Source organism: Streptomyces pinistramenti (assembly GCF_020564935.1).
GTDB lineage: Bacteria > Actinomycetota > Actinomycetes > Streptomycetales > Streptomycetaceae > Streptomyces > Streptomyces pinistramenti.
The window spans coordinates 1-113427 of record NZ_JAJCXB010000022.1; the positions used below are offsets into that span (position 1 = coordinate 1).

Below are 113427 nucleotides of genomic sequence, written 5' to 3' on the forward strand. Positions count from 1 at the left end.
TCGGGGGTGCGGGGGCGGGCGGGCTCGCGGAGTGCGGGGCGGGTGGCCGGTTCGGCGGGTGCGCAAAGGGCGGTGACGCTGTCGGCGCAGGCGGCGACGGTGTGCGGGTCGTGGCAGGACAGGACGACGCCGATGCCGCGGTCGGCGGCGAGGTGGCGGAGGAGGGCGGTGATCTCGTCGCGCAGCGCGGTGTCGAGGCCGGCCGTGGGCTCGTCGAGCAGGAGGATGTCGGGCTGCCTGGCCAGCGCGCGGGCCAGGGCGAGGCGGCGCTGCTGCCCGCCGGACAGGGCGCCGGGGCGGTGGTGGGCGAGTGCGGCGGGGAGCCGGCACTCGGCCAGCAGCGCCGTGATCGCTTCGGGTGTGGAGTCGGCGGCGACTTCCGTGAGGAGTTGGGCGGCGGTCATGCGGGGGTTGAGGGCGGAGCCGGGGTCCTGGCCGACGTAGGCGATGCGGTGGCGGCGCAGGGCGCGCAGCGCGTCGGGGGCGAGGGCGAAGACGTCCTGGCCGAGGATGCGGACGGTGCCCGAGGTGACGCGGGCGCCGTGGGGGAGGTCTCCGATGAGGGCGCGCAGCAGGGTGGTCTTGCCCGAGCCCGAGGGGCCGGTCAGCGCCGCGATCCGGCCCGCTCGCAGGCGGAAATCGATGGCGTCGAGCAGGGCCGGGCCGTGCGGCAGGCTGATTTCGAGGTCGGTGACCGTGACGGGCGGCGGCGTGCGGGACGAGTCCACGTGCGTGTCCTGGGGTGTGGGTGCGGGGCGGTCGGTGCGGGTCATCGCAGTGCGGACCGGCGTGCGGTGGCCGGTGCCAGGGCGTTGGCGGCGAGGTTGACGCTGATCGCGAGCAGCCCGATGGCCAGTCCGGGGGCGACCACGGCCCAGGGGTTGAGGAGGATGCCGGGACCGTTCTCACGGATCATCAGTGCCCAGTCGGCCTCGGGTGGTTGGGGCCCGAGCTGGAGGAAACCGGCCATCGAGATGACGTAGACCGCGTCGACGAAGCGCAGGCCGAACACGGCGAGGACGACGGCGCGGAGGTTGGGCAGGATCTCGCGCAGCGCCAGATGCGTGGTGCCCTCCCCGCTCGCGACGGCCGCCTCGATGAATCCCGCGGTGGCGAGCGGGGCGGCCGCGCCGGCCACGATGCGTAGCGCGTAGGGCGTGCCCAGGACGATGGCGGCTAGGGTGATGGCGGGCCGTCCGCCACCGGGCCAGGCCAGCGCGAGGAGCATGATGCCGAGGACCGGCGGCAGGAGGATGGCGGTGTCCGCGGTCCGCTCGACCAGGCGTCCGAGCCGGGGGCTGAGCACGGCGTAGCAGCCGAGCAGGGTGGCCAGGGCGGTGACGGCGAGCGACACGATCAGGGCGCTGCCGATCAGGGCGCTGCCACCGTTGAGGAGCCGGCTGAGGACATCGCGGCCGAGCTGGTCGCCGCCGAGGACAGCATCGGCGCCGGCCTCGGCGTAGGGGGCGGTGACGGGCTTGTCGACGGGCCGGGCGGCCAGCGCAGGACCCAGCACCGCGGTCAGGACGAGCAGGACGGCGGGGACGACGGGCAGGAGGATCCGCGGCCAGGAGCGGCGTGCGGGCCGCTGGTCGAGGACCGCGGCGGCGGTCATGAGCGGGCTCCCAGGGTGCGGGCTCGGACGAGGTCGGCGAGGAGCAGGACGACGGTGATCAGGGCCGCGGCGCAGGCCACGACGGCGGCGATGACGGGGGTGTCGCGGTCGGCGACGGCACCGGCCAGCACCGTGCCGATTCCCGGGTAGTTGAAGAGCGTCTCCACCACCACCGTTCCGCCGAGGAGCATCCCGGTGGACGTGGCGATGCCGGTGGCGATGGCAGGCCAGGCACCCGGCAGGGCGTGCCGCAGCAGCACCCGGCGCCGTGGCAGTCCGTCCAGGTGGGCGGCCTCCACGTGCGGAGTCGCGGCCTGGTCGGCGAGGGCGGCGCGGACGATCCGGGTGTTCCAGCCGGTCTGCGGGACGGTCAGGGCCAGGACCGGCATCACCAGCATGGTCCAGCTCGCCGGGGCGCCGTCCCCACCGGTGACGGTGGCGGCGGGCAGCCAGCCGGTCCAGAGGGAGAGCACCAGCAACAGGCCGATGGAGACGACGAATTCGGGCAGCGCGAAGGCGGCGGTGGAGGTGAGGTCCACCACCCGGTCGACGATGCCGCGCGGGCGGGCGGCGGACCAGATGCCCAGTGCCAGCGCGGCGATGACGGTGAGCACGAAGGCGGTGGTGCCCAGCAGGATGGTGTTGGGCAGCGGCGCGGCGAGCAGGTCGGTCACCTGCTGGCCGCGGGCGGAGGTGCCGAGGTCGCCGGTGGGCAGGGCGGTGATCCAGTCCCAGAAGCGTTCCCACACCGGCCGGTCCAGGCCGAGCAGATGCCGGCGGGCGGCGATTCCGGCGGCGCCCTCGCCGCGTTCGGATGTGGCCGACGCCGCGTCGCCCGGCAGCAGTTCGATCGCCGCGAACACCACGGCGAGCAGCACCAGGAGCATCGCGAGGCGTTTGCCCAGCGCGGAGGCGATCCGCAGGGCCAGGGCACCAGCGCGGTGCGCGGCCGATGCCGCCACGGGCCGGGTGGCGGACTCGGCCGGGGGCGCGGTGGTTCCGGTCACGGGGCCAGCCAGACGTTTTCGAGCTGGACGCGGCCGTAGCCGGGGAGCTTGGGCAGGCCGTGGACCTTGGGCGCGGCCAGGTCGATGCCGTCGGCCATGCCCCACAGCAGGTAGCCGGAGCGGTCGTGCTCGATCTGCTGGAGGCCGCGCAGGGCGGCGGTGCGGGCCTTGGTGTCCGCGGTGGCGATGACCTTGTGGTAGGCGGCGTCGAAGTCCTTGTCGGACCAGTCGGCCTCGTTCTGGCCGGCTCCGGTGGACAGGGTCTTGGAGGCGAAGAAGACCACGGAGTCGTTGGTGCCCCAGTAGTTGGTGTAGAAGTCGCCCTTGAGCCAGGTCTTCTGGTAGAAGGTGCCGGATTCCTGCTTGACGACCTCGATCTTGATGCCGGCCTCGCGGGCCTGGGAGGCGAAGAGCGTCGCGGATTCGGCGAGTCCGGAGACGTCCTCGGTGGTGACCAGTTCGTAGGTCCTGGAGAAGTCGAACGAGGCGTCCTTGAGCAGCTGTTTCGCCTTCGCCAGGTCGCGGTGGCGCTGGGGGATGTCCTTGGCGTAGTCGGGGTCGCCGGTGCCGAGGATGTCGTTGGCGACGGTGCCGTACCCGGACAGGACCTGCTTGACCATCGCCTCGCGGTCCACCACGAGCTTCATCGCCTCGCGGACCCTGGCGTCGGCGAACGGGCCGCCGGACGTGCGCATCACGATCGGCATCGCCATGTCGTTGGGGCGCCGGACGACCTGGATGTCCTTGCGGGTGGCGGCGGTTCGGGCGGCGACCGCGCCGGCGTTGGAGGCCACGTCGATCTGGCCGGACAGTATGGCGTTGGCCATCGCCTGCGGGCTTTCGAACATGGTCACCTCGATGGCGTCGAGGTGGACCTGCCCGCCGTACCAGTGCTCGTTGCGCAGCAGGCGGGCGTTGCCGCCGCGGTACCAGTCGAGCTTGAAGGGTCCGGTGCCCGGCGCCTTGGCGATGTCCTTGTCGGGGGTGTTCTTCTTGAGGATGAACGTCGACAGGCGGGTGAGCGACGGCAGTTCGGCGTTGGCGTAGTCGGAGACGAGGACGACGGTGTGCTTGCCTTCGGCCGTGATGTGCTCCGCCTTGACGCCGGGCAGCCGGGCCGCGCCCGCGGGGGTGTTGCGCAGCCGGCGCAGCGACCACACCACGTCGTCAGCGGTGACCGCGGTCCCGTCGTGGAAGGTGGCTCCCTCGGCGATGGTGAAGCGCCAGGTCTTGAGGTCCTTGGACGGCGTGAAGGCACGGGCCAGGCGGCCGACGGTGTTGTCCTTCAGGCCGGGCGCGGTCAGCGTGTCGTAGACCAGGGCGATGACCAAGTAGTCGCTCTCGTTGCCCTGGTTGCCGTGCGGGTCGCGGGTGAGGGCCGAGGCGCGGCCGAGCGCGCCGATGCGCAGCGTGCCGCCCTTTCTCGGCTTCCCGCCGGAGCCGGACGAGGCCGCGCCGTTGCCGCCTGTGCAGGCGGCCAGCAGCGCGGCCGCGCCTATGCAGCCGCCGGCCCACAGCACCTGTCGCCTGTTGACGTTCACGTTGCCTCGCTCCACTCAGTTCCAGTTGCTTAGGTTTGCCTACCCTGATCGTGGCTGGTTCCGCAAGGCGTGCGGTGTCGATCACGTGAATTGGTCCGCGTCAACCAGTCCTTAAGCGGCGAGAGTTGAGTGAACCAGGGCACACGGTCGCAAAATTTAGTTAGGTTTGCCTTACCTTACGGCTGTGGGTACCTTCGTCACCGTCCGCCGGACGCCGGGCACGGAGCGGAACCTTCCGGTGCCCCGTGCCGGTCCGCAGGCCGTGCTGCGCCCTGCCCGTCCGGCGCCGCACCGGACCTCACTCCCCGCCTTCAACGGAACGGATTACCTCGACATGAGCACGGGAGCCGCACCCGTTCGTCAGCTCGACGCCGCCTGCGTCGGGGAACTGCGCCACGCCGCCGAGAAGATCCTCACCGAATTCGGCACCTCGGCCACGTCCCCCGAACTCCTCGCCCGTGTCGCCGAATTCGCCGGCGCACTCAGCGACCCGATCCGCCACGCGCTGCGCCCCGTCGACACCGACGACGGCCTGTTCGTCCTGCGCGGCCTTGAGGTCGACGACGCGGAGATAGGCCCGACACCCGCCAGTTGGGCCACCGCCGGGGACGGCGCGGCCGTTCACGACATCGAACTGCTGCTGCTCGCCACCGTCATGGGCAACCCCATCGCCTGGGAAGGCCAGCAGGACGGCCGCTTCGTGCACAACATCGTGCCCGCACCGGGACACGAGACCGAACAGACCGGCGCCAGCAGCACCGTGCTGCTCAGCCCGCACACCGAGGACGCCTTCCACCCCGGGCGCGCCCACCTGCTGATGCTCGGCTGCCTGCGCAACCACGACCACATCGCCACCACCGCGGCCGGCGTCCGCAACGTCCGGCTCGACGAGGCGGACATCGCGACGCTGACGCAGCCCGTGCTGCCGATCCTGCCCGACGACGCCTACACCGAGGCCCAGGAGTACGCGGACCGGGCGCCCGCGCCGGTGCCCACCCTCTTCCGGACCGACGACGGCCTGACCCTGCGGTTCGACCCGGCCTACACACCACTCGCGGAAGCCGACCCGGACTACCGGGCCTCCTACGGGCGCCTGGAAGCCGAACTCGCCCGCGTATCGGGGGCCGTGAGCCTGCACCCCGGCGAGGTGCTGATCGTCGACAACGACCTCGTCGTGCACGGCCGGGTGCCCTTCAGGGCCCGGTACGACGGCACCGACCGCTGGCTCAAGCGCGCCTCCGTCCGCGTCCCCGCACGCGGCACCCGCCCCCTGGCCGAACAGGACGAGCACGGCTACGGTCAGGCCGCCATCGAAGCCCACGCCGCCTGAGCGCCCACGACACGCACCGAGGACGGACATGACCGAGACCACCGCGGCCCACCAGACCCGCCCCCTGTCCACGGACGACACGACCCTGCGCGTCCTGTCGAAGAGCGACCTCGCCGGGATCGACGTATCCCTGGCCGATGTCGTCGCCACCGTGGAAGGCGCCTACCGCACCCTCCAGGCCGGACAGTCGGACAACCCCCGCAAGCTCACCGTCAAGCCCGATGACGGACACTCGGTCTCCTACGCGATGCTGGGCCGTGACGGCTCCCGCAACGTCGTCGCGATCAAGACCTCCTACAAGCACGGACTCGACAAGGGCCGCGACGCGCAGCACTACTACACCGCGCTGACCCTCTACGACGACGTCACAGGACTGCCCGTCGCGATGATGGACTGCGGCCGCATCGGCTCGCTGCGCACCCCGGCCGTCTCCGCACTCCTGGCCCGCGAATGCGCCAGGCCCGGCGCCCGCAGCGCCCTGGTCATCGGCACCGGCACCCAAGGCCGCCTGGCCCTGCCGTTCCTGCTGACGACCCTGCCCGACCTGGACCGCCTGATGCTCTTCGGCACCCACTCCGAAGGCATCGCCGCGGTCCGCGCACAGCTGCGCGCGCACTTCCCCGAGCGGGACGTGGAGATCGTCACCGACCTGCGGGCCGCGGCGGCCGACGCCGACATCCTCCTCGCCACCGCAGGCGGCCACACCCCGGCCGCCGTCGAAGCCGACTGGCTCAAGCCCGGCGCGCTGTCGGTCCTCGTCGGACACGGCCTGGCGCCGTCCACCCTCCACCAGGCCGACCGCGTCGTGGCCACCAGCGAGGCCCAGATGAAGGTCACCGGCACCGACATGGCCGACGCCAACGGCGAATTCCCCGCCGTCGACGCCGAGTTCCCACCGGTCATCGCGGGCATCACCGCGGGCCGCAGGTCGGCGACGGAACGCATCTTCGCCTACAACAGCGGACTCGTCGTCACCGACATCGCGCTGGGCCACCGCCTCGCCCAACTCGCCCTCGACCAGGGCCTCGGCGTGCAGGTGCCGCTGTGGCAGTGACCGACCCGCACGCCACGACCGTGCCGACGCTGCCCGCCCGCACCGACCCCGACACCGACCGGATCCTGGACAGCGGCCTGCTGCACGAGCTGTCCTACGCCTTCGGCGGCCCCTTCCACTTCCTGCTGCCGCACCGCTTCGACGCGAACCTCGCCGCCTTCCGCGCCGCGCTCGGCGACGCCGGCACCGAAGGACGGGTGTACTACGCGAAGAAGGCCAACAAGGCCGCGGTGTGGATGGAACGATGCGCCGCCCACCAGGCCGGCGTCGACGTGGCCAGCGCGGGCGAACTCCGCGAGGCACTCGGACACGGCGTCCGCGGCGAGCACATCGTCGTCACCGGGCCCGCCAAGAGCGACGAACTGCTGCGCCTCGCCCTCCTCCAGGGCTGCCTGATCGCCGTCGACGCCCTCGACGAGCTGGACCTGCTCATCACGCTGGCGCTGACCGGGACCGTCCGCCCGGCACGGCTGCTGCTGCGCCGCCTGCCGCCCGCACAGCCGCACAGCCGCTTCGGCATGACCGCCGCCGAACTGGACACCGCGCTGGACCGGTGCGTGGACGCCGGGGACGCGGTGCGGATGGAAGGCTTCAGCTTCCACCTGTCCGGCTACGCCACCCAGCCGCGCGCCGACCTCGCCGGCGCACTCGTCGAACTCTGCCGGAAAGCCCGGGTGAAGGGACTCCAGGCCGACCGGATCAGCATCGGCGGCGGCTTCGCCGTCGACTACAGCTCCGCCGAGCACTGGCACACCTTCCTCGCCGCCCAGCGTCCCGAGCACTACCACGCGCACAAGACGTTCCACAGCGGCGACTTCTACCCCTACCACTCGCCCGTCGCCGGAGCCGACGCCCTGCGCACCATCCTGGCCACCGTCCCCGAAGGCGGGCAGGACACCCTCGCGGCGCGGCTGAAGGACACCGGCACGCTGCTGATGATGGAGCCCGGCCGTGCCCTGCTGGACGGTGCCGGCTCGACCGTCTTCCGCGTCCAGGGCGTCAAGGACCGCGACGGGTACGGGATCGTGACGGTCGACGGCACCAGCCTGAGCCTGTCCGAGCAGTGGTTCGCCAGCGAATACCTGCCGGAACCGCAGCTGGTGACCCCGGCAGGACGCGCCCGCGGCGGCGCGGTCCATCCGGCGTGCGTGGGAGGCGCGTCCTGCCTGGAGTCGGACCTGGTCACCTGGCGCAAGATCCCCTTCCCCGCCCGCCCCGCAGCCGGAGACCTCTTGGTCTACCCGAACACCGCCGGCTACCAGATGGACTCCAACGAATCCCCCTTCCACGACCTGCCGTTGCCCGCCAAGGTCGTCCTGGACCGCTCGGGCGGCCGCCCGCGCTGGCGCCTGGACCGCCGACCCGCATGCTGACCTCCTTCGACCCGCCCAGGAGTCTTCCCATGAACGAGGCCCTCGCGCGCCCCGCCGTGGTCTCCCGCATATCCGACCTCATCGGCCGCACCCCGCTGCTGGAGCTGTGCCGCACCGAAACCGGCAGCCGCCTCCTGCTGAAACTGGAGATGTACAACCCCACGGGCACCGCCAAGATCCGGATGGCTCGCGCGATGATCGACGCCGCCGAAGCGGCCGGCGAACTGCGGCCCGGCGGCCGCATCGTCGAATCCACCTCCGGCAACACCGGCCTCGGCCTGGCCGTCATCGCGGCCGAACGCGGCTACGCCTTCACTGCCGTCGTCGACCACCACGCGGCCGCCGACAAGCTGCGCGGCATGAAGGCCCTGGGCACCGAACTCGTCTACGTCGTCGAGGACGGCACCGAGGAACTGGCCACCGCCGCCCGCGAAGAACTGGCCGAGGACCTGGCACGCGGCCAGGACAACACCGTCTTCACCGAACAGCACAACAACCCCGCCAACGGCGTCGGTTACTTCCCCGTCGCCCACGAAATCCACCAGGCGCTCGGCGCCATCGACGTCCTGATCGGCGCGGTCGGCACCGGCGGCGCCCTCTGCGGCACCGCACGCGAACTGCGCAAAATGGCCCCGGACTTCGCCACCGTCGGCGTCGAGCCCAAGGGGTCCATCGCGTTCGGCGGCCCGGCACACGACTACTACCAGTCCGGCACCGGCACCCCCGAAGGCGCCGGGATCGGCGCGCTCGTCGACTTCGACCTGATCGACGAGGGTGTCAAGGTCGGCGACGTCGAAGCCTTCGCCACCGCCCGCGCCGTCGCCCGCACCGGCCTGCTCATCGGCGGCTCGGCCGGCGGAGTCGTCCACGAGGCCCTGACCCGGCTGCCGGCCCTGCCGCCGCACAGCACTATGGTCGCGCTGGTCAACGACGGCGGTGAGAAGTACCTGGACACCGTCTTCAACGACGAATGGATGCACGCCCGCAACCTCATCGATCCCGCCGTCGAGCGCGAGATCGACGAGACGCTCACCAAACTCCGCAGGATTTGATACCCGCCATGCCACTGACCACCCTCATCCGCGACAGCCGGGCCCTGGCCACCCTCGCCGTCCCCTTGATCCTCACGCAGCTCGCGCAGGTGGCGCTGACCACCACCGACACCGTGATGATGGGCATGCTCAGCACGGCCGACCTCGCAGCGGGCGGGCTGGCCATCGTCCTCTTCAACCAGCTGCGGACCATGGGCGTCGGCCTGGTCACCTCCGTCGGCAACCAGATCGCCGCGGCCGCCGCACGCGCCGAGACCGAGCAGGACGCCGGGACGTCACCGGCCGCAGGGTGCGAGAGCGGCGACGAGGTGCGCGGGATCGTCCGCGCCGCTCTCGCCGTCGCCACCCTCGCCGGCATCGCAGGGGCCGTGCTCATGCTCCTCATCGGCCAGGCCCTGACCTTCCTGGGCCAGGAAGCCGACGTCGTCGACCGCGCGCAGACCATGCTGCTGGCCCTCGCCCCCGGTCTGCTGCCCTGCCTGTGGTTCCAGGCCATCCGCCAGTTCACCGTCGGCATGCGCCGCCCGCAGGCCCTGCTGCAGATCACCGTCGCCTCCGTCGCCGTCAACGCCGGCATCAACTGGCTGCTGATCCACGGCACCTGGGGACTGCCGAAACTGGGCCTGCCCGGCGTCGGTGTCGCCACCTCGCTGGTCTACCTGCTGACCTTCCTGGCCCTGTACCTCTCGGCGAAGCAGGATCCGGTCCTGGGCCCGCTGCTCAGCGTCAACCTCGCCAAGGCCGACCGCCCCACCGTCCGCCGCCTGATCCGGCTCGGTATCCCGATCGCCGCGACCTACGGTTCCGAGGCCGGTTTCTTCTCCGTCACCGCGCTGATGGCCGGATCCTTCGGCAGCGCGGCGCTGGCCGCGCACACCGCCGTCAACCAGCTCGTCTACATCGTCTTCCAGGTCGCCGTCGGCCTCTCGCACGCCGCGTCCATCAACGTCAGCCGCGAACTCGCCCTCGACCGGCCCGAGAACGCCCTGCGCATCAAGAACACCGCGCTGGCCTGCGCGGGCGCCGTGATGGTCGTCGTCGGCATCGTCTACGTCACGCTGCCCGGCCTCGTGCTCAGCCCGTTCTTCGACACCGGAAGCGCCCGCGACGCCCAGGCGGTGTCCATCGCCACCCACCTGCTCCTGGTGATCATGGTCCTGCAGTTCTTCGACTGCGCCCAGAACATCGGCGTCGGCCTCCTGCGCGGCCTCGACGACACCAAGAGCGGCTTCCGCATCACCCTCATCGGCTACTGGCTCATCGGCCTCCCCGCCGCCTGGCTCCTCGGCTACGCCGCCGGACTCCACACCCTCGGCATCTGGCTCGGCCTGCTCGCCGGCCTCGCCGCCACCGCCGTCCTGCTCCTGCGTCGCTACAGCGCGTCCCTCCGTACGAAGTTCACGGTGGAAGGGGCAGTTCCGGCGACCTAGGGACGCCTTTTCGGGTCACGTCGACGCGGCGGGGTCAAGCCTTGCCCGCGTCACGTCCTGCCGGGCCGTGGCCGGGCCGCGGAAGGTGTTGCGGTAGCCGGTGGGCGATACGCCGAGTGCCGCCTGGAGGGAGTGCCGGAAGGAGGCGGCCGTGCCGAAGCCGGCGGCCGCGGCGATCCGGTCGACGGGCAGGTCGGTCTCCTCCAGCAACTGCCGGGCCCGCTCGATGCGTTGCTGGGTGAGCCACTGCACCGCGGTGAGGCCCACCTCTTCACGGAAGCGGCGGGTGAAGGTCCGTACGCTCATGGATTCCTGTGCGGCCAGTTCCTGGAGGGTGAGGGGCTGGTCGAGGCGGGTGAGTGCCCAGGCGCGGGCGGTGCCGGTGGAGGCGAACTGCGGCTCGCGGACCGGCCGTTGGATGAACTGGGCCTGGCCGCCGTCGCGGTGCGGCGGTACGACCGTGGTGCGGGCCACCGCGTTGGCGACGGACGCACCGTGATCATTGCGGATCATGTGCAGGCACAGGTCGATGCCGGACGCCTCCCCGGCCGAGGTGAGCAGGTCGCCCTCGTCGGTGTAGAGCACGTCCGGGTCGAGAAGGACCGCGGGGTACAGCCGCCGGAAGTGTTCACAGGACTTCCAGTGCGTGGTGGCCCGGCGGCCGTCGAGCAGTCCGGCGGCCGCGAGGACGAAGGCGCCGGTGCAGATCGAGGCGAGCCGGGTGCCGGGCCGGAGGTGCGCGAACGCCGCGGCCAGGGCGGCGGGCAGCCGCCCTTCGGTGGTGGCCTCGTCGTCCTCGTGCGTGGCCGGGACGATCACGGTGTCGGCCTCGTGGAGGGCCTGCGTGTCGTGGGCCACGTGGAGGCTGAAGTCGGTGTCGGTGTGGACCGTGCCGGGGACGGGTGTGCAGGTCGCGACCTCGTACAGCGGATCGCCATCGGGCGATACGGCGGCGCCGAACAGCTGGTGGACCAGGCCGAGTTCCATCGGGAGCACCCCGTGCCGTACCAGGACGGCGACCCGGTGGCGCCCGGGATGTGCGAAGACACTCATGGCCAGATCCTTGCACATGGCGGCCATCCGGCTACTCGATCCCTCCGTGCCGCACCCGCAGCATTTTCGGTATGACGCAGACGATCGAAACCCCGCCCGCCGTCCGGGACCGCAGGCGCATACACCGTGCCTGGTGGGTGGCGGCCGTCGCCGCCCTGGCCATCATGAGCGCGGGCGCCTTCAGCACCATGCCGGGGCTGCTGGTCGACCCGTTGCACCAGGAGTTCGACTGGTCGCGGGGCTCGATCGGCTTCGCGATGTGGGTGAACATGGCGCTCAACGGACTGGCGGCGCCGTTCGCCACCTCGCTGATGGACCGGTTCGGCCCCCGGAACGTGGTCGCCGCCGCTCTCGGCATCGTCGCCGTCGGCGCGGCCCTGACGACGGTCATGACCCAGGCATGGCAGCTGACGCTCTACTGGGGCTTCCTCGTCGGCCTCGGCTGCGGCTCGATCGCCATGGGGTTCGCGGCGATCGTCGTGGGGCGCTGGTTCACCCGCAGGCGTGGCCTGGTGACCGGCATCCTGACGGCGGCGAGCGTCTTCGGGCAGTTCGTCTTCCTGCCGGTGCTCTCCTCGGCCATGGACCGCTACCAGTGGCGTCCCGTCACGGTGACCGTGGCGCTGGTGTCACTGGTCCTCGCGCCGCTGGTGTGGCTGCTGTTGCGTGACCACCCGGCGGACGCGGGCCTCAAGCCGTACGGGGCCGAGGAGTTCACCCCCAAGCCCGCCCCGGTGCCGGGCGCCGCCCGGCATGCCGTGCAGGTGCTGCGCCGGGCCGCGGGGACCGGCCCGTTCTGGCTGCTCGCCGGTACCTTCGCCATCTGCGGCGCGTCCACCAACGGAATCATGTGGACCAGCTTCGTCCCGGCGGCACACGATCACGGCATGCCGCCCACGACGGCAGCCTCGCTGCTCTCGCTGATCGGCATCTTCAACGTGGCGGGCACGGTCTTCTCCGGCTGGCTCACCGACCGCGTCGATCCGCGGCTGCTGCTCTGCGTCTACTACGCCCTGCGCGGCCTCTCGCTCGCCTGCCTGCCCGCCCTGCTCGGCCCGCAGACCGGCCCGCCGCTGATCGTCTTCGTCGTCTTCTTCGGCCTGCTCGACGTGGCCACCGTCCCGCCGACCATCGCCCTGTGCGCCATCCGGGAAATCTACGGCGAGCGCGACAGCGCGATCGTCTTCGGCTGGACGCTCACCTTCCACCAAGTGGGCGCCGGACTCATGGCGTTCCTCAGCGGCATGGTCCGGGACGCTCTCGGCTCGTACGACGCCGTCTGGCCGGCCTCCGGTGCACTGTGCGGGGTCGCGGCGCTGATGGCGATGGCCATCAGGAAGCCCGCCCCTGTCGGGTGAGGACCGCAACGGGATTCCGCGGACGGTGTGCCCGTCCGCGACCGGCGCCCCCGGATTGACGTCATTTCCGCACCGGGCCCGTGCCAGCGGGTTCACCCGTGATAAATGCCGCGGACGGATACCTAGGAAAGCGGCATTGTTCGTCGCGGCGGAGTGTTCCATGTGACGACGCGGGCGCTACCTGCTCTCCCTCTTGGATTCTGTGCAGCCGCATTCGTGGAACGGCCTCGTGTGCCGCCTTGGATTTCGTGAAGTTCGTGGAGTTTGTACGCGGTGGATTGTGGGGGCCCGCCCGTCATGCGGTCTCCTGCTCGTCCGGCAGTGGCGGCAGGCGCCGGTTGTAGAGCCAGGCGTGCAGGAGGGAGCGCAGGGGGCGGTGGCTGTGCTGTTCGGCGTGGGCGATGAACTCCTCGGTTCCGGCGCTGCTGTGGCGGTAGCGGGTGGCCCAGTTCCGCAGGATGCCGAAGAAGGTGTGGTCGCCCAGGGTGGCGCGCAGGGCGTGGAGGGTGCAGGCGCCGCGGGAGTAGACCCGGTCGTCGAAGAGCTTGGCGGGGCCGGGGGAGGCGATGCGCATGCGCTGGGCGTCGTCGGCCAGGTCGGACCAGTTCTGCGCGGCGAGATGGCGGGCGGCGGGGCCGCCGGAATGCTCCGACCAGAGCCATTCGCTGTAGGTGGCGAAGCCCTCGTTGAGCCAGATGTGCTGCCAGTCGGTGAGGCTGACGCTGTTGCCGAACCAGTGGTGGGCGAGTTCGTGTGCCACCAGGTGTTCGGAGGTGCGCCGGCCGTCGAGGTGGTTGGTGCCGAACAGGGCGTAGGTCTGGTTCTCCACCGGCTCGTCGAGTTCCGCGTCGACGACGACGGAGCCGTAGACCTCGAACGGGTACGGACCGAAGAGCCGCTCGAAGAACCGCATCATCTCCGGCTGGCGGCCGAAGTCGTGGGCGAAGAGCGCGCCGAGGCGTTCCGGAAAAGCGTTGCGGATGGGCACCGGGCCGCCGCTCTGACTGCTGAAGGCGAACCGTCCGACCTGGACCGAAGCCAGGTAGCTGGCCATGGGGTTGGCGTGTTCGTACGTCCAGGTACAGGTGCGGCCGGGGCCGGGGGAGCGGTCGTGGAGGACTCCGTTGGCCACGACGTGCAGGTCGTCGGGGACGGTGGCCGCGATGCGGTAGGCGGCCTTGTCGTCGGGACGGTCGTTGCACGGGAACCAGGAGGGGGCGCCCAGCGGCTGGCTGGCCACCACCACGCCGGCCGGTGAGCCGCCCGTGTAGTCCCAGCCGATCGACCCGAAGGGGGTGCGGACGGGGGCCGGCCGGCCCCGGTAGCGGATGGTCGTGGTGAAGGGCTTGCCGGGCAACAGGGCCGTGGCGGGTGCGATGCGCAGCTTGCCCTGGCGGTGCCGGAAGGGGGCGGGCGCGCCGTTCACCTCGACCGCGGTGACGTCCAGCCTGGAGGCGAGGTCGAACGCGACGGCCTTGCGGGGCTCCGCCACGGACGCCGTCACCCGGGTGACGGCGTCCAGGGCCCGGCCCCGCGGGAGGTAGCTGAGCCGGAGGTCGTAGCCGGACACGTCGTAGCCGAAGTCGCCGTGGGAGGGGAAGTACCCGGTGGCCCCGGTCCCGTTGGCGCCGCGCCCGGTGGTGCCCCGGCGATCCGCTCCGCCTCTGGCGGCCCCGTCCGCTGCGAGGCTCAGCGCGGCGGCCGAGAGGGTGCCGGCCATGAACGTGCGGCGGGTCCAACTGCACATACGTACGGTCTCTTTCACGGTGTGGGGTGTCGTTCGGTGGTGTGCGTCGCCGCCCGGGGATGGCGACGGGAGCGGGGCACGCTCCTCGTGGTGGCGGCGCGCGCCTTACGCTGCCCCGGTCTTGCTCTCCTGCCGCTCGCTCTCCTGTCGCTCGGAAGCGGCCCAGGAGACAACGGGGTTGCCCAGCCAGCGGGTTGCCGCGGGCAGCCGTTCGCCGCGCATGACCAGCGAGGCCGGGCCGACCACGGTGCCGTCCGCCACCGTCGAGGCCGGCAGGACGATGGAGTGCGGGCCCAGCGTGGCTCCGGCGCCGAGGTGCACGTCGTCGACGCGCATCAGGCGGTCGTGGAAGAGATGGGTCTGCAGGACGGCGCCGCGGTTGATGCTCGCGCCGTCGCCCAGGTGGACGAGATCGGTCTCGGGGAGCCAGTGGCTTTCGCACCACACGCCGCGTCCGATGCGCGCGCCGAGTGACCGCAGCCAGACGTTGAGCAGCGGCGTACCCAGCAGCGAGGTGCCGAGCCACGGCATGGCGAGTTCCTCCACGAACGCGTCGTACAGCTCGTTGCGCCACACGAAGGAACTCCACAACGGGTGCTCGCCCGCCCGGAATCGGCCCATCAGCAGCCACTTGGCGGCCGTGGTCAGCAGGCACGCCGCCACCCCCGCCAGCAGCAGCACCATTCCGGCGACCGCCGCGCCGGCCGCCCAGCCGTCGAGATCCACCGTCTCCTGGAGCACGGCGAAGCCGGCGTCGGCGATCAGCACGGCGCAGAACACCGGGACGATCCGGCAGAGTTCGATGGCGCCGCGCGCCAGCACCAGACGGAGCGGCGGGGCGTAGGTGCGCCGCGGGTCGGGCCGGTCGGCCTTACGGGAGACGGCCATGCCGGGGCGGCCGAGCCAGGAGCCGCCCGGCCCGATGTGCGCCGGGGCGTCGGACAGCACCCCGATGAGGGCGTCGTCGGGCACGGTGCGCCCGGGGCCGACGATGCCGGAATTGCCGACGAACGCGCGCCGTTGCACCTCGGCCGTCCCCAGGTGCAGCCAGCCGTGCCGGATTTCGAACGGGGCGACGAGGGTGTCGTCGGCCAGGAAAGCGCCGTCGCCGACGCGGGTCAGCGCCGGCAGCGGCAGCACCGTGGAGATCTCCGTCCCGCGGCCCACTCGCGCGCCCAGCAGACGCAGCCACGCGGGGGTCAACAGGCTGGCGTATAGAGGAAAGAGGGATCCCCTGGCCTGGTCCATCAGCCGGGTCGTGAGCCACGCGCACCACGCGACCCTGCCGTCCGCCGGGTGATATCCGGGCCGCAGCGCCCGCCCCGCCAGGCGTACGACGGCGGCCAGCACCGCGGCGTAGCACACCACCGACAGCAGCGTCAGCGGCACCGCGGACAGCAGGAGGTCAACGACGACGGTCCGCAGGTTCGCGGCGCCGCGCGTCAGCCACCACAGCACCGCGAGCGCGGGCAGGGCCGCGCACAACGGCAGCAGGGCGAGTGCGGGCAGCGCGGCGGCGTAGGCCGCGTCCCAGCGCCGGGAGCGGCCGGTGCGTGGAGCCGGACGCCCCTCGTCGGCGGCCTGTCCGGTGGGGCGGGCCGGGCTGCCGGCCCAGTGCTGCCCGGCCGGCACCGTGCCGAGGACACAGGAGCCGGGGGCGACGTCCGCGCCGGCCCCGACGTGCGCGCCCGGCATCAGGGTCGACCTGGCCGCGACCCGGGCCCCGGCGCCGACGTGCACGGCCCCCAGGTGCAGCTCGTCGCCGCTCAGCCACCATCCGGCCGCATCCACCTCCGGCTCCAGGACGCACCCGTCGTCGAACGTGGCCATGCCGGTCACCGGCGGCATGGTGTGCAGGACGGTGTCCCGGCCCACCGTGCAGCCCAGAAGCCGGGCGATGCGGCCCGCCCAGGGCGTGCCGGTCAGCGCGGGGACGCCGAAGGCCGCGACCGTGCGCTCGGCCGCCCACAGCCGCAGGTGCGTGGCGCCGCCGCGCGGGTGGACGCCCGCGCGCAGGCCGCGGGTGAGCAGGCGCGCAGCGCCCGCGCCGATCGCCGCCCGTGCGGGGGTGCTGCACAGGGCGAGCCACCATCCGGCGATGGCCCACCAGGAGGCGTGCGGGGCCCAGCGGAGCGGGCCGATGAGGTTGTCGACGGCGGCGAGCAGCAGCAGCCAGCGCACGCCCGACACGGCGTACAGCGCCATCAGGACGAGGAATTGGACGTACCCGGCGCGGCGCGGAGTCGGCCGCACCGCGCGGGCCGCGGCGTTGCCTGCGCCTTCCGGGCCGCGCGCTTCCTCGGCGGCGCTGCTGAGGACGCGGTCCAGGTGGGAGGCGAGCGCGTCGAGCCGGGGGCGTTCGTAGATGTCGGCGACGGAGACCTGGGGGCAGCGTTCGCGCAGCGCGGTGACCAGCCGGGCGGCGGCCAGACTGGTGCCGCCGAGCGCGAAGAAGTCCCCGTCCGCGGTCACCGGTACGCCCAGCAGGGCGTGCCAGCATTCGGCGACCCAGGCCGCGGTACCCGTCAACTCCGTTTCCGGCGCGGACCGTTCCTCGGTGACCGGGTGCGGCAACGGCCAGGGCAGGGCGTCCCGGTCGACCTTGCCCGATGTGCGGGTCGGCAGCTGCTCGACGAGCGTCAGGACGGGCACGAGGGCCTGCGGCAGCAGGTCGAGAAGCCGCCGCCTGGCCGCCGCGAGATCGAGTTCGCCGTCCTCGCCCTCGGGCGCGTCCCTGTCGGGAACGAGGTAGCCCACCAGGCGCGGGTCGCCCGCGCCGGTGGTCCGCACCGCGGCGGCTGCCGCCCGGACGCCGGGCAGGGCCCGCAGCGCGGCGTCGATCTCGCCGAGTTCGATGCGCCGGCCGGCGAGTTTGACCTGGTCGTCGGCGCGTCCGACGAAGACCAGGCCCGCCGGGTCGGCCCGCACCAGGTCGCCGCTCCGGTAGACGCGCAGGCCGGGCAGCGCGGGGTGGGCGGCGAACTTCTCCGCGTCCTTGGCCGGATCCAGGTAGCGCGCCGTGCCGGCACCGGCGATCAGCAGCTCGCCCGTCCCTCCCGGGGCGACCGGCCTGCCCTCCTCGTCCACCACGGCGATCTCCCAGCCGTCCAACGGCCGCCCGATACGCACCGGTTGTGCGGGAAAGAGCTGTGCCGCGCAGGCGACGACGGTGGTTTCCGTCGGCCCGTAGGTGTTCCACATCTCGCGGCCCGCGGCGAGCCGGTCGACCAGACCGCTGGGGCACGCCTCGCCGCCGACGATGAGCAGCCGGACGCCGCTGAGCGTCTCCACGGGCCACAGGTCGGCCAGGGTGGGGACCGTCGAGACGACCGTGATGCCCCGCTCCACCAGCCACGGCCCGAGGTCGGCGCCGGAGCGGACGAGTGCCCGGGGCGCGGGGACCAGGCAGGCCCCGTGGCGCCAGGCCAGCCACATCTCCTCGCAGGAGGCGTCGAACGCCACGGAGAGCCCGGCGAGCACCCGGTCACCCGGGCCCAGCGGCGCGTCCTGGAGGAACAGCGCCGCCTCGGCGTCGACGAACGCCGTCGCGGAACGGTGGGTGACCGCGACGCCCTTGGGCTTGCCCGTGGTGCCGGAGGTGAAGATGATCCACGCGTCGTCCTCCGGGCCCGGGGCGCTCTGCGGGCCCACGGGCGTCACCCCGGGACGGGTGAGGAGGGCGAGCCCGGTACCGATCACGACGGCCACCCCGCCCTCGTGCCAGATCAGTTCGGCGCGTTCGTCCGGGTCGTCGGCATCGACCGGTACGTAGGCGGCGCCGCACCAGAGCACGGCCAGAATCGCGACGTACAGATCCGTCGTCCCGGAGGGCACCCGCACTCCCACTCTGTCTCCCGGCCCGAGGCCGCACGCCCTCAACTTCTCCGCGAGCGCGGTCACTTCACTGACCAGGGTGTGGTAGTCGAACACCGTCCCGCCGGCGTCGAGCGCCGGCGCGCTCGGATGGGCACGTGCGGTGGCCGCCAGTACGCCGGTGAGGGTACGGGGCGTGCTGGGCGGCGGCGGGGCGGCTGTTGCCGCTCCGCCGGAAAGTTGAGGGGCTGCGTCATGAAGGCGTTCCGGCATCAAGGAAATTCCCTTTCCAGCACCGCCCGTCTTCGAAGGCGGGCGCACACCTCTATCGATGCACGCAGACATGGACGCGTTGAGAGCGAAAGCGCAAATGCTGGACAAAGACTGAGTAGCCCGACCATCAAAGACATCAGGGCAAGGAAAAGTCCACGCGAAAACAGATTCGCATTCCACCGTGCGGTCCGGCCTGAATTCTCTTTCCTGACAGCGAATTCCAGCCTTCCTGGTCCAGGCGACTACGACGACCCGGGGGAGCCGTCCGGTCCGGTCGCGGCCGTCGTTCCCTTCATCGCCTCGGCCACGAAATCGAGGGCCAGGTCGCGGGTGTCACGGACGGGGAGGCGGGCGTCGGTGAACCAGTCGTCGGTGGCTTCGGGGTGCGGGCCGACGACCGCGACGCGGCCCTTGCCGAACGGTGCGACGAGCGCGGCGACCGTGCCGTTCGGGTAAGTGGCCAGAACCGTCGCATCGGCGCCGTCGTCCAGCTCGAAAAGCGGTCCGTCCTGGAAGAACACGCTCCGCGTCCGCCCCCGCCACACGACGTCGACCAAGGTGTCGTCGTCGCCGCGTACGGTCGCGCCGCGCGAGGAGATGTACTGGTCGGTGTCGCCGGGCAGCAGTCCGAACCCCGGGGTGGCGCCGGCCAGATACCCGCCGAGGCAGAAGCCCAGGTAGCAGCCGCCGCCCTGGACGTAGTCACGGATGGCCTCGCGCTGTCTTCTGAGGTGCCGGTAGCCGTGCGCCAGGGTGCCGCCGCCCGGCTGGGCGTAAACCTGGGCACGGGCCAGCGCATCGGCTGTCAGGGGTACGGCTTCGCGGGGGCCGGTGTAGCGGACGTCCAGATCCCAGGGGCCGTCGGCCAGCAGTGCGGCCACGGCCTCCGCGCAGCCGGACGGCCGCGAGGCGGGGCCGCGGTAGACGAGCGCCAGCGGGCGTTCCCCCACGGGCGGCGCGGGGGCGCTCCGGCCGGTGAACGTGCGGCGCAACGTGGTGAGGATGCCGTGGTACGTCATGGGCTTCTCCCCGGGCTGTCAGGAGCGCGGGCGGGGGGCTGTTCGGCGACGCCTTCGGCCGGGATGCCCCGCCAGCTGGTGCCCGGGGCGAGGCGCTCGCCCTTCATGAGCAGCGACAGTGCGCCCAGACTGACGTTCTCGCCGACCACGCCGTCGTACAGCACGATCGCGCGGGTACCGACGCTGGCACCGTCCCGGACGGTGACCGTGTCCATCTTCATCACGCGGTCTTCGAACAGGTGTGTCTGCAAAGATACTCCCGGCCCGATGGCCACGTCATCGCCGAGCTCCACCAGGTCGAACTCGGTCAGGAACGTCGTGCCGATCCACGCGCCCCGGCCGACGCGGGTGCCGAACCCGCGGAGCACGGGAGGAAGGAAGGGCGTCCCGATCAGCAGTCGCACTCCCGCCGGAACCACCGCCGCCTCGAACAGGCCGGTGATGAACTCGGTGCGGCGCACGAACAGGCTCCACAACGGCTCGACCCGGGGCCGGTAGGTCCCGATGACCACCTGCTTGACCGCGGCGCAGTACACGACGACCGCGCACCCCGCCGCCATCACGAGGAACGGCGAGACCAGCGCCGCCCCCGGCAGATCCAGGGCACGGGCCACCCCGGCAAGCCCCAGCAGATACAGGTAGACGCTGCCGCTCAGCAGGGACGCGGGCATGGTGATGCGGAAGAACTCGATGGCCAGGCGCTGGAGCACGGCCCGACGGCTCGGGCGGAACGTCAGGCGTTCGGGGAACGATCCGCTGCTCTGGCGCACCGGCAGATCGATGGCGGGCGAGCCCAGCCAGGTGGTGCCCGCGGGCACACCGCTCCGCGGCGGCACCGTGCCCACGCCGACCAGGGAGCCAGGCCCGGTCCGCGTCCCGGCCGGTACGACGGCGGCGTTGCCGACGAAGGCACGCTCGCCCACTTCCGTCGTGCCGAACGCGACCTGGCCTCCCGCGAAGGTGGCCGCGCCGACGTGCGCCATGTCCGCGACGAAGCTGCCGTCGCGCAGGGTGAGCAGGTCAGGGTCGAGGTGCGCGGCGGTGGAGACCTCGGCCCCCCGCCCGATCCGCGCGCCGAGCAGCCGCAGCCACGGCACCGTGTAGAGGGTCGCGTAGAGCGAGTTGGTGAAGCCGAGGCTGAACTCCAGCAGCTTGTCCGACAGCCACTTGCGCAGACCGAGCGAGGACCACACCGGGTGCACGCCGGCCGGCGCCCGCGGCAGCGCCAGCCGCTTGCCGAGGGCCACCACCGCACAGACGGTGACGACGAACACCGGCCCGAACAGCACGGCCCCGACGACACCCCCGGCGAAGCCCCAGGCCAGGGCCGTCCACCAGAACAGCATCACACCAGGAACCGTCATGGTGAGCGCGGCGGCCTCCAGCAGCACCAGGCCGCCCAGCGCGGCCGTTCCCTGCCGCCACCCGACCGCGGCCGCAGGACGGCGCAGCATCGCCTCCACACCGGGCGCGAGCGCATCCGTCGTGGACGGCGGCGATCCGGTCCACCGTGCACCGGCAGGGACGGCCTCGCCCTGGCCGACGACGGACTGTTCGCCCAGCCCCGCCCCGGCCCCCATGCGCGCCCCCGGTTCGAGAACCGCGTTGGCCCCCACGTAGGCGCCGGGGCCGATCTCGATCGGGGCGACCGTCACCCAGCCGTCCGCCACCTGCCACGGGATCAGCGAGACGCCGTACCCCACCGACGTGCCAGCGCCGATCCGCACCAGCGCGGGCAGCGACACCACACCCGTGGCGATCGTCGTACGTGGCCCGACGCGCGCGCCGAGCAGCCGGAGATAGGGGCCCATCAGGGGGGAACCGCTCAGCACCTGGAGCGGAGCGAGGGCCAGCAGCAGGTTCGCCGCCCACAGCCGTAAGTACGTCCGGCCCCACAGCCGGTAGCGGCCCGGCCGGATCCCGGCCGACAACGGGCGGATCAGCACGGCGGGCAGCAGCCACCGCGTTCCGGCGTAGGCGATCATCGCGGCGGCCGTCAGCTGCGCCCACAGCTCGTCCGAGATGTGCCCGTCGTGTGTGCTGTACACGTAGACCACCGGGAGCGTGAGCAGGAGCGCCAGCAGGTAGATGAGCCCCGCCTGCGCCGTCCCGGCGGCCGCGAGGGTGCGCCTGCCGTGGCGGATGTGTTCCGGGCGGGGCGGCGCGGTCCGTCGCCCGGTCCGTGCCGAGCTGCCCAGCTGTGCCGCGAGGCCGCGCACGGTCGGGTGCGCGTACAGGTCGCGCAGCGCGGCACTCGTGCCGATGCCACGGTCGCGCAGCATCGTCACGACGCGGGCCGCCAGCAGCGAGTGGCCGCCGAGTTCGGTGAAGAAGTCCGCCTCCGCCGACAGCGCGTCCGGCTCGATGCCCAGCACCTCGGCCCAGGCGTCCCGCACCCGCCGCTCCAGATCATCCGCGACGTCCACCACCGGGCCCCCGCCCACCATCCGCCGGCCGGTCGGCGCGGGAAGCCGCCTGCGGTCCACCTTGCCGCTGGCCATCTCGGGAAGATGGGGGAGCAGGTCGACGAAGGACGGCACCATGTACCCGGGCAGCCGCCGTCGTAGATGCGCGTGCAGCCGCGTGACCAGGTCTTCGTCCGCATCCGTGCAGTCCTGCGCACGGACCACATAGGCGGCCAGCTCCCCCGGGCGGCCGTCGCCGCGCTCCGAAGCGGCCACCGGAGCGGTCACCGCCTCGGCCACACAGGGGTCCTCCAGCAGCACGCTGTCGATCTCGCCCAGATCGACCCGGTACCCCCGGATCTTCACCTCCGCATCGGCCCGCCCCAGGAACTCGATGTCCCCCTCGGCAGTCATCCGCCCCAGGTCCCCCGTCCGGTACAGCCGGCCGCCCCCCGGGGCCAGCGGGTGCTCGATGAACCGGTCGGCCGTCAGCTTCGGCTGCCCGACGTACCTGAGCGCCACACCGGCGCCCCCGATACAGATCTCCCCGACCGCGCCGTCCGGCACCGGCCGACGCTGCTCGTCCAGGAGCACCACGGTGTAGGTCGGGAGCGGCCTGCCGATGGTCACGGGCCGCCCCGGCACCAGCCTCGTCCAGGTGGCGGTGACGGTGGTCTCGGTCGGCCCGTAGGTGTTGAGCATCCGGCGCCCGGGGCGGCTCCACCGCTCGACGAGCTGCGCGGGGCAGGACTCACCGCCGACCACGAGGCTGCGGACGCGCGGCAGTTCCTGGGGGATCGTCTCCAGCAGCGTCGGCACGCAGTACAGCACCGTGATCGCGCTGCTTTCGAGGAATTCGCCGAGTTCGGCGCCGAGCCGGGCGGAGCCGTCCGGGCCTGCGACAAGCGTCGCGCCGACCGACCACGTCGGCCAGATCTCCTCGATGGAGAAGTCGAAGGAGATCGTCATCCCTTGGTAGACCCGGTCGTGGGGCTGCACGTCGTAGACCTTGGGGACCACGTCGAGGAAGCTGCAGATGCTCGACTGGGCGATCTCCACCCCCTTGGGTCTGCCGCTCGAACCCGAGGTGTACATGACGTAGGCCGCGGGATCGTCGCCGTCCGCGCCGCCCTGGCCGTACCGATGCCCCGGGTCGGCCGGGCTCGGGGGCAGCCGGGCCGTGGATTCCGCAGCCAGTGCGCGCCTGCTGGATTCCCACTCGATCACCCGGCATGCGAGAGAGCCGACGGCGGGGGCGAGTGCCGACGTGGTCAGCACCAGATCGGTGCCGGCGTCCCGCGCGATGTAGGCGATCCTGTCCCGCGGTGCCGCCGGATCGACGGGCACGAACGTCGCGCCGGTCTTCGCCACCCCGAGCAGGGACACGTACATCTCCACCGACCGCGGCACCAGTACCACCACGCGTGCCCCCGGGCCGATGCCGAAACCGTTCAGGTAGTGGGCCAACTGGTTGGCGCGCGTATCGAGTTCGCGGTAGGTCAGCATCTGCCCGTCGCACTCCAGCGCCACGGCCGACGGGATGCGGTCACACGTGGACTCGAAGACGAAGTGCAGCCGCCGGCCCGCTCCGTCCGTCGACGTCCCGCCCGGAACCACGCTCATCTCCCTTACCACCTGTCCCCTTCATCGCCCGATGACCGTGCGCCCGGCGGCCGGGCCGGCATACGGCGTTGGGCTACGGCCCCGCAACTCCCTTACGAGCCGGGCACGGTGAGCACGTCATCGATGACATAGACCTTGCCGTTGGCGGCGCCGATGTCACCACAGGTGACCCGCGCCGTGTCGTTGACCTTGAACGAGGAGCCGGAGCCCGAAGTGGTGAGCTCGGCGCCCGCCATGGTGAGGAAACTGCCGTGCGGCAGCCGGGCCCGGCCGATCTCCTTGCCGACCACATGGTTGGCCAGCACCTTCTTCAACTCGGCCTTGTCGCCCAGGAGCTTGGCCAGCCGCGCCTTGCCGAGCTTGGCGAAGGCCGTGTTGGCCGGCGCGAACAACGTCGCGTGGCGCGCGTTGCCGAGCGTGCCGGTCAGTCCGGCCTTCTTCACCGCGGCGAACAGCACCGAAAGATTCGGGTTGCGCGCCACCACCTTGGCGAGCGTCTCCTTGGCCATGCCTTCGACGCTGCCGGCACCGTTCCGCGGAAGCGACGAGCACCCAGGGCCGAACGGCACGGAGGCACCCGGCGACGGCGCCGCGGACACGCTCCGGCCGGCCGAAGTGCCCGGCGATGCCCAGGCGGCCGACGCCTCGGACACCGGCACGCCGAGCGCCACCGGAACGGTGAGTACGGTGGCAGCGGCCAGAGCGCTGGTGCAGGTACGCGTGTATGCCATGGAACGTCCTCTTCCTGACTCACTACACCCAGTCAAAGGGCCCCGCCCCCACTTTGCATCCCGAACCATCCGTGCTGTCCCCCGCAGCTCCCACCCGAAGCCCCTGACCTGCGAGATCGCACCACGCAAGACGCCGAAACCCCACCGGTGGACGGGACGGCACCCCGCCGCCGAGACGCCCGTTCGGCCCAGGGCTGCCCGGCAGGCCCCGGACGCCGGCACCGGTTCAGGAGAACAGCTTCGTCACCTCGTACAGGAAGGCCGTCCAGTCGGCCGTGGGCCGATTCCCTGGCTGATCGAGACTGAGCCGGAGCGTGCGGCTCATCGGGTACTGGGAGGGCAGGATCGCTCCGTTGCGCCGGGCCAGCGCTTTCGGGCCAGCGGGCCGACGGACTCCGCCAGTACGTTACGCTCGGCGGCCCGCCAGGTGGCGACCTCCACGGTGGCCGGCGACCGCCCCGCATCCTGGCCGGGCGGTATCGCCCGCAGTGCTCGGACGGCTCCCCGGCAGGCAGGATGTGCCAACAGCACGTTCCCCCTCTTGCCCTCCTCCCAATGCACCCCCCCCGCAGAATCTCCATCTCACGTTCGGGGCGGACGGGACGTCTACGAGATGAAGAGGCAGCAGAGAGCCGAGACGAAGAAGCAGCGGACCGCGGGATCGGGCCGTGTGGACCGGAGGACGTGAAGAGACGATGACGCGCACGCATATGGTGATCGATTCGCCGCTGGGAGAGCTGACGGCGGTCGCCGAGGACGGGGCGCTGGTGGGCCTGTATTTCGCGACGCACCGGCACCGCCCCGGGGCGGAGACGTTCGGCGAACGCGACGATGCGGGCTTCGACCCGATACGCGATCAGATCCGCGAGTACTTCGCCGGCGAGCGGGAGACCTTCGACCTGCCGCTGGCGCCGGCCGGGGACGCGTTCGACCGGCGCGTATGGAAACTGCTGACGCAGATCCCGTACGGACAGACGCGCTCGTACGGCGACCTCGCGCGGGAGTTGGGCGACGTGGCGCTGGCGCAGGCGGTGGGGGCGGCCAACGGCCGCAATCCGCTGTGCGTCATCGTGCCGTGCCACCGCGTGGTGGGCGCGGACGGGCGCCTGACCGGCTATGCGGGCGGTCTGGACCGCAAACGGTTCCTGCTGGATCTGGAGGCACCACTGGCGGCGGAGGCGGGACGCCTTTTTTGAAGCCGGGTCTCACGTTCCGGGCCCGCCCGTCGTTTACGGAGTGTGACCTTGCAACCTTTCGAGCAGATCGTGCACGACTACGGGCCCATGGTGCTGCGCGTGTGCCGTGCGGTAGTGGGCCCGCAGGACGCGGAGGACGCCTGGTCGGAGACGTTTCTGTCGGCGATGACGGCGTACCCCGGCCTCGATCCGGACGCCCATGTCGAGGCATGGCTGGTGACGATCGCGCACCGCAAGGCGATCGACATCGCCAGGGCCAACGCCCGCCGCCCGGTGGCGGTGGACGACATTCCGGAACGTCCTGGGAACAGCGACCGGCCCGAATCGTGGGACGGAGACCTGTGGGCGGCGCTGAAGGCGCTGCCGAAGCGGCAGCTCCAAGCGGTGGCCTACCACTACCTGGCAGGGCTGCCGTACAAGGAGATCGCCGCGCTGACCGGCGGGAGTACCGACGCCGCGCGCAGGGCGGCGGCCGACGGCATCAAGACTCTGCGTACCACCTATCCGAGAGACGGCACAGAAGAGAAGGGAGCGGCCCGATGACCGCATCCGACCGGGAGACCGGGAACCCGTTCGCCGGGCTGCCCTGGCAGGACGAGCCGATGCTCGCCCGGCTGCACGAGCGCCTGGAGGCCCAGGCCCAGCAGGAGGGAATCCTGGATGTCGCCTACCGCACCATCGACACTCCGGTCGGCGCGCTGCTGCTGGCCGCCACCGACCAGGGCCTGATGAGGGTCGCCTACGAAGTGCAGGACCACGAGGCGGTGCTCCAGCAGTTGGCCGACAAGGTCAGCCCGCGCATACTCCAGGCCCCGACCCGACTGGAGAAGGCGGCCCGGCAGTTCGAGGAGTACTTCTCAGGGCGGCGCACCCGGTTCGAGCTGGAGCTGGACTGGCGGCTGTCCAAGGGCTTCCGCCGCGAAGTCCTCGTTCACCTGCCGGACATCGCCTACGGCCACACCGAGAGCTACGCCGAAGTCGCCAGCGCATCCGGCAGCCCGAAGGCGGTACGCGCGGTGGGCACGGCGTGCGCGACGAACCCGCTGCCGGTGGTGGTGCCCTGTCACCGCGTCGTGCGCTCGGACGGCACCGAGGGCGGATACGTCGGGGGACAAGGGGTCAAGCACACCCTGCTGACATTGGAGCGAGCGGCATGACCACCACCGCCACGAAGAACGCGAGCACCCGCAAGACGACCGTGGCACGACGGGACGGCTTCGCGAAGAAGGTGGCCGAGGCCGACTGGGAGGCGGTCACCGCGGAGGTGAACGACTACGGCTGCGCGCTGCTGCCCCAGTTGCTCACCCCCGCCCAGTGCGCCCAACTGGCCGCGCTGTACGAAGAACCGGAACGATTCCGGACCACGGTGAACATGCGGCGCCACCGGTTCGGGGCGGGCGAGTACCGCTACTTCGACACCCCCTTCCCCGAGCCGGTCCAGCGGCTGCGCGAGGAGCTGTATCCCCGGCTGACGCCGATCGCCCGCGACTGGTACCGCAAACTCGGCCGGGAGGCGGAATGGCCCGACGACCTGCAGGAGTGGCTGGAGATATGCCACCGGGCGGGTCAGGCCAGGACGTCGCCGATCCTGCTGCGCTATGAGACGGGTGACTGGAACGCCCTGCACCGCGACGTGTTCGGCGAGAAGGTCTTCCCCCTCCAGGTCGTGATCAACCTGAACGCGCCGGGCGAGGACCATACGGGCGGGGAGTTCCTGCTGGTCGAGCAGCGTCCCAGGGCGCAGTCGAGGGGCACGGCCACGCTGATCCCGCAGGGGCACGGGCTGGTGTTCACCACCCGCGACCGCCCGGTCCGCTCCCAGCGGGGCTGGTCGGCCTCCCCGGTGCGGCACGGCGTCTCGGCGGTCCGCTCGGGCCGGCGCCACACCCTGGGTCTGGTGTTCCACGACGCCTGATCGTCCTCGGACACGAAGACGCCGGGTGCCCTGGGTGAGGCCGTGTGCCCTGGGTGAGGCCGTGTGCCGCGGGTGAGCACGGAACAGGAGCCTGCCACGCCTGCGCCGGGCCCTACACGCTGCTGGGAGCCGACCGCCGGCCGTACGCCGGCAGCTCCCCGGGGCGGTGCGGCGGCCACCGCGCACACCGTATCTACGGCCGTCTCGACTGCCCGGCCGCACTGCGGGCCCTTGCCCGGGGCGGCTACGCCACTCAGCGGGTCTTCTTCGCCGGCGAGGACACCGCCCTCGCCGCCGGCTACCGGCCCTGTGGGCCTGTCCGACCGCCAAGTACCGGGTGTGGAAAGCGGGCAGCGACCCGCGCACCGTGCCCGACGAAGGGAGTGACAAGGAATGAGGGAGGGACAGGCGCCGCCGGACGGCTGGTCGCCGAAGACCGCCAGGCCGGTGGCCACACCACCCGCACTGCCGCTGACCGGGCCGGAAACCGACGCGGTGATCCACCTGCTGGAGGCGATGGACCCCCGCCCGGTGACCCTGGTGACCGGCTCGTCGAGGGATGCCCCCGCGCGACGGGCTGCCGCACTGCTGGCCGGTAGATGGCAGGAGCGCGGGGGCGAGGTGATCGACGCGGTCGACTGGCCCGAGGACGCCGCGTCCTGGCTGCGGCAGGCCCGTCGCTTCACTCGCGCCGCCCCCGACGCCTGGCTGGTCACCGGAAGGCTCACCGGCTGGGTGCAGATGGGCCGCCGCCTGACCGTGTCCACCACCTGGAATCCGGCCCGCACCGTGGCGACTTCCGGCCTCGCTCACGACGACCTGATATCTGGCGGAGGCATCGGCACCTTCGACGGCCTGCGCGGCGCCCACCGCGACGGCGGCACATGGGAGATCATCCGCACCCTCCGCGTCGACCACCCCGCTCCCGCGGTACGGGCGAAGCCGTGATGTGCCCCGACAGTGGTCGCCGGAGTGCGGTCGGCGGGGGCGGTTGCGGGCGGACGGTCAGCTGAGCGGCCTCCGTGCCGGAGGGCGCCCGCTGCCACCACCTCGACAACCTCACCCGAAGTGACCGGACTTGGGGGAAAGACGGGCTGCCTCCGCCCTCGCCCCGCCGTACCGTTCACTGTCCCGCCTGATTGCTGACCACGGAGCCTGCACCACGACACTCGTGAGCGGGTGACCCGCCCGCCCTCACGCGCCCGCGCCCTCGCTGACGACACCGCCCGTCGCCCGCACCGCCTCTTGACACCCCAACGCCCCCGCATCTCTCTCACCTCCCGACGCCGTTTTGCTGTGATGGCAATGAAGCTTGCCGGGGTGTGACGGGTGCGCGCATGGTCTGCATCGGAACGGAGGTCATACACATGAAGGAGCAGACGGTGCGGCATGTGAATGGTTCGTCGGTCGATGGTGACCAGCGCTATGACGTCGTGGTGATCGGGGGTGGTGCCGCGGGCCTGAGCGGGGCGTTGACGCTGGGGCGGGCGAGGCGTTCGGTGGTCGTCATCGACAGTGGACAGCCGCGCAACGAGGCGGCGACGGGAGTGCACGCCTACCTCGGCAGGGAGGGCGATGCGCCCGGTGCGTTGCTGGCCGACGGGCGGGACGAGGTGCGTGCGTATGGCGGTCAGGTCAGGCAGGGCACCGTTGTGTCCGTGGCGCGGGACGCTACGGGCTTCGCCGTGCGGCTCGTCGACGGCGAAGCCGTGCACGGCAAGCGGCTGCTGGTGGCGACGGGGCTGGTCGATGAGCTGCCCGAGGTGCCCGGCCTGGCCGAGCTGTGGGGCGCGTGCGTCCTGCACTGTCCGTACTGCCATGGATGGGAAGCGCGTGACCAGGCGATCGGGGTTCTGGGAACCGGGCCGTTGGCGGTGCACCAGGCGCTGTTGTGGCGGCAGTGGAGCGAGCGAATCACGCTGTTCCTGCACACCGGCCCCGAGCCGAGCGATGAGGAGTACGAGCAGCTCGCCGCCCGCGGCATCGCGGTGGTGGACGGCGAAGTGAGCGCGCTGGAAAAGGTCGACGGACGGCTGACCGGGGTGCGGCTCGCGGGCGGCACGGTCATCCCCTGCCAGGCGCTGTGTGTGGCCCCGCGGTTCACCGCCCGCGCCGGTTTCCTGGCCGCACTCGGTCTGGAGCCGGCCGAACTGGAGCGCGGCGGGACGGTGATCGGCAGCCACATACCCGGTGACGCCACGGGGCGGACGGCCGTGCCGGGGGTGTGGGTGGCAGGCAATGCGACCGACCCGATCGAGCAGGTCATCGGCTCCGCCGCCGCGGGGGCCCGCGCTGCCGGAGCTATCAACGCGGACCTGATCGATGAGGAAACCCGCGTCGCTGTCGCCGTCCGCCGTGCCGGCGGTGTCTTCTCCCCGGAAATGGAACGCGAAGTGTGTGAGCGCGTCCTCGGCGACCGCCGGCACGGACTGTGACACCCGCCTTCGTCACCACTGCAACCACTGCCATCAACCACTGCCATCACGAAAGGCACCTAACGATGACCAGCACCCCACCTGGATCCCCAAGCGACCCGTACGGCACGGCACTTGGCAGCACTCCTGACAGCACTCCTCACGCCGTTCCTGACACCGCCTCCGATACGGTGCTCGTCGCCGCCTCGGGCGCTGAGCCGGCCTCGACTGAGGAGATCTGGGACGCCCGCTACCGTGCCGGGGACAAGATCTTCAGCGGTGACCCCAACACCGCCCTGGTCCGTGAGACCGCAGGGCTGCGCCCCGGCACGGCGTTGGACCTGGGGTGCGGTGAAGGCGCGGACGCCGTCTGGCTCGCTTCGCGGGGCTGGCGTGTCACCGCCACCGACGTATCACCGACCGCCCTGCGGCGCGCCGCCCGGCAGGCGACGGCGGCAGGTGTGGGCGACCGGATCGACTGGCAGCACCACGATCTGGACGCGTCGTTCCCCGAGGGGGAGTTCGACCTGGTCTCCGCCCACTTCCTGTACCCGCCGCTTGCCGCGGCCAGAGAGCGGATACTGCGCACGTCTTCCCGAGCCGTCGCGCCCGGCGGGCTGCTCCTCATCGTCAGCCACGCGGGCCCCCCCTTCTGGGACCACGACCTCGCCCCGGAAGTGCACTTCCCCACCCCTGAGGAGATCCTGACCGCGCTCGATCTTCCGGCCGTGCAGTGGGAGGTACAGGTCAGCGAGACCTATCACCGTCCCGCGACCAGCCCCGGCGGGGAGTCCGGAACCCGCGCGGACAGCACCCTCAAACTCCGTCGGAGCCCGGTGTGATCCGCGGGAAGTGAGGGCTCACGACCTGGGGAGTTACGGGCGCGGGCGGAGCCTTGGAGGTGGCGGTGTCCCGGGGGATGACGCACTGGGGGAGTGGTGGAGCCCTGGCGGTGATGGCTGCCGTCGGTCCCACCGACCCCCAGTGGCGTTCGGCAGTGATGAGGGACGAGAGGTGAGGGATGAGGGGTGAGCAGGTTCGTGGATATGCGCGGTGTGCGGGTGGTGTTGGTCGGGGGGACGTCGAATGCCGGGAAGTCGACCGTTGCCCGGGTGGTGGCGGGGAGGCTGGGGTTTGCGTACCTGTCCACCGACGGGCTGGCGCGGCACCCGGGGCGGCCCTGGCGGACGCCGGAGCGGGAGGTGCCTGCGCATGTCGCCGAGCACTACAGCTCGCTCACGGTGGATGAGCTGATGGCCTCTGTTCTGGACCATTACGGGCGGCTGTGGCCGCGCATCGAGGAGTTGATCACTGATCGTGCGGTCGGGACGGGCTCGGGGGAGGGCCTGGTGCTGGAGGGGTCGGCTCTGTGGCCCGTCAATGTCGCGGGGTTGACGGTTCCGCACACGGGCGCCGTGTGGCTGACCGCAGACGAGGTGCTTCTCCGGGCCCGGATGCGGGACGCCGGCCGCTACGGGGAAGCGACGGGCGAGGAACGGCACTTGATGGATCGGTTTCTGGCCCGCACCGTGCGCTACCAGGCGCTCATGGTGGATGCCGTCGACAGGCTGGGCCTGGACCGTATCGATGCGGGCGGCCATCGGTCCGTGGAGGAGTTGGCCGACGTGGTGCTTGCGACGGTCGGTGCGCAGCGAGCGGTCGGGCGGTCGTCTGCCGGGTGAAGACCCGGCCGTCCCCCCATCCGCACCCTCCGCCCGCGCGGCCCGAACGCCCCGCTCGTCGCCCGCGCGGCTGTCGACGACGGCCTGACCTGGACCGACACGGTCCTCCACGATGACCTCTTCCCGGCATCCCTCACGGGCGGCCCGGCAGGATCCGACGGCGGGCGTTCCCGAGGGAGTTGGGCCGGGGTGACCGTGTGCGTACGGGCCCGGTCCGGACGCCGTCGGGTCAGGAATCGCTGAGCAGCCGGCTGCGGTGCGAGCGGCGGCGGGCGGCGGCTTCCAGGGCGTGGATCTGGAGGCCGAACTGGTCGACGTCGGTGAGCTGGGTGGGGAACGGGATGCGTACGTCGTGGTGGCCGCGGGTGTATTCGAGGCGGAGGGTGACGCCGTAACGGTCGAGGGCGAGCGGGACGGCGCGCTGCGTTCCCTGCGCGAGGCGGGGTTCCACCAGGCGGATCAGCAGCCGTACGAGATCGTGGTGGTCGTCGACCAGGTGCGTGAGCATGGCGGCCTCGCAGGTGGCCAGCGGGTCGGCGGTGGCGGACATCAGGTCGGCGAGGCCCACGGATGCCTTGGTCGTCGTGGTGTCCAGGACGGCGCGGGCGAACCGGAGGCATTGGCCGTTGACCGAGCCGGGCCGCGGGGGTGAGGCCAGCCGGCCCATGACCGTGACGCGGGCGCGTACCCGGTCGCGGACGGCGGTGGGGGCGATGTCGGTGAATTCGAGGGTGGCGGGTACCTGCCGGGGTGCCGCGTGGTGCGGGCCGGATTCCGGTTCGTCCGTCAACGGATGGAGGTGGATGTGCTGGGTGAGGCCGGGTCCGTTCAGGCGGGACACCTCGGTGCGGGACTCGTCGGTGATCAGCGTCATCGACTGGGCCGAGGCCAGGATGGTGCGGATGCGTTCGGCGTGTGTGGGCTGCGCGGGCGGGCTGTTGAGGGTGCGCATCCAGATCTCCACGGTAGAGAGGTTAGGTTAGGTTTACCTAACTTACTCGTCCGGGAGGGTGCTGCGCCACCGGGTCCGCCCCCGGTGGCCGAAGAGGGCTGCTGCCGCCGCGAGCCATACCGTGGCGAACAGCCAGCCGGCGGCCACGTCGGTGGGCCAGTGCACGCCCAGATAGATCCGCGTCAGGCCGACCGCCGCCGCCCAGCTCAGCGCGACACCGCACAGCAGACGGGCCGCGACCGGGCGCGCGCGGTGGACGATCGCCCCGCACAGCAGGCCGGCGGCCAAGGCGGACGTGGTGGCGTGGCCCGAGGGGAAAGAGTGGCCGGATGCGTGCGCTGCCCAGTCCGCGGCCGGGGGGCGCGGCCGGGCGATCAGTGTCATGAGGCCGTAGCGGGCGGCCTGGCCCGTGGCGAGGCAGGCCAGTGCCGCGACGGCCGCCCGGATCCGCCCCCTGGCACCGCGCCCCGCGATGATCCCGGCGGCCGACGCCATCAGGTACGGCCAGATACCCGTGCCACTGGCGGTGAGGCCGCGCGCGAACGCGGCCGGCCCGTGCGGGCGATGCGTCACCGCCCAGCTGTGCAGCGCCGAGTCCACCGCGAACGGCGCGGGCCCGGCCACCACCACCGCCACCGAGAGCGCCAGCAGCGCGGCGGCGCATCCGGCCGGGACCGTCCACCGCCGGCACGGACCGTGCGCCGCGGCCGTCACCTGTCGGACACCAGCGGCCGCAGCCGGGTGGTGTGCAGTCGCGTGACGAGCGGGGCCGCGCGGCCGAACAGGCGGGTCAGCAGCCAGGCGACGGCCGCGCCCAGGACGAGACCCGCGGCGACGTCGTGCGGATAGTGCGCGCCCACCCACACCCGCGAGGCCCCCATCAGCAGCGCGCACACCGCCGCGAGCGCGCCGATCCGCCGGTCCACCTGGAGCAGCGCGACGGCGGCGGCCGCGGCGATGGCCGCGTGGTTGCTGGGGAAGGACCAGTCACCCAGGGACGGGCACGCCTGGACCGTGACCGTGTGCAGGACCTGGCACGGCCGCTGCTCGTCGACCAGCGACTTGACCACGTCGTTGACGCCGTACGCGGCGACGACCACGAGCGGCGCGGCCAGCGCCCGCGCGATGCGGTCCGCCTCGCCGCCGCTGCGTGCCCGCCACCAGGCGGCCACCATGAAGACCGCGAACACGGCGAGCCCGACGTCCGTCCAGAGGGACACCACCGCGTTCCAGGGGCCCGGGGCGCGCGCGGCGAGCCCGGTGACCCAGGTGTAGAGCCCGCCGTCGATGGCGTACGGGGCGGCGGCGAGTGCGTGCGTCACAGGTGCTCCTCGGAGGGGGAGGCGGAGGGGGGAGTGGGCAGGGCGCGGGCGCGGGAGCGGGAGCGCATGACTTCGACGGCGAGCGGCAGGAGCGAGACGGCGACGACCGCGGCGACGAGGGGCAGCAGGTAGTGGTCGACGTTCGGGACGGACGAGCCGAGGGCGTAACCCGCCAGGACCAGCCCGACCGTCCAGACCAGGCCGCCGGCCACCTGGGCGAGGGTGAAGGTCTTGGCGGGTACGTCCAGCGCGCCGGCCAGCGGGTTGAGCACTGTGCGCACCACCGGGACGAAGCGGGCCAGGACGACCGCCTTGGTGTGCCCGTAGCGCGCCAGCAGGTGCTGGGCGTGTGCGGCGCCCTGGTGGATCTTGCGGGAGCGGCTGCGGGCCAGTGCGGCCCGGCCGCCCCTGCGGCCGATCCAGAATCCGGTCTGCGCGCCCAGGAGGGCGCCGGCCACCGCGGCGATCAGGACCTGCGGCAGCGAGAGATGCACCACGCCGTGCACCCCGGGTACGCACAGCAGCCCGGCGGTGAAGAGCAGTGAGTCGCCGGGGAGGAAGAAGCCGACCAGCAGGCCGGTCTCGGCGAAGAGCACGCACGCGATCCCCAGTGCTCCGAAGGCGGAGAGCAGGGATCCGGCGTCGAGGAAATTCACGGCCTGCGGTGCCGCTGCGAACACGGATACGGCCATAGGGGGCTGCTCCCATAATGGTGGGCAGGGGCTCCTGCGCGAGACTCGACTGTCTACAGTGGAGTAGACGGTCTACATTACTGTAGACGAACATGTGGGAGGGTGCGGCCATGAGCGGCGCGAACGGGGAACGCAGACCTGCCGGAGAGCTGGAGGCCGGGGTCCTGGCCGCACTGTGGGCGGCCGACGGGCCCCTCACGCCCGGCCAGGTGCAAGAAGCGCTCCCGTCGCCACTCGCCCGTACGACCGTGACCACGATCCTCTCCCGCCTCCACGAGAAGGGCAGCGTCTCCCGCGCGCGCTCCGGCCGCGGCTACGCCTACACCCCCGCGCAGGACGCCCACGGCCTGACCGCCCGGCGGATGCACGCGGAACTGGCGAAGGACGACGACCGCAGCGCCGTACTCGCCCGCTTCGTCTCCCAACTCGACGGCGAGGACGAGCAGTTGCTCCGCTCACTGCTCGACGGGAGCACCGAATGAACGACCTCGTGTGGGTGCCACTGCTCGTGCCCTTCCTCGCCGTGCCCGCCGCCCGCCGCCTGGCGCAGGCGCTGCCGCCCACCCGCGCCGCGTGGCTGCTCACCGGCATCGCCGTGGGCCTCGCGGCGTGCAGCACCGCGGCGCTCGCCCTGCTCGTCGTGCCCGGCGCGTCCTACGTCCCCGCCCTGGCCGCACTCGACGCGCTCATCGAGCCGCTGACCGCAGGCCCGCCCGCCGTCACCGTCGCCCTCGCATCGGCCGCCGCAGGACTGCTCGCCTGGAGCGCCGCCGCCGTGGCCGGCTGCCTGCGCCGCCACCGGGCGGACCTGACGCGCGCCAGGGCCCTCGTGGGCGAGGCGCACGGGGAACTGGCGGTCCTGCACGACAGCCGGCCCGACGCCTACGCCCTGCCCGGCCGCCCCGGCAGGATCGTCGTCACCACCGCCATGCTCCGCGCCCTCGAACCGGCCGAGCGGGAAGCGCTGTTCGCCCACGAGAGGGCCCATCTCCGCGGCCGCCACCACCTGTTCCTCGCGGCGGCCGAGCTGGCCGCCCGCTGCCATCCCGCGCTGCGGCCGCTGCGCGAACCCCTCGGATACGCGCTGGAACGGATCGCCGACGAGGCCGCGGCCGCCGCCGTCGGCAGCCGGGCGCTCGCCGCCCGCGCCATCGGCCGCGCCGCCCTGGCCGGCGGACCGTCCGGATTGTCCCGCCCGCTCCTCGCCGCCACCGCGGGACCGGTGCCCCGCCGGGTCGCGGCGCTGCTCCGCCGCGACCTGGGCCGGGCGGCCCCGGCGCCCCGCGTGCGCCGCTTCATCGCCGCGGGCCTGCTGGTCTGCCTCGTCGGCTCCGGCGCCTGTGCGCTGAGCGCGGCGGACGATCTGCACGCACACATCGAAGTCGCCCAGGGCGAAGCCTCACACCTCTGACACCGGCCCGTACGCAGGTGCGGGGGAGCCGGCCAGGGCCGCTGCGGCGGGCGGCCCGAACTGACCTTCCGGCGGGCAAATGCCGTGCCCTGCATACGATGTGCGGATGCTTCCCTTCGCCCCGGCGATCTTCTGCTTCGCCCTCTTCCTTGTCGGCGTGCTGCGTGATCGGCGCCGGTTCAGCAATGCCGTGTTCCTGGGCTTCGCCGTCGTGTTCGCCGTCATCGGGTGGGTCGCCGAGATCGGCCGGGAGCATCCCGTCGTGGGAGGCATCGCGATCCTGGTGATTCTCGCGGTACTGGCGCTGGGCATCGTCGTGTTCGGCTTCTTCCTGATAGCCAACGGCGTGCAGATGCTCCGCAAGGAAGGCCGCAGCCTCGGCAACTTGATGTCCCTGCTGGCCGGTGTGCTGATCCTCGCCGTGATCGTGCTGCTGATCGTGGCCATCGCCCAGCACACCCGCACCCTGATCGTGATCGCCGGCACCGCCATGGCGCTGTTCGGCTACGTCGGGTTCCTCTTCCTGTGCTTCGTCGGCTACGCCTTCCTCTACGGGCGCCTGCGGGTCCGGCGCGACGCCGACTACGTGGTGGTACTGGGATCCGGCCTGATCGGCGGGCACCGGGTGCCGCCCCTGCTGGCCAGCCGGCTGGAGCGGGGACGCGCCGTCCACGAACGGCTCTCGGCGCGCGGCGGCCGGCCGGTGCTGCTGACCTCCGGAGGGCAGGGGCCCGACGAAGAGCTGCCGGAGTCCCATGCCATGGCCGACTACCTGGTGGAGCACGGCTTCCCGGCGGACCGGATCGAGCGCGAGGACCGCTCCCGCACCACCGAAGAGAACCTGCGGTTCAGCCGGGCCCTCATGGAGAAGGCGAATCCGGACTACCGGTGCGTCATCGTGACCAACAACTACCACGCGTTCCGCGCCGCGTTGACGGCCCGCAGGTGCGGCGTCAAGGGACAGGTCGTGGGCTCGCCCACCGCGGCGTACTTCTGGCCCAGCGCGACGATCCGCGAGTTCGTGGCCGTCTTCCTGGAGCACAAGGTGATCAACCTCGGCATCTGCCTGCTCTTCATCCTGAGCGGCTCGACCCTCTGGTACGCCATCGGACTCCTCCGCGGCTAGGGCGCTCCTGACGGATCTCCGCGGCGCCAGGGAAGCCCGCGCCGCCCGCGGCTCAGGCGTGCTCGGGCTTGCGGGCCTCGATGAGGGTCCGGCTGGAATGGGCGAGGAACGGGCCCTCGGCCTCGATCTTCTCGTGCAGCGCCCGTAGGTGGTCCCGGTAGCGCTCGACGGTGAAGCCGGGGACCGTCCAGACCACCTTGCGCAGGAAGTAGACCACCGCGCCGATGTCGAAGAACTCCATCCGCAGCCGCTCCATGCGCACGTCCACGATCTCCAGCCCGGCCGCCCTCGCCGCCGCGGCCTCCTCATCGGGATGGCGCTTGCGGCGCAGCTCGTCGGAGAGCGGGCCGAGGAAGAACTCGATCAGTTCGAAGACGGTCTCGGGACCGACGTGCTGCGCGAAGTACGTACCGCCGGGCCGCAGGACGCGGACGATCTCGGGCCACCACACGGTCGCCGGCTGGCGGCTGGTGACCAGGTCGAACGCCGCGTCGGCGAACGGCAGCGGCGGCTCGTCCGGGTCCGCGACGACGACCACGCCGCGCGGGTGCAGCAGTGCGGTCGCCCTGGCCAGATTCGGCGGCCAGGACTCCGTGGCGGCCATCACCGGCGGGAACCTCGCCGCCCCTGCCAGCACTTCGCCGCCGCCGGTCTGGATGTCGAGCGCCGCCGACACGGTGGCCAGGCGCGCGCTCATCAGTCGCTGGTAGCCCCACGAGGGGCGCGCCTCGGTGGCCCGCCCGTCCAGCCAGGAGAAGTCCCAGCCGTCCACGGATACGGAGCCGGCCTCGTCGACGAATTCTTCGAAGGTGCGTGCCATGCCGTCATCATCGCCCAAGGGAGGTGCCGGGGAGTGACCGGATGCGGTGTGGCGGCCCGCCGGACCGCCACACCGCATCCGGACCCGTCACGAACCGCCGTGGGACGGGCCGAAGAACTCGATGGCGGCGATGGCCACCTGCTTCTTCGGGGCGGTGCTGTAGACCGAACGCACCGTGAAACGCACCGAGGTGACGTTCTGGAACCGGAACGGCCGGTGCTGGAAGCCGCTGCCCTGGTCGAGGACGATGTCCTCGGTGGTGACCTTGCCGTCGTCCGTGGTGATGCGGGCCTCGATGCGGTGCGGCAGGGAACTCTTGCCGAGGGTGTCCGCGTGCGTCGACTCGCCCGGTGTGATCCCGATGTCCAGCAGCCGGGCGGGCTCGTCGAAGCGGGCCTCCAGCCACTCGCCTTCCCCAGGAGTGACACCCGGACCCCACCAGGTGTTGTTGAACGGGTCGAACGCCAGGTTCGGCCCGTGGCCCGGATAGGAGCGCTTGGCCTGGTACGAGTCCGGGGTGACCGGCGCACGCTTCGCGACGTGATCGCTTATCGCGTCGACGGCCTGCCCGATGTGGAACAGGCCCGTCACGACCAGCGCGAGCACCGCGGCGCCCACCACCCAGCGCAGGATGCGCCCCAGCTGCCGGCGCAGCCGCGGGCGGTCACCGGCCCACGGCGCCTCCCTGTTGCGGTGGTCGAGCAGCCGCCGCCACCACGGCCGCCGCGCCGGATTCACCGGCCCACGGGCCATGCGCATCGCGCACCGGCTGCAGAAGTGCCGCGTCGGCTGGTTGGCGGTGCCGCACCAGGGGCAGGCGATGCCGCCCACCAGCTCCTGCTCTCCCGGCGTACGGACCTCGGGCCGCGCGGGCGCGGGCCGTCCCGGCAGCACCGGGGCCACCGAGGGAGGCGGGTCCTGCGGTCCCTGCGGGTCGGCGACCGGGACGAGGAGCGCCCTGGCCCGGTCGGTCGCCGAGCCGGTGTCGGCGCCCGTGCCCGCCTCGGCGGGGAGGGGCCCGGCATCGAAGCCGCAGCCCGCGCCGTGGCCGGGCGGCTGCCCGTCCTGATCCGCCGGCCGGCCGGCCGGTTGTCCGGCACCGGCCGCGTGGGCGTACGGCGGCACCGGTGCGCTCGCGCCCGCGCGGGGGGCAGGACCGTCCTCGCGGACCGGCGGGAGCTCTTCGGTCGGCGTGCGGTCGGCGTCCGGCTCCGCCTCGGCCGACGGCGCGGTGGCGGCCTGCGTGCCGGCGTCGTCCGTCGCGGTGCCGGTGGCGGCCGCCGAGCCGGGGGTCCAGCGCAGCACCGCACCGCAGGTGTCGCAGAACGGCTGCCCCGGCTCGTGCCGCGTGCCGCACTGGTCGCAGGCCAGGACGCGTTCTTCTCCCCCGCGGGCGCCGGAGGCCCGGCTGCTGGTCATGTCGGTGAGGTCCTTTCCGCTGCGGTCACCTGGACCGTGTAGGGCATGTGGGCGGGGCGGGCGGCGGCGACCAGGTCGTCCAGGCGGTGGGTGTCCGCGGGGGACGGGTCGGCGAGCCGGACGGTGACGTGCAGCCGGGGCCGCCGCTCACCGGGGGCCGGGCCGCGCGGCCGGGCGCTCCAGGCGGCGCCGCCGCTCTCGGTGATCTCGGGTTCGACGCCGAACGCCAGCCGCACCGCCTCGGTCAGCCCCTTGCGGGTGCCGCGGACGCGGTGCAGATACGCGGCGGCGGCGACCGCGGCACGCAGCCGCGCCTCGGACCCCGGTTCGTCGTCCTCGATGCCGTCGGTGTCGGCGCCGATCCACCAGCCGATCCAGCGGGTGAAGTCGACCGGGGCGAGCGACGGCGTGAAGTACGTGTCCAGGCAGTCCAGGGCGCTGAGGATGGGCGCGAGCACCTCGTCGAGCCCGGCGACGAAATGCTGCGCCAGGACGTCGTCCGCGAAGGCGGCGGGCAGCATCGGGCCCAGTGGCGCCGATGAGCCGAGACCGTCGATGGATCCCCTCACGACGCGTCCCCGATCACCCGGACGCGGTGGTCGAAGGAGAAGACCAGGGACGGCGCGTCGAGGTCGATCCGCTCGGTCTGGTCGCCGCGCTTGCCGGTGAGCGGGTCGGCCGGGTGCAGCAGCACCTCGTCGACCAGCTCCACACCCGGGACGCGCTGGAGCACCGCGAAGATCTCGCCTGCCTGGACGGGGCGGCCGAAGGGCCAGCCGGTCCCGTCGGCCCCGCCGGTGAGCGGGTCGATGTGCCGGTACAGCGCGTCGTGCGCCTGCCGCCGTACGCGGTCCACGTCGACGCCGCGGAAGGCGTGCAGCGTCGCGACGACGGTGACGCCCTGGTAGTAGGGCGGGCCGACCGCCAGCCGGGTGCCGATCAGGCGCCGTTCGTCGAGATAGCGGGTGACCCGGTCGAGCAACGCGTCGGCGGGCACCAGCTGTTCGAAGCGGAGCTGCCCGCCGGGGTCGGGCACGGCCTGCGGGACGACCAGGACGCGCACCGCATAGGCGCCGTGCTCGTCCTCGTCGCCTGCCAGGCAGGTGATGCGGGCGGTCTCCGGTGCGGCCCTGCGGGCCAGCTCCTCGTAGTCGCGCAGGGTCACCGCGCGGTCCTGGGCCCGGAGCGTGATGGGGGCGCGGGCCCTGGCCTCCGCCACCGTCTCGCCGTCCACCCCGCCGTGCGCGGCCTCGCGGTTGGTGACCTCGGCGACGTAGGGGACGGAGTCGCGCAGGGCCCGGACGGCGCCGCGGGCGACATTGCCGGTGCGGCCGCCGCCGGTGCGGTAGTGGCGGGCCCGGATGGCGGCGCCCTTGGGCGGCACGGCGCCGTAGCGGCGCAGCGAGCCGTCGGGTTCGCGGACCGCGGGCCCGAAGGCGATCTCGCCGGTCGCCGCGTCGAGGGTGAGGTGGCGGTCATCGGGCCCGGACGCGGCGAAGTGCGGGACGACCTCCCAGTCCACCCAGCCGTCGTACTCGGCGATGTGGAGGTGCAGCGGGGGGACGTCGCCGACGACGGGCGCGTGGGCCAGCCGCAGCCGCTGCCCCGGCAGCCCGGTGGACTCGCCCAGGTTCTCGTCCGTGACCCGCTCGGCGTGCACGGAAGGCACCGTACCGCCGAGCGTGAACGCCTCGGCCGCCCGCACGGTGGGGGAGGTGGTGAAGAAGGGCTGGCCGGTCTCCGGTTCGGTGACCCGGCAGCGCAGCCACCCCGCTTCGTTCCGGCCGGAGCGGGACAGGATGTGCCCGCCGGGGATGTGCAGGACGACGTCGCCCGGCCGGTTGAGGCCACCGGTGGTGTCCTCGTCGACCTCGCACACCGTCCACCCGTCGGCGGTCCACGCCTCCCAGGCCAGCGGGGGCTGCCGGGGGTCCACACCGACACCGTCGACCCGGCTGTCGAGCCGCAGCGCCACCGCGCAGTGCGGCACCGCGGCGCTGAGCCCGAGCAGCATGCAGTCGCCCGGCCTGGGCGACTCGGTGAAGCACAGCAGGTCCTCGCCCTCGGCCAGCTCCGACGTCCGGTCGGCGACGGGCTGCCCGTCGTTCTGCACCGCGAGATGCCGCAACTCGCAGGGAATCACGGTCAGTTCGCGTTCGGTGGCGAAGACCACGGCCTCCTCGCCGTCGGCCCGCACGGTCGCCGTCTCCGTCCCGAGGGGGACGTGGACCGGATCCTCCTGCGCGGCGGAGAGCCAGAACGTCATGTCGGTGCGGGCGGCGGACGGCGGGAAGAGGGTGATCCCGACGAGGTCGAGGAAGGCCAGGTGGTTCTTGTCGGGAACGCGGTTGAGCCGGTAGACGATCTGGTCGGCCATGTGGGCGACCGTCTCCACGAGGGTGACGCCCGGGTCGGACACGTTGTGGTCGGTCCACTCCGGGGCGCGTCGCTGGATGTAGCGCTTGGCGTCGTCGACGAACTGCTGGAAGCGCCGGTCGTCGAGGTTGGGGGAGGGCAGTGCCATCAGCGGTCGCTTTCGGTGGCCGGCCCGCCCGCGCCGCCGGGCGCGAAGTCGGAGCCGGATGCGGAGTCGGTGTCGGGCCCGTCGTGGGCGGGGATGACGTAGAAGGGGAAGACGAGGTTGCGGGGGTTGTTGGTGCCGCGGATCGCGTAGCGCACGTCGATGAACAGCACCCCCGGTTCGTCGCCGGCGGACACCTCCACCTCGTGCACATCGATCCGCGGTTCCCAGCGGTCCAGACTGGTGTGCACCTCGTGCTGGATCCGGCCCGCGGTGGCCTCGTTGACCGGCGCGAAGACCATGTCGTGGATGGCGCACCCGAATTCGGGACGCATCGGCCGCTCACCCGGAGCGGTGGCCAGCACCAGATGGATGGCCTCCTCGATCTCCCGCTCACCGGTGACCAGGGCGATGCCTCCGGTCGGACCGATGCGCAGGGGGAAGGCCCAGCCGGAGCCGACGAATTGTTCCGGCATCAGATCACCGGTATCCCGTCGGCGGTGACATAGCCCACCAGCGCGACCTCCGCGCCGCCGATGGCGACGTTGCCCGGCGCCAGGATCTGGAGGGCCGCGCCCGCCATCAGGTTCGCCTCGGCCCCGGCGGCCATCTGCAGCATCCCGCCCACGTCGATCATGCCAGCGCCGGCCGCGTTCAGGTTGAAGATGCCGCCTGCCGTCAGGCCCAGCTCGGCACCGCCCTTGACGGACATCGCCCCGCCCGCCGTGAGGCTCATGGCGCCGCCCGCGGTCAGGTTCATCACGCCGCCCGCTTTCAGACTCAGGTCCGCGCCGGCATCGACGGACACCATTCCGGCGCCCTTGATGCTGACCGTGCCCGCGCTGTCCACCGTGATCTCGGTCTTGGTGCGGTCCAGTTCGACGGTCAGCCGGTTGTCGCCGGTCCGCAGCCGTACCCCGCGCTTGCGGCGGCCGGTCTTCTGGCTGAGCAGGTCCAGGCGGTTGTTCTCCCGGTCGGCGACGGTGTGCCGGCTGGCCTTCCCGCTGATCCGGTCGTGCAGCGGCACGTCGTTCACGTCCGGCTTGTCCTTGCCGTTGTAGAGGCCGCCGATGACGTACGGATGGTCCAGGGCGCCGCGGTCGAACGCCACCAGCACCTCGTCCTTGACGTCCAGCGGGACGATGCTGCCGCCCTCGACGCCGCCCAGCTGCACGGTGCGCGTCCAGTCACTGACGTACGTGTCGTCGAGCCAGGGGAACTGCAGCTTCACCCGTCCCTGCTTCAGGGGGTCCTTCACGTCCGTCACCACCGCGTTGGCCACGCTCGGCAGCCGCGGCGAGGCCGAGGTGCCGCCCGACGCCACGCCGTACAGGGACCGCCACTGCCGTCCGCTGACGGTCACCCAGGTCTCGTAGTGCCGGCCCGATTCGAAGACGTGCCGGACGGCGGTCGCGGTGTACTTGCCCTCGAAGGGCTCGCCGACGTCGGTGAGGGTCACCGGGAGGTCGGGGCGCAGCTTGGGCGCGCCGCGGACGGTGACCTCCAACTCGGCGAAGGACGCGGTCACATCGTCGGCCAGCGAGTCCGCCGCCCGCTTGACCTGCGTCTGCTCGTCGTAGGGCGTGGCCGTCTCGACCAGGGTGCTGGCCTTGAACGCCTTGGCGGCCTTGCCGGGTGTGATGCCGATCCCGAAGCCGGGGTTGCTCGTCGCCGGAGCCTTCGCGGTCAGGGGCTTCTTCGCCTTGACGTCCCAGCCGCGCGCCTCGACCTGCGGGACCTGGTCGGCCGCGGTGACGGCGGCCCGGCAGCGCAGGATGTCGGTGCCCGCCTGCAGCACGTACGGGCTCCTGTCGCCCGGAGTGCTCTCCGGCGGTGCCCCGGACGCCCGGTCGGGGCTGACGAACTGGAACTTCCCCTTCTCGTCGAGGAACATGATCCGCTCGTTCTCGTCGGCGAGACGGCTGAGGAAGTCCCAGTCGGTGATGTTGTCCTGGGTGATGAAGTCGTAGGCACCCTTGGTCGGTTCGATCTTCCCGATCCCGATGCCGCTCTCCTTCACCAGCTTCCGCACGATGGCGGCGGCGGTCATCTTCGCGTATCCGGTCACCCGCCGCTGCCGGAGCATACGGTGGCCCAGGTCGTAGCCGCGGACGACGGTGAAGGTGCCGGTGCCGTCGTAGTCCGTCTCCAGGCCGGTGACCTCGCCGGTGATCAGCGGGTCCTGGGCCCCCTTGCCGTCGGCGATGGGCGCCAGCTTGATCCGGGTGCCGAGCTTGATGCCCGCCCTGCGCAGCAGCTGCCGCTTCGGATCGCGGAAGGTCAGCTGGAACGCTCCGGGCACACCGGCCCCGAGGTCGACCCAGGCGCCGGTGAGCAGCGGCAGGAGCGGGGACGGCAGCGGGCTGCCGCCCACCGTGACGTGGATGACGCTGGAATAGGAGACTCTGGGCATCAGGAGGTCACCTCCTCGACGGCGGGCAGGATGAGTTCGGTTCCGGGCGCGATCCGGGACGGGTCGTCGATGCCGTTGGACTCGGCGATCACCCGCCAGGTGGTGGCGTCCCCGTATTCCCGCCAGGCCAGCGACGGCAGCGAGTCACCCGCGACCATCCGGTGCACGCGCCGCGCGGTGAGCGCGCCGGACGTCGGGTTCTGCCCCTTGGTCTTGTTGGGGATCTCGCGCATCTGGACGTGGCAGGTGGCCCGGATCGGCACCCCGGTGGTGCCGAACAGCGTGTAGTTGGCGTCCACGGACGCGACGTACGCGGTGAAGCGCGCGGTGGAGAAGGCTCCCCACTGGAAGACCACCCACGGCGTGGACGGCTGCTTGGCGGCGATGCTCGCCGAGGTCACCTCGCAGCAGGAGAACAGCGCTTCGACCTTCTTCAGCACGTCGTTGGCGTTCGGGTCGTCGGACGAGTCGAGGAAGACGTCGATGCTCAGTTCGCGGGGATCGGGGCCCATGAACTCCGGAGGCACACCGTCGCGCACCGCCGGAGCCGGGGTGGTCTTCCAGTCCGCGCGGCGGCTCAGCGAGAGCTGGGACGGGTTGAAGTCGAAGCTGAACGTCTTCATCAGCGCGCCGGGCGTGGTGCTCTCACCGATCGGTGGCTCGTGGATGGCGAGCGAGGCACGGACCAGGCTCTTGCCCGCCCCGCCCTTGCTGCCGCCGCCGCTGCCGCCCTTGCCTCCTGACGTGGCCATCAGGCACCTCCCGCATCCGTGAAGCCGTGGTGGGTGATCTCCAGGACCTCGGTGGCGACACCCGGGTTCGCCGGGTCGAGCGAAGGACCCTGCCAGCGGACCGGCAGCACGTCGATCAGCCCCCAGCGGGCGACCAGTGAGCCGTCCGCGCGCAGCGCGGCGATCTGCGCGGTCGGGCGCTTGACGCCGGTGGCGACCGAGGAGATCCAGGCCGCGACCTTCGACGTGTCGGGAGTGAGCGGGCGGGTCAGCCGGATGCTGGAGAAGGTGACACGGGAGGGGAGCTGCCACACGAAGCCGTTGTTGCCGCCCTCCTGGTGGTGCTCGACCTCCACCTCGGACGACAGCCCTTCGCAGCCGTTGAAGTACCCCAGACTCTCGCCGTCGATGGTCAGGGTGAAGAAGATGGTGGATCCCGGGTCGAGATCGCTGGGCATCGGGGACGGCCTTTCGTGTTCGGGCTCGGGTGGTCTGTGAGGTCCGGGGATCTGCCGCCGGGCGCTCGGCCGCGGTCAGCGGCGCGGGTCGCGGAGTCTGCCGATGCGCTCCCGGTCCAGGCGGAGTTCGATTTTCAGTCGCGGCACCAGCGAACCGATCAGACGGTGCACCAACTCATCCAATTGACCGTCCGTCAGTTTCCGGGCGTCGAAAGCGTCGGCACCCCGGGCACCCGAACCGCCCTGGCGGCTCCTGCCCTTGGTCCCGCCATTCCCGCCACCCCTGCCGCGGTCCCCGCCCCTGCCCTGACCCTCGTCCTGGTCCTTGCCGAACGCTGCGCGGGACGTACGCGTCGACGTCCGGTGCGCAGGTGTCTGCGACTCCGGAAGCCGCTGGACGGCCGGGCCGGTCGGCGCGGGCGCCGCGGTCGGGAGCGGGAGCGGGAGCGGTGGCATGGAGCGAGCGGCCGGAGCCGGTGGCACTGCCGCCGGTGGCGTGGCGCTGCTGCGCTGCACGGGCAGGGTCAACGGAGCCGGGGGAGCGGATGCGCCGAGGCGGGTGGGGGGTGCGGAGGGCGGCCCTGTGCGTGCGGGCCCGCCGCTGGAGAGGGCTCGTCGTCGCACGGGGGCGCCGTCGGACTGCCGGGCGCCGGTCGGCGGGGTGGCGGGGGTGGGAGTCGAACCGATGCGTACCGGCCGGACTGCGGCACCCGAGGGGCCGGTGGGGGCGGGCCCGGAGGGAAGGGGCGCCGAGGCAACGGGCGCTGACGGAGCGGGTGTTGTGGGGAGGGACGCGAACGGGGTCGGTCCCGTAGGCGCGCTGCTCCTGGAAGGGCCGGTTCCGGCCGGTGAGGTGAGGCGCTGCACCAACGGCCTTGCGGCGGCCGCTCCGCCACCTGCCCGGACACCGGAAGGCGCCGACGGACCTGCCCCGCCCGGGATCCCGGCTCCCGCAGGCCGCCTCGAAGCGGCACCCCCGCTCGTGGTCCCCGGCAGCGCGGGCCCGCTTCCCTGAGCCACCGGCACAGGCGCCACTGCGGTGCGCTGTGCCACCGGCCCGGCCGACGCGGAACGGTTCCCGGCAGGACGAGCCGGAGGCGCGGCCTGCCCGGTCGGGAGGCCGGTGCGGACGGTGGCGCCTGGGGTGTTGCCGGTCGGCCCGGGACGTGGCGAGGCGGGCGCGGGGGTACGGCGGAGCGGCACGGCCGTCGGCGTACTGCGCCGCTGCACGGGGGTACGGCTGGGCGCGGCGGTCGGCAGGACGGGCGCCAACGGCCGGGCCGAGGACAGGGGGAGGGTGGCTGCCGCCCTGCTGCTGACTGTGGGCGTCTGCGCCTCCGCCTGCGGGGTGGCCGGGCCGGGCTCTGCATGTACCGGCACGTTCCCGGCGTTCGGGGACGCTGACGGACCGGAAGGCCGCGCACCGCCCGCCTTGGTGGTGGGCGATACCGCCCGCTGTGCCGGGAGGGCGCGGCCGGTCGCAGCGCCGAGAGCGGGACGCAGCGGCACCGTGGCCGGACCGGCAGCCCGGGAGGATCCCGGGCCGACGGCGGGTGAGCCGGTTCTCGGCGCGCCCGCCGTCGGACCGGGGGACAGGGGCTTCCCGACCCCCACGGCACGCTGAATCGACGGCTGCCCTGATACCGGTACGGGGCGCTCGCCGGCTGATGTCACGCCTGCTGTGGACGCCGCGGGAGAGGCGGGTGGTACGGAAGGCGTGTGGGATGTTGCTTCAAGTGCAGGGGGCGCGACCGGAGTTGATGAGGGCGAGGTCGCGACCGGAGAGGACGGCGGGGTTGTCGTGGCCGGTGCCGACGATGACGGTGCCGACGGCCGGCGTACCGCATCGGAGGCGCGTACGGGGTGCCCCGCGGAACCCGGACCGACGGATCCGTTGCCCGGCGGCCGTCCCGCACCGCTGCCGGCCACCGAGCCGGACGCGGCACCGGAACGCGACGCATCGCCGGACACACCGGATCCACCAGCCGTACCAGGCACGCCAGACCCTCCGGACCCACCAGGTGTCCCCAGCCCGCCGCGGGCCGTGGATCCCGGCTGCTGCGGCGCGCTGCTCGGCGTACGGGTGGCCGGGGCGCCCGGGGACGCCACCGATCGCTGTACGGGGGCGGATCCGGGGCCGGGCGCGGGCGTCGGGCGCCGCGTGCCGGCGGTGGAGGGCGTGCCCAGGGCGGAGCCGCGCGGGGTGTGGCGGGTCGTGCCGGGGGCGGTGGCGGCCGGACGGGTCAGCGGTACGGCGCTCTTGCCGGTGTGCGCGTCGGGGCCCTGGGCGACGGGGCGTGCGTCCGGGAGCGGCGTGGTCAGCGGGGCGCCCAACAGCGGGCGCCTGCGCGGCTGTCCGGGCGTACGGTCACCGGCCGCCGCCGTGGCGTCGGGCCCGGGATCCGGGGAGGAAGGGGCGGCGGCCGGGGAGGTGCGCGGGGACGGCGTGCCGTCCGCCGGCGCGCCGAGCCCGGCCCGCGCCGCTGCGGGCCCCGGTACCGCGGGCCCCGGTACGGGCTCCGACGCCGCGCGGGTACGCCGCTGGACCGGAGCCGTCGCCGGTGCCGTCGCGGGCGCGTCCTGGGAGGACGGCGCGAGCGGCAGTCGGGCGGGGTCCGGGGCCGGGCCGGGGGAATAACCCGGCCCCGGAGTCATGGGGGCGGAGGCTGCGCGGACGGCGCGCTCCACCGCGAGAGGCACGTCAAGACCGGCCCCGACGGGGCGGGACGGCGCCGCGGGAGCTGACGGACCGGACAGAACGCCAGGGACGGACGGAACAGCGGGTGCATCCGGGCCGGACGAGACGGCGGGCGTGGACGGAACGGCGGGGGCGGATGGAACAGGGGAAATGGACGGAAGGGCGGGGGCGGACGGAACGTCAGGTGCGCCCCGGCCGGAACCGGACGCTCCGGCCGGACCGTCCGCCCCCGGCGCCGCCGCATCCCGTGCCGAGCCCGCCGAGCCGGCCGGAGCCGTCGGCCCGCCCGTGGCACCAGGACCCGGGCTCGCCGGACCGGCCGTCCGGCTCGCCGGCTTCGGCGCCGCCGTACCGGCTGCCACCGTCGGCAGTGCCCGCCGCTGTACCGCGGGCGATGCGGGTGCCGTGGTCAAGGTGGCGGGGCGGGCGGTTCGTACGGCGCCGGACGGGACCGGCGCGACCCGCGGCCCCATCGGCCGGCGGACCGGCAGCGAGGCGCCCGCCCCGGCGGACGCGGCAGCGACCCCGGCACCGGAGCCGACCGGGCCGGAGACACCCGTACCGGAGCCGACCGCACCGGCACCTGAACCGACCGAACTCCCCGTCCCCTCCAGGGAACCAGGCTCAGCGGACGGCTGCGGGGCTGCCACGGGCAGGGTCAGCGACGGCAGGTCGAGTGCGGCCGACGGGCCCGTCGACGGGGTGAGCAGGTCCTTGACCAGTCCGCCGGGTCCGCCGTCGAGGACCGCGTGCGACAGCGTCCCGGTGAAGGACGGGTTCTGCCAGGTGGTCAGCGAGGCGCTGAAGCCGGGGTCGGCGACGTGGCCCGGCGTGCGTGCGGCGGACGCCCGCTGGATCGGCGGCAGCCCGGCCCAACTGCCCGGCCCCCTGCCCTCCGTGGCGTGCGGCTCGGCCGTCGCCCGCGCCGGGTCGTCGGCAGCCGGTGTGCCGACGGCCTCGGATGCCGCGTCGCGCGGGGCGTCCGGCCGGCCGCGCAGCCTGTCGAGGAGTCCCATCAGCCCTCCGTCGATGCGCGTGTGACGAGGGAGGCGATCTCCTCGGCGTAGCGCCGCCGGTCGCGGTGTTCGAGGTCCAGGATGTCCTCCAGACTCCAGTGGAAGTGGTAGGCGACGTACGCGATCTCCTCGTGAATACGGTCGGCCGCGTACGTCACGATTCCCCCAGGCGGCTCCCGCCCAGCTCCACCTCGAACGGCTGCTCGCAGTGCGGGCAGGTCACTCCCGCCCTGGTGTGTCCCTCGGCGTTGACCTGACGGTAGAAGTCCTGGAGGAAGGCCAGGTCGGAGGCGAACATGTTCTCCACGACGCCGTCGTGCACCTGGGGCAGCGTGCCGAGCCGGGTGATCACCCGGCCGAGCAGCACCACCGACAGGTAGGCCGGGTTCTCCTGCACCCTGATGTCCCGCAGCGGGACCAGTTCGTCCCGGGCGGTCGCCAGCCGCATGGAGCCGCTGCGGTGCACGGTGCCGGAGTCGTCGACGTAGCCGCGCGGCAGCTCGAACGCGAACTCGGTGCGCAGGCGCTGCGGTTCGGGTTCCGGCTCCGTGGCCTGCGGCACGGACCCGGGGGTCTCGTCCGTGGCGGCGGACGGGCCGGCCGCCACGGACGAGCGGGTGGTCGTACGACGCATTACTCGATGACCAGTTCTTCGAAGGTGATGGTGACGCTCTCGGTCAGCGCGGAGGCTTCGCCGGCCTTGACCGTGCTGGTGTCGACCTTGCTGCACCAGGCGTTGCGCATGTTGTAGCGCTTGACCGGGTTGTTCATGTAGTCCATCACCATGATCGTGGCGTTCTTGCGGGCCATGTCCATCTGGCCGTTGACCGACTGCGTGATCCACTGGTTGAACGCCGCGGACTGGGTCATACCACGCACGACGGTGCAGGTGCCCGCCTTCTTGACGCCGGGCAGCTTCTTCGTGACGGGCTTGCCCTGGCTGGAGACCTGCTGGTACTCGATGACGTCCTGCTCGATGCTCAGGCCGCTGACCTCCTGGAGGTACTCGACCATGACGCCGTCGATCTGGAGGCCGAAATTGTGTGAGGTGAGGGAATCACCGGGCTGAAGGCTCATGAGGCGCTGTCCGTCCCTTTACTGACGCGGTCCGTCCGTCATGGCGGACGGAGAAGTGGTGAAGTGGGGTTAAGCGAAGCGGAGTTGGCGCGGGCGGGCCGGTGTACGGCGCGTCCGCGGTGCGGGGCCGGGCGGCCGGCCCGCTACTCCTCCAGCTCGCCGCTGCCGCTGGAGAACTGGGCCAGGCGGAAGATCACGAATTCGGCCGGCTTGACGGGCGCGATGCCGATCTCACAGATCACCCGGCCGAGGTCCACCGACTCCGGCGGGTTGGACTCGGCGTCGCACTTGACGTAGAAGGCGTCCTCCGGGCGCGAGCCGAACAGCGCGCCGTTGCGCCACTCGTTGACCAGGAAGGCCGACACGTTACGCCGGATACGGGCCCACAGCGCCTCGTCGTTGGGCTCGAAGACCACCCACTGGGTGCCGATCAGGATCGACTCCTCCAGGTAGTTGAAGTACCGGCGGATGTTGATGTAGCGCCAGGCCGGGTCGGAGGAGAGGGTGCGGGCACCCCAGACGCGGATGCCGCGGCCGGGGAAGGCGCGGATGCAGTTGACGCCGACCGGGTTGAGCAGGTCCTGCTCGCCGCGGGTGATCTGGGTCTCCAGGTCGACGGCGCCGCGCACGACCTCGTTGGCCGGTGCCTTGTGCACGCCGCGCTCGAAGTCGTTGCGGGCCCAGATGCCGGCCACGTGCCCGCTCGGCGGGACCAGCTTCGACTGGCCGCTGGCCGGGTCGAAGACCTTGACCCACGGGTAGTACACGGCCGCGTACTTGGAGTCGTAGCCCGCCGTGTCCTGCCGCCACACCCGGATGTCACGGGCGTTCAGGCCGGGCGGCGGGTCGATGATCGCGACCCGGTCGCCCATCAGCTCGCAGTGCGCGATCAGCCCGAGCTGGACGGCCTTGACCGACTCCAGGTCGATGGCGCCGCGCTGGTAGGCCGCCATCAGGTCGGGAACGGAGACCATCGCGATCTCGTCGACCGCCTCCAGGCCGCCGAAGCCGGTGCGGTCGGCGGAGTCGCCGAGGTACTGGGCGGGGCCGGGGTGGGCGCCTTCCGCAGGGGCGGGCACGGCGGGGACGGCGGCCGGGGTGACACGGCCGAGGGCCACCGTCTGGTTCTCCGGCCGGGCGAGCTGCCCCGCGGGCGCCGCCTCCTGGACCGTGATCAGCCGGGAGCGCTCCTTGACCTGCGTGACGACGTAGTTGCGGTTGCCCTTCTTGGCCGTCACGTCGAAGGACTCGGCGACCTTGTCGCCATCCTTGACGACCAGCTTGAACCGCTCGGCGGGGCCCTCGCCCTCGGGATCGGCCACCTCGACGCTGAGCGGGCCGCCGGTCCCGGACGCGATGGCCCGCACCGCGAACGTGCCCAGTTCGGCCGGGTCACCGGGGGTCAGCTCGGCCGGTGCCGATGAGGCCGCCACCGCTGCCGGTGCGCCGGCCGTGGCGTTCTCCCCGCCGGGTGCGCCACCGACCCGCACCACGTACGCGGCGGAGCCGCCGTTGTTGAAGAAGCCGTAGACGGAGTGTGCCAGGTAGTAGCCGTCGGTGAACTCGCCGAAGGCGGCGACGTACTGGGACCAGTTGGTCACCAGTGTCGGCTGGTTGAGAGGCCCGGTGGGCGCGAGGCCGACGAAGGCCGCCACCGAGGTGCCCACCCCCTCGATCGGACGTGAGCCGCTGGCGACCTCCTCGACGTAGACGCCGGGCGACAAGTACGACGGCATGTTCTGGTTCTCCTCGGGGTAGGACGACCGTGCGAGTTCGGACGCTCTTCACCCTTGTCCGGCCGGGCGGGCCCGTGAAGGTCTCTCCGGGCCTGGCCGGGGGCACGGCCGGTGCCCCAAGGGGCAGTGTGCGCTGGGCGGATGGAATTCCGGGCAGCCACGGAACGGCATCCCGGGCGGCGCAGGACGGGCGCGGCGCCTCCTCGGGGCCGTGGGCGTGGGGGCCTGCCCACCCTCCTACGGCAGGCAGAAGAAGGACGGAAGGGCCGTACGGGCAGTCACCGGGGACCTCCGGGGCACTCTCGGGGTCCGGCCGTACGGGCGGGAGCGCCGGGAGCGACGGCGGCGAGGGCCCTTTTGCCCGCCTGCCGCCCCGGAGGGCAGGCCGCTGCGTACCTTCGGGCAACGGACGGTGCCCCGTGTCCTGCGACATGCCCGAATACCCGCCATAGCCTGGGCAGATGAGCCTGTGGACCTCCCTCGAACCCGCCTCGACCACTGTGGACCCGGGCGGCAGCACCACCGTGCGGCTGCGGCTGCGCAACACCGGCGACGTCGTCGACGAGTACCGGTGCGTGCCGGTCGGGGACCTGGCCCCGTGGACGACGGTCGAGCCGCAGAGCATCCGGCTGTACCCGGGCACGACCGGGTCGGTGGAGCTGACGTTCGCCCCGCCCCGCACCCCCGACGCCACCGCGGGCCCGAACCCGTACGGGGTGCAGATCATTCCGACGGAGCACCCGGAGGCCACCACCGTCCCCGAAGGCAACGTCACCATCACGCCGTTCAGCGAGGTCCGCGCCGAACTCGTGCCGCAGACGGTCAAGGGCCGGTTCCGTGGACGTCCCAAGCTCGCCATCGACAACTTCGGCAACGTCGCCCTCACCGCGTCCGTCAACGGCAGCGACAACGGCGATCAGATCTCGTACGACATCTACCCGGCCAACGTCCAGATCCAGCCGGGGCGGGCCGCGTTCATCAAGGCCACTCTGAAGCCGCGGCAGATCATCTGGGCCGGCGCGAAGCAGTCCCGGCCCTTCACCCTCGGAGTGCAGCGCTCCGGTGCCGAGCCGCTTCCGGTGCGCGGGACCTACGTCCAGCCCGGGTTGCTGCCCCGCTGGCTCGGAGTGGTCCTCAGCATGCTGCTGGCGCTGGCCATCGCGTTCCTCATGATCTGGTTCACGTACAAGCCGAGCGTGGCCACCAAGGCGACGGAGAAGCCGCAGCAGGAGGCCGTCAAGACGGTGCCGACGCCGGATCCCAAACCCACCCCGAGCGCGCCCAAGCCCGAGTCCGACCCGAAGCCGGAGCACACCAAGGGCGGCGGGGACGGCGCCGCGGCGGCCAAGGCGAAGGCCGAGCGGGAGAAGTACCACAACGTCCTGCTGCGGAACGGGACGACGCGGAAGTGCGCCAACGTCTCCGACAAGGGGTCGATCGGCGGCCCCGTCGACCAGCTGACCTGCAACGGGGGCGACGGCCAGGAGCATCAGCTCTGGAGCCTGGAGCTGATGCCCCAGGGCAAGGGCGCAGGGCCTGGCAACGCCGACCTCTACCAGATCAAGAACGTCAAGGACGGCTACTGCATGGACCTGCCGGACAACGGTCCGGCTCCGAAGGAGACGCACATCACGGAGGGCCCCTGCACCGGGCGGAGCGACGACAACCAGAGCTGGTGGCTGGAGAAGCGGGTGGAGACCAACCTGTTCTGGATCCACAACTACACCAGCGACAACCTGTGCATGGACGTCTCCGGCTACGCGAGCAGCGGCGGCGACATGGCCGACAAGATGCCCCTCACCCTCTTCGGCTGCAGTGACACCGACGACCAGGGATGGTCCATCGACAAGCCCTGAGGGCACCACACCTCATGAGCGAGGCCCGGCCGGGACCGTCAAGGACCTGGCCGGGCCTCGCCCGTTCACCTGCCGGTGCCGTTCACCAGCCCATGTCGTCGAGCACCAGGCGGCCCGCCTTGCGGTACTCGCGTCGGGCCCCGGCCAGCAGGTCGGCGCCGCCGACCGGCTCGCCGCGTCCTGCCGCCGCGTAGGCCGCGGTCACCACGGCGCTGCGGATCGAACCGCCGGCCAGCTCGAAGTCGCGGGCGCAGGGCCCCGGATCGAGGCCGTCCACGCACGGCACGTGGACCAGGCTGTGCCGCCACAGCGCGAGGCGCTGCTCGGCGTCCGGGAAGGGGAAGTCGACGATCAGGTCCAGACGGCGGGTGAAGGCGTCGTCGATGTTCGCCCGCAGGTTGGTGGTGAGCAGCGCGATGCCGTCGAACGCCTCCAGGCGCTGGAGCAGGTAGGCGCTCTCCAGGTTGGCGTAGCGGTCGTGCGCGTCCTTGACCTCGGAGCGCTTGCCGAAGACGGCGTCGGCCTCGTCGAAGAGCAGCACGGCATCGGTGCGGTCGGCCTCGGTGAAGATCCGCTCCAGGTTCTTCTCGGTCTCGCCGACGAACTTGTCGACGACCGAGGAGAGTTGGACGACGTACATGTCCAGGCCCAGATCGGCGGCCACCACCTCGGCCGACAGGGTCTTGCCGGTGCCGGAGTCCCCGGCGAACAGCGCCAGGACCCCGCGGCCCCGGCCGCCTCCGGCGCTCAGCCGCCAGTCGCCGAGCACCCGGTCACGGTGCCGGGCGCGCAGCGCCAGCTCCCGCAGATACGTCAACGGCCCCTCGGGCAGCACCAGATCGTCCCAGCCGACGTCGGGCCGGATCCGGCGGGCGTGCCGCTCCAGGCCGGACGCGGACTGCTGCCGGGCGGCGAGCCGCAGGTGATCCGCGGTCAGCGGGACGCCGTCGAGGGCGGCCAGGTCCTGCGCGGAGCGGGCGGCGCGGCGGATCCGTTCACTGCCGAGGTGGTAGGGCGCGATGGCCGCGGCCAGGTCGAAGCCGGGATCCTGTGTGCCGAGGCCCAGTTCCGCCGCCCAGGCGTCCGTCGCGCCCGCACGCAGCCGCGGCGCGTCCAGCACCAGCGGGTCCTGGTCGCACCACTGCGGGTCGTACGGGCGGGGCCCGCCGAACAGGACCGGCACGTCGGGCACGGCCAGCGCCCGGATCAGTGGTCCCGGCCGGTCGGGCAGCGGCGACACGACGATCGCGCAGTCGCGCAGCCGCGCCTCGCGCAGCAGTTGCGGCACCGGGCCCAGCGCGGCGGGCCCGGAGAGACCGGGCCCTTCGTGGTCGCCGTGCGCGTCGTGCGTGGGGGCGGTGTCGGCGGGGCTGAAGTGCAGGGCGGCTTGTCCCGTGGCGCCGAGGGCGGCCGTGGCGCAGGCGAGGCCGTCGCCCTCCCGGTGCTCGCGCAGGTACACCGTGAGCGGACCGGCACCCAGGCGCGCGGCCAGCTTGCCGGTCAGCGGCTCGTCGCCGTCCGCGGGCGCACCGGATGCGGGCAGCGCGGTGACGTACCCGGACAGCGCGGCGTCCTGGGTGTCGTCGCCGAGCAGGTGGGCGGCGACGCGGTCCGGGACGCGCAAGGAGCGGCTGAGGAAGGGGCGTTCCGCCTCCTCGACGAGGAGCAGGCCGTGGCCGGAAAGCGGCGCCGACGGATGGAAGCGGCCGCGCGCCTCCGCGCCGGCGGCGCCGGGAGCGAGCAGTCCGCAGAGGTCGAGGGCCAGCCCGGTGGTGGCCCGCCGGCGGCTGACGTCGTCGTTGAGGTAGCCGTAGAGCGGCTCGAAGCCGCGGTCGAGGTCGGGGGCGACGGCGATCAGCAGGATCGTGGCGTCCAGCGTGGTCAGCCCGAAGCGGCGGGCGAGTGGGTGCAGCCGGTCGCCGTACTGCGGTTCCGCCTCCTCCGGGCCGTCGTCCGCCGGGTCTCCTGGGAGGCGGGATGCGGCGGGGTGCCGCAGGTGGTGGCGTACGGCGTCGTCGGACAGGTACAGGCCGCGCAGCGGGTCGGTGGCGGTGGGATCGCCGGCGCTGCGCGCCTCGACCAGTGTGCCGACCTGGTCGCGCAGCCGGGCGAGCCGGGTGAGCAGCGCCCCTGCCGGGTCATCGACGGCTTCGTTCCGGGGCGCGGCGAGCGCGCTCCCGGTCATCGGGCCTGCTCCGGAGCGCGGCCGTCCTGCGGGGACGGCGTGGTGTCGGTGAGATGGCGCGGCAGGTGCGCGCGCTCTTCGTCCGACGGCCCTTCGATCTCGCGGGCGCGCACCACCGCGCCCTCGGTGACCGGCGGCCCCGCGTCGTAGTCGGGAAAGCCGGGGAACGGCACGGTGACGACCAGGTCGAGCGAGGGCTTGAGTTCGCCGCCGAGCGCGGACCAGACCTCGGACATCGACCGGGAATCGGTGTGCAGCCCGCCGACGGTGAGCGGCACGCTGAGCCCGAGGGCGGCGAGCGAATCCGGCAGGCTCTCGGGCGGCAGGAGTTCGTGCGGCAGCAGGGTGGCCAACGCCGCCGACAGCAGGCGGTGTTCGTCCTCCGGGCGTTTGGTCCAGGCGGTGACGAGATACGACAGGCGGAACCAGCGGGGCGGCCGGCGGCGGCGCACCACGACGCCCCGGTCGTCGTGGACGGGTATCGCACCGCGTTCGCGTCGTTTGACGTCCTCGCGGATGTCGTACAGGTAGGCGTCGAGGGCCGGTGCGTTGCGCCGTGCGGCCCAGGCCCGGGTCGGGGCGTCGAAGGCGACCTCGATGTCGGTACCGGCCAGCGCGCCGCCGGTCAGCAGACCTTTGAGGACCTCGTCGACTTCGTGAATCATGTGCGGTTGCTCCTGTCGGCCGGTGGCGGCCCTTACGAGATGTATCCCTCACGCAGCGCGTACGCCACGGCATGCGCGCGGTTGCGCAGGTTCAGACGGGTCGTCAGGCCCTGCATGATGTTCTTGACGGTGCGTTCGGAATAGGCCAACTTGCGGGCTATTTCCCCGGTGTCCATCCCTTCCGCGACCAGCCGGAGGGCGTCGACCTCCCGCTGGTTCAGGCCGGACGGGCGGCCGCCGGGGGCACCGACGGTGCCGGGCCGCAGTGAGCCGACCTGGCTGATCAGCCGCCCGAGCAGGTCGGACGGCAGGTCGCCGTCGCCGCGGTGGGCCGCGAGCACGGCCTGCAGCAGCCGCTGCCCGGTGGCCTCGCGCCGCCAGACGATGGCGCCCACCCCGCATTCGATGATGTCGAGCAGTTCCGCCTCACGTATCAGGCTCACCACCAGGACGGCATGCAGCCCGTCGCTGCGCACGAGCCGCCGCAGCCAGGAGAACATCGTCTCGTCGAGGGTTTCGGTGAGCAGTACGGCGACGCCGCCGCCCTGGGCATCCGCTTCGTCGACGAGGTCGATCACCGGATGCTGCCGAAGCTGACTGATCGTTCCTTCTCGGGAGATCGGATCCGGCGCGTGGACCACGACGGGAATCCGTTTCGCGGGTTCCGCCACTGCCGTCCGGAAAGAGCCGCGCAATTGTCCTCCCATGCCCATCGCCGTTCTGCTCAAGCACTCATGTCGAGTCGGCTGATGCTGCATTTCTTCGTTTCGTGTGCCGTAGCTTACCGAGCCCCAAGACGCGGCTCTTCACAAACTTGGTTGCGGTTGTGGCCCGCCGTAACCGAATTGTTGAAAGCGGACGGTGGGTGAAGCGGCGCCGTGGCCGGGCGGTGGCTCGCCGAGACACCACTACTGATCTCCTGTCAAGTGGGCTGCGCACAGCATGAATGAGCCGACCCGTGGGTTCCGTGCGAAGGCGGACGCATCGGCCTGCGCGGGCTGCCGCGCGGCGCCATGATGGGCGCGCGGATGCGCCGGCCCACCGAAATGGCGAGCCGGTGACGATGAATGCAGAACGCCGGGTTTATGTACCCAGCTTTTGCCGAGCCTTGCCCTGTCGCCTGTTGTGGCCGGGAAATTCCCTCCGGTGGCGCGGTTGCGGGAAGGCCGGAATGCGGGAATTCGTCACCGGCCGAACGCTGTGCGCCAGTGCCGGTGAGCGCGCGGGCCCGTCGGCGGATGTGTCCATGTTCGGAGGACGCCCGGGTACGGCGTTCGGTTGCATGCGGCGCGTACGGATCGCCGGCGTCCGCCCGCCGCGCCCTTGCCGGGCAGGGGAGTTCGGGTGAGGGTGGGACGGGGCGGCCGGTCCGCGGCCGCCGGCAGCTGTCTGGAGCGCGCGTGGCTTCCTTCGTCCTCCCTCATGTCCTGCACGGCGGCGGGCCGCACAAAGTCGTCGCCGTGCACGGCTGGTTCGCCGACAGGTCCGCCTTCGACACGGTGCTGCCCGACCTCGACGGGGACGCGTTCCAGTACGCACTGGTCGATCTCCGCGGCTACGGCGAGGCGAAGGACGCGGCCGGCGCGTACACCACCGCCGAGGGCGCGGCCGACGTCCTGGCGCTCGCCGGCCGGCTGGGCTGGGAGCGGTGCTCGCTGATCGGGCATTCGATGGGCGGCAGCGTCGTCCAGCGGGTGCTGGCCGCGGCGCCGCACCGCGTCCGCAGGCTCGTCGGTATCTCGCCGGTGCCCGCGTCCGGGGCCGGTCTGTCACCGGAGCAGTGGGAACTGTTCGCCTCGGCGGCGCACGCCCCGGAGAGCCGGCGGGCCATCATCGACCTCACCACCGGCGGGCGGCGCCCGGCCGCCTGGCTGGACCGGATGGTGCGCAGGTCGCTGGAGCGCAGCGACCCGACGGCGTTCCGTGCCTGGCTGGACTCCTGGGCGCTGGAGGACTTCGAGGCCGAGATCGACGGCTCGCCGGTGCCGGCCCTTGCGGTGGCCGGGGCGCTCGATCCGGCGCTCTCCGCCGACGTGCTGCGCGCGACGTGGCTGCGCCGGCACGCCGCGGCCACCCTGGCCGAACTGTCCGGCGCCGGGCACTACGCCATGGACGAGACCCCGCTGGAACTGATCCGCACGGTCGAGGACTTCCTGCGCGCCGACAGCGGCGAGGGCGGTCCGGCCGGGCGCGACGGGCGCACCGGCGGTGGGCAGGACGCCCGATGACGCGCCCGGTCGCCGACGGAGCGCAGGCAGGGACGCCCGGCACACCGGACCTGCCCGGCGTGCCGGACGTCTTCGACCCCCGCGGCTACACCGGTGGCCTGCCGCACGCGGCCTACCGATGGCTGCGCGACCGGCAGCCGGTGGCCCGGCAGGACGAGCACGAGGTGCTGGGCTGGCCCGCGGGCCCCGGCTTCTGGGCCGTCACCCGGCACGCCGACGTCGTCCGCGTACTCAAGGACGCGCGCACCTTCTCCTCCCGCCTGGGCGCCACCCAGATCCGCGACCCCGACCCCGCCGACCTGCCGTTCATCCGCCGCATGATGCTCAATCAGGACCCTCCGGACCACGTCCGGCTGCGCCGGCTGGCAGGGCGCGCCTTCACGCCCCGCCGGATCGCACGCTTCGAGGCCGACATCCGCGCGCGGGCCCGCGCCCTGCTCGCGGCGTCCGCCGGTGCCGCCCGCGACGGGGACGGTGTACGCGACCTCGTCGCCGACGTCACGGACGAGTACGCGCTGCTCAACCTCGCCGACCTGCTCGGCGTCCCGGCCGCCGACCGCGGCCTGCTGCTGGAGTGGACCCGGCGCGTCATCGGCTACCAGGACCCGGACGAGGCCGGTCCTTCCGCCGCCGGGCAGGACGGTCCGCCGGCCGATCCGCGCTCCCCTGCGATGCTGCGGGACATGTTCGGCTTCGCGCGGGACCTGGCCGCGCACAAGCGGCGCCACCCGGGCGACGACCTCATGACGGTCCTCGCGACCGACCGCGAACTGGCCACCACCGAACTGGAGATGTTCTTCTTCCTGCTGACCATCGCGGGCAACGACACGGTGCGCAGCGCGGCCCCCGGCGGCCTGCTGGAGCTGGCCGGGCACCCCGGCGCCTACCGTGCGCTGCGCGCCGGGGAGGTGGCGGCGGCGACGGCCGTGGAGGAACTGCTGCGCCGGCATCCGCCGGTACTCAGCTTCCGCAGGACCGCCGCGTGCGACACCGAAATCGCAGGACGCCGTATCCGGGCCGGTGACAAGGTCGTGGTCTTCCACGGCTCGGCCAACTACGACGAACGGGTCTTCGCCGACCCGCACCGGCTCGATCCGGCCCGCACCCCCAACCCCCACGTTTCCTTCGGCGACGGCCCGCACGTCTGCCTGGGCGCGCACTTCGCGCGGTTGCAGCTGCGGGTGCTCTACGAGGAGACCTGCCGCCTGCTGCCCGCCCTGGCCGTCGCGGGCCCGCCGCAGCGGCTGGTGTCGAACTTCATCAACGGCCTGAAGTCGCTGCCGCTGCGGCTGGAAGACGGACCGCACCAGGACTGAGCCGCGGGCTCACGTCCCGTGCTACCAGGGTGAGATCGGCCGGACGCCGATGCGGCGGCCCTCGTCGTCGAGCAGATGACCCATGCGCTTGACGGTGTGCAGGCCGACGATGCGGTCGGTGACGGTGAGGGTGGGGAGCCGCGTGCACAGGGTGGTCTCGCGGCGCTGGATGTCGCCGATGTCGTGGACCCAGAGCGTGGCGAAGATGTTGGCGCATCCGGTGACGCCGGCGACCAGGCGGCACTCCGGGGAGGCCGCGAACGCGCGGTGGACGGCGCCGACGTCGCGGGCCGGGGCCCGGCCCAGGAGGGAGACCGGGACGGGGCGGCCGGCGAGCGGTGCAGCGAGGTCGCAGCGGAAGGTGAGCACCCCGGCGTCCGTCAGCCGGTGCAGGCGGCGGCGGACGGTGGCCGGGCTGGTGGCGGCGCGCGCGGCCAGTTCGGACCAGCCGAGCCGGCCGTCGCTGACCAGCTGGTCGATCAACAGGCGGTCGACGGCGTCGAGTTCGACGGCCCGTATCCCGTCCGGCGCCGGGGCCGTGGTCGCGCCGAGCGCCGTGAGCTGGGCCGGGTCGAGGGAGCGCAGCCGCCAGCGGCTCCCCTCGACGTACAGGGAGGTGGCGAAGAGGCAGCTGACCGAGGTGACGCCGGGCAGCCGGTCGAGCTTTTCGGTCAGGAAGCGGCCGAGGGCGGGCAGGTCCGGGGTCAGTACGTCAAGGAGCAGGTCGGCGCTGCCGGGTCCGGTCACCTCGATGGTGACGGCCTCCGTGCACGCGCTCAGTTCGGCCGCCAGCCGGGACCTGGCCTCGGGACGGCAGCGGAGCAGGACGAAGGCGGTGCAGCGGCTGCGGGTGAACTCCCGCCCCGGCGCCGCGTACACCCAGGCCAGACCGGCTCCGGTCAGCCGCTCCCAGCGCCGCGCCAGGGTGCTCGGGGTGACGCCGAGCAGCGGCGCGAGGTCGGCCCAGGAAGCCCGGGGCCGCAGTTGCAGGGCGTTCACCAGCGCGAGATCCAGCTCGCTCGCGGTGACCGTTTCTCGCATCAGGTGTGCTCCGTACGTCCGAATCCGTCGATTTCCGCGCCCGCTCGTACCCCGGCCCGCACAGTAGCCACCACTGTCGGTTTCCGGCCACCGAATGAGGTGAGGCTGTGTCCCTGTCCGAGTCGGCACCGAGGCCACGGGCGATGAGTTCCTCCGCCCTGCTCGGCGCCATGGCCGTCGTCGTGCTGTGCAGCGGGATCGTGCAGGGCTACCTCACGCCGCTGCTGCCCGCACTCGGCCCGCGGCTGCACCTCAGCAGCGTCGGCCAGAACACCATCTACCTGCTCTCCCAGCTCGCCTTCGCGGTGATGACGCCGCTGCTGTCGCGGCTCGGCGACCTGTACGGGCACCGCAGGCTGCTCCGGATCGCCCTGGGCATGGTGGCGGGCGGCTCGCTGCTGATGGCGGCCTGGCCCTCCGCGGCGACGCTGGCCGTCGGCGTGGTGCTGCAAGGCGCCCTGGTGGGCTTCTTCCCGCTGCTCGTGGGCATCCTCAGATCCCGTGCGCCGGAGCGGAACCGCGCCGGGATCTCGCTGCTCGTCGGCGTGCTGCTGATCGCGATCGGGGTGGGCGGCCTGGTGGCGGGCGTGCTCAGTGAACGGCATCCGGCGGCGGGACTGTGGACGGCCGTACCTGTCGCCGCGCTCGCCGTCGTCGCGGGCCTGCTGCTGCCGGACAGCGACGTACCGCACGGCGGCCGCTTCCACTTCGGGGCGGCGGCGCTGCTGACCACGGGGCTTGTGGCGCTGGTGCTGGTCCTCGCGCAGGGCGCCGCCTGGGGGTGGGCATCGATGCCGACCCTGGGCCTGGCGCTGGTGGCCGTGGTGGTGCTCGCGGCCTGGGTGACGGTCGAGCGCCGCTCCGCGCATCCGCTGGTGAGCGTGCGGATGCTGAGCAATCCGGGGCTCGCGGTGGTCAGCGGCTACACCTTCTGTGCCGCCTTCGGCACGATCGGCTTCCTCGGCGCCAACGCCCTCTTCCTGGGCGCCTCGCCGACGGATACGGGCTACGGCATGGGGCTGGGTCCGCAGGCCATCGCCACCGTCTCGCTCGGCATGGTGGGCGCCGGATGCGCGGGCTCCACGCTGACGCCGCGGCTGGCCCGGCGGGCGGGCGACCGTGCGGTGCTCGCCGCCGGTGGCCTGCTCGCCGCGCTGGGCTTCCTTGGCATGGTTTTCTGCCACGACACGCTCCCTTCGTATCTGGTGTGTGCCCTGGTCGTGGGTCTGGCGACGGGGGTGTTCGAGTCGATCGGCAGGACCCTGTCCGCGGAGGTCGTCGACGAGCACCAGACCGCGCTGGCGGTCGGCATCAACGAGCTGGCGCTGTCGCTCGGCGCGGCCATCGGCGCCGCCGTGACCGGCGCGTTCTTCGCGGCGCACGCGGACTCCGGCAGCGGGCGCATCGCCCTGTCCGGCTACCTGTGGAGCTGGAGCTGCTGCGCCCTCGTCGCCGTCCTGGGCGCCGCCCTGGCGCTGCGCTACCGCAGCCCGCGGCCCACCGCGGCCGGGCCCGCGCCGCAGGCCGTCCCGCAGGCGCCGGGCACGGGGCTCGCATGACGGGCGGACCGTACGCAGGACGCTCCCTCTGCACCGCGCACCGCACTCTCACCACACACCACACACCACACACGGAACGGGAGGCCCGTATGACCACCGGGGCACCGCACGGCACCGGAACCGACGACGCGCGGCGCGCAGTGGCCGCGTCGGTCCGTGACTGGAGCGACCGGCTGCTGACGCTGAGCCACAGCCTGCACGACGAGCCCGAGACGGCCCTCGCCGAACACCGCTCGGCCGCGAAGATCGCGGACCTCATGGCGGCCGCCGGATTCACGGTCACCCGGGGCGTCGCCGGGCTGCCCACCGCCCTGGTGGCCGAACGGGGTTCGGGTGATCTGGTGATCGCGTTCTGCGCCGAGTACGACGCCCTGCCGGACATCGGCCACGCCTGCGGGCACAACGTCAACGGCGCGGCGTCGGTCGGCGCGGCCATCGGCCTGGCCGCCGTCGCCGACGAACTGGGCCTGACCGTCAAGCTCATCGGCACCCCGGCGGAGGAGGACATCGGCGGCAAGGCGCTCCTCCTGGAGGCCGGGGCCTTCGACGACGTCGCCGCGGCGATGATGGTGCACGCCGCACCGGACGACACCGTGGGCGCCTCGTCGCTGGCCATCGGTGCCTGGGACATCACCTACCGGGGGGCGCCCTCGCACGCGGCGGTCGCCCCCTGGGAAGGCGTCAACGCCCTGGACGCGATGACCCTCGCCCACACCGCGCTCGGGCTGCTGCGGCAGCAACTGCCGCCCGGCACCGTGGTGCACGGCATTGTCACCGACGGCGGCCAGGCCGTGAACGTCATCCCGGCGCGCACCGCCGCCCGCTATGAGGTCAGGGCCCCGACGCTGGAGGACCTTTCCCGCGTCAGGCAGAAGGTGCGGGCCTGCTTCGAGGCCGGTGCGCTCGCCACCGGCGCCGAGCTGGAACTGCGGGTGCACGGACGGGACTTCGCCGAGCTGTGCCAGGACCCGTACCTGACGGACGCGTACGTCAGGGCGGCCGGCACCCTGGGCCGCACGGTGGCCTCGCGGCAGGGGGAGGCGCTGGCCTCGACGGACATGGGCAACGTCTCGCGGCTGCTGCCCGCGATCCACCCCACGATCGGCTACGACACCGGCGGCGCGAAGCAGCACACCCCCGAGTTCACCGCGTACGGGAAGAGTCAGGGCGCCGACCTGGCGGTGCTCGACGGCGCCACCGCGCTCGCCCTGGTGGGCGCCGAGCTGGCCGGGTCGGCGTCCCAGCGGCGCCGCCTCACCGACGGGGTCGCCGCACGGCGGGCGCGGGCCTGACGGGGCGCCGCTGCCCCCCGAGGCCGTAACAGCGGTTGTGTACCCAGGAGTTGATGGACCGGTATCCGAGTGAACGGCGATTGACCAGTCCTTGATCCGTCATTTGCAATTAGGTTAGGCTAACCTAATCATCCTGGCGGGTTCTGTTCGGTCCGATCCGCGCCCGGCGGGGCCGCCGGACCGTGAGCGCACCTCGGCATGCCCCCAGCCGAGCGGCGGCACGGTCCGGCGGCTCGCTGCGTCCCGCTGCCGTCACTCGTCCAAGCCGGTTCCCCTGGCGGGAACTTCGCAGAAAACCCAGAAAAGGAGCCCTCGTGCCGACCGCACCCCACGTTGCCCCGCACCTCCCGCCGACGGGTGAGGCCCACCCCGCCGTGGGAGCCGCCACCGCACTGCTGGACGCCTACACGCCCGGCGACCGCTTCCTGGCCACCCCCACCCGCACCCTCCTGGCCCACGGAGTGCACCGCGAAATACCCCATGACGAGAGACCGTTGCCCCAGCGGGTGGCGGCCTCCCTGGAAGCGGCACGCGCCGCCGGGTGCAGCGAACCGGTCGCCATCGGGGCCACCCCCTTCGACCACACCGCCCCCGCGGCCCTCGTGACAGTCGACGAGATACGCAGCGGGCCGCCGCTCTCCGCCGACCCGCTCATCGCGCTCCCCGCCGACGCACCGGCCGCAACCGACTGGCAGATCCGCCCGTATCCCGCGCCCGAGACGTACGGCGCCGGTGTCGCGGCCGCCGTCGAGCGCATGTGGCGCGGCGAGTTCAGCAAGGTCGTACTGGCCCGCACTCTGGAGCTGAGCGCTCCCGACCCGCTCGACATCCCCGCGATGCTCCAGCGGCTGGCCCGCCGCGACCCGTCGGGCCACACCTTCGCCCTGCCCACCGCGCCAGGACGCACCCTCATCGGCGCCAGCCCCGAACTCCTCGTCTCCCGGCACGGCAACCGCGTCGTCGCCAACCCGCTGGCCGGCTCCGCGCCGCGCAGCACCGACCTCGCCGAGGACGTACGCCGCGCCGCCGCGCTGCTCCAGTCCGCCAAGGACCTGCACGAACACGCCGTCGTGGTGGACGCGGTGCAACAGGCACTCGCCCCGTACTGCACGACGATGCAGGTGCCCGCCCGCCCCACGCTGATCCGCACCGCCGCCATGTGGCACCTGTCGACCACCGTCCAGGGCACCCTCGCCGCGCCGGACGCCTCCGCGCTGGAACTGGCCTGCGCACTGCACCCCACCCCCGCGGTCTGCGGCACCCCCACCGCCACCGCCCGTCAGGTCATCGGCGAGACCGAGCCGTTCGACCGGGGCTTCTTCACCGGCATGGTCGGCTGGGGCGATGCACGCGGCGACGGTGAGTGGGTGGTGACGATCCGCTGCGCCGAGGCCGAGGAGAAGGCACTGCGGCTGTACGCCGGGGCCGGCATCGTGGCCGCTTCGGAGCCGGCGGCGGAAATCGACGAGACCGCCGCGAAATTCCGCACCTTCCTGCACGCGGTCGGAGCCGAGCTGTGAGCCGCACCCCCACCCCGTCGTGGCCCGCCGATCACGCCGAGCGGTACCGCGCCGCCGGCTGGTGGCGCGGCGAGACCTTCGGGCAGATGCTGCGCGAGCGCGCCGCCGCCCACCCCGACCGCGTCGCGCTCGTCGACCCGGCCGCCGGATCCCGCTGGACCTACGCCGAACTGGACGAACGGGCCGACCGGATGGCGGCCGGCTTCGCCGCACGCGGCATCGCCCCCGGCGACCGCGTCGTGGTCCAGCTCCCCAACATCGCCGAGTTCTTCGAGGTCGTCTTCGCCCTCTTCCGGATCGGCGCGCTCCCGGTCTTCGCGCTGCCCGCGCACCGCGAGAGTGAGATCACCTACTTCTGCGCCTTCACGGAGGCCGCCGCCTACGTCATCCCCGCCGAGCACGGCGGATACGACTACCGCGAGCTGGCCGCGAAGGTCCGCGCCGAAGTCCCGGGCCTCGGTGCGGTGTTCGTGACCGGCGGCGACCCGGGCCCCTTCGAAGCGCTGGCCGACCTGCCCCGCGACCCGGTGCCGCTCCCCGGGCCCGCCCCGCACGACCTGGCGTTCCTCCAGCTTTCCGGCGGCAGCACGGGCGTCCCCAAGCTGATTCCGCGCACCCACGACGACTACCTGTACTCGGTACGCGCCTCCAACGAACTCTGCGGCGTCGACGAGCACAGCGTCTACCTGTGCGTCCTGCCCGCCGCGCACAACTTCCCACTGTCCTCGCCCGGCACGCTCGGCGCGCTGTACGCGGGCGCCCGTGTGGTGCTCTGCCCCCAGCCCAGCCCCGATGTCGCCTTCCCGCTGATCGAGCAGGAAGGCGTCACTCTCACCGGTGTGGTGCCGCCGCTGGCGCTGGTGTGGACGGAGGCGGCGGCCGCATCGACGTACGACCTCAGCAGCCTCGACGTCCTGCTGGTGGGCGGCGCGAAGTTCAGCGAGGAGGCGGCGCGGCGGGTGCGTCCGGCGCTCGGCTGCACCTTGCAGCAGGTCTTCGGGATGGCCGAGGGCCTGGTCAACTACACGCGCCTGGACGACCCGGCGGAGACCATCGTCACCACCCAGGGGCGCCCCATCTCGCCGGACGACGAGATCCGGGTCGTCGACGACGAGGACCACGACGTGCCGCCCGGTACGCCGGGCCATCTGCTGACCCGAGGCCCGTACACCATCCGCGGCTACTGGCGCGCGCCCGAGCACAACGCCACCGCCTTCACCGCCGACGGCTTCTACCGCACCGGCGACATCGTCCGGCTGACCGCGACCGGCCATCTGGTGGTCGAGGGACGGGCCAAGGACCAGATCAACCGCGGCGGCGAGAAGATCGCGGCCGAGGAGGTCGAGAACCATCTGCTCGCCCACCCGGCCGTGCACGACGCCAACCTCGTCGCGGAGGCCGATCCCTACCTCGGCGAGCGCACCCGCGCCTACGTCATCCTGCGCGCCGGCGCCGGGCCGCTGAAGCCGGCCGCGCTCAAGGCGTTCATCCGCGGGCGGGGCCTGGCCGCGTACAAGGTGCCCGACCGGGTCGAGTTCGTCGAGCAGTTCCCGCAGACCGCCATCGGAAAGATCTCCAAGAAGGACCTGCGGGCGGCGGCCGTCCGCACGGCGCAGGAGCCGGTGGCGGGGCCTGCGGGGGGCTGACGGGGGCGGCTCTGTGCGAAGGGGGCCCGCGCGTGATGCGCGGGCCCCCTTCGCACGTCCGGCCGGCCCGCGCGCTGAAGGCGGCGGTCCGGTCGGGCAACGTCAGTTCGTCATGGCCGACTTGATGTCGTCGAGCACCGTCCGCGCGGCGATCGGGCCGCCGGAGCTGTTCCAGGCGGCGCCCTCGATGACGACCACGTGGTGGTCCTTCTCGGCCTTCAGCTTGCCGAAGTTGGGCACCTTTCGGGCCTCCTGGTATGCCTGCTCGCCGGATGCCTTGTCGCCGAGTGCGCCGAAGAACAGCCAGTCGCCGTCGATCGTGCCGAGCTTCTCCAGGCTGACCGGCTCGCTGTGACCGATGCTCTCGCCCTGCTGGTTCGCGGGGCGCTTGAGACCGAGCGCGGTGAGGGTGGAGCCGACGTGGCCCTTGCCCTTGCCGACGATCGAAGGGGCGCCGTCCTGCCAGCGGACGACGCTGGTCACGGCGCCGGCGTTGCCCTTGAGGGAGGTCTTGGCGGCGGCCACGTCGCTGTCGAAGCGGGCCAGCCACTTCTGGGCGTCCGCCTTCTTGTTGAGGGCGTCGGCGGTGGCGGTGAAGGCCGTCTTCCAGTCCTCGTTGAGCTTGGCGGTGAGGACCGTGGGGGCGATGCTCCGGAGCTTGTCGAGTACCCGCTTGGAGCCGACGGTCTCGTCGAGGAGGATCAGGTCGGGCTGGAGCGAGGCCAGCTTCTCCAGGTCGGGTTCGGCGACGCTGGCGACGATCTCCGCCTTGTCCGCCTTCTTGGCGAGGTAGGCCGACACGCCCTTCTGGCCGCGGCCCGCGGTGGCGCCGATCGGCTCGACGCCGAGGGCCAGCGAGGCGTCGAGGGTCGGCTCGCTGAGCGTGACGACCTTCTCGGGCGCCGCCGGAACGGTGACCTTCTTGCCGAGGGCGTCGGTCACGCTGCGGGTGCCGGACGACGACGGGTTCTTCGACGAGCCGTCGTCGCTGCCGCAGCCGGTCAGCACCAGGGCGCCGGCGAGCGCCGTCACGGGCAGCGCGACGGCGGCGCGGCGGGCGGGTCTGTGGGAGGGGGAGAGGGAGGGGCGGGACACGGGGAGGCTCCTTGGAGTGAGAGGGGTGAGAGGGGGGCGGCGGGTCAGTGGCCGAGGAAGGCCACCAGGCCGTCGGCCAGGGCGCCGCGCCAGCAGGCGTAGTCGTGCCCGCCGTTGAACTCGGCGCGGGTGACCGGGTAGTTGCGGCGGCGCAGGACGTCGTGGAGGGCGCGGCTGTGGTCGACCATGGCGCCTTCGTGCAGACCCACGTCCAGGTGGACGCGGATGTCCCGCTTCTCGGCGTCGGCGAAGTGCTGCGCCAGCCACGGGGTGCCGCCGGCGGACTGCTGGGGCACGTGGTGCGGCAGGCCGGGCCGCCACCACAGCGAGGGGGACTGGGCCAGCGCATTCCCGAACCGTTCGGGCCGCCGGAAGCAGGCGTACAGCGCGGCCATGCCACCGAGGCTCTGGCCCGCCACGACGGTGCGGGCCGGGTCGGCGGTCAGCGGCCAGCGTGCCGCGGCCCAGGGCAGCAACTCGTCGGCCAGGAAGGCGACATAGGGGTCGCGGGCACCCAGCTCACGCCACCGGGTCGAGCGGTCCACCGCCTCCGGTGCGAGCACGGCGAGCGGCGGAACGGCGCCGTCGGCGATCAGCGCGTCCAGGGTGTGCTGGGTGTCCAGGCCGCCGAACCACATGTCGCCGTCGCACAGGACCAGCACGTCGAGCGCGGCCGTGGCGCCGCCGGGCGGCAGGTAGACACGGACGGGGCGGTCGGCGCCGAGCGCGGCGCTGGGCAGCGTGTGCCGCTCGACGGTGCCCAGCGGCACTCCGGGGCGGGCCTCGCGCCACGGCTGCGCCGGCGCCTGGTCCAGCTCGAACAGCGAACTCCCGGCCTCCTGCCAACGTCCCTTGAGTGCACGGGGATTGAGCGGGTCGGGCACCGCGTGCGAGGTGAGCGCGCGCAGCCGGTCCTGTACGGCGGCGGGGGTGGCGGGCTGCGGGCCCGCCGAGATGTCGGCGACCATCCGGTACGAGCCCCGGTGGTCGGCGCGCAGCCGATAGGTGCGGTACCAGATGTCGGTCCCCGGCAGCCGGTCGAGCAGCGAGCCGGCGAGGTGGTCGCGGTCCATGAAGCGGTTGGCGAGCAGCAGGACCTGACGGGTGGCGCGGTGGCCGCGCCACAGGAAGGTGACGGCGCGGTGGCCGGGGTCGCCGTCCAGCGGCTCGATCAGCGGTGTGCCGGTCTCTTCGACCGCCGCCCAGAATCCGGCCACCAGGGCGTCCCGCGCGGCGGGTCCGGCCGCCGCGATGCGGTCGGCGATGAGGGTGAGGCGGGGGCTGTCGGCGGGCCGGGGGAGCGGCCGGGTGTCGTCGGGGGCGGGGCGCGCGGGCGAGGTGGGTGCGGTGCCGTTCATCCGGAGTTCCCGTGGCGGCGGGCCAGTTCGACCAGGCGCGGGACGAGGTCGGCGGGGCTGGGCATCGCGGCCATCTCGGCGGCGGCCGCGCGGGCTTCGGTGCGCAGTCCGTCGTCGGTCAGCAGCCGTTCGACGAGTGCGGGGGTGAGGTCGCCGGGGCCTTCGGGGACCAGGCCGCAGCCGCGGTCGCGGACGGCGGCTGCGTTGGCCGGGCGGTCGGCGCCCTCGCCGAGGACGATCTGCGGCAGTCCGGAGTCCAGCGCGGTCAGGGTGGTGCCGGCGCCGCCGTGGTGGATGACGGCGTCGCTCGCCGCCAGCAGCGCGTTGAGCGGCACCCAGTCCACCGGGCGGACGTTCGCCGGCAGCGGGCCGAGGCCGCTGAGGTCGGCGCCGCCCAGCGCCAGGACGAACTCGGCGTCCGTGGCGCGGGCCGCGTCGACCACCCACTGCACGGGCGAGACGCCGTCGACGACCGGGCGCACGGTGCCGAGCGTGACGGCTATCCGCGGGCGGGAGACCGGTTCGTACAGCCAACCGGGCAGCGCGGCGCCGCCGTTGTACGGCACGTAGCGCTGGAACCAGCGGTCGGGTTCGGTGGTGCGGCTCATGCCGGGCGGGGTGACGTCGAGCCAGGCGGCCACGGGGTGCGGGCCCTTGAGTCCGTGCCGGTCGTAGGCGTCGGCGAGTGCGGTGTTCATCATGCCGACGTGCGCGGAGGTGTGGCCGAAGCCGACGGCGTGCAGCACGGACGGGATGCCGAGTGCCGCGGCGACGAGCTGTCCGACGACGCCGTTGGGGGTGTGCACGACCAGGTCGGGGCGCCAGTGGCGGGCGATCTCCGTCATCCGGTCGGCCATCTCGTCGCTGAAGAAGGAGAATCCCTTGCCCCGTGCGGGCCTGCCGCGTTCGCCGGGCGACGGCGGCTTCCTGCCCCGGCGGTCCTTCTCCAGCTGGGCGTAGAGCGCGTCCGGGTCGATGCCGGGTGCGCAGTCGACGGCGGGCAGGCCGGCCCGTGCGGTGTGTCCCACCGCGGCTCCGCAGGTGGCCACGAGCACGTCGTGGCCGGCCGAGCGGAGCGCCTGGGCCAGCGGAACCATCGGGTAGAGCAGCCCGAAGAAGGGCGGCCCGGCGAACAGGACACGCATAGTTCCCCATCTCTGATGTGCCGTCAAAAAGGTGCGTGGGCTGAGGTGTTGCCGAGGGGTTCGGCGGTTTCGTCCATCGGATTCGGCCACCCCGGAGCGTTCGCTACTTAGCTTAGCCTAAGCTAAGTTCGTGCTTACCGGATCAGCAACGCCACCTGGCTGGATACGCCGGCTCGCCGCCGCCTGCCGCCGCCACCCCCTGCTCCTGACCGCCGTCCTCCTCAGCTCCGTCTTCGGCACCGGGCTCGAAGCCTTCGGACCGCTGCTCGCCGGCCTCGCGGTGAACGACGCGGTCCAAGGCCACACCGACCGCATCGGCCCGCTCGTCGCCCTGCTCGCCGCCCTCGCCCTCATCCAGTTCGGCGCCGAGTTCACCCGCAGGTTCGCCGCCGGCAAACTCGCCCTCGCCGTCCAGCACCGGCTGCGCACCCAGGTCTTCGACGCGGTGCAGCGGTACGACGGCGTCCAGCAGGACGCCCTGCGCACCGGCCAGGTCGTCTCCCGCGCCAACAGCGACCTGCAACAGGTCCAGGTCCTGCTCGGGATGCTCCCCATCCCGATCGGCGTCGGCGCCCTCTTCCTGGTGTCGGCCTGCGCCATGCTCTGGCTGTCCGCGCCGCTGACCCTGGTCGCCCTGACCGTCGTCCCCACCCTCGCCTTCACCGCCGCCCGCAGCCGCACCCGCCTGGTTCCGGCCACCCGCGGCGCGCAGGCGCAGGCCGCCGCCCTCGCCGAACACGTCGAAGAGACCGTCACCGGCGTCCGCGTCGTCAAGGGATTCGGCCAGGAGGAGCGCGAGACGGACCGGCTCACCGCCGCCGCCCGCCGCCTCTTCGCCCACCGCATCACCGTCTCCCGCCTCCAGGCCACCGCCACCGCGACGATGGCCGCCCTGCCCGCCGCAGGACAGGTCGGCATCCTCGCGCTCGGCGGCTGGCTGGCGCTGCGCGGCAGCATCGACGTCGGCACCTTCCTCGCCTTCGCCGGCTACCTGACGCTGTTGGCAGGCCCCGCCCGGCTGCTCGCCAACTTCACCGTCACCGCCCAGCAGGCCCGCGCCGCAGCCGAACGCGTCAACGAGCTCATCGACGCCGAGCCCGACGTCGCCGACGCACCCGGCGCGCTGCCGGTGCCCGACGGGCCGCTGGAGATCGAACTGCGCGACGTGACCTTCGGCTACGCCCCCAGCGACCCCGTCCTGCGCGAGCTGTCCCTGACCGTGCGGGCCGGCGAAACCCTCGCCGTCGTCGGCCCGCCGGGATCCGGCAAATCCACCGTCTCCCTGCTGCTCAGCCGCTTCTACGACCCTCAGTCCGGCACCGTCCGCCTCGGCAGACCCGGGGATCCCACCGACCTGACCGGCCTCCGACTCGCCTCCCTGCGCTCCGCCGTCGGCACCCTCTTCGAAGACCCCTTCCTGTTCTCCTGCCCGATCCGCGACAACATCGCCTACGGCTGCCCCGAGGCCACCGACGAGGACGTACGCGCCGCCGCCGAAGCCGCCGGCGCCCACGCCTTCATCAGCGCACTGCCCGACGGCTACGCCACCGAGACCGGCGAACGCGGCCTCGCCCTCTCCGGCGGCCAGCGCCAGCGCATCGCCCTCGCCCGCGCCCTGCTGTCCGCCCCGCGCGTCCTGGTGCTCGACGACGCCACCTCCGCCGTCGACCCGGCCACCGAAGCCGCCGTCCAGGCCACCCTCGCCGCCGTCACCGAGGACCGCACCACCGTCCTGATCGCCCACCGCCGCGCCACCCTCGCCCTCGCCGACCGCATCGCCGTACTCGACGCCGGACGCCTGGTCGACTGCGGCACCCAGGAGGAACTCACCGACCGCTGCGCCGTCTTCCGCGAACTGCTGGCCGGCTCCGGCGGCTCCGTCGACGAACGCACCCGCACCCGGCAGCACGCCGACGCGGGCACCACCCCCGAACTCTGGCCCGAACCACAGGACCCGGCGGCCCCCGCAGGACCGGCCGGCGCCCCCGACCACGACCCGGACCTCGCCCCCGGCCCGCTGCGCGCCCCCGACCCGCACATCTCGCTGCGCCGGCTGCTGCGCCCGGTACGCCTGCCGCTGCTGCTCGGCCTCGCCCTGCTGGCCGTCGACACCGCCGCAGGCGTCGCCCTGCCGCTGCTGGTACGCCGGGGCCTGGACGACGGCGTGAGCGCGCACGACGGCACCGCACTGGCCGTGTCCGCCCTGCTGGCCGCCCTCGCGGTGGCCATCGCCTGGGCCGCCTTCACCCTCCAGGGCCGGATCACCCGGCGGGCCGGCGAACGCGTCCTGTTCGGCCTGCGGGTCCGCGCCTTCGCCCAACTCCAGCGGCTCGGCATGGACTTCTACGAGCGCGAGCGCGGCGGCGCGATCATGACCCGCATCGTCAACGACATCGACGCACTCGCCGCCTTCCTCCAGACCGGACTGCTCACCTCCGTCGCCTCGCTCGCCACCGTCACCGGCGCGGTCTGCGCGATGATCGCCGTTCACCCGCCGCTGGCCCTCGCCGCGCTCGCCCTGCTGCCGGTCCTGCTCCTCGCCACCGCCGTCTTCTGGCGGCTGTCATCGGCCGCGTACGACGAGGCACGCCGCCGCATCGGCGAGGTCAACTCCAGCCTCCAGGAGAACGTCAGCGGCCTGCGCACCGCCCAGGCCCAGTCCCACACGGCAGGCTCGGCACAGGACTTCGGCAAGCTCTCCGACGCCTACCGCGCCAGCCGGCTGCGCGCCCAGCGCTACGCCTCCGTCTACTTCCCCGCCGTCAACCTCTGCGCCGAACTCTCCCGCGCCCTGGTCCTGTTGGTCGGCGCGGGCCAGGTCGCTTCCGGTGACCTGAGCCCCGGCGTACTGGTCGCCTTCATGCTCTACCTCGGCATGTTCTTCGCCCCCGTCCAGCAGCTGTCCATGGCGTTCGACAGCTACCAGCAGGCATCCGTCGGCCTGCGCCGCACCGTCGAACTGCTGCGCGTCCCGGCCACCGTCGCGGAGCCCGAAGACCCCGCGCCGCTGCCAGGACGGCTGACCGGCGAGATCGTCCTGCACGACGTCACCCACACCTACCCGGGCGCCGACCGGCCCGCGCTCCACCCCACCGCGCTGCGCGTGGCGCCCGGCGAAACCGTCGCCCTGGTCGGCGCGACCGGCGCGGGCAAGTCGACGGTGGTCAAACTGCTGGCACGGTTCCACGACCCCGGCGCGGGACGGATCACCGTCGGCGGCACCGACATCCGCCGCTGGCCGGCCGCCGGCTACCGCCGACTGCTCGGCTACGTCCCCCAGGAAGCCCACCTGTTCACCGGCGACCTCGCCGACAACATCCGCTACGGACGCCCGGACGCCACCGACGCCGAGGTGGAGGCCGCGGCCCGCGCGGTCGGTGCCCTGGACACCGTCGCCGCCCAGCCCCACGGCTTCCGCCAGCCCGTCGGCGAGCGCGGCCGGTCGCTGTCCGCCGGTCAGCGTCAGCTGATCGCCCTCGCCCGCGCCGAACTCGTCGACCCGGGACTGCTGCTCCTCGACGAGGCCACCGCCTCGCTCGACCCGGCCACCGAAGAGGCCGTCGCCCGCGGCATGGAACGGGCCGCCGGGCGCCGCACCACCGTCGTCGTCGCCCACCGGCTCGCCACCGCAGCCCGCGCCGACCGCATCGTCGTCATCGACGGCGGACGCATCACCGAAGAAGGCACCCACGAGCAACTGCTCGCCGACGGCGGCGGCTACGCCAGGCTGTGGCAGCACTACACCGCGGGCGCCGGCACCGACGCCCCGCACACAACGGGAGTGAACCAACCGTGAAGGCACTCGTCCTGGCAGGCGGCACCGGCAGCAGACTGCGGCCGATCACCCACACCTCCGCCAAACAGCTCGTCCCCGTCGCCAACAAGCCGGTGCTGTTCTACGGCATCGAATCGCTGGTCGCGGCCGGCATCACCGAGATCGGCATCGTCACGGGCGACACCGCACCCGAGATCGAGGCCGCGGTCGGCGACGGCACGCGCTTCGGCGCCGAGGTCAGCTACCTGCCCCAGGAGCGCCCGCTGGGCCTCGCGCACGCCGTGCTGGTCGCCCGAGACTGGCTCGGCGACGACGACTTCGTGATGTACCTCGGCGACAACTTCATCGTCGGCGGCATCACCGAACTCGTGGAAGGCTTCCGCGCCGACCGCCCCGACGCCGGAATCCTGCTCACCAAGGTCGCCGACCCCACCGCCTTCGGCGTCGCCGAACTCGACGCCGAAGGCCGCGTGACGCGACTTGAGGAGAAGCCCGCCGCGCCGCGCAGCGACCTGGCGCTGGTCGGCGTGTACCTCTTCACCCCGGCCGTGCACGCCGCGGTACGCGCCATCCGTCCCTCGGCCCGCGGCGAACTGGAGATCACCGACGCGATCCAGTGGCTCGTCGACCAGGGACACACCGTCAGCCCCACCGTCATCAGCGGCTACTGGAAGGACACCGGCAACGTCGCGGACATGCTGGAGGTCAACCGCTCCGTCCTGGAGGACGTCGACCCGGCCAGGGACGGCACCGTCGACGCGGACAGCGAACTCATCGGCCGGGTACGGGTCGAAGCCGGCGCCCGGGTGGTCCGCTCCCGCATCGTCGGACCCGCCGTCATCGGCCGCGGCAGCGTCGTCACCGACGCCTACGTCGGCCCCTCCACATCGGTCGCCGACGACTGCGTGATCACCAGCAGCGAAGTCGAGTTCTCCATCGTCCTGAGCGGCTCGCACATCGCCCACGCCGGACGCATCGAGGGCTCGCTGATCGGCCGCGGCGTCCGCGTCACCGGCGCCGACCGGGCGCCACGCGCCCACCGCCTGGTACTCGGCGACCACAGCCACGTACGGCTCACCACCTGACCTCCCCGAGCGAAAGCCCCCACATGCGACTTCTCGTCACCGGCGGGGCCGGCTTCATCGGCTCCCACTTCGTCCGCACCCTGCTCGGCCCCGGCCACACCGCCCAGGTCACCGTGCTCGACGCCCTCACCTACGCGGGCAACCTCGCCAACCTCGCCCCCGTACTCGGCCACCCCTGCCTCGACTTCGTGCACGGCGACATCAGGGACCGCGCACTCGTCGACGCGCTGCTGCGCCACCACGACGCCGTGGTGCACTTCGCCGCCGAATCCCACGTCGACCGGTCCATCGACTCCGGCACGGAATGCACCTCCACCAACGTCCTGGGCACCCAGACCCTCCTGGAATCCGCCGTCACCGCCGGCCTCCGGCGCTTCGTGCACGTCTCCACCGACGAGGTCTACGGCTCCGTCGCCCACGGCTCCTGGACGGAGACCGAACCCCCGGCGCCCAACTCGCCCTACGCCGCCTCCAAAGCGGGCTCCGACCTCCTGGCCCTCGCCTACCACCGCACCCACGGCCTGGACGTCCGCGTCACCCGCTGCTCCAACAACTACGGCCCGTTCCAGCACCCGGAGAAGATCATTCCGCTGTTCACCACCCGCCTCCTGCAAGGCCGGACCGTCCCGCTCTACGGCGACGGCGGCAACGTCCGCGACTGGCTGCACGTCGACGACCACTGCCGCGCCCTGCGCCTGGTACTCGACGGCGGACGGCCCGGCGAGATCTACAACATCGGTGGCGGCACCGAACTCACCAACACCGAACTCACCGCCCGGCTGCTCGACGCCTGCGACGCGTCCTGGGACAGCGTCGAGCACGTCGCCGACCGCAAGGGCCACGACCGGCGCTACTCCGTCGACTGGACCAAGATCCGCACCGAGCTGGGCTACCAGCCGCAGCACACCTTCGACGCGGGCCTCGCCGAAACCGTCGACTGGTACCGCACCCACCGGGACTGGTGGCAGCGGTGACCGGCTGGCTGATCACCGGCGCCGACGGCATGCTCGGCAGGGAAGTCACCGCCCTGCTGCGGCGCACCGGGCAGCCCGTCCTGCCGCTCACCCGCACCGACCTCGACCTCACCAGCCCCGACGCGATACGCCGCGCCCTGCGCTGCGCCCGGCCCGCCGTCGTCGTCAACTGCGCCGCCTGGACCGACGTCGACGGCGCCGAAAGCGCCGAAGCCGCCGCGCGGGCCGTCAACGGCGACGCGGTCCGCACCCTCGCCCGTGCCTGCGGTGGCGTCCGCGCCCGCCTCCTGCACCTCTCCACCGACTACGTCTTCGCAGGCGACGCCGGCACGCCCTACCCCGAAGACGCCCCGGCCGCCCCCCGCACCGCCTACGGCCGCAGCAAACTCGCCGGCGAACACGCGGTCCGCGCCGAACTCCCGCACCTGGGCACCGTGGTACGCACCGCCTGGCTGTACGCAGGACACGGCCGCAACTTCGTGACCACGGCGGCCCGCAAGGCCGCGGCGGGCGAGAGCATGCGGGTCGTCGACGACCAGCACGGACAGCCCACCTGGGCCAGGGACGTCGCCGGCCGGCTGCTCGCCCTGGGCGGCCTGCCCGCCGACCGCGCCGCCGGCGTCTTCCACGCCACATCGGCCGGCCGCACCACCTGGTACGGCCTGGCCAGAGAGGTCTTCCGGCTGACCGGCGCCGACGGGGAACTGGTCCGGCCGATGCCCAGCACCGCACTCCAACGGCCCGCGCCCCGACCGGCGTTCAGCGTCCTGGGCCACGCACGCTGGGACCGGGCCGGACTCGCCCCGCCCCGCCCCTGGCACACCGCACTGGCCGAAGCCCTCGCCGCCGGCACCCCGTCCCCCGCACCGTCCGATTCCGCAGCCGACTCCGCGGGCGCCCACCGGCCCGCTTCCGGAAGGGGGGCCCGATGCGCCCGCTGAGCATCGAAGGCGCCTGGGTGCGCACCCCGGCCGTCCACCACGACGAGCGGGGCCGCTTCCACGAGTGGCTGCGCGCCGACGAGTTCGGCGCCGCCGTCGGCCGCCCGCCCAGACCCGCCCAGGCCAACTGCTCGGTCTCCCGCAAGGGCACCGTACGCGGCATCCACTTCACCGACGTACCGCCGGGACAGGCCAAATACGTCAGCTGCGTGCGCGGCGCGGTCCTGGACGTCGTCGTCGACCTGCGCCGCGGCTCGCCGGCCTACGGCACCTGGGAAGCGGTGCGCCTGGACGCCGCCGAAGGCACCGCCCTGCACCTCTCCGAAGGACTCGGCCACGCCTTCTGCGCCCTGACCGACGACGCCACCGTCGTCTACCTGTGCTCCACCGGCTACCAGCCGCTGCGCGAACACGCCGTGGACCCCTTCGACGCGGACCTCGCCATCGACTGGCCGCGGGACGCCGCGCCGCTGCTGTCACCCAAGGACGCCGCCGCACCGTCCCTCCGGGAGGCCGAACGGCAGGGCATCCTGCCCTCGTACGACGACTGCCGGCGCCTGCGCGGCGCCCTGCCCGGGGCGGAACGCACCGCATGACCGCGACCACCGACGCACCCGCCACGGACCGGGACGCGCCCCCCGCCCGCAGCCGCACCTCGCTGCGCGCCGGCGGACTGCTCGTCGGGCTGCTGCTGCTCATTGCGGTGGCCGCCGCGAGCCTGGCCGTCGGCAGCAAGCAGATCCCGCTGCACGACGTCTGGACCGGCCTGTTCGACCCGTCGGGCACCGAGAACGACGCCATCATCCGCAGCTTGCGGCTGCCCCGCACCCTGATCGGCATCGCCGCGGGCGCCGCACTCGGCGTCGCAGGTGCCGTCATGCAGACGCTCACCCGCAACCCGCTGGCCGACCCCGGGCTGCTGGGCGTGAACGCGGGGGCGTCGGCTGCCGTGGTCACCGCGATCAGCCTCTTCGGGGTGCGGTCCTTCGGCATCTACCTGTGGTGCGCGCTGGCCGGCGCCGCGCTCGCCGCCGTCCTGGTCAACATGCTCGGCGGCAGCCGGGCCGCCACCCCGGTCCGGCTCGCGCTGGCCGGAACCGCTGTCAACGCCGCACTGTTCGGCTACGTCAACGGCCTCCAGATGATCGACATGGGCGCACTGGACACCATGCGGCACTGGTCCGTCGGCACCCTCGCGGGGCGGGACGCAGGACTGCTGGTCAAGGCGCTGCCGGTGCTGGCGGCCGGGGCGCTGCTCGCGATGCTGGTCGCCCGGCCGCTCGGCGCGCTGTCGCTCGGCGACGACTCCGCCAAGGCCCTCGGCGCCCACGTGGGCCGCACCCGCGTGCTGGCGATTGCCGCCATCACCCTGCTGTGCGGCGCCGCGACCGCCGTGTGCGGGCCGATCGGCTTCATCGGCCTGATGATCCCGCACGCCGTACGGGCCTTCACAGGGCCCGACCCCCGCTGGATGTTCCCCGCCTGCGCGGTGTACGCACCGGTCCTGATGCTCGCGTCCGACGTGGTCGGCCGGGTCGTGGTACCGCCCTCCGAGATCGAAGTGGGCATCGTCACCGCCTTCTTCGGCGGACTCCTCTTCATCCACCTGGTCAGGCAGCGGAAGGTGGCCCAGCTGTGACCCCGCTCAAGAACGTCACCCTCGCCCGCGACCACGTGCGGACCGGCTCGGGCCGCTCGCTCCGCTTCGACCGGCGGACCCTGCTGGTGTGCACGGCCCTGGCGCTCCTGGCGGCCGTGGTCACCGTCCTGTCCATCGGCACCGGCCGCTACGCGCTCGGCCCCTGGGACGTGCTGCGGACCCTGGCCGGCAACGGGCCGCCGGGCGCCGATTTCATCGTGCTCGACCTGCGGCTGCCGCGGGCGCTCGACGGACTGCTGGCCGGCTTCGCGATGGGCACGGCGGGCGCGGTCTTCCAGTCGCTGTCCCGCAACCCGCTGGGCAGCCCGGACATCATCGGCTTCGGCAACGGCGCGTCGGCCGGTGCGCTGGTCGCCCTCATCATCCTGGACGCGGGTGCGCCGCAGACCGCACTGGGAGCGGTCTGCGGCGGCCGCGCGACGGCCGCCGCGGTCTATCTGCTGGCCTGGAAGCGCGGGGTGCACGGCTACCGGCTCGTCCTGGTGGGCATCGGCGCATCGGCCGTGCTGGGCGCGGCCACCAGCTTCCTCTACGTCCGCGCGGAGATCGGCAAGGCCGCGCAGGCCGCCACGTGGATGGTGGGTTCGCTCAACGGCCGCGGCTGGAGCGACGTGTCCATCGCCGTCCTGGGACTCGTCGTCCTGGTCCCGGTCGTCCTGCTGCACGCGCGACGCCTCGCCCTGCTGGAGATGGGCGACGACACGGCCGCCGCCCTCGGCATCGCGCCGGGACGCAGCCGTCTCGTGCTGCTGGCCGCAGGAACCGGGCTGACCGCGATGGCGGTGGCCGCGGCCGGGCCGATCCCGTTCGTCGCCCTGGCCGCACCGCAGTTGGCCCGGCGCCTGACCCGCTCGGCGGGCCCGAACCTGCTGCCCGCGGCCTGGATGGGCGCGGTGCTGATCGCCGGTGCCGACTGGGCCACGCAGCGGATCTCCGGTTCGGCGATCCTGCCGGTGGGCGTGGTGACCGGCGTGACCGGAGGCGTGTACCTGGCCTGGCTGCTGCTGCGGGAACGCAGGTCGGGTCGGCTGTAGGACGCGTCCGCCGGCCGTCGCGCGGAGGCCCGCCACCTGACGGCGGATATCCCGGAACCCTCCCGTCCGCCCCTGCGTCTCCTCCTGTGTTCCCCCGTCCCTCTCATCCGGTCAACCGGGCCGGGGGGACGAACGGTTGAGGGACAGCAGCCGGGAGGGACCGGCCGGAACGGGATTCGAGGAGCACCGCATGAAGCGCATCGTCATCGCACTGGCCGTGGCCGCCGTACTGGTGGCCGGCGCGGTGAGCGTCTGGAACATGACGGGCGACGGTTCGGTCGCCACCGCGAGCGGAGCCGAGCACGTGGTGCCGCGCGACAAGGTGGAGGAGCACGCCAAGGAGGACTTCGGCCGCCCCTTCTCCGGCGACGCACCGGATGCGGTGAGCTGCCCGCGCGGCCTGCGTGCCGAGATGGACGACACCGTGCGGTGCACCGCCGTCTTCGACGGTGAGCGCAAGCCGATGACGGTCTCCGTGACCGGAGTGGACGGCGACCAGGTGAACCTCGGCTTCGGTGTGGAGAAGAAGAGCGAGTAGCGGGAGCGGAAGAAAGGGCGCTGCCCGGCCGTCCCCAGGGACCGGCCGGGCAGCGCCCGTTTTCTCAGCGGCCTTCGGACTCGACGTACCGCAGGCACGCGGCGTACGAGGCCGGGCCGTACTCGGCCGCCCAGCCGGCCGGGACCGCGACCGGGCACGGCCACAGGGACCGCTCGCCCAGGGCATTGGCCAGGACGAGATGGGTGGCGCTGTCGGATTCCGTCGGGTCGAAAGGCGAGGTGCGGGTCATCCGTTCAGCTCTTCCAGCCGGGCGGCGAGCCGCGCCGCGATCGTGTCCAGGTGGGGTGCCTGGGTCATCTGCGGGTGCAGGCAGTCGATGTCGTGCCGCTGGAGGGTGCCGCGGACGTACGGCTGCCAGGCGCCGGGTGTCAGCCAGTCCTCGGCGCGCGGCGCGGCCGCGGTGAAGAACAGCACATCGCCGTCGAAGACGCGGTGGTCGTGCGCGCGCATCAGCCGGGCGTTGTTGATCACGATGTCGACGGCCGCGGACAGGGTCCGCCCGGACAGTCCGGCCAGGGCGCTGCCCTCGCGTTGCAGGGTGGCGAGCACGTCCGCGCGGGTCAGCTCGCCGCCCCGTTCGAAGCCGGCCATCCGCAGCAGCGCGGTCAGCGCGTCCGTCTCGTCGGGGACGGCCTGATCGCGCCACTGGTCGGACGGGTAGGCGTCCAGCAGGGCCAGCAACTCGACGCGGGCGCCCGCCTCCTGGAGGAGTACCGCGACGGTGTGCGCGAGCACCCCGCCGACCGACCAGCCGAGCAGCCGGTAGGGGCCGTCCGGCTGCACCCGGCGGATCTGCGCGGCGTAGTCGGCGGCCATCTCCTCCATCGTCGTGGGCAGTTCCTCGTCGCGGGCAAGGCCGCGGGCCTGGAGGCCGTGGACGGGCTGGCGCGGGCCGAGCCGGGCGAGCAGGCCGGAGTAGCACCAGCTGATGCCGCCCGCCGGGTGCAGCACGAACAGCGGGGTGCGGTCGCCGTGGGCGCGCAGCGGCAGCAGCACTCCCAGGGCGTCGTCCGCGCCGCCGTCGCCGGCCCCCAGCGCCGTGGCGAGCGCGGCAGGCGTCGGCGCCTGGAACACGGTGCCGATGGTGAGGTCCGTGCCGAGCGCGGCCCGCACCCGGGTGACGAGCCGCGCTGCGAGCAGCGAGGTGCCGCCCAGGTCGAAGAACGCGTCGTCCACGCCGACCGACGGCAGGCCGAGGACCTCCGCGAACAGCCGCGCCAGGGTCTCCTCCTGGTGACTGCGCGGCACACGCCCCTCGCCCGCCGTGCTCTCCGGTACGGGCAGCGCGGCGCGGTCCAGCTTGCCGTTCGGGCTGAGCGGGAAACCATCGAGCACGACGAAAGCGCCGGGCACCATGTGGTCGGGCAGCGCCGTGGCCAGCCGGCGGCGCAGTGCCTCGGGGTCGGGGTCCTGGCCGTCCGCTGCGGTCACGTAGCCGACCAGCCGCTGGTCGCCGGGCCGGTCCTCGCGGACCAGCGCGCAGGCGGCGGACACCGCGGGGTCGGCGGCCAACGCGGCTTCGATCTCCCCGAGTTCGATGCGCAGGCCGCGCAGCTTGACCTGGTGGTCGGTACGTCCCAGATATTCGATCTCGCCGTCCGCGGTCCAGCGGGCCAGGTCGCCCGTGCGGTACATCCGGGTGCCGGGCGGGCCGTACAGGTCGGCCACGAAGCGGGTCGCGGTGAGCGCGGGGCGGCCGAGGTAGCCGGTGGCGAGCTGTCCGCCCGCGAGGTACAGCTCACCGGCGATGCCGGGCGGGCACGGCGCGAGGGCCGGATCCAGGACGTACAGCCGGGTGTTCCACACCGGCCGCCCGATCGGCACCGGGCCTGCATCGCCAGGCCGGCAGGCGTGGTACGTCACGTCGACGGCCGCCTCGGTCGGCCCGTACAGGTTGTGCAGCGGGACGTCGGGCAGCAGCCGGGCGAACTCCTGCGCCGTCTCGCGGGCCAGCGCCTCGCCGCTGCAGAAGACCCGCCGCAGTCCGGTGCAGCGGGCGGCATCCGGTTCGGCGAGGAACACCTGGAGCATCGACGGCACGAAATGGCAGGTGGTGACGGCCTGTTCGCGGATGAGGCGGGCCAGGTATGCCGGGTCCTTGTGGCCGCCGGGCGCGGCGAGCACCAGCGTGGCGCCCTCGCGCAGCGGCCAGAAGAACTCCCAGACGGACACGTCGAATCCGGAGGGCGTCTTCTGGAGCACGCGGTCACCGGCGCCCAGCGGATAGGCGTCCTGCATCCAGCGCAGCCGGTTGTCGATCGCGGCGTGCGGCACCACGACACCCTTGGGCTTGCCGGTCGACCCGGAGGTGTAGATGACGTACGCCGGGTGCTGCGGCGTCAGCGCGCGCGGCGGCGTGAGGCCCGGATGGCCGGACAGGTCGAGTCCTTCGAGGGCGATCTGCGGCAGGCCGGTGTCCGGCAGCCGCCCGGGGACATCGGTCACCGCGCAGACCGGCGCCGCGTCCTCGGTCATGTACCGCAGCCGCTGTGCCGGGTAGTCCGGGTCGAGCGGCAGGTAGGCGCCGCCGGCCTTGAGAACGGCGAGCAGCGCGACGACCAGACCGGCCGAGCGGGGCAGGGCGAGCGCGACGACCGTTCCGGGGCCGACACCCCGGCTCACCAGATACCGCGCGAGCCGGTTGGCGCGCCCGTCGAGCTGCGCATAACTCAGCGTCTGCCCGCCGTCGACCAGTGCGGGCGCGTCCGGCGTGCGCGCCGCCTGTGCCTCGATGGGGCCGATGAGGGTGGTCGGCGGCAGCGGGCGTGCCGTGCGGTTGAACTCCTCGACGACCGCGGTGCGTTCGGCCGCGGTCGGCAGTGAGTGGGCGGCGAGAGGAAGGTGCGGGTCACTGTCCGCGATCCGGCCCAGCAGCTCCAGGAACCGCTCCTGGTGGGCGGCGAGTTCGGTCTGCCCGTAGAGGGCCGGGTTGCCGTCGTGGTCGATGCGCAGTCCGGCGCCGTCGCCCCGGTCGTAGACGTTGACGGTCAGGTCCTCGACCGGGCCCGCGGAGAGGTTGTGCGCCTCGGTGGGGGCGCCGGCGAAGTCCGGGCCGTAGTCGAACGGCATGACGTTGACCAGCGGGCCGACCAGCGCCCGGCCCTCGCCGAGCAGGCCAAGGTCGCGCCGGATGTCCTCGTAGCGGTAGCGCTGGTGGCGGCGGGCCGCCCGGATGCCGAGGACGACCTGCCGGGTCAGCTCGGCGAAGGTCGTCGCCGGGGTGACGTGCAGCCGCAGCGGCACGACGTTCATGACCATGCCGGGAATGCGCAGCGCGGCGGAGCCCATCCGGCCCATCATCGGCACGCCGAGCACGACGCCAAAACTGCCGGTGGCGCGCGAGACGTACAACGCCTGGGTGGCCATGAGGACTTCGGGCCAGGTGGCGCGGACCTCGCCGGCCAGCTCCTCGATCCTGCCGGTGAGGCCGGTGTCGATCCTGGCGGTCTGCCGCAGGAACGTGCGCTGCGGCAGCGCGGTGCGCCCGGCCAGGCCCGGCACCTCGGGGCGGTCGGCGACGGCGGCTCGCCAGTGGGCGCGGTCGGCGTCGCACGCCTCGGACGCGCGGTAGGCGGCGTCCTCGGTGACGAGGGCGCCGAGCCGGCCGAACGGGCTGGGCCCCGGGTCGCCGCCGGCCGCGAGCGCCCGGTAGACCTCGGCGGCGCGGCGGGCCACCAGGGCGTAGCCGAAGCCGTCCAGGACGATGTGGTGGACGCGCTGGTACCAGAGCCAGTGCGCGTCGCCGACCTGGAACAGCGCGTGCCGGAAGAGCGGCCCCGTGGCGAGGTCGAGGGGCCGTGCGAGGTCGTCCCGCATCCAGGCGTAGGCGACCGCCGACGGGTCTCCCTGGTCGCGCAGATCGGCGGCGTGCAGCGGGAAGCCGTGCCCCGGGGGTTCGATGTCGATGGCGAACTGCCGTGGCCCGTCCGGGGTTTCCTCGATGCGCACGCGCAGCGCGTCCGTCTCGCCGACGGTGCGGTGCAGCGCCTCGGCGAAGAGCACCGGGGCGAGCGGTCCGCGGATCTCCAGGCACTCGGCGGTGTTCTGCGCGGGGCTGTCCGGGTCGAGGCGCTGGGCGTACCACATGCCGGATTGCGCGGCGGTCAGCGGCAGGCTCCGCACCTCGGGTACGGCGGCCGGGGCCGTGGTCACGAGGTGACCCCCAGGACGGCCGCCCAGCTCTCGATCGACGGGTGTTCGGCGAGGTCGACGAAGGCCGTCTCGACGGCGTGTTCGCGGCGCCAGCGGCCGATGAGGCTCATGATGCGGATCGAGTCGAGGCCCAGGTCCACGAGGTTCTCGTCGTCGGGAACGTCGGCCGGGTCCTCGCCGAGCGCGTCGGCCACGTCCGCGCGGATCTGCTGGAGGGTCAGCGCCATGGCGGTCAGACCCCCTCGGTGTGCCGGACGAGTACGTCGGTGGTGGCGACGAACGCGCAGGTGCCGGCCGCCCGGCGGAGCGCCTCGTGGTGGTCGGCCGCGGAGAAGTCGGCGACCGCGTCGGCGGCGACGAACGCCTGGATGTCGCGCATCCACGCGTCGCAGGCGGTCATCAGCACGCCGATGTGGGCGTAGACGCCGACCACGATGAGCTGGTCGCGGCCCTGGGCCTGCATCCGCTCGGCGAGGTCGCTGCGGACGAACGCGCTGTACTTCCACTTGGTGAGGACCGTGTCGCCGTCCCGCGGGGCGACCGGCGCGGCGATGGCCGCGGCGTCCGGGTCGTCCGGCAGTCCCGGGCCCCAGAAGTCCTGCTGGAGCCCGCGTTCGGCGGGGCTCTGGCCGCCCGGCTGCGCGGAGTAGACGACGGGAATCCCGGCGGCCCGGCAGCTCTTCGCCAACCTGCCGACGTTGCCGAGGAGTTCGGTGACCGGCGCGGCCCCTTCGGTGAAGGCGCGCAGGAAGTAGTTCTGGAGGTCGTGGACCAGCAGGACGGCTCTTCGGGGGTCCACGGCCCACTCGACCCGGTTCGCCGGCAGGTCCTCCGGGGCGGGCATGGGGTACGGGGCGATGGCGGGGAGCGCCATGACGGGCGGCCTTTCGGTGAAGCGACAGGGAAGGGAGGGAAGGGGAGGGCGGACGGTGCGCAGGTCCGCCCCGGGCGGTCAGGCGCGCAGGGTCGCGCCGCCGTCGACGTACAGGTCGTGCATGGTGATGTGGCGGGCCCGGTCGGAGACGAGGAAGCCGACGGCCTCGGCGATGTCGGTGGGCTCGGCGATCCGGCCGAGGGGGATGCCGACGCGGTAGGCGTCGAGGTCGCCTTCGATGACGCGGTCCCGGGCGTCGGGTCCGTTCCACAGCTGCCGCTGCATGGGGGTGTCGGTGGAACCGGGGGAGACGACGTTGCACCGCACGTTGCTGCGGGCGAGTTCGAGCCCGAGGCACTTGGTGAAGAGCGTGGCGGCCGCCTTGGACGCGGCGTACGCGGCCATCCCGGCGCGCGGGATGCCCGCCGCGTTGGATCCCACGGTGATGATGCAGCCGGCCCGCCGCTCGGCCATCCTGCGGGCCGCGGCGCGGGCGAGCACGAAGACGCCGGTGGTGTTGACCGCGAAGGTGTCGTCCCAGTCCTGGTCGTCGAGTTCGACGACGGCTCCGGGGCGCAGCACGCCGGCCACGTTGACCAGGATGTCGAGCGCGCCGACGGTCCGTTCGGCCTCGTCCACCAGGGCGTTGACGGCGGCGCGGTCGGTGATGTCGACGGCGCGCGCGGTGATCCGCTCGGTTCCGTAGGCGGTTTCCAGAGCGGCGATCCCGGTCAGATCCCGGTCCACGGCGACCACCCGCGCCCCTTGATCGGCCAGCAGCCGCGCCACGGCCTGTCCTATGCCCCGGCCTGCGCCGGTGACCAGCGCCGTCCGCCCGGAGAGTTCGGTTTCCCGCACGCCGGATCCCCTCAGTGAGTGAGTATCAATTAGGTAAGGCTAACCTAACACGTGCTGGTGGGGGAGGCCCCGGCCCGAACGACGGCCCGGGGCGGGTGCAACTCGGTGCCCCGACTTCCGTACGGGGACACCGAGTTACGCGGCGGGGCACCATGGTCGGCCGCCCTGAAGCTCGCGCCGGCCCGACGGTCGGACGGGCTCCGTCGAGACCTCGTGCCGCGTCGACCCGCCCGATGCCGTGAGGGCACCTCTCTGCTCGGCGGCGTCGCGGGCGGAGCCCGACGGGGCGCGGCGGCTCCCTGCGGCGCCCGTCCCACCCGGCCCCGCGTTGGTTGGGCGAGCCCGATTCACCTTCAACTCGTCCGCAATTCCCGGCCGTTCGCGGCAGTCCCGGGGTGAGGAGGTCCCGCCCGGGGTCTACGCGCCGCCGTCCCGGCCCTGCTGCTCCTCGCCCTCGTGCTCGCCCTCGTCCGCCGTGGCGCGCGCGAGGGCGCGGCCGGCGCGGCGGGCGGCCGCGATGACGTCGTCCGGCCCTGCGTCCGTGCCCTGCGCGGCGAGGAGTGCGGCCCTGGTGGTGTCGAAGGTCATGCGGATCAGGAGCCGGTCCGCCGCGCTCGCGCCCTCGCCGGCGAGGAGGTCGACGACGGCACCGAAGGCCGAGCGGACGTCCTTGCCGTCACCGGCGAGCCGCCGCATCACGGGCTGGTTGGCCTGCGCGAGGCGCATGGCCTGGAGGTGCTCGGTGGTGGTGCCCGCCATCCACCGCAGGGCCGCGCGCTGCGGCAGATCCGGGGTCCTGGGCTGGGTGTTGATCCAGTCGACGAGCGCGTCGAGGTCGGCGCGGCGTTCGGCCATGAGGCTCGCCATGATCTCGTCCTTGTTGCGGAAGTGGTAGTAGAGCGCCGACTTGGTCAGCCCCAGTGCCTCCGAGATGTCCCTGATCGAGGTGGCCTCGAAGCCCTTCTCGGTGAACAGCTGCAGGGCGACGCGAAGGATGTCCGCGCGGGTGCGGGCACCGGAGCGCCGGTCCTTTCCGGTGGGTGTCGTCATTGCCGCTGGTCCTCTCGTGGCCGCCCTTGTTCGTCCCCATCCTACTTGCTTACCGACCGACCGTTCAGCTATCTTCAGCTTACCGAACGGCCGTTCAGTAAGAGGGAGACCGCCATCAAAACCACACCCACCCCCCGGATCGCCGTCGTCGGCGCGGGCCCCGCGGGCCTGTTGTGCGCCCGCGTCCTCCAGCGGCACGGCATCGACGTCGCGGTCTACGACGCCGACGCCGCCCTCGACGCCCGAGACCCCGGCGGCACCCTCGATCTGCACGCCGACTCCGGACAGATCGCCCTGGAGGACGCCGGGCTGCTCGACGCGTTCACCGCGCTCGCCCGGCCCGAAGGCCAGGCCAAGACCAGGCTCGACCAATACGGCACCGTGCTCGCCTCGTTCACCCCCGACGACGGCGACGAAGCCGCCCCCGAGATCGACCGCGGACAGCTCCGCGCCCTGCTCGCCGCGCACGTCGAGCCCGGCACCGTCCGCTGGGGACACAAACTGGTCCGCGCCGTCCCGCTCGGCGGTGGCGCGCACCGCCTGGAGTTCGCCGGCGGCGCCACGGCCGAAGCGGACCTGGTGATCGGCGCCGACGGCGCCTGGTCCCGGGTCCGCCCACTGGTGAGCGACGCCGCGCCCCGCTACCGCGGCGTCTCGTTCCTCGACGTCCGCTTCGACGACGTCGAAAGCCGCCACCCGCGCATCGCCGAACTCGTCGGTGACGGCCACCTGTTCGCCAACGACGGCGCCGGGCGGGCCGTCATCGCGCAGCGCAACAGCAACGACCGCATCCGCGGCTACGTCGCCCTGCGCACCGACCTCGACTGGCACGGCGGGGCGGGCATCGACCTCGCCGACACGGCCGCCGTCCGGGAATTCCTGCTCCAGGAGTTCGCCGGCTGGGCCCCGCAGCTGCTGCCGTTCCTCACCGACAACGACGGCGGCTACGTGAACCGCCCGATCCACACCCTGCCCGCCCCCCTCACCTGGGAGCACACCCCCGGGGTCACACTGCTGGGCGACGCGGCCCACCTGATGTCGCCGTTCGGCGGCTTCGGCGCCAACCTCGCCATGCTCGACGGCGCCGAACTGGCCCGCGCGCTCGCCGGGGAAGCCACCGTCGACGAGGCCGTCACCCGCTACGAGGCGGCCATGCTGCCCCGCTCCGGCTCCCACGCCGCCCGTGCCAATGACGCCCTCGACCGGTTCTTCGCCGTCGCCGACGCCCGGCCCGGCGACCTGCCGGACCACGAGGCGGAGCACCGGCGGTACCGGGAGGCCGCCGCCGCATACTGCCGCGGGGAGCCCCTCCGGGCCCCGGAGTAGGCGGCACACACAGCCGGACGGCCGCAGGCGGCGGGGGAACGGTCGCGTCCGCACGGCAGGGGGGAGCATCATCGATTCCGTGACTGTCCCGCGTCCGATCCTCTTCCTCGACGTCGACGGCCCGCTCAATCCGTGGCGGGCGGATCAGGAACGGACCGAGCGGGCCGGCTACCGCACGCTGACCATGCGCCCCACCGGCTGGGAGCTGCCGGCCCCGCCGCTGCTGGTCCGGCTCGACCCGCGGCACGGCCCGCTGCTGCTCGGCCTCGGGTTCCGCCTGGTGTGGGCCACGACCTGGAAAGCCGATGCCAACACCTGGATCGCCCCGGTGCTCGGACTGCCGGACCTCCCGGATGTGGAGTGGCCGCTGCCGGACCTGGACGATCCGGAAGAGGTGCACTGGAAGACCCGCCGCCTCGTGGACGTCGCGGCGGGCCGGCCGTTCGCCTGGGTGGACGACCAGATCAGCGCCCACGACCGCGACTGGGTCGCCCTGCACCACGCGGGCCGCGCCCTGCTGCACCGCGTCGATCCGGCCCTCGGCCTGCTGCCGGACGACTTCGGCACGCTGCGGGAGTGGGCGGCGGACCAGGGAGGCGGCGGCCAGGCCGACGACAGGTGGCGAGGCGGCTGAAACGGAGGCCCGGCCCCGCCACCGGCTCACCCCACCAGGTCAAGGACCGGACGCAGGCCCTCCGGGCGCCGCTCGGCGGGCAGCGGGTCGACCGGCAGATAGCCGCAGCCCAGCGCCGTCGCGCCGCCGTCGGCCCGCCGGTCGTCGCCGACCATCAGGGTGTCGGCCGGTGCGACCCCCCGCTCCCGGCAGGCGACGCCGAAGAGGCGCGGATCCGGCTTCTGGATGCCGTGCTCGAACGACAGCACGCACGACTCCGGGAAGCGGCCCAGCCCGTGGGCGCGCAGCACCGGCCGCAGGTCCCAGCCGATGTTGCTCACCACGCCGATGCGGATGCCGCGCCGGTGCAGCTCCGCCAGGACATCGGTGGCATCCGGATACGGAATCCAGGCATCCGGCGTCATGTGCCGCTCGTACAGCGCCGGGTACAACTCGGGCGCGGGGAGCGGGACTCGGCGCGCGAGCGCGGTGTACAGCTCACGGTGCAGGGAGGCGTCGCTGTCGCGGGTCGCCCACAGCTCCGCCAGCTCGTCCGGGATCTCGACGGGAGGAACGCAGCCCGGCAGGGCACCCGCCCACTCCAGCTCCGCGGCGGCGCGGCGGATGTCCGCTTCCGCCATGGCCGTGCCGGTGGTCCGCAGGGCCGCGCGCAGCCAGGATTCCACGGACTCGATGTGCAGCAGCGTTCCGGAAAAGTCGAAGAGCACAGCCTCGATCGTCATACCCGCCATCCTGCCCCGCCCCACCGCGCCCACCGGTCAGCTTCCGGCCGCCTCCCCGCGCCCCGTCCCGCCCCGCCGGCGCTCGTACGCGGCGTGCGCCGCCACCGAGCCCGCGGCCACGGCCCCGCCCAGCAGCCACCCGCCGGCCACGTCCGACGGCCAGTGCACCCCCAGGTGGACGCGGGTGAACCCGACGCCGAGCATCGACACCCCCACCGCCACCGCGGCCGTCACCTGCCCCGCCCGGCGGACGCCGTGCCGGTGCAGCAGCCACAGGGCCAGGCCGCCCGCGACCGTCACCGACAGGGCGTGCCCGGAGGGGAAGGCCGAGTAGTGTGCCGAGGCCACCGGGTCGGGCCAGACGGGCCGGGGCCGGTCCACCACGGCCTTCAGGCCCTGCTGAAGTGCCGTGCCCGCCAGGGAAGTTGCGGCCACCCAGAAGCCGAGCAGCCGCTCACCGCGACGCACCAGCCACCCCACCGTCACCGCGAGACCGGCCCGCATCGTCCAGGGATCCCACAGCCGGTCGGTGAGCAGCCGGCTGACCCGGGTCCAGCCCGGCGCGCCGACCGCCGCGCGGTGCAGCCCGTTCGACAGGGCCGAGTCGAAGGCCATCAGCGGCCGGCAGTGGACCGCGACGAGCAGCAGGACGAGAGCGGCGGACGCGGCGCATGCCACGGCGACGGCCGCCGCCACGGGACGGACCACGGCGGCGGGGTGCGGCGTCGTTACCATCCGCCGATCCTCGCCGACACCGGGCACCACCGCCACGGGCCCGACGTGCCGGACGCTTGTCCAGGGCTTCTAGGAGTTGTCTTCAAATGTCACGCCCACATCAGGAGCGATGCGAGGGTGATGGCTGCTTGGTAGGACTCGGCGGTCTTGTCGTAGCGGGTGGCGATGCCGCGCCATTGCTTCAGGCGGTTGAAGCAGCGTTCGATCACGTTGCGCTGCTTGTAGAGCTGTTTGTTGAAGGCCGGCGGGCGCCCGCCGTGGCTGCCGCGCCGGATCCGGTTGCGGATCTGATCGGCGCGTTCGGGGATGGTGTGGGCGATGCCTCGGCGTCGGAGCCAGGTGCGGATGGCCTTGGAGCTGTAGCCCTTGTCGCCCAGGACGTGGGCCGGCCTGATTCGGGGCCGTCCTGGGCCGGTGCGGGGCACTCGTATCGCCTCCATCACGGCAGTGAACTGGGTGCAGTCGTTGGAATTGCCGCCGGTGACGGTGAACGCCAGCGGGCGGCCACGTGCATCGCAGGCCAGGTGAATCTTGCTGGTCAGGCCGCCTCGGGACCGTCCGAGTCCGGGACTTTGGAGCCCCCTTTTCGGGCCCCTGCGGCGTGCTGGTGGGCGCGGACCACGGTGGAGTCGACCGACACGAGCCAGTCGATGTCCCCGGCAGCATCCGACCTCGCCTGGGCCGCCCGCAGCATCCGCTCGAACGTGCCGTCCAACGCCCACCGACGAAACCGGGTGTGCAGCGTGGCCCAGGGACCGTACCGCTCGGGAACATCCCGCCAGGCCGTACCGGTCCGGAACTTCCACACGATCCCGTTGAGCACGACGCGGTCATCCAACCGCTTCCTGCCCCGCAACGACACCGGCAACAACGGCCGGACGAACTCCCACTCAGCATCAGACAGTTCATGGCGACGTATCACCCCACCATGATCCACCACGCGAGATCATTTGAAGACACCGCCTAGGTCAGCGCCCTGAGCCCCGGCACGAACGTGATCAGCAGCGGCACGGCGGGCACCAGGGCCGCGCAGGCCGTCATCCGGATGCGGCGGCCGGGGGTGAAGCGGGCCGCCGGGGCCAGCAGCCGGTTCACCCGCTGCGGCACCTGCGCGTGCTGGGTCGGGCAGGGCCCGAACACGCCGCGGTCCTCGTTGAGTTCGACCAGCGCCAGGGCGATGGTCAGCCGGCCGAAGCGGCGCGATGCCACATCGTCGGCGGCGAGTTCGACCAGGCGGTGGACCTGGTCGCGGAACGCGGCGAAGACCGGGATCTGCGGGAAGCCGACGGCCAGCGCCGACGCCGAGTGCAGCAGCAGATCGTGCCGGGCGCGGGCGTGCCCCTGCTCGTGGGCGATCAGCGCATCGAGCTGACGCCCCTTCAGGCGCCGCAACGCGGAGGTGGTGATGACCAGTTGGGGCGAGGAGTGCGGCAGCCACCAGGCTTCCGGACGGTCCCCCTCCAGGATGACCAGGCGGTCGCCGGACCGCTCCTCGCCGGGCAACAGCGGGGAGCGCCGCAGCAGATCGGCCCTGCGCTGCTTGCGACGGGCCCGCGCCGCGTGCACCTCGCGGGTCAGCACAAGACCCGTCCATGCCGCGCCGCCCGCCAGCAGCAGCGCCAGCGAACCGGCCCACGGACCGTACGCATGGAGCGCGTACGCCTCGACGACCACCCGCGGCGCGAAGCCGAACACCGGGCCGCGCACGGCCTCCCACGCGGCGGCCGCGCTCAGCGACATCGCGAGCCCGCAGCACAGCAGGACACCGGCGACCACGCACTGCCACACCCACAGGGCGAGCACGGGTTCGCGGTCGGGCCAGTCGGAACGGGCCATCAGCCGCGGCGCCATCGCCGCGGCCAGCACGCCGAGGATCATCAGCGTGAGGGGGACCATCATGCGGCCAGCCTATGAGCGCCCGGCTACCGGGTGGTACGGCCGCGCACCGGAAGTGACGTACGCCACCCTCATCGAAAGCGTGGCCCCGCTCACCGGCGCGCAACGGGGCACCGGCCCCACGGGCAGGCCGCAGCCGTCAGAGAACCACCAGCATCGCGAACATGCCGATCCCCATGGCGATCCCGCACGCACCGACCACGTCCGGCCGCCCGGCACTCCCCGCGGGCATCCGCGGCGACCCGGCCGCCACCGCCCCCGACCCCACGGCCCCCGCGCCCACCACCAAGGAGCCCGCCGGTATCAGCCGCAGACCGGCGGCGATCACGAACACCGCGTAGTAGGCGAGCAGCAGGCCGGTCAGCAGCGGCAGGCCGCCCGCCGCCGCATGTCCGGCGTGCGCCGCGCCGCCGGACGGCATCCCCGCCATCGGCATCGTCATCGCCGAAGCCCCCGAACCGGGCGCGGACATCGCCGACGCCATCGCCAGCGCCATGTAGACCATTGCCGCGGAGCCGATCGCATGGTGCAGATGCCGGTGCCACAGGGCCCACAGCGCCGCGGCGCCGAAGACCGCGGCGTACCCCCACGACAGCCGGACGGGCTGTGGCAGCACCGATGCGGGCAGTGCCATCACCGCCATGCCGAGCCCCATCAGCGCCCCGCCGCGAGCCTCCGTCCGCTGCGCGGCGCTGCCCGTACGCATCCGCGCCAGGCAGTACCCGCCCGTGGCGGCGCACAGCGCCACCAGCAGCCAGCCGGTCACCGACGATCCGTGCACGGTGCCCCCTTCGCACCCGCCGTCCGGGCCGGTGCGGCCGCGGCCGTAGCGGGCATCGATCCCGTACGTACGCCCGCAGGATGCCCGGACCGGACCCGGCACACGGGAGCGCACGGGTGTAGCGGGGGAGCGCGTGGACGGCCGTCCTAGGGGACCACCGACGGCGCAGGGCCGCGGCCGTCAGGGGCGGTAGCGCAGCGGATGGCCGGCGGGGACCTCGGTGACCGCGATCCGGTGGCCGTCCGGGTCGGCGATCCACATCTCGATCAGCCCCCACGGCTCCTCGACCGGAGGCCGCAGGATCTCCACGCCGCGTCCCGCCAGTTCCTCGTGCACGGCCGCCGCGTCCGCCACCTGGAGCCACAGCTGGAGGGTGCCGCTCGCGGGTTCCGTGGAGCGTCCGGAGACCTCCAGGAAGCCGCCGCCCAGGAAGTAGACGGTGCCGCGTTCGGGCCCCGTGCCGAACTCCCGGTAGATCTCCAGGCCCAGTGCCTCCCCGTAGAAGGCCCGCGACCGCTCGGGATCCGACGGCCTCACCAGCACCCTGCTGCTCAGTACATGCACCATGCGGCGGACCCTACGCCCCGTGCCCGGCCCGCCCGCCCGTACGGCCGGGGTGTGCCGGGCCGCTGCGGGCGGCCCGAACAGTGGACGAAAGGCCCTGACGGCGGGGCCGTGCCTCTTGTTAGCCTCCTTCCGTTCGGCCCTTCGGGCGCTTCGCGTCACCCGATCCGTGCCGTCCGCACGCCCCGAGAGCACGCCCCGAGAGGACCCCGCACACCATGCCCGTCAGCCAGCTCGCCTTCCGTTCCGCCACCGCTGCCGACATTCCCGGGCTCGTCGAGCTGATCGAGTCGGCGTACCGCGGCGACGCGAGCCGGGCCGGCTGGACCACCGAGGCGGACCTGCTGGAGGGGCAGCGCACCGACCCCGACGGCGTGGCGCGCGTGGTGCGGCAGGAAGGCAGCCGTCTGCTGATCGCCGAACGCGACGGTGCCCTGATCGCCTGCTGCCAGCTCGAACACCGCGGCGACCACGCCTACTTCGGGATGTTCGCGGTGCGTCCCTCGCTCCAGGGCGGCGGCCTGGGCAAGGTGATCATCGCCGAGGCGGAGCGCGTCGCGCGGGCCGACTGGGGCGTGCGCGAGATGCGGATGACCGTCATCCGGCAGCGCGAGGAACTGATCGCCTGGTACGAGCGCCGCGGCTACCGGCGCACCGGCGAGCTGAGCCCGTTCCCTTACGGCGACGAGCGGTTCGGCATCCCGCAGCGCGACGACCTGGCGTTCGAGCTGCTGGTCAAGCCGCTCGGCTGAGTCCGCGGGCCGGGGCGCGTCCGGGTCGGTGGCCCCGCGGTAACCCCTCCCGCTACAACCGCCCCGCCTGGATGATCCGTTGCAGGAACTGCCGGGTGCGGTCCTCGCGCGGCGCGCCGAAGAGCTGTTCCGGAGCGCCGCGTTCCAGGATCACCCCGCCGTCCAGGAAGCAGACCTGATCGGCGACTTCGCGGGCGAAGCCCATCTCGTGGGTCGCCAGCACCATCGTCATCCCCTGCTCCTTGAGGTCGCGGACGACGGCCAGGACCTCGCCCACGAGTTCCGGGTCGAGCGCCGCGGTGATCTCGTCGAGCAGCAGCAGCCGGGGACGGCAGGCCAGCGCCCGGACGAGGGCGACGCGCTGCTGCTGGCCGCCGCTGAGCCGGTCCGGATACGCGCGGGCCCGATCGCCGAGCCCCAGCCGCTCCAGCAGCTCGTGCGCCCGCGCCGCGGCCTCGGCGCGCGGCATCCGGTGCACCCGGCGCGGGGCCAGCGTGATGTTGTCCAGCACGGTCATGTGCGGGAACAGGTTGTACGCCTGGAAGACCACGCCGATCCTGCGGCGCACGGCGTCCACATCGGCCCGGGGGTCGGTGATCTCGTCGCCGTCCAGGTAGATCGCGCCGTCGTCGATCTCCTCCAGCAGGTTCGCGCAGCGCAGCAGCGTCGACTTGCCGGAACCGGAGGCTCCGATCAGCGCGGTGACGGTGTGCGGCGCGACCTCCAGGTCCACGTCCCGCAGCACGACCGACTCCCGCCCGTACGTCTTGCGGACCGCCTCAAGACGCAGCACCGGAGCCGTCCCGGCGGCCCCCTCCTCCTCGTTGGTCCCGGCCGTCTCCACGGTCCCGCTCATACGGCCCCTCCCTGGGCGCGGCGCCGGTCCATCCGGGCCGTCACCCAGTCCGTCAGCCGCGTCATCGGGATCGTCAGGGCGACGAAAACCAGCCCGGCGACCACGTACGGCGTGTAGTTGAAGTCCTTGCCCGCGATGATCTGCGCCGCGTACACGGCGTCCACCGCGCCCGCGATCGACACCAGACCGGTGTCCTTCTGCAACGACACCAGGTCGTTCAGCAGCGGCGGCACCACCCGCCGCACCGCCTGCGGCAGCACGACGAAGCGCAGCGCCTGGCCGCTGGAGAGCCCCAGGGAGCGCGCCGCGGCCCGCTGCGAGGGATGGACCGACTCGATGCCGGCCCGGAAGACCTCGGACACATACGCCGAGTACGTCAGCACCAGCGCCGAGCCGCCGAGCACCACCGGATCGGTGGTGACCCCCTGGAGCCGCAGCGCGGGGACGCCGAAGACCACCATCAACAGGCAGATGATCAGCGGCAGTCCGCGGAAGAAGTCGGTGTACGCGGCCGCCAGGGCGCGCAGCGGGAAGAACACCGGCCCGCGCAGGGTGCGCGCCACCGCCAGCAACAGTCCGATCACCAGCACCGCGGCCCCGCACACCACCAGCAGCCGCAGGTTCAGCAGCAGCCCCTCCAGCACCTTGGGCAGCGCCTGGCGCGCGTAGTCGGCGCTGAAGAACGTCTCGCGGGTGCGCGGCCAGCCGGGGGAGCGGGTGATGACGAGGAAGAGGACGACGGCCGTGACGAGAGTGCTGAGCGCGGCGACGGTGGCGGCACGGCGGGCGCGGACCCGCCGGAAGCGCTCGCGCGCAAGCCGCCGCTGCGACGGCACGTACCCGTCGTCGGCCGCACCGGAAGCAGCGGGCCGCTCACTCTTCAACAGCCCCTTGCCGGACGTCACTTGAGTACCGGGACGTGGGTGGCGTCGGCCAGCCACTTCTTCTCCAGGGCGGCGAGGGTGCCGTCCTTGCGCAGCGCGTCCACCGCGGCCGTCACACAGCCGGTGAGCCGGCTTTCCCTGTCGAGGACGAGCCCGAACTGCTCCTTGCCCTCGCCGGTGACCGGGAACTGGCCGACGATCCTGGCGTCCTTCACCTCGGCCGAGGTGATGTGGAAGGCGGTCGGCAGATCGATCACGATCGCGTCGACCTGCCCGTTCTTCAGCGCCGACTTGGCGAAGTCGTTCTTCTGGTAGACGGCGGGCCGATGGCTGGGCCGGATGCGGTCGTTGATGATGTCGAGACTGGTGGTGCCGACCTGCGCGCCGAGCCGCGCCCCCTTGAGGTCCGCGATGCTCTTGGCGTCCGCGGTCTTCGCGCCCTTGAGCGCCACGATCGCCTGCCGTACGTGGTAGTAGCCGGAGGAGAAGGCGACGGCCTGCTTGCGCGCGGCGCTTATCGAGATCTGGTTGATGTCGAAGTCGAACTTCTTCTCGCCGGGCGCAAAGGCGTTGTTGAACGGCACGGTCTGCCAGGCCACCGCGTCCTTGGCGTAGCCGAGCTTCCCGGCGACCGCGTACGCCACCGCCGACTCGAAGCCCTTGCCGCTCGCCGGCTCGTCGTCGGCGAACCACGGCGCGTACGCGGGCTTGTCGGTGCCGACGGTGAGTTTCCCGGCCGCGACGGTGGCCGGCTTGCCGCGGTCGCAGCTCTGCTTGCCCTGCCCGGCGGCGTGCGGACCGCCCAAGGACGCGTCCTGCGGGGCGCAGCCGACGGCGCCGAGCAGCACGGCGGCGGCACAAGAAGCGAGATATACGGGACGGTTGGCGAGGCGCATGGCGGGAGAGTGGCAGTGCGCGGGGCCATCTGTCGAGATCACCGGCGGAATCGTCCGCATGCTGGAAGGACGTTGCACGCCCGTGAACTGCGGGTTTCGCCACGGCCCGGCAGGCGCGCCGCGCCTCACGCCGTGAAGCGCACCGCCCGCCGGATCTCCGGCCGGTCGGTCACCACGCCGTCGAGGCCGAGCCCGCGCGCGATGCGCAGCTGATCGTGGGTGTTGACGGTCCAGGCCAGAACCTTGAGCTGCGCGGCGTGGGCGCGTTCGACGAGTTCGATGGTGAGGCGGCGGATGTTCAGTGACAGCATCGTGGCGCCCACGGCCAGCGCGCGGTCCACCACGTCGGCGCCGTACCGGTCGGCGACCAGCGCGGTCCGCACCCCCGGCAGCAGCGAGCGGATCGCCGCCAGCGCCTCGTCGTGGAAGGAGATCACCTCGACCCGGCCGGTCAGATCGCGCGCCCGCAGCACCTCGGCCAGCGCCTGCGCCGCCGCCACATCCTTGATCTCCGCCTGGAGCGGCGCCCCGACCGCCTCCACGACCTCCTCGAAGACCGGGATCCGCTCGCCCCGCCCGGCATCCAGCTCGCGCAGCTCGGCCAGCGTCCGCTCGCGGATCGGGCCGGTGCCGTCGGTCGTCCGGCGCACATCCGCGTCGTGCATCACCACGAGCGCGCCGTCCTTGCTCAGATGCAGGTCGAGTTCGATGACGTCGAGGCCCTCGCGCTCGGCCCGCACGAACGAACGCAGGGTGTTCTCCGGCTCCACGCCCATCATTCCGCGGTGTCCGATGGTGAGAAGGGACAAGGCTGCCTCGTTTCTGTCGGCTCGGTACTGCTGGGATTCGGTGGTGCTGCGGGTACTGCGGTGCGCCGGCGCCGCCGCGGCACCGCGGTGCGCCTGCGGCGGTCACCGCCGCGGCGCAGGGTGTACGCCACGACTGTCGGCACAAAGCCGTACGAAATGGCGCACAGCCTAACGGGCCACGCCCCGGCCGACCGCCCGCCGGAGCGCACCTGCGCTCCGTCCGGTACGCGTACCCGCCGCATCCGGAATCAGACCGGAGGCAACGGAGCGGACAGGGGCGGCACGGGTGTTCACGGGGGCTCCCTTCCCGGAGGCGGCGGCGCGCGGGGGCGCGCACGCTGGTATCTGTCCGCGCGGAAGGCCCGTGAACCGGCTCACTCGTGCGTGGGCGAGTCCTCCACGGGCTGACGGGGCCGCCTCGGGAGCGGTCCGGGCCGAGCACCGCCCAGCCGGTCGGCGGCGGCTGCGGCACCGCGTCCTGTCGCGGACCGCGCTGTTGCTCCCTTGCTTCTTCGAAACCTGACACCCAGTCATACGCCAGATGAAAACGAGGAGTTCACCGCAGCGCAACCCCGGGGGGAGACACGAAGTTCTCCGCCACCTTCGAGGCGCAGCCGGCCGATCCGACGGCCGCACGCGAGCGCCGGCTCTTCCACAACAGCGCCGACCACGCCTACGGCACCGCGGACGACGCCGTCGCGTACGCGGAGCGGCTGCGGGCGGCCGGAGCCGACGAGGTCATGTGCCTGATCCGAAGGGGCACGGTGCTCCAGGGGGCGTGCCTGGGGGCATCCGTCAAGTGGGGCGAGCGCGTCATCCCGGCGCTTCACCGGGGCCCACGCGGATGCCCCGCGCCCCGGCACGGAGGGCCCCGCCCGACCACCCCGGCGGCGCCCCCGCGCTCGCCCTTCGGGCCCGGCCCACCCGGTGCCGGATCCGGCCATGAACGTTTACTCGTCCGCGGACCGTGCGGACGGTCGGCGGCAGGCCCGGATCGCGTGATCATCACGGGCCACGCCGCTGGTGGCGGGGCCGCGTACTCGACGCCGGTCGGCAGGACGCCCGGGTTTCGGCGACAACGGCACATCTCCCCGGCATGTTTTACGGCTTCCCGCCCCGCCGAGGCGCCGGAGGAAGACCCGAGCAGCCTGGGCCGGACTGTCAGAACGTATCGCCGAAACCCGAACGGGCAGGAAAAATGTTCGTGACCATGGGGTGCTGACAGAATAATTTTCAGATCACCCTCTTGAGCGAAAGAACCTGGCTGGTTACCGTGGCTTCACCACACGATCTACCGCCGGAGGGCAGTCATGACGGAAATCCTTTCGCCCGTGGATGCTCGGGGGAGTGCCGGGACCGCGGACCGCGTGGTCGACCACCCGGCGTGGCCGGTGCTCAAGGACGCGGTCGAGACTCTCCGCCCCTGGCAGGCCAAGGACGGTTCCATCGACCTGGCCGCCGAGGGCGCGCCGCCCGCCGCCGCGGTCCGCCAGGAGGTCGACCGCGTGATCGCGGCTCTCGGGGAGCTGGCCCCGCTGCTGCCGCACAACGCCGCCTACCACGAAGCGCTCGCCGCCGACCTGCTCCGCTGGGCCGCCGGCGGCTACGGCGTACCGGACTTCCTCGACTCGCTGCTCGCCTTCCAGCCCGCCGAGCAGCGCGCCGACGGCCTCCAGCACCTCGTGCTCTTCCCCATGTACACGCAGAACGGCAATCCGGACCGCAACTTCGAAGCGGTCGTGCTGCGCATGGTCTGGCCGGACTGGCTCGCCCACCTGGAGCGCACCCGCTACGACAACGCCCTGTTCTGCGGCATCACCTTCGAGGACTTCACCGCGGGCTACGACACCAACTCCGCGGTCCTCTTCCCGGAGACCATCGCCGTGCGCGAGGCCCCCGAGCGGTTCACCTGGGGCGGCATCTTCTGCGACCGCGAAGCCGCCCGCTTCCGCCGGGTCGCCGACGCCGCGATCGAGACGCTGGGCATCGGCATCCCGCAGGAATTCCGCGACATGCTCGGCGACCAGGAACGCTGCCAGCAGGCATTCGTGCTCTGGGACCTGGTCCACGACCGCACCCACAGCCACGGCGACCTGCCGTTCGACCCGTTCATGATCAAGCAGCGGCAGCCGTTCTGGATGTACGGCCTGGAGGAGCTGCGCTGCGACCTCACCGCCTTCCGTGAGGCCGTGAAACTGGAGGCCGAGGGCTACGGCCAGGCGCGCGACGTGCAGTACGCGGTGATCTTCGACCGGATGTTCCGCTTCCCCGTCACCGGTGAGCGGGTCCGCAACTATGACGGCCTCGGCGGCCAACTGCTCTTCGCGTACCTCCACAAGCACGACGTCGTACGCTGGACGGACAACACACTCCACATCGACTGGGAGCGGGCGCCGAAGGTCACCAACCAGCTGTGCGGCGAGATCGAGAAGCTCTACCGCGACGGCATCGACCGGCCCAAGCTGGTCCACTGGCTCGCCGCCTACGACCTCGTCTCGGCCTACCTCGCACCGCACCCGGGTTCGGTCTGGGCGAAGGGCCCAGGCGCCCTGGACCTGGACAAGCCGCCGCGCAAGCTCGTGGACGACGTCCTTCCCGACGAGTTCCCGCTCAGCATGTTCTACGAAGCACTTGCCAAGAAGCTCCGCACGGTGATCGCCTCCACCAAGGGCATCACGGCCGGGCGCGAAGCGCTGGCGGCGGCGTGAGGGCCGGCCGGGACACCGGACGGAAGGCCGTCCAGGAGAATGAGGAGGCGACGGAGATGACTACTTCGACGGGCGGCCAGGGGCCACTGGAAGGCGCCGTCATCGCGGTGGCGGGCGCGGCGGGCCCCGCCGGACGGGCCACCCTGCTGCGGCTGGCCGATGCCGGCGCCACCGTCGTCGGAGCCGACGCGGACGCCGCGCGGCTGGCCGAAGCGGTCGACGCGGCCCGCTACGCGCACGGCGGCGCCAAGGTCATCGGCGACACCGTCGACCTCCTCGATCTCGATCAGACCCGCGAATGGGCTGACCGCACCGAGAAGGAATTCGGCCGGATCGACGGCCTGGTGCACCTGGTGGGCGGCTGGCGCGGCGCGAAGAGCTTCGCGGGGGCCGACCTCGGGGACTGGGACCTGCTGCACAACCTCCTCATCCGAACGGTCCAGCACACCTCCCTTGCCTTCCACGAGGGCCTCGAACGCAGCGGCAACGGCCGCTACCTGCTGACCAGCGCGGCCGGCGCCGGCAAGCCCACGGCGGGCAACGCCGCCTACGCGGCCGCGAAGGCGGCGGCCGAGGCGTGGACGCTGGCGCTCGCCGACGCGTTCCACAAGTCGGGGGGCGAGGAGGGGCCGCGCGCCGCGGCTGCGATCCTGGTCGTCAAGGCGCTCGTCAACGACCAGATGCGCGCCGAGCGACCGAACGCCAAGTTCGCGGGCTTCACGGACGTCACGGAGCTGGCCGAAGCCATCGCCGGGGTCTGGAGCCGGCCCGCACGGGAAGTGAATGGAAAGCGTCTGTGGCTGACCCCCGAGCCGTGAGCACCGACAAAACCGATGCCAGGCAGCACCACGACCCCCAGGTACGCGGCTTCGCCAGCGACAACTACGCGGGTGCCCACCCCGAGGTTCTGACGGCGCTCGCCCTCGCCAACGGCGGCCACCAGATCGCGTACGGCGAGGACGACTACACCGCCCACCTCCAGCGGATCATCCGCAGCCACTTCGGGCAGCGCGCCGAGGCGTTCCCGGTCTTCAACGGCACCGGCGCCAACGTCGTCGCGCTCCAGTCGGTCACCGACCGCTGGGGCGCGGTGATCGCCGCCCAGACGGCACACATCAACGTCGACGAATGCGGCGCCCCCGAGCGGGTCGGCGGCCTCAAGCTGCTCACCGTGCCGACCGACGACGGCAAGCTCACCCCCGAACTGATCGACCGCGAGGCGTACGGCTGGGACGACGAGCACCGGGCCATGCCGCAGGTCGTCTCGATCACCCAGAGCACCGAACTGGGCACCCTCTACACGCCCGACGAGGTCCGGGCGATCTGCGAACACGCCCATGAGCGCGGGATGGTGGTGCATCTCGACGGCTCGCGGATAGCCAATGCCGCGGCTTCCCTGGACGTCCCGATGCGGACGTTCACCAACGCCGCGGGGGTGGACATCCTCTCCCTCGGCGGCACGAAGAACGGCGCCGTCTTCGGCGAGGCCGTCGTCGTCCTCAACCCCGACGCGGTGCGCGCGATGAAGCATCTGCGCAAGCTGTCCATGCAGCTGGCCTCCAAGATGCGTTTCGTGTCCGTGCAGTTGGAGGCGCTGCTCGCCAAGGACCTGTGGCTGCGCAACGCCCGGCACGCCAACACCATGGCGCAGCGCCTGGCGGCCGGCGTACGCGCGATCGACGGCGTGGAGATCCTCTACCCCGTCCAGTCGAACGCGGTCTTCGCGCGGCTGCCGCACGACGTCAGCGAACGGCTCCAGAAGCGCTACCGCTTCTACTTCTGGGACGAGGCGGCCGGCGATGTCCGCTGGATGTGCGCGTTCGACACCGCGGAGGAGGACGTCGACGGCTTCCTCACCGCACTCCGAGAAGAGATCGCCCGCTGAGACGCCCCTAGCCGAATGACCACTGAATGACTATGCGCCCGACCGGAAATCCATTGACCCCGGTCGGGCGCCTCGTTACGCTCGCGGCGCATGGAGCTGATCCAGAACACCCCTGACCTGTCGGCCTACTTGGCCACCAGTGAAGCCATCGACCACGGCCATCCCCGCGTCCGCGCCACCGCCGCCGCCCTGCGCGCCCACGCCGCCGACGCATACACATACGCCAAGGCGGCCTTCGAGTTCGTCCGTGACACGGTCCCGCACTCGCAGGACGCGGGCGATCCGCGCGTCACCTGGCGCGCGTCCGACGTCCTCGCGCTGCGCACCGGCATCTGCTTCGCCAAGTCGCACGCGCTGGCCGCCCTGCTGCGTGCCGAAGGTATCCCGGCGGCGCTGTGCTACCAGAAGCTCGACACCCTGCACGGGTTGATCGCCCTCAAGCTCCCGGGGGCGCGGACCTGGGCTCGCCAGGATCCGCGGGGCAACAGGCCCGGCGTCGACGCGCGGTTCCGCCTCGACCGCGAACAGCTCGCCTGGCCGGTCCGACCCGAGTGCAATGAAATGGACTCACCAGTGCTGTTTGCTGAACCGCACCCGGCCGTGCTCCAATGCCTGAGGCAGGCCGTCGACCGGCCGCACCTCTGGCAGACGCTCCCCACCGAACTCTGAGGCACCACACCCCATGACTCGCACCCTGCACGTCTCCGACGACGTACGCGCCCTCGCGCCGGGCTTCGCGCACCTCGCGATCGAGGCACACGGGCTGACCAACGGGCCCAGCGACGCGACGACTTCCGGCCTGCTGGACGAGGCGGCCGGGCGGCTCACCGCGCGGCTGGCAGGCGGCGCCGTCCAGGACGACCCGCACATCGCGGCCTGGCGCGCCGCGTACTCCGCCTTCGGCACCAAGCCCTCGCGCACCCGCAACTCCGCCGAGGCACTGGCCCGCCGGGCGCTCGCCGACGGCCAACTGCCGCGCATCAACCGCCTCGTCGACCTCTACAACGCCATCAGCGTCGCCCACCTCGTCCCCGTGGGCGGCGAGGATCTGGACCGCATCCAGGGCGGCATGCGGCTGGTGCGGGCCACCGGCGACGAGCCGTTCGCCACCGCGGCCGGCGGCGTGGAGACCGTCGAGCACCCCGAGCCCGGCGAGGTCGTCTGGTGCGACGACGACGGCGTCACCTGCCGCCGCTGGAACTGGCGGCAGGGCGTACGCACCCGGCTGACCGAGGAATCCGTCAGCGCCCTGTTCCTCCTGGAGGGCATGGCGCCGATGTCCCACGACGACCTGCGGGCCGCGGGCGCCGAACTCGCCGAGAGCCTGGAGAAGAGCTGCCCCGGTGCCCGCATCGAGATCGGCGACGTCCAGCCCGGCTGACCTGCCGTTACGCGGCGCCTCCGGGCGCGGCGGGGGCGGAGCCGCCCAGGTGTGCCGGGATCCACCAGGTGTCGTCGGGGCCCTTGGGCCGCACCGGATAGGCGCGCTGGGCGGCCTCCAGCAGATCCTGCACCCGTGCCCGCAGCCGGTCGGTGATCTTCTCCGCCTGCTCGGCAGGATCGGCCTCCAGCGGCTCGCCGACCCGGATCGTGATGGGGAAGTGGTGCCGGCCCAGATCGCGCTTGTGGCCCTTTGTCCACAGCCGCTGGGTGCCCCACAGGGCCATCGGCAGCAGCGGCACCCCGGCCTCCTGCGCCAGCCGCGCGGCCCCCGACTTGAAGTTCTTCAGCGTGAACGATTCGGAGATCGTCGCCTCCGGGAAGACGCCGATCACCTCGCCCGAGCGCAGCGCCGTCAGCGCGTGCCGGTACGCGTGCACGCCCTGCGAGCGGTCCACCGGGATGTGCTTCATGGCGCGCATCAACGGCCCCGACACCTTGTGCCGGAACACCGACTCCTTGGCCATGAACCGCACCAGGCGCTTGGCCGGCCGCGCCGCGAGGCCGGCGAAGACGAAGTCCAGATAGCCGATGTGATTGCTCACCAGCACCGCACCGCCGCGCCGCGGAATGTTGTCCGCGCCGACGATGTCGAACTTCAGGTCCATGGACTTGAAGATGGTGCGAGCGGCACCGATCACCGGCGGATAGACGAGCTCTGCCATGTCGGAGGACCCCATTTCTGTACCCGGGGAGGGTTCTCCCGGCGGAAACCTACGCAGCCGTAAGTGTGCGGCTTTCGGGTGATCGTGCCCGATCAGGGCCCTGGCGGCTACCGCGCGGGCCGCCAAGGACGGGAGATTCTCGTCACGTGAGGGTCGCTCACCGCGCGTCATTCCCCTCCTGAAGGTACACGGCCCGCCGGAACGCGAAGGATCCGGGAATCTTTACGCCCCGCCGCACGCTGCACCCCACGACGACTGGACGTGGTGGGCGCCCGGCGCCCGCGTGCCCCACCACCGCGACGGAAGGCTGATCGGTGCGCGGACCCGACGACGGACAGCGGCTCGGCGCCGCGGACATCGGCACACAACCGGGGGAGCGGGCCACCCTCGTCCAGTTCTCCAGCGCCTTCTGTCAGCCCTGCCGCGCCACCCGCCGCACCCTCACCGAGGTCGCCGCGATGATCGGGGGCGTCACCCATGTCGAGATCGACGCCGAGGCCCATCTCGGCCTCGTCCGCAGGCTGGGCATCGAGCGCACGCCGACCGTCCTGGTGCTGGATGCGGCGGGCCGGATCGTGCGCCGCGCGGCGGGCCTGCCGCGCAAGGCCGACGTCATCGCTGCACTCGGCGAGGCGGTCCGTGATTGATCTCCCAGATACCGGGCGCCACTTGACGCTACGCCTTGTGAATCGTCAGCCTGACGCCATGCGGCCAGGAACCCTTTTGTACGGACGCGTGCACGTCGACCTTCTGCGGACCGCCAGCGCGCGCTGTCCGCGCGCGTGAGCGGCGACGACACCTCCGCTGCCGGTACCGGAACGACCGCCGGCGGCGCTGCCACGGCTCGTACACCACTGCAGAAGGACAATTCCATGACGGCATCGCCCGACCTCGGCACGCCCCGCACCGCCACCCCCGACCTCCTGCGCGCCGTCTTCCGGCAGCACGCCGCGGGGGTCGCGGTGATCACCGCGCAGGGGGCCCGCCCCGTCGGCTTCACCGCCACCTCGCTCACCTCGGTGGCCGCCGATCCGCCGCTGCTCTCGTTCGGCGTCGGCACCGCCGCCTCCAGCTGGCCGACGCTCGCCGACGCCGAGCACGTCGGCGTGCACATACTCGGCGAGCACCAGCAGGAACTGGCCGCCACCTTCGCCCGCAGCGGCGCCGACCGCTTCGGCCCGGCCACCTCCTGGCGCAGTGGTCCCGAGGGCGTGCCCCTCCTGGGCGGCGTGCTGTCCTGGCTGGTGTGCAAGGTCGTCGCCCGGGTACCGGCCGGCGACCACCGGATCGTGCTCGCCCAGCCGGTCGTCGGCGACCCGGCGGGGCCCGGCAGGCCGCTGCTGTACCACCAGGGACGCTTCAACGCGCTGCGCGACTGACGGGTTCCCGTAACGCTTCGTCAGCACCGGGTCGGGGCCGTTGGCCAGATCACAGTTCGACGGCCTTGATTCCGGGGACGAGACTGTATGTACTGGTGAGTAATATCGGTGTTGGCGCGGGGATCCCGAACCGACCCGGAGCCGCCCCAACAGGCGCCTATGCTGCCAGCACAAGGCAGTTCTGAAGAGACGAAGCAGGTAGGAGAGCCGGCGTGAGCTTGAGGATCGTTGTCTGTGTGAAGTACGTGCCCGACGCCACCGGCGACCGGCACTTCGCCGAGGACCTGACCGTCGACCGCGACGACGTGGACGGCCTCCTCTCGGAACTCGACGAGTACGCCGTCGAGCAGGCCCTGCAGATCAAGGAAGCGAACGACGACGCCGAGGTCACGGTCCTGACCGTCGGCCCCGAGGATGCCAACGACGCGCTGCGCAAGGCGCTGTCGATGGGCGCCGACAAGGGCGTGCACGTCGAGGACGACGACCTGCACGGCACCGACGCCCTGGGCACCTCGCTCGTACTCGCCAAGGCCATCGAGAAGACCGGCTACGACCTGGTCGTCTGCGGCATGGCCTCCACCGACGGCACGATGGGCGTGCTGCCCGCGCTGCTTGCCGAGCGGCTGAACGTGCCCCAGGTGACCCAGCTCTCCGAGATCGCCGTCGCCGACGGCAAGGTCACCGGCCGCCGTGACGGCGACACCGCCAGCGAGCAGCTGGAGGCCGTGCTGCCGGCCGTCGCGTCCGTCACCGACCAGTCGGGCGAGGCGCGTTACCCCTCCTTCAAGGGCATCATGGCCGCCAAGAAGAAGCCGGTGGAGTCGCTGGACCTGGACGACCTCGACATCGAGGCGGACGAGGTCGGCCTGGAGGGCGCTTGGACCAAGGTCGACGACGCGACCGAGCGTCCGGCCCGTACCGCGGGCACGGTCGTCAAGGACGAGGGAGAGGGCGGCAAGCAGCTCGCCGAGTTCCTCGCGGGCCAGAAGTTCATCTGATGCCCGCAGGCCGGGAGTTCACGCCGTGCGCCCCGGCCGGCCGCCCCTCAACCGCCTTCTTTCTTCCCGCAGGAGAGTCACCTCATGGCTGAAGTTCTTGTCTACGTCGACCACGTGGACGGTGCCGTCCGCAAGCCCACCCTCGAACTGCTCGCCCTCGCCCGCCGGATCGGCGACCCGGTGGCCGTCCACCTCGGAGCCGGCGCCGACACCGCCGCGCCGGTGCTCGCCGAGCACGGCGCCGTGAAGGTCCTGGCCGCAGACGCCCCCGAGTTCACCGAATACCTCGTCGCCCCCAAGGTCGACGCGCTCCAGGCCGCACACGAGGCCGTGTCGCCCGCCGCCGTGCTGCTGCCCTCCTCCGCCGAAGGCAAGGAGATCGCCGCCCGTCTCGCGGTCCGCATCGGCTCCGGCATCATCACCGACGCCGTCGACCTGGAGGCCGGCGACGAGGGCCCGGTGGCGACGCAGTCCGTCTTCGCCGCGTCCTTCACCACCAAGTCGCGCATCACCACCGGCACCCCGGTCATCACCGTCAAGCCCAACTCCGCCGCCCCGGAGGCCGCCCCTGCCGCCGGCACGGTCGAGCAGCTCGCGGTCACCATCGCCGAATCCTCCAAGGGCACCAAGATCGTCTCGCGCACCCCGCGCGAGTCGACCGGCCGCCCGGACCTGACCGAGGCCGCGATCGTGGTCTCCGGCGGCCGCGGCGTCAACGGCGCCGAGAACTTCCCGGTCATCGAAGCCCTCGCCGACTCCCTCGGCGCGGCCGTCGGCGCCTCGCGCGCCGCCGTGGACGCCGGCTGGTACCCGCACACCAACCAGGTCGGCCAGACCGGCAAGTCCGTCTCGCCGCAGCTCTACATCGCGGCGGGCATCTCCGGCGCGATCCAGCACCGCGCCGGTATGCAGACATCGAAGACCATCGTCGCCATCAACAAGGACGCCGAGGCCCCGATCTTCGACCTGGTCGACTACGGCGTCGTCGGCGACCTGTTCGACGTCGTCCCCGCGCTCACCGACGAGGTCAAGACCCGCAAGGGCTGAACCGCTCCCGGCTCCCCGGAGCCACGGTCCGCAGTGCCGAGGCCCCGCACCCAACTGGCGTGCGGGGCCTCGGCGTTGAGAGAAGGGCGCGCATGGGCCGACAGCGAGGGAGCCGGGCGATCACGACGCCTACCCCGCGTCCGCCAGCCCCCCGAGCGCCCCGGGCAGCTCGCCGGTGTGCAGCACTCCGAGGCGCTGGGTGGCGCGGGTCAGCGCGACGTACAGATCGCTCACCCCGTACTCGGCCGGCTCCACGACCAGCACCGTGTCGAACTCCAGCCCCTTCGCCTGCCGCGCGTCCAGCAGCACCACGTCCCGGGTGAGATCGGGCGCGGGCCCGTGCCCGGCGTCCGGCAGCTCCGCGAGGAGCGACGCGTGCAGCGCCGCCGGGGCGACGACCGCGACCCGGCCCCCGTCCCGCGCCGCCGCGGCCTCCCGCGCCACGGCAACGGCGAGGCCGTCCGCAGCGACCCGCAGCGCCCAGGGCCGCACCCCCGTCGACCGCACCGAACCCGGCGGCACGAACGACGGATCGTGCGCCCGCAGGAAACCGGCCGCCACCTCCATGATCTCGGCGGGCGTACGGTAGTTGACCCCCAGCCGCACGTGCTCCCAGCGGTCACCCACATACGGCTCCAAGATCCGTTCCCAGGAACCGAGCCCGGCCGTCTCCGCGGTCTGCGCCGGATCCCCGACGAGCGTCATGGAACGCGTCGGAATGCGCCGCATCAGCAGCCGCCAGGCCATCGCCGACAGCTCCTGCGCCTCGTCGACGACGATGTGGCCGAACGCCCAGGTCCGGTCGGCCGCCGCCCGCTCGGCCGCGCTGCGACGGTCCGCCTCCTCGTGCCGATCGGCCATCCGCTCCGCGTCGATGACGTCGTGCGCAGCGAGGACCTCGGACTCCTCGTCCTCGAACTCATACGTCTCCGAGCCGGCGGACAGTTCCAACACGCCCTGCGCGTACGCGATCCGCTCCTGGCGCTCGGCCTCGGCCGCGGCGCGGGCCGCACTGTCGTCCTCGCCCAGCAGCTCGGCGGCCTCGTCGAGAAGCGGCACGTCGGCCTCGGACCACGCCCCGCCCTGCCGCCGGATCAGCCCGGCCGACCCGTCGTCGAGATGGACCGGATCCGCGAGGAAGTCCGCGACGAACTCCTGCGGGGTGACCTGCGGCCACAGCTCGTCGACGGCCGCGTGCACCTCCCGGCTCGTCGCGATCTCCTTGCCCATCTGGGCGATGTCGCCGGGCCCCAGCAGATTGGGCCCGCCGAACGGGTCGGCGCCGATCCGCTCCGCCAGCTGCGCGGTGAGCGCGTCAATGACGTGGAACGCGAAGACGGGCCTGGCCAGATTGTGCGGCAGCCCGCACTCGCGGGCCCGCAGGCGCGCGTCCTCGGCCATCGCCCGGTCCAGCTGGAGCGTCCCGTAGCCGTCGTGGTCGATCTCCGTCGCCCGCTCGGGCACGGTCTGCCGGTCCCGCAGCGCCTTCGCCAGCACGCCGGCCATCGCGGCGCGCCCCTTGACCTCGGCGGCGGCCGGGCTGTCGGTGCCGGTGGCGCGCACACCGGGGAAGAGCTCGCCGATGGTGGCCAGCAGCACCCCGGTCTCGCCCAGGGACGGCAGCACGTCGCCGATGTAGCCCAGAAAGGCCGGATTCGGGCCGACGATCAACACCGCGCGCCGGGCCAGCAGCTCCCGGTGCTCGTACAGCAGATACGCCGCCCGGTGCAGCGCGACGACGGTCTTCCCGGTGCCGGGGCCGCCCTCGACGACCATCACGCCCTGGTGGGGCGCCCGGATGATGCGGTCCTGCTCGGCCTGGATGGTCCGGACGATGTCGTGCATCCGCCCCGTGCGAGCCGCGTCCAGCGTGGCCAGCAGGACTTCGTCGGCGTCCGCGCCCTCGTGGCCGGTGCGGGTCGGGTCGCTGAGGTCCATCAGCTCGTCGTGGAGTGCGGTGACGGTGCGCCCCTCGGTGGTGAGGTGCCGCCTGCGTCGCAGGCCCATCGGAGAATGCCCGGTGGCCAGATAGAAAGGACGCGCCATGTCCGCCCGCCAGTCGATCACCATGGGCGTACGGGACGGGTCGTCCTGCCGAATTCCGATGCGCCCGATGTGGTAAGTCCGGCCGTCCCGGAAGTCGAGGCGTCCGAAACAGAGCCCATTCTCTCCCGCGTGGATCGCACGGAGCAGCCCGGACTGCTCCGCCACCTGCACATCCCGCTCAACCCTGGCCTGAAAACCGCTCCCGACCTGCACGAGCGCGCCGCGCACCGACTCCTCGGCCTGCTCCCTGAGCTGATCGAGCCTGGTGTAGAGGCCGGTGATGAATTGCTGTTCCTGTCGTATTTCCTCGGTTGACAATTCCACTCCTGACGCGATACGCTTCTCTTGGAAGACTTGCTTTCATGTCTTTTCTGCGAAGACGTGAAGGATTAAATATACGCAGGATCAAGCCCCGGATGCCAATTCATCCGGGGCTTGTCTTTTGAGGAATGTGAGGAATCTGCCCGCTGGGGATCACGGCTCACGCCGGTCTCGGGCGCGCGGGCATTCCGGGAGCGGCGTGGCCGACCGGATGGTCCTAGGAGCCGGCCGCGCCGTCGATCCGCTCCCGCAGCAGATCCGCATGGCCGTTGTGCCGGGCGTACTCCTCGATCAGGTGGGTGTAGATCCAGCGCAGGTTGAGGTCGTGGCCCCGCGTCGTCGAGAACGCCTCGTCCAGGCCGCGGTCCGCCACCGCCGCGTCGCAGGCGGCGATCTCGTCGCGGAAGGCCGCGAAGACGGCCTCGGCGTCCGCCGGATCGATGTCGTCGAAATCGGCGTCCAGATTTTCCTCGGTGATGTAGTGCGAGCGGATCCGCTCGCGGGCGAAGCGCTGCCGGAACCACGCGCGTTCGACGTCCGTCAGGTGGCGCACCAGGCCGAGCAGGGTGAGCGTGGACGGTTCCGCGCTGCGCCGGGCGAGCTGTGCGGCGGTGAGCCCCGCGCAGTTGGCCAGCAGGGCGTCACGGTGAAAGTCCAGCCAGCCCTGCAGCATGTCCCGTTCCCCCGCTGCCTGCGGCATGGGGCGGCGCTCTATGTATGGTGCGGTCCACGTCATACGGAGAGTCTGGCGGCACGCGCCGCGGTGCGCCACGGGGTTTCCGGGGCCATGACCTGCGGGAGTGCGTCACGAGGGTGTTGACCTCGGTACCCGGCCCCGTTAACTTCGCTATACGGATTGTTGATTCCGTGAAGCGGAAAATGCCCGATGATCGGGCGGAAACACCGGGAGGGTGTCGAATGGGGCAGCAGGAGACCGTGGCAACGAGCCTTGCGCACACCGTACGTGAGGGAATCGGAGCCTCCCTCGCCGAGGTCGACGCGGACCTGGCGCGGCGCTACCCGGGCGACCCCGGCACCCGCCAGCCCGTCCACACGGTCTACGTACCCGGCGACGCCTTCACCGCGGACACCGTGCGCTCCTGGGGCGATCAGGCCCTCGCCGCCCTCGACGAACACGCCCCCGACGCCGAAGCCCTCGCCGGCATCCTCGGCATCCCCGAACACCTCGCGGTACCGGTGCACGACCGCGTACGCGCCAAACTGCGGCGCGAACCCATCGAGGACCTGCGCATCGACTTCGAGGACGGCTACGGCCCCCGCCCGGACGCCGAGGAGGACGAGGCCGCCGCCCGCGCCGCCGCTCTCGTCGCCGCCGCCCACCGCGACGGCACCGCCGTCCCCTACATGGGTATCCGGATGAAGTGCATGGAAGCCGCCGTACGTGACCGTGGCATCCGCACCCTCGACATCTTCCTCACCGGCCTCATGGACGCCGGCGGCCTCCCCGAAGGGCTCGTCCTCACCCTCCCCAAGGTGACCTACGCCGAACAGGTCACCGCCATGGTCCGGCTCCTGGAGGAGTTCGAGAAGGCCCGCGGCCTGGAGAGCGGCCGGATCGGCTTCGAGATCCAGATCGAGACCACCCAGTCGATCCTCGGCGCAGACGGCCGGGCCACCGTCGCCCGCATGATCGAAGCCGCCGAAGGCCGCGCCACCTCCCTCCACTACGGCACCTTCGACTACAGCGCCTCCTGCGGGGTCAGCGCCGCACACCAGTCCCTTGACCACCCGGTGGCCGATCACGCCAAGGCCGTCATACAGGTCGCCGCCGCAGGCACCGGCGTCCGCCTCTCCGACGGCTCGACCAACGTCCTGCCCGTCGGCGCCACCACCCAGGTGCACGACGCCTGGCAGCTGCACCACGGCCTCGTCCGCAGGTCACTGGCCCGCGCCTACTACCAGGGCTGGGACATGCACCCCGGACACCTGCCCACCCGCTACGCCGCCGTCTACGCCTTCTACCGCGAGGGCCTGGAGCAGGCCGCGGCCCGGCTCGCGGCGTACGTCGCCAAGGCCGGCGGCGACATCGCCGACGAACCCGCCACCGCCAAGGCGCTCAGCGGCTACCTGCTGCGCGGCCTGGACTGCGGCGCCGTCGACACCGCCGAAGTCGCCCGCCTCACCGGCATGACCCGCGCCGACCTCGACGGACTGGCGGGGAGGGGCTGAAG

At 72.7% G+C, this 113427-nt stretch carries 99 protein-coding genes and 1 pseudogene; 47 read left to right on the plus strand and 53 right to left on the minus strand.

Going from position 1 to position 113427, the window contains the following annotated elements; all coding sequences use genetic code 11:
• The 4 genes from LIU39_RS17155 to LIU39_RS17170 all read right to left on the minus strand — a co-directional run.
• Positions 1-773: ATP-binding cassette domain-containing protein (locus tag LIU39_RS17155; RefSeq protein ID WP_227047599.1), on the minus strand; the 773-nt coding region annotated here is incomplete at its 3' end.
• Positions 770-1615, minus strand: a complete 846-nt coding sequence (locus LIU39_RS17160) for an ABC transporter permease (protein ID WP_227047600.1) — start codon at positions 1613-1615, stop codon at positions 770-772. The genes LIU39_RS17155 and LIU39_RS17160, both read right to left, overlap by 4 nt.
• Entirely contained in the window at positions 1612-2634 is a 1023-nt protein-coding gene (locus tag LIU39_RS17165) for an ABC transporter permease (RefSeq protein WP_264482904.1), read from the minus strand. Before LIU39_RS17165 ends, LIU39_RS17160 begins: the two co-directional genes overlap by 4 nt.
• Positions 2619-4163 carry an ABC transporter substrate-binding protein gene (locus LIU39_RS17170; protein ID WP_227047602.1) on the minus strand — a complete coding sequence of 515 codons (1545 nt, stop codon included), beginning with the start codon at positions 4161-4163 and terminating at the stop codon, positions 2619-2621. Before LIU39_RS17170 ends, LIU39_RS17165 begins: the two co-directional genes overlap by 16 nt.
• 184 nt (positions 4164-4347) lie before the next feature.
• Here LIU39_RS17170 and LIU39_RS17175 point away from each other — a divergent pair, with 184 nt between their 5' ends.
• The 5 genes from LIU39_RS17175 to LIU39_RS17195 are packed head-to-tail and all read left to right on the plus strand — an operon-like array spanning position 4348 to position 10402.
• Entirely contained in the window at positions 4348-5493 is a 1146-nt protein-coding gene (locus LIU39_RS17175) for a Fe(II)-2OG oxygenase family protein (protein WP_227047603.1), read from the plus strand.
• A 28-nt stretch (positions 5494-5521) separates the two neighbouring features.
• Positions 5522-6547, plus strand: a complete 1026-nt coding sequence (locus LIU39_RS17180; RefSeq protein WP_227047604.1) for an ornithine cyclodeaminase family protein — start codon at positions 5522-5524, stop codon at positions 6545-6547.
• Positions 6538-7920: a type III PLP-dependent enzyme domain-containing protein gene (locus tag LIU39_RS17185; protein ID WP_227047605.1), complete on the plus strand. Its 1383-nt coding sequence runs from the start codon at positions 6538-6540 to the stop codon at positions 7918-7920. Before LIU39_RS17180 ends, LIU39_RS17185 begins: the two co-directional genes overlap by 10 nt.
• Positions 7921-7949: 29 nt before the next feature.
• Positions 7950-8972, plus strand: a complete 1023-nt coding sequence (locus tag LIU39_RS17190; protein ID WP_227047606.1) for a cysteine synthase family protein — start codon at positions 7950-7952, stop codon at positions 8970-8972.
• 8 nt (positions 8973-8980) lie between these two features.
• A complete protein-coding gene (locus LIU39_RS17195; RefSeq protein WP_227047607.1) occupies positions 8981-10402 on the plus strand; it encodes an MATE family efflux transporter in 1422 nt (473 codons plus the stop codon).
• 15 nt (positions 10403-10417) lie between these two features.
• Here the strand turns inward: LIU39_RS17195 and LIU39_RS17200 are convergent, their stop codons facing one another.
• Complete coding sequence (locus LIU39_RS17200) at positions 10418-11455, minus strand: GlxA family transcriptional regulator (RefSeq protein ID WP_227047608.1); 1038 nt, start codon at positions 11453-11455, stop codon at positions 10418-10420.
• Positions 11456-11526: 71 nt separating this feature from the next.
• On the opposite strand from LIU39_RS17200, the gene LIU39_RS17205 reads away from it, so the two are divergent.
• Positions 11527-12813, plus strand: coding sequence for an MFS transporter (locus LIU39_RS17205; protein WP_227047609.1), 1287 nt, complete (start codon positions 11527-11529; stop codon positions 12811-12813).
• Between the two features lie 295 nt (positions 12814-13108).
• On the opposite strand, the gene LIU39_RS17210 is transcribed toward LIU39_RS17205, so the two are convergent.
• The 5 genes from LIU39_RS17210 to LIU39_RS17230 form a co-directional block, all read right to left on the minus strand.
• Positions 13109-14560 (minus strand): M1 family metallopeptidase, encoded by a 1452-nt coding sequence (locus tag LIU39_RS17210; RefSeq protein WP_227047610.1) that lies wholly within the window; start codon positions 14558-14560, stop codon positions 13109-13111.
• A 105-nt stretch (positions 14561-14665) separates the two neighbouring features.
• Positions 14666-18646: a Pls/PosA family non-ribosomal peptide synthetase gene (locus tag LIU39_RS17215; RefSeq protein WP_227047611.1), complete on the minus strand. Its 3981-nt coding sequence runs from the start codon at positions 18644-18646 to the stop codon at positions 14666-14668.
• Between the two features lie 242 nt (positions 18647-18888).
• Positions 18889-19665: a BPL-N domain-containing protein gene (locus LIU39_RS17220; RefSeq protein ID WP_227047612.1), complete on the minus strand. Its 777-nt coding sequence runs from the start codon at positions 19663-19665 to the stop codon at positions 18889-18891.
• Complete coding sequence (locus tag LIU39_RS17225; RefSeq protein WP_227047613.1) at positions 19662-23693, minus strand: Pls/PosA family non-ribosomal peptide synthetase; 4032 nt, start codon at positions 23691-23693, stop codon at positions 19662-19664. Before LIU39_RS17225 ends, LIU39_RS17220 begins: the two co-directional genes overlap by 4 nt.
• Before the next feature lie 92 nt (positions 23694-23785).
• Positions 23786-24424 (minus strand): fasciclin domain-containing protein, encoded by a 639-nt coding sequence (locus LIU39_RS17230; protein ID WP_227047614.1) that lies wholly within the window; start codon positions 24422-24424, stop codon positions 23786-23788.
• Positions 24425-25119: 695 nt separating this feature from the next.
• Between LIU39_RS17230 and LIU39_RS17235 the strand changes: the two genes are divergently transcribed.
• The 8 genes from LIU39_RS17235 to LIU39_RS17270 all read left to right on the plus strand — a co-directional run bounded on the left by LIU39_RS17235 (position 25120) and on the right by LIU39_RS17270 (position 31631).
• Positions 25120-25620, plus strand: a complete 501-nt coding sequence (locus LIU39_RS17235) for a methylated-DNA--[protein]-cysteine S-methyltransferase (protein WP_227047615.1) — start codon at positions 25120-25122, stop codon at positions 25618-25620.
• A 48-nt stretch (positions 25621-25668) separates the two neighbouring features.
• On the plus strand, positions 25669-26163 hold the full coding sequence (locus tag LIU39_RS17240; RefSeq protein WP_227047616.1) for an RNA polymerase sigma factor: 495 nt from the start codon (positions 25669-25671) through the stop codon (positions 26161-26163).
• Complete coding sequence (locus LIU39_RS17245) at positions 26160-26777, plus strand: methylated-DNA--[protein]-cysteine S-methyltransferase (RefSeq protein ID WP_227047617.1); 618 nt, start codon at positions 26160-26162, stop codon at positions 26775-26777. The genes LIU39_RS17240 and LIU39_RS17245 overlap by 4 nt, the downstream gene beginning before the upstream one ends.
• Complete coding sequence (locus LIU39_RS17250) at positions 26774-27535, plus strand: 2OG-Fe(II) oxygenase (RefSeq protein WP_227047618.1); 762 nt, start codon at positions 26774-26776, stop codon at positions 27533-27535. Before LIU39_RS17245 ends, LIU39_RS17250 begins: the two co-directional genes overlap by 4 nt.
• Positions 27536-27928: 393 nt before the next feature.
• The gene (locus tag LIU39_RS17255; protein ID WP_227047619.1) at positions 27929-28483 is read left to right on the plus strand and encodes a hypothetical protein; all 555 of its coding nucleotides are present in this window, start codon (positions 27929-27931) and stop codon (positions 28481-28483) included.
• 419 nt (positions 28484-28902) lie between these two features.
• Positions 28903-29970, plus strand: coding sequence for an NAD(P)/FAD-dependent oxidoreductase (locus tag LIU39_RS17260; protein ID WP_227047620.1), 1068 nt, complete (start codon positions 28903-28905; stop codon positions 29968-29970).
• A gap of 65 nt (positions 29971-30035) precedes the next feature.
• Complete coding sequence (locus LIU39_RS17265; protein ID WP_227047621.1) at positions 30036-30791, plus strand: class I SAM-dependent methyltransferase; 756 nt, start codon at positions 30036-30038, stop codon at positions 30789-30791.
• Between the two features lie 204 nt (positions 30792-30995).
• Entirely contained in the window at positions 30996-31631 is a 636-nt protein-coding gene (locus LIU39_RS17270; protein WP_227047700.1) for a hypothetical protein, read from the plus strand.
• Positions 31632-31860: 229 nt separating this feature from the next.
• Here the strand turns inward: LIU39_RS17270 and LIU39_RS17275 are convergent, their stop codons facing one another.
• From LIU39_RS17275 to LIU39_RS17290, 4 genes are read right to left on the minus strand one after another with little or no spacing between them, the layout of a single operon-like run.
• Positions 31861-32583: a DUF2470 domain-containing protein gene (locus LIU39_RS17275; RefSeq protein WP_227047701.1), complete on the minus strand. Its 723-nt coding sequence runs from the start codon at positions 32581-32583 to the stop codon at positions 31861-31863.
• A 42-nt stretch (positions 32584-32625) separates the two neighbouring features.
• Complete coding sequence (locus LIU39_RS17280) at positions 32626-33297, minus strand: phosphatase PAP2 family protein (RefSeq protein WP_227047622.1); 672 nt, start codon at positions 33295-33297, stop codon at positions 32626-32628.
• On the minus strand, positions 33294-33905 hold the full coding sequence (locus LIU39_RS17285) for a phosphatase PAP2 family protein (protein ID WP_227047623.1): 612 nt from the start codon (positions 33903-33905) through the stop codon (positions 33294-33296). The genes LIU39_RS17280 and LIU39_RS17285 overlap by 4 nt, the downstream gene beginning before the upstream one ends.
• The gene (locus tag LIU39_RS17290; protein WP_227047624.1) at positions 33902-34597 is read right to left on the minus strand and encodes a DedA family protein; all 696 of its coding nucleotides are present in this window, start codon (positions 34595-34597) and stop codon (positions 33902-33904) included. Before LIU39_RS17290 ends, LIU39_RS17285 begins: the two co-directional genes overlap by 4 nt.
• 110 nt (positions 34598-34707) lie before the next feature.
• On the opposite strand from LIU39_RS17290, the gene LIU39_RS17295 reads away from it, so the two are divergent.
• The 3 genes from LIU39_RS17295 (at position 34708) to LIU39_RS17305 (ending at position 37134) form a co-directional block, all read left to right on the plus strand.
• A complete protein-coding gene (locus tag LIU39_RS17295; RefSeq protein ID WP_227047625.1) occupies positions 34708-35079 on the plus strand; it encodes a BlaI/MecI/CopY family transcriptional regulator in 372 nt (123 codons plus the stop codon).
• Positions 35076-36008 (plus strand): M56 family metallopeptidase, encoded by a 933-nt coding sequence (locus LIU39_RS17300; RefSeq protein ID WP_227047626.1) that lies wholly within the window; start codon positions 35076-35078, stop codon positions 36006-36008. Before LIU39_RS17295 ends, LIU39_RS17300 begins: the two co-directional genes overlap by 4 nt.
• Positions 36009-36114: 106 nt before the next feature.
• The gene (locus LIU39_RS17305; RefSeq protein WP_227047627.1) at positions 36115-37134 is read left to right on the plus strand and encodes a YdcF family protein; all 1020 of its coding nucleotides are present in this window, start codon (positions 36115-36117) and stop codon (positions 37132-37134) included.
• A gap of 52 nt (positions 37135-37186) precedes the next feature.
• Here LIU39_RS17305 and LIU39_RS17310 read toward each other — a convergent pair whose 3' ends face one another.
• The 9 genes from LIU39_RS17310 to LIU39_RS17350 form a co-directional block, all read right to left on the minus strand.
• Positions 37187-37954 (minus strand): class I SAM-dependent methyltransferase, encoded by a 768-nt coding sequence (locus LIU39_RS17310; RefSeq protein WP_227047628.1) that lies wholly within the window; start codon positions 37952-37954, stop codon positions 37187-37189.
• An 87-nt stretch (positions 37955-38041) separates the two neighbouring features.
• Entirely contained in the window at positions 38042-39373 is a 1332-nt protein-coding gene (locus LIU39_RS17315; RefSeq protein ID WP_227047629.1) for an NADase-type glycan-binding domain-containing protein, read from the minus strand.
• Positions 39370-39942 carry a phage tail protein gene (locus LIU39_RS17320; RefSeq protein ID WP_227047630.1) on the minus strand — a complete coding sequence of 191 codons (573 nt, stop codon included), beginning with the start codon at positions 39940-39942 and terminating at the stop codon, positions 39370-39372. Before LIU39_RS17320 ends, LIU39_RS17315 begins: the two co-directional genes overlap by 4 nt.
• On the minus strand, positions 39939-41897 hold the full coding sequence (locus LIU39_RS17325) for a putative baseplate assembly protein (protein ID WP_227047631.1): 1959 nt from the start codon (positions 41895-41897) through the stop codon (positions 39939-39941). Before LIU39_RS17325 ends, LIU39_RS17320 begins: the two co-directional genes overlap by 4 nt.
• Positions 41897-42370: a GPW/gp25 family protein gene (locus LIU39_RS17330; RefSeq protein WP_227047632.1), complete on the minus strand. Its 474-nt coding sequence runs from the start codon at positions 42368-42370 to the stop codon at positions 41897-41899. The genes LIU39_RS17325 and LIU39_RS17330 overlap by 1 nt, the downstream gene beginning before the upstream one ends.
• Complete coding sequence (locus LIU39_RS17335; protein WP_227047633.1) at positions 42370-44307, minus strand: VgrG-related protein; 1938 nt, start codon at positions 44305-44307, stop codon at positions 42370-42372. Before LIU39_RS17335 ends, LIU39_RS17330 begins: the two co-directional genes overlap by 1 nt.
• Positions 44307-45059: a CIS tube protein gene (locus tag LIU39_RS17340; protein WP_227047634.1), complete on the minus strand. Its 753-nt coding sequence runs from the start codon at positions 45057-45059 to the stop codon at positions 44307-44309. The genes LIU39_RS17335 and LIU39_RS17340 overlap by 1 nt, the downstream gene beginning before the upstream one ends.
• On the minus strand, positions 45059-45496 hold the full coding sequence (locus LIU39_RS17345; RefSeq protein WP_227047635.1) for a phage tail protein: 438 nt from the start codon (positions 45494-45496) through the stop codon (positions 45059-45061). Before LIU39_RS17345 ends, LIU39_RS17340 begins: the two co-directional genes overlap by 1 nt.
• Positions 45497-45571: 75 nt before the next feature.
• Positions 45572-45952 (minus strand): hypothetical protein, encoded by a 381-nt coding sequence (locus LIU39_RS17350; RefSeq protein WP_227047637.1) that lies wholly within the window; start codon positions 45950-45952, stop codon positions 45572-45574.
• 2392 nt (positions 45953-48344) lie between these two features.
• Between LIU39_RS17350 and LIU39_RS17355 the strand changes: the two genes are divergently transcribed.
• Positions 48345-49235 (plus strand): hypothetical protein, encoded by an 891-nt coding sequence (locus LIU39_RS17355; protein ID WP_227047638.1) that lies wholly within the window; start codon positions 48345-48347, stop codon positions 49233-49235.
• Here LIU39_RS17355 and LIU39_RS17360 read toward each other — a convergent pair.
• The 4 genes from LIU39_RS17360 to LIU39_RS17375 form a co-directional block, all read right to left on the minus strand.
• Complete coding sequence (locus tag LIU39_RS17360) at positions 49210-49368, minus strand: DUF6760 family protein (RefSeq protein WP_227047639.1); 159 nt, start codon at positions 49366-49368, stop codon at positions 49210-49212. The two genes, LIU39_RS17355 and LIU39_RS17360, sit on opposite strands and share 26 nt — an antisense overlap.
• Entirely contained in the window at positions 49365-49844 is a 480-nt protein-coding gene (locus LIU39_RS17365; protein WP_227047640.1) for a hypothetical protein, read from the minus strand. The genes LIU39_RS17360 and LIU39_RS17365 overlap by 4 nt, the downstream gene beginning before the upstream one ends.
• Complete coding sequence (locus tag LIU39_RS17370; protein ID WP_227047641.1) at positions 49844-50287, minus strand: phage tail protein; 444 nt, start codon at positions 50285-50287, stop codon at positions 49844-49846. The genes LIU39_RS17365 and LIU39_RS17370 overlap by 1 nt, the downstream gene beginning before the upstream one ends.
• Before the next feature lie 143 nt (positions 50288-50430).
• The gene (locus LIU39_RS17375; protein ID WP_227047642.1) at positions 50431-52023 is read right to left on the minus strand and encodes a phage tail sheath subtilisin-like domain-containing protein; all 1593 of its coding nucleotides are present in this window, start codon (positions 52021-52023) and stop codon (positions 50431-50433) included.
• Between the two features lie 461 nt (positions 52024-52484).
• Between LIU39_RS17375 and LIU39_RS17380 the strand changes: the two genes are divergently transcribed.
• Complete coding sequence (locus LIU39_RS17380) at positions 52485-53879, plus strand: RICIN domain-containing protein (RefSeq protein ID WP_227047644.1); 1395 nt, start codon at positions 52485-52487, stop codon at positions 53877-53879.
• Between the two features lie 82 nt (positions 53880-53961).
• Here LIU39_RS17380 and LIU39_RS17385 read toward each other — a convergent pair whose 3' ends face one another.
• From LIU39_RS17385 to LIU39_RS17395, 3 genes are read right to left on the minus strand one after another with little or no spacing between them, the layout of a single operon-like run.
• Positions 53962-56064 (minus strand): ATP-binding protein, encoded by a 2103-nt coding sequence (locus LIU39_RS17385; protein ID WP_227047645.1) that lies wholly within the window; start codon positions 56062-56064, stop codon positions 53962-53964.
• Positions 56061-56729, minus strand: coding sequence for a Pvc16 family protein (locus LIU39_RS17390; protein ID WP_227047646.1), 669 nt, complete (start codon positions 56727-56729; stop codon positions 56061-56063). Before LIU39_RS17390 ends, LIU39_RS17385 begins: the two co-directional genes overlap by 4 nt.
• Positions 56730-56761: 32 nt before the next feature.
• Positions 56762-57436 (minus strand): helix-turn-helix transcriptional regulator, encoded by a 675-nt coding sequence (locus LIU39_RS17395; RefSeq protein WP_227047702.1) that lies wholly within the window; start codon positions 57434-57436, stop codon positions 56762-56764.
• 693 nt (positions 57437-58129) lie between these two features.
• Between LIU39_RS17395 and LIU39_RS17400 the strand changes: the two genes are divergently transcribed.
• Together LIU39_RS17400 and LIU39_RS17405 are read left to right on the plus strand one after the other, a co-directional pair.
• A complete protein-coding gene (locus LIU39_RS17400) occupies positions 58130-58957 on the plus strand; it encodes an alpha/beta fold hydrolase (RefSeq protein ID WP_227047647.1) in 828 nt (275 codons plus the stop codon).
• The gene (locus LIU39_RS17405; RefSeq protein WP_227047648.1) at positions 58954-60273 is read left to right on the plus strand and encodes a cytochrome P450; all 1320 of its coding nucleotides are present in this window, start codon (positions 58954-58956) and stop codon (positions 60271-60273) included. Before LIU39_RS17400 ends, LIU39_RS17405 begins: the two co-directional genes overlap by 4 nt.
• Positions 60274-60294: 21 nt before the next feature.
• On the opposite strand, the gene LIU39_RS17410 is transcribed toward LIU39_RS17405, so the two are convergent.
• Positions 60295-61314, minus strand: a complete 1020-nt coding sequence (locus LIU39_RS17410) for an Lrp/AsnC family transcriptional regulator (protein ID WP_227047649.1) — start codon at positions 61312-61314, stop codon at positions 60295-60297.
• 143 nt (positions 61315-61457) lie between these two features.
• Between LIU39_RS17410 and LIU39_RS17415 the strand changes: the two genes are divergently transcribed.
• The 4 genes from LIU39_RS17415 (at position 61458) to LIU39_RS17430 (ending at position 67331) form a co-directional block, all read left to right on the plus strand.
• Positions 61458-62873, plus strand: coding sequence for an MFS transporter (locus LIU39_RS17415; RefSeq protein ID WP_227047650.1), 1416 nt, complete (start codon positions 61458-61460; stop codon positions 62871-62873).
• An 89-nt stretch (positions 62874-62962) separates the two neighbouring features.
• The gene (locus LIU39_RS17420; RefSeq protein WP_227047651.1) at positions 62963-64165 is read left to right on the plus strand and encodes a M20 family metallopeptidase; all 1203 of its coding nucleotides are present in this window, start codon (positions 62963-62965) and stop codon (positions 64163-64165) included.
• 314 nt (positions 64166-64479) lie between these two features.
• A complete protein-coding gene (gene dhbC / locus LIU39_RS17425) occupies positions 64480-65685 on the plus strand; it encodes an isochorismate synthase DhbC (protein ID WP_227047652.1) in 1206 nt (401 codons plus the stop codon).
• Positions 65682-67331 (plus strand): (2,3-dihydroxybenzoyl)adenylate synthase, encoded by a 1650-nt coding sequence (locus tag LIU39_RS17430; protein ID WP_227047653.1) that lies wholly within the window; start codon positions 65682-65684, stop codon positions 67329-67331. Before dhbC ends, LIU39_RS17430 begins: the two co-directional genes overlap by 4 nt.
• A 102-nt stretch (positions 67332-67433) precedes the next feature.
• On the opposite strand, the gene LIU39_RS17435 is transcribed toward LIU39_RS17430, so the two are convergent.
• Genes LIU39_RS17435 through LIU39_RS17445 form a run of 3 tightly spaced genes read right to left on the minus strand, consistent with a single transcriptional unit; the run spans position 67434 to position 70929 of the window.
• On the minus strand, positions 67434-68426 hold the full coding sequence (locus LIU39_RS17435) for an ABC transporter substrate-binding protein (protein ID WP_227047654.1): 993 nt from the start codon (positions 68424-68426) through the stop codon (positions 67434-67436).
• Positions 68427-68470: 44 nt separating this feature from the next.
• On the minus strand, positions 68471-69784 hold the full coding sequence (gene fes, locus LIU39_RS17440) for an enterochelin esterase (protein ID WP_227047655.1): 1314 nt from the start codon (positions 69782-69784) through the stop codon (positions 68471-68473).
• Complete coding sequence (locus LIU39_RS17445) at positions 69781-70929, minus strand: nucleotide disphospho-sugar-binding domain-containing protein (protein ID WP_227047657.1); 1149 nt, start codon at positions 70927-70929, stop codon at positions 69781-69783. Before LIU39_RS17445 ends, fes begins: the two co-directional genes overlap by 4 nt.
• Before the next feature lie 130 nt (positions 70930-71059).
• Here LIU39_RS17445 and LIU39_RS17450 point away from each other — a divergent pair, with 130 nt between their 5' ends.
• The 8 genes from LIU39_RS17450 (at position 71060) to LIU39_RS17485 (ending at position 80936) form a co-directional block, all read left to right on the plus strand.
• Positions 71060-74725 (plus strand): ABC transporter ATP-binding protein, encoded by a 3666-nt coding sequence (locus LIU39_RS17450; RefSeq protein ID WP_227047659.1) that lies wholly within the window; start codon positions 71060-71062, stop codon positions 74723-74725.
• A complete protein-coding gene (locus tag LIU39_RS17455; protein WP_227047660.1) occupies positions 74722-75789 on the plus strand; it encodes a glucose-1-phosphate thymidylyltransferase in 1068 nt (355 codons plus the stop codon). Before LIU39_RS17450 ends, LIU39_RS17455 begins: the two co-directional genes overlap by 4 nt.
• Positions 75790-75812: 23 nt before the next feature.
• Positions 75813-76763 (plus strand): dTDP-glucose 4,6-dehydratase, encoded by a 951-nt coding sequence (rfbB, locus tag LIU39_RS17460; protein WP_227047662.1) that lies wholly within the window; start codon positions 75813-75815, stop codon positions 76761-76763.
• Positions 76760-77704: a dTDP-4-dehydrorhamnose reductase gene (rfbD, locus tag LIU39_RS17465; protein WP_227047664.1), complete on the plus strand. Its 945-nt coding sequence runs from the start codon at positions 76760-76762 to the stop codon at positions 77702-77704. Before rfbB ends, rfbD begins: the two co-directional genes overlap by 4 nt.
• Positions 77692-78300, plus strand: a complete 609-nt coding sequence (locus tag LIU39_RS17470; RefSeq protein ID WP_227047666.1) for a dTDP-4-dehydrorhamnose 3,5-epimerase family protein — start codon at positions 77692-77694, stop codon at positions 78298-78300. The genes rfbD and LIU39_RS17470 overlap by 13 nt, the downstream gene beginning before the upstream one ends.
• Positions 78297-79343 (plus strand): FecCD family ABC transporter permease, encoded by a 1047-nt coding sequence (locus LIU39_RS17475; protein ID WP_227047668.1) that lies wholly within the window; start codon positions 78297-78299, stop codon positions 79341-79343. Before LIU39_RS17470 ends, LIU39_RS17475 begins: the two co-directional genes overlap by 4 nt.
• Positions 79340-80398: a FecCD family ABC transporter permease gene (locus LIU39_RS17480; RefSeq protein ID WP_227047670.1), complete on the plus strand. Its 1059-nt coding sequence runs from the start codon at positions 79340-79342 to the stop codon at positions 80396-80398. Before LIU39_RS17475 ends, LIU39_RS17480 begins: the two co-directional genes overlap by 4 nt.
• Positions 80399-80588: 190 nt before the next feature.
• On the plus strand, positions 80589-80936 hold the full coding sequence (locus LIU39_RS17485; protein WP_227047671.1) for a DUF4333 domain-containing protein: 348 nt from the start codon (positions 80589-80591) through the stop codon (positions 80934-80936).
• A gap of 64 nt (positions 80937-81000) precedes the next feature.
• Here LIU39_RS17485 and LIU39_RS17490 read toward each other — a convergent pair whose 3' ends face one another.
• From LIU39_RS17490 to LIU39_RS17515, 6 genes are all read right to left on the minus strand, one after another.
• Positions 81001-81186, minus strand: a complete 186-nt coding sequence (locus LIU39_RS17490; RefSeq protein WP_227047672.1) for an MbtH family NRPS accessory protein — start codon at positions 81184-81186, stop codon at positions 81001-81003.
• Entirely contained in the window at positions 81183-85043 is a 3861-nt protein-coding gene (locus tag LIU39_RS17495) for a non-ribosomal peptide synthetase (RefSeq protein ID WP_264482917.1), read from the minus strand. Before LIU39_RS17495 ends, LIU39_RS17490 begins: the two co-directional genes overlap by 4 nt.
• A gap of 62 nt (positions 85044-85105) precedes the next feature.
• Positions 85106-85336 (minus strand): phosphopantetheine-binding protein, encoded by a 231-nt coding sequence (locus LIU39_RS17500; protein WP_227047674.1) that lies wholly within the window; start codon positions 85334-85336, stop codon positions 85106-85108.
• Positions 85337-85341: 5 nt separating this feature from the next.
• Positions 85342-85983: an isochorismatase family protein gene (locus LIU39_RS17505; RefSeq protein WP_227047675.1), complete on the minus strand. Its 642-nt coding sequence runs from the start codon at positions 85981-85983 to the stop codon at positions 85342-85344.
• A 78-nt stretch (positions 85984-86061) separates the two neighbouring features.
• On the minus strand, positions 86062-86841 hold the full coding sequence (locus LIU39_RS17510) for a 2,3-dihydro-2,3-dihydroxybenzoate dehydrogenase (protein WP_227047676.1): 780 nt from the start codon (positions 86839-86841) through the stop codon (positions 86062-86064).
• Between the two features lie 417 nt (positions 86842-87258).
• Positions 87259-87891 carry a TetR/AcrR family transcriptional regulator gene (locus LIU39_RS17515; protein WP_227047677.1) on the minus strand — a complete coding sequence of 211 codons (633 nt, stop codon included), beginning with the start codon at positions 87889-87891 and terminating at the stop codon, positions 87259-87261.
• 114 nt (positions 87892-88005) lie between these two features.
• Between LIU39_RS17515 and LIU39_RS17520 the strand changes: the two genes are divergently transcribed.
• Positions 88006-89217, plus strand: a complete 1212-nt coding sequence (locus tag LIU39_RS17520; protein ID WP_227047703.1) for an FAD-dependent oxidoreductase — start codon at positions 88006-88008, stop codon at positions 89215-89217.
• A gap of 79 nt (positions 89218-89296) precedes the next feature.
• Positions 89297-89851 carry an HAD domain-containing protein gene (locus LIU39_RS17525; RefSeq protein ID WP_227047678.1) on the plus strand — a complete coding sequence of 185 codons (555 nt, stop codon included), beginning with the start codon at positions 89297-89299 and terminating at the stop codon, positions 89849-89851.
• A gap of 26 nt (positions 89852-89877) precedes the next feature.
• Here the strand turns inward: LIU39_RS17525 and LIU39_RS17530 are convergent, their stop codons facing one another.
• The 6 genes and pseudogenes from LIU39_RS17530 to LIU39_RS17555 form a co-directional block, all read right to left on the minus strand.
• Entirely contained in the window at positions 89878-90573 is a 696-nt protein-coding gene (locus LIU39_RS17530) for an HAD family hydrolase (RefSeq protein WP_227047679.1), read from the minus strand.
• Positions 90574-90609: 36 nt separating this feature from the next.
• Complete coding sequence (locus LIU39_RS17535; protein WP_227047680.1) at positions 90610-91308, minus strand: phosphatase PAP2 family protein; 699 nt, start codon at positions 91306-91308, stop codon at positions 90610-90612.
• 89 nt (positions 91309-91397) lie between these two features.
• Positions 91398-92227, minus strand: a pseudogene (locus LIU39_RS17540) (IS5 family transposase).
• A 44-nt stretch (positions 92228-92271) separates the two neighbouring features.
• Positions 92272-93207, minus strand: coding sequence for a M56 family metallopeptidase (locus tag LIU39_RS17545; RefSeq protein ID WP_227047681.1), 936 nt, complete (start codon positions 93205-93207; stop codon positions 92272-92274).
• Between the two features lie 136 nt (positions 93208-93343).
• On the minus strand, positions 93344-93985 hold the full coding sequence (locus LIU39_RS17550; RefSeq protein ID WP_227047682.1) for a DUF5134 domain-containing protein: 642 nt from the start codon (positions 93983-93985) through the stop codon (positions 93344-93346).
• Positions 93986-94165: 180 nt separating this feature from the next.
• Positions 94166-94552 (minus strand): VOC family protein, encoded by a 387-nt coding sequence (locus tag LIU39_RS17555; RefSeq protein WP_227047683.1) that lies wholly within the window; start codon positions 94550-94552, stop codon positions 94166-94168.
• A gap of 215 nt (positions 94553-94767) precedes the next feature.
• Here LIU39_RS17555 and LIU39_RS17560 point away from each other — a divergent pair, with 215 nt between their 5' ends.
• Positions 94768-95301: a GNAT family N-acetyltransferase gene (locus tag LIU39_RS17560; protein ID WP_227047684.1), complete on the plus strand. Its 534-nt coding sequence runs from the start codon at positions 94768-94770 to the stop codon at positions 95299-95301.
• A 52-nt stretch (positions 95302-95353) separates the two neighbouring features.
• Here the strand turns inward: LIU39_RS17560 and LIU39_RS17565 are convergent, their stop codons facing one another.
• From LIU39_RS17565 to LIU39_RS17580, 4 genes are all read right to left on the minus strand, one after another.
• The gene (locus LIU39_RS17565) at positions 95354-96157 is read right to left on the minus strand and encodes an amino acid ABC transporter ATP-binding protein (protein ID WP_264482903.1); all 804 of its coding nucleotides are present in this window, start codon (positions 96155-96157) and stop codon (positions 95354-95356) included.
• On the minus strand, positions 96154-97062 hold the full coding sequence (locus tag LIU39_RS17570) for an amino acid ABC transporter permease (protein ID WP_227047685.1): 909 nt from the start codon (positions 97060-97062) through the stop codon (positions 96154-96156). Before LIU39_RS17570 ends, LIU39_RS17565 begins: the two co-directional genes overlap by 4 nt.
• Complete coding sequence (locus tag LIU39_RS17575) at positions 97059-97937, minus strand: ABC transporter substrate-binding protein (RefSeq protein WP_227047705.1); 879 nt, start codon at positions 97935-97937, stop codon at positions 97059-97061. Before LIU39_RS17575 ends, LIU39_RS17570 begins: the two co-directional genes overlap by 4 nt.
• Positions 97938-98062: 125 nt before the next feature.
• Positions 98063-98746, minus strand: coding sequence for a glycerophosphodiester phosphodiesterase (locus LIU39_RS17580; RefSeq protein WP_227047686.1), 684 nt, complete (start codon positions 98744-98746; stop codon positions 98063-98065).
• Between the two features lie 1310 nt (positions 98747-100056).
• Here LIU39_RS17580 and LIU39_RS17590 point away from each other — a divergent pair.
• The 5 genes from LIU39_RS17590 (at position 100057) to LIU39_RS17610 (ending at position 104720) form a co-directional block, all read left to right on the plus strand.
• Positions 100057-101454, plus strand: a complete 1398-nt coding sequence (locus LIU39_RS17590) for a DUF6421 family protein (protein ID WP_227047687.1) — start codon at positions 100057-100059, stop codon at positions 101452-101454.
• Between the two features lie 56 nt (positions 101455-101510).
• Complete coding sequence (locus LIU39_RS17595; RefSeq protein WP_227047688.1) at positions 101511-102272, plus strand: SDR family NAD(P)-dependent oxidoreductase; 762 nt, start codon at positions 101511-101513, stop codon at positions 102270-102272.
• Entirely contained in the window at positions 102269-103339 is a 1071-nt protein-coding gene (locus LIU39_RS17600) for a threonine aldolase family protein (RefSeq protein WP_372463947.1), read from the plus strand. The genes LIU39_RS17595 and LIU39_RS17600 overlap by 4 nt, the downstream gene beginning before the upstream one ends.
• 90 nt (positions 103340-103429) lie before the next feature.
• Positions 103430-104008, plus strand: a complete 579-nt coding sequence (locus LIU39_RS17605) for a transglutaminase-like domain-containing protein (protein ID WP_227047690.1) — start codon at positions 103430-103432, stop codon at positions 104006-104008.
• A 13-nt stretch (positions 104009-104021) separates the two neighbouring features.
• Complete coding sequence (locus LIU39_RS17610) at positions 104022-104720, plus strand: B3/B4 domain-containing protein (RefSeq protein WP_227047691.1); 699 nt, start codon at positions 104022-104024, stop codon at positions 104718-104720.
• A gap of 7 nt (positions 104721-104727) precedes the next feature.
• Here LIU39_RS17610 and LIU39_RS17615 read toward each other — a convergent pair whose 3' ends face one another.
• Positions 104728-105444 (minus strand): lysophospholipid acyltransferase family protein, encoded by a 717-nt coding sequence (locus LIU39_RS17615; protein ID WP_227047692.1) that lies wholly within the window; start codon positions 105442-105444, stop codon positions 104728-104730.
• A gap of 314 nt (positions 105445-105758) precedes the next feature.
• On the opposite strand from LIU39_RS17615, the gene LIU39_RS17620 reads away from it, so the two are divergent.
• The 5 genes from LIU39_RS17620 (at position 105759) to LIU39_RS17635 (ending at position 108868) form a co-directional block, all read left to right on the plus strand.
• Entirely contained in the window at positions 105759-106091 is a 333-nt protein-coding gene (locus tag LIU39_RS17620; RefSeq protein ID WP_227047693.1) for a thioredoxin family protein, read from the plus strand.
• 58 nt (positions 106092-106149) lie between these two features.
• Positions 106150-106230, plus strand: a complete 81-nt coding sequence (locus LIU39_RS35610; RefSeq protein ID WP_372463949.1) for a putative leader peptide — start codon at positions 106150-106152, stop codon at positions 106228-106230.
• A gap of 86 nt (positions 106231-106316) precedes the next feature.
• Positions 106317-106823 carry a flavin reductase family protein gene (locus tag LIU39_RS17625; protein WP_227047694.1) on the plus strand — a complete coding sequence of 169 codons (507 nt, stop codon included), beginning with the start codon at positions 106317-106319 and terminating at the stop codon, positions 106821-106823.
• 212 nt (positions 106824-107035) lie between these two features.
• The gene (locus LIU39_RS17630; RefSeq protein WP_227047695.1) at positions 107036-107821 is read left to right on the plus strand and encodes an electron transfer flavoprotein subunit beta/FixA family protein; all 786 of its coding nucleotides are present in this window, start codon (positions 107036-107038) and stop codon (positions 107819-107821) included.
• An 84-nt stretch (positions 107822-107905) separates the two neighbouring features.
• Positions 107906-108868 carry an electron transfer flavoprotein subunit alpha/FixB family protein gene (locus LIU39_RS17635; RefSeq protein ID WP_227047696.1) on the plus strand — a complete coding sequence of 321 codons (963 nt, stop codon included), beginning with the start codon at positions 107906-107908 and terminating at the stop codon, positions 108866-108868.
• Between the two features lie 129 nt (positions 108869-108997).
• Here the strand turns inward: LIU39_RS17635 and LIU39_RS17640 are convergent, their stop codons facing one another.
• The gene (locus LIU39_RS17640) at positions 108998-111232 is read right to left on the minus strand and encodes a HelD family protein (RefSeq protein ID WP_227047697.1); all 2235 of its coding nucleotides are present in this window, start codon (positions 111230-111232) and stop codon (positions 108998-109000) included.
• Between the two features lie 220 nt (positions 111233-111452).
• Positions 111453-111971, minus strand: a complete 519-nt coding sequence (locus tag LIU39_RS17645; protein WP_227047698.1) for a DinB family protein — start codon at positions 111969-111971, stop codon at positions 111453-111455.
• Positions 111972-112153: 182 nt separating this feature from the next.
• On the opposite strand from LIU39_RS17645, the gene LIU39_RS17650 reads away from it, so the two are divergent.
• Complete coding sequence (locus LIU39_RS17650; RefSeq protein ID WP_227047699.1) at positions 112154-113425, plus strand: DUF6986 family protein; 1272 nt, start codon at positions 112154-112156, stop codon at positions 113423-113425.
• Positions 113426-113427: the final 2 nt, after the last annotated feature.

Excerpts from the sequence above, each read along its gene's own strand:
- LIU39_RS17495 (WP_264482917.1), bottom strand. The coding sequence starts at position 85,043 with ATGTGGTACGCCCAGCGCCTCGACCCGGACAGCCCCGCGCAGAACACC.
- LIU39_RS17315 (WP_227047629.1), bottom strand. The coding sequence starts at position 39,373 with ATGACCAGCAGCCGGGCCTCCGGCGCCCGCGGGGGAGAAGAACGCGTC.
- LIU39_RS17235 (WP_227047615.1), top strand. The coding sequence starts at position 25,120 with ATGACGCGCACGCATATGGTGATCGATTCGCCGCTGGGAGAGCTGACG.
- LIU39_RS17335 (WP_227047633.1), bottom strand. The coding sequence starts at position 44,307 with ATGCCCAGAGTCTCCTATTCCAGCGTCATCCACGTCACGGTGGGCGGC.
- LIU39_RS17325 (WP_227047631.1), bottom strand. The coding sequence starts at position 41,897 with ATGGCACTGCCCTCCCCCAACCTCGACGACCGGCGCTTCCAGCAGTTC.
- LIU39_RS17245 (WP_227047617.1), top strand. The coding sequence starts at position 26,160 with ATGACCGCATCCGACCGGGAGACCGGGAACCCGTTCGCCGGGCTGCCC.
- LIU39_RS17390 (WP_227047646.1), bottom strand. The coding sequence starts at position 56,729 with ATGATTCACGAAGTCGACGAGGTCCTCAAAGGTCTGCTGACCGGCGGC.
- LIU39_RS17340 (WP_227047634.1), bottom strand. The coding sequence starts at position 45,059 with ATGGCCACGTCAGGAGGCAAGGGCGGCAGCGGCGGCGGCAGCAAGGGC.
- LIU39_RS17215 (WP_227047611.1), bottom strand. The coding sequence starts at position 18,646 with ATGCCGGAACGCCTTCATGACGCAGCCCCTCAACTTTCCGGCGGAGCG.
- LIU39_RS17305 (WP_227047627.1), top strand. The coding sequence starts at position 36,115 with ATGCTTCCCTTCGCCCCGGCGATCTTCTGCTTCGCCCTCTTCCTTGTC.
- LIU39_RS17635 (WP_227047696.1), top strand. The coding sequence starts at position 107,906 with ATGGCTGAAGTTCTTGTCTACGTCGACCACGTGGACGGTGCCGTCCGC.
- LIU39_RS17275 (WP_227047701.1), bottom strand. The coding sequence starts at position 32,583 with ATGCGCACCCTCAACAGCCCGCCCGCGCAGCCCACACACGCCGAACGC.
- LIU39_RS17270 (WP_227047700.1), top strand. The coding sequence starts at position 30,996 with ATGCGCGGTGTGCGGGTGGTGTTGGTCGGGGGGACGTCGAATGCCGGG.
- LIU39_RS17650 (WP_227047699.1), top strand. The coding sequence starts at position 112,154 with ATGGGGCAGCAGGAGACCGTGGCAACGAGCCTTGCGCACACCGTACGT.
- LIU39_RS17565 (WP_264482903.1), bottom strand. The coding sequence starts at position 96,157 with ATGAGCGGGACCGTGGAGACGGCCGGGACCAACGAGGAGGAGGGGGCC.
- LIU39_RS17160 (WP_227047600.1), bottom strand. The coding sequence starts at position 1,615 with ATGACCGCCGCCGCGGTCCTCGACCAGCGGCCCGCACGCCGCTCCTGG.
- LIU39_RS17575 (WP_227047705.1), bottom strand. The coding sequence starts at position 97,937 with ATGCGCCTCGCCAACCGTCCCGTATATCTCGCTTCTTGTGCCGCCGCC.
- LIU39_RS17445 (WP_227047657.1), bottom strand. The coding sequence starts at position 70,929 with ATGCGTGTCCTGTTCGCCGGGCCGCCCTTCTTCGGGCTGCTCTACCCG.
- LIU39_RS17590 (WP_227047687.1), top strand. The coding sequence starts at position 100,057 with ATGACGGAAATCCTTTCGCCCGTGGATGCTCGGGGGAGTGCCGGGACC.
- LIU39_RS17190 (WP_227047606.1), top strand. The coding sequence starts at position 7,950 with ATGAACGAGGCCCTCGCGCGCCCCGCCGTGGTCTCCCGCATATCCGAC.
- LIU39_RS17645 (WP_227047698.1), bottom strand. The coding sequence starts at position 111,971 with ATGACGTGGACCGCACCATACATAGAGCGCCGCCCCATGCCGCAGGCA.
- LIU39_RS17330 (WP_227047632.1), bottom strand. The coding sequence starts at position 42,370 with ATGCCGGAACAATTCGTCGGCTCCGGCTGGGCCTTCCCCCTGCGCATC.
- LIU39_RS17265 (WP_227047621.1), top strand. The coding sequence starts at position 30,036 with ATGACCAGCACCCCACCTGGATCCCCAAGCGACCCGTACGGCACGGCA.
- LIU39_RS17470 (WP_227047666.1), top strand. The coding sequence starts at position 77,692 with ATGCGCCCGCTGAGCATCGAAGGCGCCTGGGTGCGCACCCCGGCCGTC.
- LIU39_RS17625 (WP_227047694.1), top strand. The coding sequence starts at position 106,317 with ATGACGGCATCGCCCGACCTCGGCACGCCCCGCACCGCCACCCCCGAC.
- LIU39_RS17310 (WP_227047628.1), bottom strand. The coding sequence starts at position 37,954 with ATGGCACGCACCTTCGAAGAATTCGTCGACGAGGCCGGCTCCGTATCC.
- LIU39_RS17555 (WP_227047683.1), bottom strand. The coding sequence starts at position 94,552 with ATGGTGCATGTACTGAGCAGCAGGGTGCTGGTGAGGCCGTCGGATCCC.
- LIU39_RS17515 (WP_227047677.1), bottom strand. The coding sequence starts at position 87,891 with ATGACGACACCCACCGGAAAGGACCGGCGCTCCGGTGCCCGCACCCGC.
- LIU39_RS17300 (WP_227047626.1), top strand. The coding sequence starts at position 35,076 with ATGAACGACCTCGTGTGGGTGCCACTGCTCGTGCCCTTCCTCGCCGTG.
- LIU39_RS17415 (WP_227047650.1), top strand. The coding sequence starts at position 61,458 with ATGAGTTCCTCCGCCCTGCTCGGCGCCATGGCCGTCGTCGTGCTGTGC.
- LIU39_RS17475 (WP_227047668.1), top strand. The coding sequence starts at position 78,297 with ATGACCGCGACCACCGACGCACCCGCCACGGACCGGGACGCGCCCCCC.
- LIU39_RS17295 (WP_227047625.1), top strand. The coding sequence starts at position 34,708 with ATGAGCGGCGCGAACGGGGAACGCAGACCTGCCGGAGAGCTGGAGGCC.
- LIU39_RS17530 (WP_227047679.1), bottom strand. The coding sequence starts at position 90,573 with ATGACGATCGAGGCTGTGCTCTTCGACTTTTCCGGAACGCTGCTGCAC.
- LIU39_RS17370 (WP_227047641.1), bottom strand. The coding sequence starts at position 50,287 with ATGAGCCTTCAGCCCGGTGATTCCCTCACCTCACACAATTTCGGCCTC.
- LIU39_RS17220 (WP_227047612.1), bottom strand. The coding sequence starts at position 19,665 with ATGACGTACCACGGCATCCTCACCACGTTGCGCCGCACGTTCACCGGC.
- LIU39_RS17535 (WP_227047680.1), bottom strand. The coding sequence starts at position 91,308 with ATGGTAACGACGCCGCACCCCGCCGCCGTGGTCCGTCCCGTGGCGGCG.
- LIU39_RS17490 (WP_227047672.1), bottom strand. The coding sequence starts at position 81,186 with ATGACCCGCACCTCGCCTTTCGACCCGACGGAATCCGACAGCGCCACC.
- fes (WP_227047655.1), bottom strand. The coding sequence starts at position 69,784 with ATGAACGGCACCGCACCCACCTCGCCCGCGCGCCCCGCCCCCGACGAC.
- LIU39_RS17405 (WP_227047648.1), top strand. The coding sequence starts at position 58,954 with ATGACGCGCCCGGTCGCCGACGGAGCGCAGGCAGGGACGCCCGGCACA.
- LIU39_RS17420 (WP_227047651.1), top strand. The coding sequence starts at position 62,963 with ATGACCACCGGGGCACCGCACGGCACCGGAACCGACGACGCGCGGCGC.
- LIU39_RS17505 (WP_227047675.1), bottom strand. The coding sequence starts at position 85,983 with ATGGCGCTCCCCGCCATCGCCCCGTACCCCATGCCCGCCCCGGAGGAC.
- LIU39_RS17180 (WP_227047604.1), top strand. The coding sequence starts at position 5,522 with ATGACCGAGACCACCGCGGCCCACCAGACCCGCCCCCTGTCCACGGAC.
- LIU39_RS17485 (WP_227047671.1), top strand. The coding sequence starts at position 80,589 with ATGAAGCGCATCGTCATCGCACTGGCCGTGGCCGCCGTACTGGTGGCC.
- LIU39_RS17560 (WP_227047684.1), top strand. The coding sequence starts at position 94,768 with ATGCCCGTCAGCCAGCTCGCCTTCCGTTCCGCCACCGCTGCCGACATT.
- LIU39_RS17610 (WP_227047691.1), top strand. The coding sequence starts at position 104,022 with ATGACTCGCACCCTGCACGTCTCCGACGACGTACGCGCCCTCGCGCCG.
- LIU39_RS17225 (WP_227047613.1), bottom strand. The coding sequence starts at position 23,693 with ATGAGCGTGGTTCCGGGCGGGACGTCGACGGACGGAGCGGGCCGGCGG.
- LIU39_RS17410 (WP_227047649.1), bottom strand. The coding sequence starts at position 61,314 with ATGCGAGAAACGGTCACCGCGAGCGAGCTGGATCTCGCGCTGGTGAAC.
- LIU39_RS17605 (WP_227047690.1), top strand. The coding sequence starts at position 103,430 with ATGGAGCTGATCCAGAACACCCCTGACCTGTCGGCCTACTTGGCCACC.
- LIU39_RS17380 (WP_227047644.1), top strand. The coding sequence starts at position 52,485 with ATGAGCCTGTGGACCTCCCTCGAACCCGCCTCGACCACTGTGGACCCG.
- LIU39_RS17205 (WP_227047609.1), top strand. The coding sequence starts at position 11,527 with ATGACGCAGACGATCGAAACCCCGCCCGCCGTCCGGGACCGCAGGCGC.
- LIU39_RS17595 (WP_227047688.1), top strand. The coding sequence starts at position 101,511 with ATGACTACTTCGACGGGCGGCCAGGGGCCACTGGAAGGCGCCGTCATC.
- LIU39_RS17375 (WP_227047642.1), bottom strand. The coding sequence starts at position 52,023 with ATGCCGTCGTACTTGTCGCCCGGCGTCTACGTCGAGGAGGTCGCCAGC.
- LIU39_RS17230 (WP_227047614.1), bottom strand. The coding sequence starts at position 24,424 with ATGGCATACACGCGTACCTGCACCAGCGCTCTGGCCGCTGCCACCGTA.
- LIU39_RS17500 (WP_227047674.1), bottom strand. The coding sequence starts at position 85,336 with ATGGCGCTGACCCTCCAGCAGATCCGCGCGGACGTGGCCGACGCGCTC.
- LIU39_RS17290 (WP_227047624.1), bottom strand. The coding sequence starts at position 34,597 with ATGGCCGTATCCGTGTTCGCAGCGGCACCGCAGGCCGTGAATTTCCTC.
- LIU39_RS17210 (WP_227047610.1), bottom strand. The coding sequence starts at position 14,560 with ATGTGCAGTTGGACCCGCCGCACGTTCATGGCCGGCACCCTCTCGGCC.
- LIU39_RS17355 (WP_227047638.1), top strand. The coding sequence starts at position 48,345 with ATGGACGGAAGGGCGGGGGCGGACGGAACGTCAGGTGCGCCCCGGCCG.
- LIU39_RS17195 (WP_227047607.1), top strand. The coding sequence starts at position 8,981 with ATGCCACTGACCACCCTCATCCGCGACAGCCGGGCCCTGGCCACCCTC.
- LIU39_RS17250 (WP_227047618.1), top strand. The coding sequence starts at position 26,774 with ATGACCACCACCGCCACGAAGAACGCGAGCACCCGCAAGACGACCGTG.
- LIU39_RS17545 (WP_227047681.1), bottom strand. The coding sequence starts at position 93,207 with ATGATGGTCCCCCTCACGCTGATGATCCTCGGCGTGCTGGCCGCGGCG.
- LIU39_RS17345 (WP_227047635.1), bottom strand. The coding sequence starts at position 45,496 with ATGCCCAGCGATCTCGACCCGGGATCCACCATCTTCTTCACCCTGACC.
- LIU39_RS17350 (WP_227047637.1), bottom strand. The coding sequence starts at position 45,952 with ATGCCACCGCTCCCGCTCCCGCTCCCGACCGCGGCGCCCGCGCCGACC.
- LIU39_RS17385 (WP_227047645.1), bottom strand. The coding sequence starts at position 56,064 with ATGACCGGGAGCGCGCTCGCCGCGCCCCGGAACGAAGCCGTCGATGAC.
- LIU39_RS17365 (WP_227047640.1), bottom strand. The coding sequence starts at position 49,844 with ATGCGTCGTACGACCACCCGCTCGTCCGTGGCGGCCGGCCCGTCCGCC.
- rfbB (WP_227047662.1), top strand. The coding sequence starts at position 75,813 with ATGCGACTTCTCGTCACCGGCGGGGCCGGCTTCATCGGCTCCCACTTC.
- LIU39_RS17615 (WP_227047692.1), bottom strand. The coding sequence starts at position 105,444 with ATGGCAGAGCTCGTCTATCCGCCGGTGATCGGTGCCGCTCGCACCATC.
- LIU39_RS17260 (WP_227047620.1), top strand. The coding sequence starts at position 28,903 with ATGAAGGAGCAGACGGTGCGGCATGTGAATGGTTCGTCGGTCGATGGT.
- LIU39_RS17200 (WP_227047608.1), bottom strand. The coding sequence starts at position 11,455 with ATGAGTGTCTTCGCACATCCCGGGCGCCACCGGGTCGCCGTCCTGGTA.
- LIU39_RS17255 (WP_227047619.1), top strand. The coding sequence starts at position 27,929 with ATGAGGGAGGGACAGGCGCCGCCGGACGGCTGGTCGCCGAAGACCGCC.
- LIU39_RS17395 (WP_227047702.1), bottom strand. The coding sequence starts at position 57,436 with ATGGGAGGACAATTGCGCGGCTCTTTCCGGACGGCAGTGGCGGAACCC.
- LIU39_RS35610 (WP_372463949.1), top strand. The coding sequence starts at position 106,150 with ATGCGGCCAGGAACCCTTTTGTACGGACGCGTGCACGTCGACCTTCTG.